Source organism: Shewanella sp. S1-58-MNA-CIBAN-0166 (assembly GCF_040310085.1).
In the GTDB taxonomy this organism is placed as follows: domain Bacteria; phylum Pseudomonadota; class Gammaproteobacteria; order Enterobacterales; family Shewanellaceae; genus Shewanella.
In genome coordinates this window covers 1-115,343 of the sequence record NZ_JBEOPN010000004.1, presented here as the reverse complement: position 1 = coordinate 115,343, position 115,343 = coordinate 1, and the positions used below count along the sequence as shown (strand labels likewise).

At 40.7% G+C, this 115,343-nt stretch carries 90 protein-coding genes, 4 tRNA genes and 1 pseudogene (1 of these 95 running past the window's edge); 63 read left to right on the top strand and 32 right to left on the bottom strand.

All coding sequences use genetic code 11. The features are described 5' to 3' along the window. Together thrC and AAEY99_RS04325 are read left to right on the top strand one after the other, a co-directional pair. On the top strand, nucleotides 1-480 hold the 3' end of the coding sequence (gene thrC, locus AAEY99_RS04330; RefSeq protein ID WP_351009334.1) for a threonine synthase. It extends 804 nt beyond the left edge of the window; only the last 480 of its 1,284 coding nucleotides appear in the window; its start codon lies off the left edge, out of view; it ends in the stop codon at nucleotides 478-480. Nucleotides 481-663: 183 nt separating this feature from the next. Continuing rightward, entirely contained in the window at nucleotides 664-1,206 is a 543-nt protein-coding gene (locus tag AAEY99_RS04325) for a hemerythrin domain-containing protein (protein ID WP_101086370.1), read from the top strand. A 132-nt stretch (nucleotides 1,207-1,338) separates the two neighbouring features. On the opposite strand, the gene AAEY99_RS04320 is transcribed toward AAEY99_RS04325, so the two are convergent. The 5 genes from AAEY99_RS04320 to AAEY99_RS04300 form a co-directional block, all read right to left on the bottom strand. Beyond that, a complete protein-coding gene (locus tag AAEY99_RS04320; RefSeq protein WP_101086371.1) occupies nucleotides 1,339-1,524 on the bottom strand; it encodes a DUF3545 family protein in 186 nt (61 codons plus the stop codon). A 179-nt stretch (nucleotides 1,525-1,703) separates the two neighbouring features. Beyond that, entirely contained in the window at nucleotides 1,704-3,341 is a 1,638-nt protein-coding gene (pgi, locus tag AAEY99_RS04315) for a glucose-6-phosphate isomerase (protein WP_351009331.1), read from the bottom strand. 15 nt (nucleotides 3,342-3,356) lie between these two features. Next, nucleotides 3,357-4,310, bottom strand: a complete 954-nt coding sequence (gene tal, locus AAEY99_RS04310) for a transaldolase (protein ID WP_351009328.1) — start codon at nucleotides 4,308-4,310, stop codon at nucleotides 3,357-3,359. Nucleotides 4,311-4,606: 296 nt separating this feature from the next. Continuing rightward, complete coding sequence (locus AAEY99_RS04305) at nucleotides 4,607-5,725, bottom strand: OmpA family protein (protein WP_351009325.1); 1,119 nt, start codon at nucleotides 5,723-5,725, stop codon at nucleotides 4,607-4,609. Between the two features lie 395 nt (nucleotides 5,726-6,120). Continuing rightward, nucleotides 6,121-8,487: a phosphoketolase family protein gene (locus AAEY99_RS04300; protein WP_101086375.1), complete on the bottom strand. Its 2,367-nt coding sequence runs from the start codon at nucleotides 8,485-8,487 to the stop codon at nucleotides 6,121-6,123. A gap of 522 nt (nucleotides 8,488-9,009) precedes the next feature. Between AAEY99_RS04300 and AAEY99_RS04295 the strand changes: the two genes are divergently transcribed. Continuing rightward, nucleotides 9,010-10,446 carry an alanine/glycine:cation symporter family protein gene (locus AAEY99_RS04295; protein ID WP_101087192.1) on the top strand — a complete coding sequence of 479 codons (1,437 nt, stop codon included), beginning with the start codon at nucleotides 9,010-9,012 and terminating at the stop codon, nucleotides 10,444-10,446. 101 nt (nucleotides 10,447-10,547) lie between these two features. Then, a complete protein-coding gene (gene yaaA, locus AAEY99_RS04290) occupies nucleotides 10,548-11,324 on the top strand; it encodes a peroxide stress protein YaaA (protein WP_162023674.1) in 777 nt (258 codons plus the stop codon). 92 nt (nucleotides 11,325-11,416) lie between these two features. Here yaaA and AAEY99_RS04285 read toward each other — a convergent pair whose 3' ends face one another. After that, nucleotides 11,417-12,862, bottom strand: coding sequence for a M20/M25/M40 family metallo-hydrolase (locus AAEY99_RS04285; protein WP_351009322.1), 1,446 nt, complete (start codon nucleotides 12,860-12,862; stop codon nucleotides 11,417-11,419). A gap of 132 nt (nucleotides 12,863-12,994) precedes the next feature. Here AAEY99_RS04285 and AAEY99_RS04280 point away from each other — a divergent pair, with 132 nt between their 5' ends. Then, nucleotides 12,995-13,291, top strand: coding sequence for an ArsR/SmtB family transcription factor (locus AAEY99_RS04280; RefSeq protein ID WP_011638342.1), 297 nt, complete (start codon nucleotides 12,995-12,997; stop codon nucleotides 13,289-13,291). Nucleotides 13,292-13,781: 490 nt separating this feature from the next. On the opposite strand, the gene rpsT is transcribed toward AAEY99_RS04280, so the two are convergent. Next, entirely contained in the window at nucleotides 13,782-14,048 is a 267-nt protein-coding gene (gene rpsT / locus AAEY99_RS04275) for a 30S ribosomal protein S20 (RefSeq protein WP_059744082.1), read from the bottom strand. Nucleotides 14,049-14,309: 261 nt separating this feature from the next. Here rpsT and murJ point away from each other — a divergent pair, with 261 nt between their 5' ends. From murJ to AAEY99_RS04215, 12 genes are all read left to right on the top strand, one after another. Beyond that, nucleotides 14,310-15,869 (top strand): murein biosynthesis integral membrane protein MurJ, encoded by a 1,560-nt coding sequence (gene murJ, locus AAEY99_RS04270; protein ID WP_162023672.1) that lies wholly within the window; start codon nucleotides 14,310-14,312, stop codon nucleotides 15,867-15,869. A 135-nt stretch (nucleotides 15,870-16,004) separates the two neighbouring features. After that, complete coding sequence (gene ribF, locus AAEY99_RS04265) at nucleotides 16,005-16,940, top strand: bifunctional riboflavin kinase/FAD synthetase (RefSeq protein ID WP_101086379.1); 936 nt, start codon at nucleotides 16,005-16,007, stop codon at nucleotides 16,938-16,940. Between the two features lie 33 nt (nucleotides 16,941-16,973). After that, on the top strand, nucleotides 16,974-19,796 hold the full coding sequence (ileS, locus tag AAEY99_RS04260; protein WP_351009318.1) for an isoleucine--tRNA ligase: 2,823 nt from the start codon (nucleotides 16,974-16,976) through the stop codon (nucleotides 19,794-19,796). A gap of 22 nt (nucleotides 19,797-19,818) precedes the next feature. Further along, a complete protein-coding gene (lspA, locus tag AAEY99_RS04255; RefSeq protein ID WP_041413659.1) occupies nucleotides 19,819-20,322 on the top strand; it encodes a signal peptidase II in 504 nt (167 codons plus the stop codon). 2 nt (nucleotides 20,323-20,324) lie between these two features. Beyond that, on the top strand, nucleotides 20,325-20,768 hold the full coding sequence (gene fkpB, locus AAEY99_RS04250) for an FKBP-type peptidyl-prolyl cis-trans isomerase (RefSeq protein WP_162023671.1): 444 nt from the start codon (nucleotides 20,325-20,327) through the stop codon (nucleotides 20,766-20,768). A gap of 42 nt (nucleotides 20,769-20,810) precedes the next feature. Beyond that, the gene (ispH, locus tag AAEY99_RS04245) at nucleotides 20,811-21,740 is read left to right on the top strand and encodes a 4-hydroxy-3-methylbut-2-enyl diphosphate reductase (protein WP_182744784.1); all 930 of its coding nucleotides are present in this window, start codon (nucleotides 20,811-20,813) and stop codon (nucleotides 21,738-21,740) included. Between the two features lie 259 nt (nucleotides 21,741-21,999). Beyond that, complete coding sequence (gene pilV, locus AAEY99_RS04240) at nucleotides 22,000-22,554, top strand: type IV pilus modification protein PilV (RefSeq protein WP_351009314.1); 555 nt, start codon at nucleotides 22,000-22,002, stop codon at nucleotides 22,552-22,554. Beyond that, nucleotides 22,551-23,525 carry a PilW family protein gene (locus AAEY99_RS04235; RefSeq protein WP_502959490.1) on the top strand — a complete coding sequence of 325 codons (975 nt, stop codon included), beginning with the start codon at nucleotides 22,551-22,553 and terminating at the stop codon, nucleotides 23,523-23,525. Before pilV ends, AAEY99_RS04235 begins: the two co-directional genes overlap by 4 nt. Nucleotides 23,526-23,591: 66 nt before the next feature. After that, nucleotides 23,592-24,011: a pilus assembly PilX family protein gene (locus AAEY99_RS04230; RefSeq protein WP_351009387.1), complete on the top strand. Its 420-nt coding sequence runs from the start codon at nucleotides 23,592-23,594 to the stop codon at nucleotides 24,009-24,011. An 11-nt stretch (nucleotides 24,012-24,022) separates the two neighbouring features. Beyond that, nucleotides 24,023-27,541: a pilus assembly protein gene (locus tag AAEY99_RS04225; RefSeq protein ID WP_192114420.1), complete on the top strand. Its 3,519-nt coding sequence runs from the start codon at nucleotides 24,023-24,025 to the stop codon at nucleotides 27,539-27,541. A gap of 17 nt (nucleotides 27,542-27,558) precedes the next feature. After that, the gene (locus AAEY99_RS04220; RefSeq protein ID WP_351009311.1) at nucleotides 27,559-27,951 is read left to right on the top strand and encodes a type IV pilin protein; all 393 of its coding nucleotides are present in this window, start codon (nucleotides 27,559-27,561) and stop codon (nucleotides 27,949-27,951) included. Then, the gene (locus AAEY99_RS04215; RefSeq protein WP_351009308.1) at nucleotides 27,948-28,253 is read left to right on the top strand and encodes a TapY2 family type IVa secretion system protein; all 306 of its coding nucleotides are present in this window, start codon (nucleotides 27,948-27,950) and stop codon (nucleotides 28,251-28,253) included. The genes AAEY99_RS04220 and AAEY99_RS04215 overlap by 4 nt, the downstream gene beginning before the upstream one ends. A 22-nt stretch (nucleotides 28,254-28,275) precedes the next feature. Here the strand turns inward: AAEY99_RS04215 and AAEY99_RS04210 are convergent. Both AAEY99_RS04210 and AAEY99_RS04205 read right to left on the bottom strand, forming a co-directional pair. Then, nucleotides 28,276-28,794 (bottom strand): annotated as a pseudogene (locus AAEY99_RS04210) (IS3 family transposase); the annotation flags it as partial. 234 nt (nucleotides 28,795-29,028) lie between these two features. Beyond that, nucleotides 29,029-31,065 (bottom strand): putative bifunctional diguanylate cyclase/phosphodiesterase, encoded by a 2,037-nt coding sequence (locus AAEY99_RS04205; protein WP_351009306.1) that lies wholly within the window; start codon nucleotides 31,063-31,065, stop codon nucleotides 29,029-29,031. Between the two features lie 398 nt (nucleotides 31,066-31,463). On the opposite strand from AAEY99_RS04205, the gene pnp reads away from it, so the two are divergent. The 11 genes from pnp (at nucleotide 31,464) to deoD (ending at nucleotide 44,644) form a co-directional block, all read left to right on the top strand. Then, nucleotides 31,464-33,560, top strand: a complete 2,097-nt coding sequence (gene pnp / locus AAEY99_RS04200) for a polyribonucleotide nucleotidyltransferase (RefSeq protein WP_101085736.1) — start codon at nucleotides 31,464-31,466, stop codon at nucleotides 33,558-33,560. A 146-nt stretch (nucleotides 33,561-33,706) separates the two neighbouring features. Then, nucleotides 33,707-34,618 carry a lipoprotein NlpI gene (nlpI, locus tag AAEY99_RS04195; RefSeq protein WP_101085734.1) on the top strand — a complete coding sequence of 304 codons (912 nt, stop codon included), beginning with the start codon at nucleotides 33,707-33,709 and terminating at the stop codon, nucleotides 34,616-34,618. A 76-nt stretch (nucleotides 34,619-34,694) separates the two neighbouring features. Then, on the top strand, nucleotides 34,695-36,275 hold the full coding sequence (gene prfC / locus AAEY99_RS04190) for a peptide chain release factor 3 (RefSeq protein ID WP_182743607.1): 1,581 nt from the start codon (nucleotides 34,695-34,697) through the stop codon (nucleotides 36,273-36,275). 81 nt (nucleotides 36,276-36,356) lie between these two features. Next, the gene (locus AAEY99_RS21810) at nucleotides 36,357-36,551 is read left to right on the top strand and encodes a DUF5363 family protein (protein WP_502959489.1); all 195 of its coding nucleotides are present in this window, start codon (nucleotides 36,357-36,359) and stop codon (nucleotides 36,549-36,551) included. Beyond that, nucleotides 36,544-37,305: a TatD family hydrolase gene (locus AAEY99_RS04185; RefSeq protein WP_101085728.1), complete on the top strand. Its 762-nt coding sequence runs from the start codon at nucleotides 36,544-36,546 to the stop codon at nucleotides 37,303-37,305. Before AAEY99_RS21810 ends, AAEY99_RS04185 begins: the two co-directional genes overlap by 8 nt. A 177-nt stretch (nucleotides 37,306-37,482) precedes the next feature. Continuing rightward, the gene (locus AAEY99_RS04180; RefSeq protein WP_101085726.1) at nucleotides 37,483-38,745 is read left to right on the top strand and encodes a NupC/NupG family nucleoside CNT transporter; all 1,263 of its coding nucleotides are present in this window, start codon (nucleotides 37,483-37,485) and stop codon (nucleotides 38,743-38,745) included. Nucleotides 38,746-39,104: 359 nt separating this feature from the next. Beyond that, nucleotides 39,105-39,989, top strand: a complete 885-nt coding sequence (locus AAEY99_RS04175; protein ID WP_162022532.1) for a nucleoside-specific channel-forming Tsx family protein — start codon at nucleotides 39,105-39,107, stop codon at nucleotides 39,987-39,989. Between the two features lie 379 nt (nucleotides 39,990-40,368). Further along, a complete protein-coding gene (deoC, locus tag AAEY99_RS04170; RefSeq protein ID WP_101085722.1) occupies nucleotides 40,369-41,142 on the top strand; it encodes a deoxyribose-phosphate aldolase in 774 nt (257 codons plus the stop codon). A gap of 127 nt (nucleotides 41,143-41,269) precedes the next feature. Further along, nucleotides 41,270-42,601: a thymidine phosphorylase gene (gene deoA, locus AAEY99_RS04165; RefSeq protein ID WP_011636477.1), complete on the top strand. Its 1,332-nt coding sequence runs from the start codon at nucleotides 41,270-41,272 to the stop codon at nucleotides 42,599-42,601. Nucleotides 42,602-42,613: 12 nt separating this feature from the next. Then, nucleotides 42,614-43,831 carry a phosphopentomutase gene (locus AAEY99_RS04160; protein ID WP_351009301.1) on the top strand — a complete coding sequence of 406 codons (1,218 nt, stop codon included), beginning with the start codon at nucleotides 42,614-42,616 and terminating at the stop codon, nucleotides 43,829-43,831. Between the two features lie 102 nt (nucleotides 43,832-43,933). Beyond that, nucleotides 43,934-44,644, top strand: coding sequence for a purine-nucleoside phosphorylase (gene deoD, locus AAEY99_RS04155; RefSeq protein ID WP_059746461.1), 711 nt, complete (start codon nucleotides 43,934-43,936; stop codon nucleotides 44,642-44,644). Between the two features lie 76 nt (nucleotides 44,645-44,720). Here deoD and AAEY99_RS04150 read toward each other — a convergent pair whose 3' ends face one another. After that, complete coding sequence (locus AAEY99_RS04150) at nucleotides 44,721-45,413, bottom strand: AhpA/YtjB family protein (RefSeq protein WP_101085717.1); 693 nt, start codon at nucleotides 45,411-45,413, stop codon at nucleotides 44,721-44,723. Between the two features lie 162 nt (nucleotides 45,414-45,575). Here AAEY99_RS04150 and serB point away from each other — a divergent pair, with 162 nt between their 5' ends. Next, nucleotides 45,576-46,562 (top strand): phosphoserine phosphatase SerB, encoded by a 987-nt coding sequence (gene serB / locus AAEY99_RS04145; RefSeq protein ID WP_351009298.1) that lies wholly within the window; start codon nucleotides 45,576-45,578, stop codon nucleotides 46,560-46,562. 118 nt (nucleotides 46,563-46,680) lie between these two features. Further along, the gene (locus tag AAEY99_RS04140; protein WP_351009296.1) at nucleotides 46,681-47,589 is read left to right on the top strand and encodes an alpha/beta fold hydrolase; all 909 of its coding nucleotides are present in this window, start codon (nucleotides 46,681-46,683) and stop codon (nucleotides 47,587-47,589) included. Nucleotides 47,590-47,739: 150 nt separating this feature from the next. Here the strand turns inward: AAEY99_RS04140 and AAEY99_RS04135 are convergent, their stop codons facing one another. Beyond that, on the bottom strand, nucleotides 47,740-50,124 hold the full coding sequence (locus AAEY99_RS04135) for a PilZ domain-containing protein (protein WP_351009294.1): 2,385 nt from the start codon (nucleotides 50,122-50,124) through the stop codon (nucleotides 47,740-47,742). A gap of 428 nt (nucleotides 50,125-50,552) precedes the next feature. On the opposite strand from AAEY99_RS04135, the gene radA reads away from it, so the two are divergent. Beyond that, entirely contained in the window at nucleotides 50,553-51,932 is a 1,380-nt protein-coding gene (radA, locus tag AAEY99_RS04130) for a DNA repair protein RadA (protein ID WP_101085709.1), read from the top strand. An 86-nt stretch (nucleotides 51,933-52,018) separates the two neighbouring features. On the opposite strand, the gene AAEY99_RS04125 is transcribed toward radA, so the two are convergent. From AAEY99_RS04125 to ubiU, 4 genes are all read right to left on the bottom strand, one after another. Further along, nucleotides 52,019-52,384, bottom strand: a complete 366-nt coding sequence (locus AAEY99_RS04125) for a PilZ domain-containing protein (protein ID WP_101085707.1) — start codon at nucleotides 52,382-52,384, stop codon at nucleotides 52,019-52,021. Nucleotides 52,385-52,550: 166 nt separating this feature from the next. Further along, a complete protein-coding gene (locus AAEY99_RS04120; protein WP_243756207.1) occupies nucleotides 52,551-53,828 on the bottom strand; it encodes a YjiH family protein in 1,278 nt (425 codons plus the stop codon). A 442-nt stretch (nucleotides 53,829-54,270) separates the two neighbouring features. Continuing rightward, on the bottom strand, nucleotides 54,271-55,212 hold the full coding sequence (locus AAEY99_RS04115) for a U32 family peptidase (protein ID WP_351009292.1): 942 nt from the start codon (nucleotides 55,210-55,212) through the stop codon (nucleotides 54,271-54,273). Between the two features lie 9 nt (nucleotides 55,213-55,221). After that, nucleotides 55,222-56,223: a ubiquinone anaerobic biosynthesis protein UbiU gene (gene ubiU / locus AAEY99_RS04110; protein ID WP_101085701.1), complete on the bottom strand. Its 1,002-nt coding sequence runs from the start codon at nucleotides 56,221-56,223 to the stop codon at nucleotides 55,222-55,224. A gap of 140 nt (nucleotides 56,224-56,363) precedes the next feature. Between ubiU and ubiT the strand changes: the two genes are divergently transcribed. Further along, entirely contained in the window at nucleotides 56,364-56,861 is a 498-nt protein-coding gene (ubiT, locus tag AAEY99_RS04105; RefSeq protein WP_101085699.1) for a ubiquinone anaerobic biosynthesis accessory factor UbiT, read from the top strand. Between the two features lie 146 nt (nucleotides 56,862-57,007). On the opposite strand, the gene AAEY99_RS04100 is transcribed toward ubiT, so the two are convergent. Both AAEY99_RS04100 and trhP read right to left on the bottom strand, forming a co-directional pair. After that, nucleotides 57,008-57,259: a YfhL family 4Fe-4S dicluster ferredoxin gene (locus AAEY99_RS04100; RefSeq protein WP_101085697.1), complete on the bottom strand. Its 252-nt coding sequence runs from the start codon at nucleotides 57,257-57,259 to the stop codon at nucleotides 57,008-57,010. A 12-nt stretch (nucleotides 57,260-57,271) separates the two neighbouring features. Next, on the bottom strand, nucleotides 57,272-58,636 hold the full coding sequence (trhP, locus tag AAEY99_RS04095) for a prephenate-dependent tRNA uridine(34) hydroxylase TrhP (RefSeq protein WP_101085695.1): 1,365 nt from the start codon (nucleotides 58,634-58,636) through the stop codon (nucleotides 57,272-57,274). A 247-nt stretch (nucleotides 58,637-58,883) separates the two neighbouring features. Between trhP and AAEY99_RS04090 the strand changes: the two genes are divergently transcribed. Together AAEY99_RS04090 and AAEY99_RS04085 are read left to right on the top strand one after the other, a co-directional pair. Then, complete coding sequence (locus tag AAEY99_RS04090; RefSeq protein WP_101085693.1) at nucleotides 58,884-59,726, top strand: HDOD domain-containing protein; 843 nt, start codon at nucleotides 58,884-58,886, stop codon at nucleotides 59,724-59,726. Between the two features lie 124 nt (nucleotides 59,727-59,850). Next, nucleotides 59,851-61,362, top strand: coding sequence for a putative bifunctional diguanylate cyclase/phosphodiesterase (locus AAEY99_RS04085; RefSeq protein WP_162022539.1), 1,512 nt, complete (start codon nucleotides 59,851-59,853; stop codon nucleotides 61,360-61,362). 39 nt (nucleotides 61,363-61,401) lie between these two features. On the opposite strand, the gene AAEY99_RS04080 is transcribed toward AAEY99_RS04085, so the two are convergent. The 8 genes from AAEY99_RS04080 to ettA all read right to left on the bottom strand — a co-directional run bounded on the left by AAEY99_RS04080 (nucleotide 61,402) and on the right by ettA (nucleotide 75,313). Beyond that, nucleotides 61,402-61,836 (bottom strand): acyl-CoA thioesterase, encoded by a 435-nt coding sequence (locus AAEY99_RS04080; RefSeq protein WP_101085689.1) that lies wholly within the window; start codon nucleotides 61,834-61,836, stop codon nucleotides 61,402-61,404. Between the two features lie 40 nt (nucleotides 61,837-61,876). Next, the gene (locus AAEY99_RS04075) at nucleotides 61,877-62,563 is read right to left on the bottom strand and encodes a substrate-binding periplasmic protein (protein ID WP_242445095.1); all 687 of its coding nucleotides are present in this window, start codon (nucleotides 62,561-62,563) and stop codon (nucleotides 61,877-61,879) included. Between the two features lie 467 nt (nucleotides 62,564-63,030). Further along, nucleotides 63,031-66,861, bottom strand: coding sequence for an EAL domain-containing protein (locus AAEY99_RS04070; protein ID WP_351009290.1), 3,831 nt, complete (start codon nucleotides 66,859-66,861; stop codon nucleotides 63,031-63,033). A 310-nt stretch (nucleotides 66,862-67,171) separates the two neighbouring features. Beyond that, on the bottom strand, nucleotides 67,172-67,645 hold the full coding sequence (locus tag AAEY99_RS04065) for a LabA-like NYN domain-containing protein (protein ID WP_123777149.1): 474 nt from the start codon (nucleotides 67,643-67,645) through the stop codon (nucleotides 67,172-67,174). A 17-nt stretch (nucleotides 67,646-67,662) separates the two neighbouring features. Continuing rightward, on the bottom strand, nucleotides 67,663-70,767 hold the full coding sequence (locus tag AAEY99_RS04060; protein WP_351009288.1) for a multidrug efflux RND transporter permease subunit: 3,105 nt from the start codon (nucleotides 70,765-70,767) through the stop codon (nucleotides 67,663-67,665). Then, a complete protein-coding gene (locus tag AAEY99_RS04055) occupies nucleotides 70,767-71,804 on the bottom strand; it encodes an efflux RND transporter periplasmic adaptor subunit (protein ID WP_351009385.1) in 1,038 nt (345 codons plus the stop codon). The genes AAEY99_RS04060 and AAEY99_RS04055 overlap by 1 nt, the downstream gene beginning before the upstream one ends. A gap of 323 nt (nucleotides 71,805-72,127) precedes the next feature. Further along, nucleotides 72,128-73,360: a hypothetical protein gene (locus tag AAEY99_RS04050; RefSeq protein ID WP_351009285.1), complete on the bottom strand. Its 1,233-nt coding sequence runs from the start codon at nucleotides 73,358-73,360 to the stop codon at nucleotides 72,128-72,130. Nucleotides 73,361-73,645: 285 nt separating this feature from the next. Continuing rightward, nucleotides 73,646-75,313 carry an energy-dependent translational throttle protein EttA gene (ettA, locus tag AAEY99_RS04045; RefSeq protein WP_011636506.1) on the bottom strand — a complete coding sequence of 556 codons (1,668 nt, stop codon included), beginning with the start codon at nucleotides 75,311-75,313 and terminating at the stop codon, nucleotides 73,646-73,648. A 261-nt stretch (nucleotides 75,314-75,574) separates the two neighbouring features. On the opposite strand from ettA, the gene glyA reads away from it, so the two are divergent. The 9 genes from glyA to AAEY99_RS04000 all read left to right on the top strand — a co-directional run bounded on the left by glyA (nucleotide 75,575) and on the right by AAEY99_RS04000 (nucleotide 83,096). Then, nucleotides 75,575-76,828: a serine hydroxymethyltransferase gene (glyA, locus tag AAEY99_RS04040; protein WP_101085673.1), complete on the top strand. Its 1,254-nt coding sequence runs from the start codon at nucleotides 75,575-75,577 to the stop codon at nucleotides 76,826-76,828. Nucleotides 76,829-76,942: 114 nt separating this feature from the next. Next, a complete protein-coding gene (gene nrdR / locus AAEY99_RS04035) occupies nucleotides 76,943-77,392 on the top strand; it encodes a transcriptional regulator NrdR (protein ID WP_011636508.1) in 450 nt (149 codons plus the stop codon). Nucleotides 77,393-77,456: 64 nt separating this feature from the next. Further along, nucleotides 77,457-78,602, top strand: coding sequence for a bifunctional diaminohydroxyphosphoribosylaminopyrimidine deaminase/5-amino-6-(5-phosphoribosylamino)uracil reductase RibD (ribD, locus tag AAEY99_RS04030; RefSeq protein ID WP_351009282.1), 1,146 nt, complete (start codon nucleotides 77,457-77,459; stop codon nucleotides 78,600-78,602). A 63-nt stretch (nucleotides 78,603-78,665) separates the two neighbouring features. Further along, nucleotides 78,666-79,325 (top strand): riboflavin synthase, encoded by a 660-nt coding sequence (locus AAEY99_RS04025; protein ID WP_351009280.1) that lies wholly within the window; start codon nucleotides 78,666-78,668, stop codon nucleotides 79,323-79,325. A 103-nt stretch (nucleotides 79,326-79,428) separates the two neighbouring features. After that, nucleotides 79,429-80,532 carry a bifunctional 3,4-dihydroxy-2-butanone-4-phosphate synthase/GTP cyclohydrolase II gene (gene ribBA / locus AAEY99_RS04020; protein WP_101085667.1) on the top strand — a complete coding sequence of 368 codons (1,104 nt, stop codon included), beginning with the start codon at nucleotides 79,429-79,431 and terminating at the stop codon, nucleotides 80,530-80,532. Nucleotides 80,533-80,655: 123 nt separating this feature from the next. Further along, nucleotides 80,656-81,132 carry a 6,7-dimethyl-8-ribityllumazine synthase gene (ribH, locus tag AAEY99_RS04015; protein WP_011636512.1) on the top strand — a complete coding sequence of 159 codons (477 nt, stop codon included), beginning with the start codon at nucleotides 80,656-80,658 and terminating at the stop codon, nucleotides 81,130-81,132. Between the two features lie 13 nt (nucleotides 81,133-81,145). Beyond that, nucleotides 81,146-81,550, top strand: coding sequence for a transcription antitermination factor NusB (nusB, locus tag AAEY99_RS04010; RefSeq protein WP_101085664.1), 405 nt, complete (start codon nucleotides 81,146-81,148; stop codon nucleotides 81,548-81,550). Between the two features lie 87 nt (nucleotides 81,551-81,637). Beyond that, complete coding sequence (gene thiL, locus AAEY99_RS04005) at nucleotides 81,638-82,594, top strand: thiamine-phosphate kinase (RefSeq protein WP_101085660.1); 957 nt, start codon at nucleotides 81,638-81,640, stop codon at nucleotides 82,592-82,594. Nucleotides 82,595-82,604: 10 nt separating this feature from the next. Beyond that, complete coding sequence (locus AAEY99_RS04000; protein WP_350977719.1) at nucleotides 82,605-83,096, top strand: phosphatidylglycerophosphatase A family protein; 492 nt, start codon at nucleotides 82,605-82,607, stop codon at nucleotides 83,094-83,096. Between the two features lie 225 nt (nucleotides 83,097-83,321). Here the strand turns inward: AAEY99_RS04000 and AAEY99_RS03995 are convergent, their stop codons facing one another. The 6 genes from AAEY99_RS03995 to barA form a co-directional block, all read right to left on the bottom strand. Further along, on the bottom strand, nucleotides 83,322-84,464 hold the full coding sequence (locus AAEY99_RS03995; RefSeq protein WP_351009276.1) for a hypothetical protein: 1,143 nt from the start codon (nucleotides 84,462-84,464) through the stop codon (nucleotides 83,322-83,324). A 71-nt stretch (nucleotides 84,465-84,535) separates the two neighbouring features. Continuing rightward, on the bottom strand, nucleotides 84,536-86,194 hold the full coding sequence (gene recN, locus AAEY99_RS03990; protein WP_182743618.1) for a DNA repair protein RecN: 1,659 nt from the start codon (nucleotides 86,192-86,194) through the stop codon (nucleotides 84,536-84,538). Nucleotides 86,195-86,322: 128 nt separating this feature from the next. Next, nucleotides 86,323-87,291 carry an AEC family transporter gene (locus tag AAEY99_RS03985; protein WP_101085650.1) on the bottom strand — a complete coding sequence of 323 codons (969 nt, stop codon included), beginning with the start codon at nucleotides 87,289-87,291 and terminating at the stop codon, nucleotides 86,323-86,325. 88 nt (nucleotides 87,292-87,379) lie between these two features. After that, nucleotides 87,380-87,580 carry a DUF3319 domain-containing protein gene (locus AAEY99_RS03980; RefSeq protein WP_101085648.1) on the bottom strand — a complete coding sequence of 67 codons (201 nt, stop codon included), beginning with the start codon at nucleotides 87,578-87,580 and terminating at the stop codon, nucleotides 87,380-87,382. Nucleotides 87,581-87,664: 84 nt separating this feature from the next. Further along, entirely contained in the window at nucleotides 87,665-88,261 is a 597-nt protein-coding gene (locus AAEY99_RS03975) for a YjaG family protein (RefSeq protein WP_101085646.1), read from the bottom strand. After that, nucleotides 88,251-91,109 carry a two-component sensor histidine kinase BarA gene (gene barA / locus AAEY99_RS03970; RefSeq protein ID WP_162022550.1) on the bottom strand — a complete coding sequence of 953 codons (2,859 nt, stop codon included), beginning with the start codon at nucleotides 91,107-91,109 and terminating at the stop codon, nucleotides 88,251-88,253. Before barA ends, AAEY99_RS03975 begins: the two co-directional genes overlap by 11 nt. 102 nt (nucleotides 91,110-91,211) lie before the next feature. On the opposite strand from barA, the gene rlmD reads away from it, so the two are divergent. The 13 genes from rlmD (at nucleotide 91,212) to rpoS (ending at nucleotide 105,496) form a co-directional block, all read left to right on the top strand. Further along, nucleotides 91,212-92,591, top strand: coding sequence for a 23S rRNA (uracil(1939)-C(5))-methyltransferase RlmD (gene rlmD / locus AAEY99_RS03965; protein ID WP_351009273.1), 1,380 nt, complete (start codon nucleotides 91,212-91,214; stop codon nucleotides 92,589-92,591). A 184-nt stretch (nucleotides 92,592-92,775) separates the two neighbouring features. After that, nucleotides 92,776-94,983, top strand: a complete 2,208-nt coding sequence (gene relA, locus AAEY99_RS03960) for a GTP diphosphokinase (RefSeq protein ID WP_101085641.1) — start codon at nucleotides 92,776-92,778, stop codon at nucleotides 94,981-94,983. Between the two features lie 91 nt (nucleotides 94,984-95,074). Beyond that, nucleotides 95,075-95,896: a nucleoside triphosphate pyrophosphohydrolase gene (mazG, locus tag AAEY99_RS03955; protein WP_101085639.1), complete on the top strand. Its 822-nt coding sequence runs from the start codon at nucleotides 95,075-95,077 to the stop codon at nucleotides 95,894-95,896. A 114-nt stretch (nucleotides 95,897-96,010) separates the two neighbouring features. After that, nucleotides 96,011-97,648: a CTP synthase gene (pyrG, locus tag AAEY99_RS03950; protein ID WP_101085637.1), complete on the top strand. Its 1,638-nt coding sequence runs from the start codon at nucleotides 96,011-96,013 to the stop codon at nucleotides 97,646-97,648. A gap of 274 nt (nucleotides 97,649-97,922) precedes the next feature. After that, entirely contained in the window at nucleotides 97,923-99,224 is a 1,302-nt protein-coding gene (gene eno, locus AAEY99_RS03945; protein WP_351009268.1) for a phosphopyruvate hydratase, read from the top strand. A gap of 100 nt (nucleotides 99,225-99,324) precedes the next feature. Then, nucleotides 99,325-99,627 carry a cell division protein FtsB gene (gene ftsB, locus AAEY99_RS03940; RefSeq protein ID WP_101085633.1) on the top strand — a complete coding sequence of 101 codons (303 nt, stop codon included), beginning with the start codon at nucleotides 99,325-99,327 and terminating at the stop codon, nucleotides 99,625-99,627. 61 nt (nucleotides 99,628-99,688) lie between these two features. Further along, nucleotides 99,689-100,387, top strand: coding sequence for a 2-C-methyl-D-erythritol 4-phosphate cytidylyltransferase (gene ispD, locus AAEY99_RS03935; RefSeq protein ID WP_350977959.1), 699 nt, complete (start codon nucleotides 99,689-99,691; stop codon nucleotides 100,385-100,387). Nucleotides 100,388-100,448: 61 nt separating this feature from the next. Continuing rightward, on the top strand, nucleotides 100,449-100,928 hold the full coding sequence (gene ispF, locus AAEY99_RS03930) for a 2-C-methyl-D-erythritol 2,4-cyclodiphosphate synthase (RefSeq protein ID WP_101085630.1): 480 nt from the start codon (nucleotides 100,449-100,451) through the stop codon (nucleotides 100,926-100,928). Nucleotides 100,929-100,955: 27 nt separating this feature from the next. Then, nucleotides 100,956-102,029, top strand: coding sequence for a tRNA pseudouridine(13) synthase TruD (gene truD / locus AAEY99_RS03925; RefSeq protein WP_182743623.1), 1,074 nt, complete (start codon nucleotides 100,956-100,958; stop codon nucleotides 102,027-102,029). A 3-nt stretch (nucleotides 102,030-102,032) separates the two neighbouring features. Next, on the top strand, nucleotides 102,033-102,782 hold the full coding sequence (gene surE, locus AAEY99_RS03920; RefSeq protein WP_162022554.1) for a 5'/3'-nucleotidase SurE: 750 nt from the start codon (nucleotides 102,033-102,035) through the stop codon (nucleotides 102,780-102,782). Continuing rightward, entirely contained in the window at nucleotides 102,779-103,414 is a 636-nt protein-coding gene (locus tag AAEY99_RS03915; RefSeq protein ID WP_101086297.1) for a protein-L-isoaspartate(D-aspartate) O-methyltransferase, read from the top strand. Before surE ends, AAEY99_RS03915 begins: the two co-directional genes overlap by 4 nt. Nucleotides 103,415-103,513: 99 nt before the next feature. Next, nucleotides 103,514-104,446: a peptidoglycan DD-metalloendopeptidase family protein gene (locus tag AAEY99_RS03910; protein WP_443024112.1), complete on the top strand. Its 933-nt coding sequence runs from the start codon at nucleotides 103,514-103,516 to the stop codon at nucleotides 104,444-104,446. 78 nt (nucleotides 104,447-104,524) lie between these two features. Beyond that, complete coding sequence (gene rpoS / locus AAEY99_RS03905) at nucleotides 104,525-105,496, top strand: RNA polymerase sigma factor RpoS (RefSeq protein ID WP_101085622.1); 972 nt, start codon at nucleotides 104,525-104,527, stop codon at nucleotides 105,494-105,496. A gap of 358 nt (nucleotides 105,497-105,854) precedes the next feature. Here rpoS and mutS read toward each other — a convergent pair whose 3' ends face one another. Continuing rightward, nucleotides 105,855-108,452, bottom strand: coding sequence for a DNA mismatch repair protein MutS (mutS, locus tag AAEY99_RS03900; RefSeq protein WP_192114445.1), 2,598 nt, complete (start codon nucleotides 108,450-108,452; stop codon nucleotides 105,855-105,857). A gap of 285 nt (nucleotides 108,453-108,737) precedes the next feature. Here mutS and recA point away from each other — a divergent pair, with 285 nt between their 5' ends. From recA to AAEY99_RS03865, 7 genes are all read left to right on the top strand, one after another. Further along, on the top strand, nucleotides 108,738-109,802 hold the full coding sequence (gene recA, locus AAEY99_RS03895) for a recombinase RecA (protein ID WP_059746422.1): 1,065 nt from the start codon (nucleotides 108,738-108,740) through the stop codon (nucleotides 109,800-109,802). A gap of 809 nt (nucleotides 109,803-110,611) precedes the next feature. Beyond that, nucleotides 110,612-113,236, top strand: a complete 2,625-nt coding sequence (gene alaS / locus AAEY99_RS03890; RefSeq protein ID WP_351009264.1) for an alanine--tRNA ligase — start codon at nucleotides 110,612-110,614, stop codon at nucleotides 113,234-113,236. 460 nt (nucleotides 113,237-113,696) lie between these two features. After that, nucleotides 113,697-113,894, top strand: coding sequence for a carbon storage regulator CsrA (csrA, locus tag AAEY99_RS03885; RefSeq protein WP_011636538.1), 198 nt, complete (start codon nucleotides 113,697-113,699; stop codon nucleotides 113,892-113,894). 1,049 nt (nucleotides 113,895-114,943) lie between these two features. Then, nucleotides 114,944-115,035: transfer RNA gene (locus tag AAEY99_RS03880), tRNA-Ser, on the top strand. A 22-nt stretch (nucleotides 115,036-115,057) separates the two neighbouring features. Continuing rightward, a tRNA-Arg gene (locus AAEY99_RS03875) sits at nucleotides 115,058-115,134 on the top strand. A gap of 27 nt (nucleotides 115,135-115,161) precedes the next feature. Then, nucleotides 115,162-115,238, top strand: a tRNA-Arg gene (locus AAEY99_RS03870). Between the two features lie 29 nt (nucleotides 115,239-115,267). Beyond that, a tRNA-Arg gene (locus AAEY99_RS03865) sits at nucleotides 115,268-115,341 on the top strand. Nucleotides 115,342-115,343: the final 2 nt, after the last annotated feature.

The following is a 115,343-nucleotide window of genomic DNA, read 5'->3' as shown; positions in this document are numbered from 1 at the left end:
GCAGCAACCAATAGCAATGACACTGTACCGCGTTATCTCACTGGTGGAGAATGGCAGCCGCATAAAACGGTAGCGACTATGTCAAATGCTATGGATGTGTCAGAGCCAAGTAATTGGCCTCGTGTTGAAGCGATTTGTGAGCAAATGGGCTGGCCGTTATCATTGGTAGCTGGCGTGGCTCTTTCTGAAGATGATACCGCTGGCGCTTTAGCAGAACTTTATCAGTTGGGTTATCAATCAGAGCCTCATGCGGCGATTGCGGCTCATGCATTAACGCTTGGCCTAACAGGTAACGAAACTGGGGTCTTTCTAGGTACAGCGCATCCTGCGAAGTTTAAAGATGTGGTTGACCGTGAGTTGGCCATTAATTTGCCGTTACCTCCTGAATTAGCTGCAGTGGCACACAAAACGATTCTGTCAGCAGAATTAGATGCTGATTTTGGTCAGCTTAAGGCTCATATGTTTGCTGTGTTAAAGTAACCCCTTAGCTTCAAATATCTAACACCTAATATCAATGAGATTGGCATTAGGTGTTTTTTTATATTTCAATATTATGATCTTGGTCATACCTCATAATGCTTATCCCAGTGTAGATTAGTAAAAGATGCATTATTGGCTATTATTTATACATTGGTGTTTTTAGATAGATGACGGGAGAAGGTTATGTTGCAACGTTTAATGCGCGATCATAAGCATATTGCCATTTTATTGAATATCCTTTCGAATAAATTGACTCGATTGGCTGAAGGTAACGGAGTTAATTTTAATCTGGTTAGGGATATCGTTGAGTATATGCAAGGCTATGCTGAGCATAGTCATCATCCGTTGGAAGATATTATTTTTGATTATTACAGTAATAAGACGGGTTTAGCGAATTGTGGCCAACTTTATAATGAACATCATCGTTTAGCTGAGGCATCGGGTGCTTTAGTTTATAGCTTGAATATGATTCTTTCGGATGTGGTTATCTCGCGCGACAAGTTGATTAACGATCTGCAAGAATATATTGACCTACAACAATTGCATATGCAGTATGAAGAACGGGAAGTATTTCCTAATTTTGTTAAGGCATTAGACAATAACGATTGGCAAAAAATCAACGTGTTATGTCAAAATCGCTTAATTGAAGATCCGTTATTTAATGATAATGATAAAACGATTTTTGAAGATTTACGGACCTATATTGAACATTCAGATAACAAATGATGTGATTATTCTGGGCTAGAGGGTTGTGATGTACATTCATAGCCAACCTATAAATTTTGGCAAACAAAAAGAGCGCTCTATGCGCTCTTTTAATCGATTTTATCGTTAAGTGTTAAATGTGGTGGGATCCAATTAAAGCACTAATGTATTAACATCAAAATCGAATGAATCATCAATATCTTGCAATTCCTTGAGTAAACGCTGTTTATCCTTAATGGTTTCAATTTCACGCCATTTGCGTTTTTTTGATGAGCTTTTTGAGCGGGTTGGTCTTTCAACAACTTCGTCTAGCGCACCACCATAGTCTAATCGATCCATGGTAACCTCCCTTGTTATTATGATGTCTCTGCACAAATAAGTACCATATTTCAGCTATAGGGTGCAATAGTTGTGTTGCATTTACGTTACTAATAAATCACAGTTTAGTGAATTTGATATCAAAAACGCATAAAAAAACCTCAGCAAGCTGAGGTTTTTATTTAAGGCTAGTATTTGTTCTATAGCTTACCTTTACGATACAGGTTCACTAATGCATTGCTCGATGCATCTAAATCGGTAGCATCTTGGTCGGCACCAATTCGTTCAAGCACATCATTGCCTAATTGCTTACCTAGCTCTACACCCCATTGATCAAATGAGTTTATCTGCCATATAGCACCCTGAACAAAGGTTCTGTGCTCATATAGCGCGATTAACGCACCTAACGTTGTTGGCGTTAGCTTATCCATCAATAAGGTATTACTTGGCTTGTTACCAACCATTACCTTATGTTTGGCTATAAGCGGTTTTTGTTGCTCATCAAGCTGGCTATTGCTTAGTTCAGCCAGTGCTTCATCGTAGGTACGACCTTGCATTAAGGCTTGGGTTTGCCCAAAGCAGTTTGATGCAAGTTGGTCATGATGTTCACCCAACGGATTGTGGCTTTGCAACGGCATAATAAAGTCGGCAGGAATAAGAGCTGTGCCTTGATGTAGCAACTGATGATAGGCATGTTGACCGTTGGTACCTTCACCGCCCCAAATGACGGGACCGGTGCTGTAATCGACGTCAGTGCCATCGAGTGTCACTGATTTACCATTACTTTCCATGTCGAGTTGTTGAAAATAAGCCGGAAGACCACGTAAGTAATGATCGTAGGTTAAAATGACATGTGATTGAGCACCATGAAAATTACCATACAATACAGACAACATAGCCATGATGACGGGCATATTTTGTTCGATAGGCGTGTTAGTAAAATGCTCATCCATTTGATGCGCGCCATCTAACAAGTCTTTAAAGTTATCCATACCAATAAGTAGCGCGATTGGTAAACCAATGGCTGACCATAATGAGTAGCGTCCGCCAACCCAATCCCACATTGGGAATATGTTGTTAGCGTCCATACCAAACTCAGTTGCCTTAGCCACATTTGATGTTACAGCAACAAAGTGTTTCGCCACATCTTGTTGACTTGCACCTTGGCCTAAAAACCAATCTTTAGCACTAAGGGTATTGGTAAGAGTCTCTTGAGTACTGAATGATTTTGACGACATCACAAACAATGTGGTCTCAGCATTGAGATTTTTTAATTTTTCACAGATTGAAGTTGCATCAACGTTGGCGACAAAATGGCAATTAAGCCCTGCTTGCCAATATGGTCTAAGCGCTTGTGAAACAATTTTAGGTCCAAGAAAAGAACCTCCAATGCCGATACTGACGATATCTGTAATCGCTTTACCGGTATAACCTTTCCACTCGCCTGATTGCACAGAGCCAACAAACTTAGCCATTTTGGCTAATGTTTGTTGCACTTCGGGAACGATATTCGCTCCTTCAGCAATAATCGTTTGAGTCGCTTTACTGCGTAATGCAGTGTGCAATACTGAGCGCTGTTCGGTGTTGTTAATTACATCACCATTGAACATTGCAGTAATTTTTTCACTCAGTTTTGCTTCTTTAGCGAGAGAGAATAGCAGCTTAAGTGTTTCATCGTTCACACGGTTTTTAGAGTAATCTAAAAACAGACCACAAGCCGCAACGCTCATTTGCTCAAAACGTTGTGGGTTTTGGGCAAATAATTCGCGCATGTGAGGTAGTTGACTTGAATGGGTTTGTAGCGCCTTCCAAGTCGTGCTTTGAGTCAGTGTAGTCACGAGTAAAGCCTCCAACTAGCTTAAGTTTGTTTTTAGCATAACTTCTAGTTTGCCTTGATCGATGGCAAAATTACGAATGCCTTCTGCCAACTTATCTACTGCCATTGGGTCTTCGTTAAATGCCCAGCGGAATTGTTCTTCAGTTAACGCAGCTGGAGCAGACTGTGTTGCTGGCGTTGCAACCAATTTCTGGATAATTTCTACATCAGTATTGGCTAATTCTTCTAACAATGCAGGTCCAATCGTTAGACGGTCGCAACCGGCTAATTCGATAATCTCACCGATATTTCTGAAACTTGCACCCATAACAACTGTGTTATAACCGTTCTGCTTGTAGTAGTTGTAAATCTCAGTAACAGAGACCACACCAGGATCGGTTTCTGCAGTGTAATCTTGGCCTGTGTCTTTTTTATACCAATCTAGGATGCGACCAACAAAAGGCGAAATAAGGTATACGCCAGCTTCTGCACAGGCTCTTGCTTGAGCAAAGCTAAATAGCAATGTTAGGTTACAGTTGATGCCTTCTTGTTCAAGTACTTTTGCTGCGCAAATACCTTCCCAAGTAGAAGCTAATTTGATCAAAATACGTGATTTATCAATTCCGGCATCTTTATATAATTTGATTAGCTTGTGCGCTTTGTCGATTGAGCGTTGCTTGTCAAATGATAAGCGAGCATCGACTTCTGTTGAGATACGACCTGGCACTAGCTTTAAAATTTCTACGCCAATATTGACTGCAAGCTTGTCACCTGCATCTTCAATCTGTTGTTCAATACTGTAGCTTTGAGTTTTAGCCCATTCAATTGCATTCTCGATAAGAAAAGCATATTCAGGGATCTGCGAGGCTTTTAAAATGAGTGATGGGTTGGTTGTTGCATCTTCAGGCTGGTAACGTTTAATAGCTTCTATGTCGCCGGTATCAGCAACGATGGTCGTGAATGATTTTAGTTGCGCGAGTGCATTGGCCATGGAAATTTCCTCTCGTTAAGCAATGAATATAGATCAATGCCTTTATTAGAAGCGATTTTAGGGATTATTCCAACTTTATTTGTAAAAAAATTACGAAATTATCCGTTATTTTCGCTTATTTAAAGCCATTATTGTTGCTAAATAGACAGAATTGGTCAGTTTATACGGTACATACTTCCAATTCTAATACCGCAACGTCAGTGTTAGTCACTGGTGTATTGGTTTTTACGTTGTTCTTAAAATAAAAAAGTCGCTGCAAGCAGCGACTTCTAAAGTATAGCGTATCTATATTACAATTAACGTAATACTACGCGCTTTTCAGTACCCGTCACGATAGCTTCGATACGACGGTTAACACGGTTAGCTTCAGCTGAGCTACCTTGCATAACTGGTTTAGTGACACCGTAACCAATAGAACTGATACGGCTGATGCTAATGCCATACTTTTTGTTTAGTGCACTTGCAACAGAAACCGCACGACGCTCAGAAAGCTTCATGTTGTATTCTGCTTTACCTACGTTAGACGCATGGCCTTGAACAGATACAGTGTGTTGTGGGTATTTAGTTAAGTGGTCAGCAAGTTTTTCTAAATCAGCAAACGAACCAGCACGGATTTCAGCTGAATCATTAGCAAATAAAATACCACCTAAATCATACTTAGTTGTAACGTTTTCATAAACACTACAACCAGTCGCATCAACTTTGTGAGTTGATGGTGTGTCTGGACATTTGTCGATGTTGTTTGTTACGCCATCTTTATCATCATCACCAAGTGGAACAACAACTGGTGCAACAACAACTGGTGCAGCAACTGGAGCTGGAGTACTAGTACCAAAACGGTAGCTTAGCTCAAGACCCCAATAGTTACTTTCCATCGAAAGTGTATTCCACTTTTCTTCGTCAAGATTTTCATAACGACGGTATTTAGCTTGTAACTTTAAATTGTCAGTAAAGTTATAACCAATACCAGCACCTAAATATGGTGCAATACCGCTATCACTGTAATATTCAGTGTTGTATTCTTTTTTGTTCGAGATTAGGTAGTTAAGCGCACCAGCTTCAGCTGATAAGCTCCACTTGTCTGCTAGTGGGTAAAAACCAACAAAACCTAATGACATTCCACGAGCACCAACATCATTGCGCTTGTTAGAATAATCAGTCCATTCTGCACGGCCAAGGTCACGATAACCTAGCTCAATACCGACGTATTCGTTAAATAAATAACCACCAAATACATCCCAAGCATATGGGTCATCTTCACCACATACTTTCATGGTTTTTTGGTCGCAGCTAGGTTCATAGTTGTTGACGCCTAAACCACCACCAACATACCAAGGTGTTAATTCTTGTGCAGCTGATGCAGCGAAAGGCAACATAGAGGTGAGTAATACTACTTTTAATGTGTTCTTCATCATATTTACATCCATTGTTATTTTACTCCACCAAATATGCATGTAACGGAGTTGTTATTGTCATGCATTACTGACGCTTAATGTGGTGTTTCTTTGTGTTTTAGTCAGCGGCGCAATTATGGTTGGTAATTAGATGTTTTTCCATAGTAAAAAGGATTAATTTTTGGTAATGCTAGATTAGATAACACTCAGGCTGAATTTTTTTTTAATTAAAATAACTAATTAAAACATAAGCTAAGCATGTATGTTTTAATTCATAAATGATTAAAGATGAATTGTGAATATCATCTCTTTTTTTAATAAGTTAGTTTGATTTTTATGAAATGGTCACTTTTGGGGATTATAAAAACAAAAATACGCCCTGAAGGCGTATTTTTTATTGTTAAAAGTGGCTTAACTTAACGTGTCCACACCCAGTTTTCGATCTCTTCAGGGTCGACACCGTTTGCTTTGATGTAGTTTTTGTGGTCTACCAAGCGTTGTAACATATCGGTCGTGATGGTCACATGTTGTGATTCATCAATTACGCCTTGCTGGAACAACTTATATGCCATATCGATAACTAAATGATAGCGAGAAGTACCATTACGCACACCCATATCAAATGGTGTCGTCGTTGAACCTTCTTCTTCATAACCTTTAATACGGAAGCGACGGTTACCTTTATAATCAAATACAAGCTTTTTGATGGTGTTTGGGTAGCCATGGTAGTTGAATACCACACCTTTATCTTCAGTGAAGACTTCATCCATCATCCAAGGCTTGCTTTGGAATTTAAGACTACCTAAACCGCTGCTGTGAAGTTCTGAGACACTTACAAAGCGGATGCGCACTCTTGGTAAAATCTCACGAATTAATACCAGTGAGGCCATACATTCTTGCGTCGCGTAGTCACCACAACCTGCAAGTACTACATCTGGTTTGTCATCAGAGGCGAAATCCCACACCATGATACCGTCTTTAGCTTGCTTACGGGCTTCATCAAGTGATAACCACTGTGGTAACGACTTTTTACCCGCAACAATAATGTTCAGTTTATCGCGATCAGCGTAAGCACGTTCAGTGTAAACCAAGGTGCTGTTAGCATCTGCAGGTAAATAAGCAGAAATAATGTTCGGATGTTTCTCTAACATAGCGCCTAGGAAAGACGGATTCTGGTGAGAATAGCCGTTGTGATCTTGGCGTTCTAATAGTGAAGACAATACGACGTTACATGCAGGGATAGGCTTACGGAAATGGATGCCTTGGCTTGCATGAACATATTTACAATATTGATCCGCCATTGATGACACTACCTGAGAGAAAGATTCGTAGGTAGGGAACATGCCGTGACGACCTGTTACTGTGTAACCGTGTAACATACCGAAAAGTAAATTTTCAGATAGGAGCTCAATCACGCGGCCATCGCGAGACATATCTTGATCCCAGCTTTCGATTGGCCACTGCCATGCGCGGTCGGTTTCTTCAAACACAGCTTGTAGTTGGTTTGAGTATGTTTCATCAGGGCTGAAGATACGTAAGTTACGTTGATCGCGGTTTAGTTTGAAAGCATCACGCATCCACTCACCCATTTTCAACATTGAGAAACCACGTTGACCACGAGCTGTTTCCGAACCGTAACCCAATTTGTTTAAATCTGGATTTGCTAAAGCACGTACAACTTCACCGCCGTAACTCAGACGTTGACGACCACAACATAACTCTTTTGGCGGCATCAAAGACATAATGTCTTTATCAAATATCAATTCACCGCTTTCAGTGGTTTGCACTAATTCGTCAAACTTATAGCTAGCCAACCACTTATCAAGTGCTTCAAGATGGCCTTTATCTTTGGCGCAGTTGCTCACTATTACTTGATGAGATTCACAGTTACCAGCAAGTTTCTTACCATCGTATTCAGAAGTACCAGTCCAACCTTTTGCGGTTCTCATTAAAATAACTGGCCAGCGTGGTTTAACGACATCTTCACCTGAACGTGCGCGACGTTGGATGTCATTGATCATGTCATATGACAAGTCCATTGCTGCGGTCATTTGTTCAAAAATATCGGTTTCCATTTCATCATCAACGATGATTGGGTGATAACCAAGACCACGGAATTCTAAATCTAGCTCTTCATGGCTCATTCGGCCCATACGAGTAGGGCCTGAAATTTTGTAACCGTTAATATGTACGATTGGTAGCACTGCACCGTTGTTATCTGGTGAGACTAAACGGTTGGCATACCAAGATGCAGCTAATGGACCTGTTTCTGCTTCACCGTCACCAATTAAACAGGCGGCAATAAGATTTGGGTTATCTAATACAGAGCCCCAAGCAACTGAAAGTGAATAACCAAGCTCACCACCTTCTAATATTTGACCTGGTGCTTCAGGATTCGCATGTGATGGATAACCGTAAGCTGCTGAGAATTTTTTACAGATATCTTCGATACCCGTTTCTGTATAAGGTATGGTCTCTGGGTAGAAATGGCTTAATGAACCTTCTACAAATAAGTTAGCTTGTACTGCTGGGAAACCGTGGCCAGGGCCAACAAGGTAAATGAATTCACGATTATGCTTAACAATAAGACGGTTAACGTTAGCGTAGACAAAGTTGATACCAGGACACGTTCCCCAGTGACCAAGTAAACGAGGCTTGATATCAGTATGTTGTAAAGGACGCTTAAAAAGTACGTTTTGCTTCAGATAAATTTGCGATGTCGCCAAGAAGTTAGTCGCTCGTACGTATTTTTTTAGTGCAGTTATTTCATTTGAGTTAGTCATTGTGACCTCGATTAAAAGTGAAAATAATTATTTAACTTTCTTTGAGAACACTGTATCTGTAATTTTATTACAATAATGTGGCCTTTATCTGATTTTTGACGAGTCACTTTTAGTTCAGATCGCATTTTTGGTTGATATGTCGATAATTACTTGAAATTTAATAACGATTTGCCAGTGCTTTAAGCATAGAGCATTAATAATAGAAGTGATAAAGTGTGATGGATGTCACTTGTTGCTTTTTGTTTTATTTGTGTTGCTTCAACGTGTTATTTACTTAGGCAATGTATCAGGTAGGTAACGTTGTTTTAGCATTCACAGCCCTTGGTGATCTATACCTATTAATCCACCATCATTAGCTTTTATAATGGCGCCTTTATTTGGCACTTTTATTTGTTTTACCGTTTGACACATAGCAGCTTGCATATGAAGTGCCAGGTCTGTCCATTATGTGCTTTAACATTCAGCGCAATAGCCTGATACAAAAAAATAACCTTATAACGGGGAAGATTAGACAATATGGCAATGTTAGAAACGATTATTAATTTTATGAATAGCCTACTTTGGGGCAAGCTATTAGTTTATGGACTGGTAGGCGCTGGGTTATTTTTCACCATTCGTCTCGGTTTTATTCAAGCCACTCATTTTGTTCATGGCATTAAAGTATTGGCTATTAGCCGTCGTCCAGGTAAGCATGGCTTATCATCATTTCAGGTTTTTTGTACCAGTATGGCAGCACGTGTAGGTGCTGGTAACATGGCCGGTGTGGCTGTTGCAATTGGTACCGCAGGACCAGGTGCCGTGTTCTGGATGTGGGCTATTGCGGTACTTGGTATGGCAACCGCAATGATTGAGTCGACCCTTGCCCAAGTTTATAAAGTGAAAGATGGTGATGGTCAGTACCGTGGCGGGCCTGCTTATTATATGGAGAAAGGTCTTGGTCAACGCTGGATGGGTGTGCTGTTCTCGATATTTTTAATTATAGCCTTTGGTTTAGTGTTTAATGCAGTCCAGGCTAACACCATAACTGGTGCTATGACTCAGGTGTTTGGTTTTGAGCCTGTCTATATTGGAATTGGTATTGTTATTTGCAGTGCCTTTGTGATTGTTGGAGGCCTTAAGAAGGTTGCTAAAGCATCTGAGTTAATTGTGCCTGTGATGGCTATTGCTTATATTGCCATTGCTTTTGTCGTTGTGGGTATGAACATTGAAAAATTACCCGACATATTCATGTTGGTTATCAATAGTGCATTTGGTTGGCAAGAAGCTGCTGCTGGTGGTGTTGCATTTAGTGTTTCGCAAGCAATGCAAGCTGGTATTGCCCGAGGATTGTTTTCAAACGAAGCGGGTATGGGGAGTGCCGCAAATGTTGCTGCAAGTGCATCTCCAAATCCTAACCATCCAGCATCGCAAGGTTTTGTGCAAATGATGGGCGTGTTTGTTGATACTATTGTTATTTGTACCGCAACCGCAGCGATTATTTTATTATCTGGAGATGCAGCTTCTAGCTCGGATGGTATTGCCAAAACCATTAGTGCATTAACCAGTCATGTGGGTGATTGGGGTGGAGCATTTATTGCTTTTGCCATTTTACTCTTCTGCTTTACGTCTATTATTGCCAACTATTCTTATGCAGAAACCAATGTAATGTTCTTGTCTGGCAATAGTAAAAAAGCCTTACCTTTATTTCGTTTAGTGGTTTTAGGTATGGTGATGTTTGGTTCTCTCGCTAAAATTAGTTTGGTTTGGGATTTAGCGGATGTGTCGATGGGGCTAATGGCCATTGTTAACTTAGTGGCATTAGTCTTGTTGTCTGGTTTGGCGGTTAGAGTGATCAATGACTACCGTGAACAGATAGACGCTGGTATTGATCCGGTATTTGATACTAGTAAGTTTCCGGAGCTAGCCGACCAATTAGAAGAAAAAATTTGGCCTAACTCAGCAGAGCCTGTAAAAAAATAGCATTTACCTATTAGGGTAATCGAAAAAACCATGCTACAGCAGCATGGTTTTTTTTTATCAGTTCAGTATGATGACATTATGATTTTACCTGGAGCGTACTTATGCTGGTTTTAGTTTCACCCGCGAAAACATTAGATTTCGAAAATCCACCTATAACTAACACCCATTCTCTGCCGTGTTTACTTAAACAAAGCCAAGCATTGATTGATGTATGCCGTGAATTAACACCAATGGATATTGCCAGTTTAATGAAAGTAAGCGATAAAATTGCCGGGCTTAATGCTGCTCGTTTTGCTGACTGGCAGCCACCGTTTAGCCTTGATAATGCTAAACAAGCTATATTCGCATTTCGAGGTGATGTCTACACCGGTTTTGATGCAGATCATTTATCTGAGTCACAAATAGCTTCTAGTCAAAAGCATCTGCGTATTTTGTCTGGTTTGTATGGTTTACTTAAACCGTTGGATTTAATTCAACCGTACCGGTTAGAAATGGGTACCAAACTAGCAAACTCACAGGGCAGCAATTTATATGCTTTTTGGGGCGAGACTATCACTGCTGAAGTGAATAAGGCCTTGAAAGAGCAGGGTGACGATATCATTGTCAATTTAGCGTCGAATGAATACTTCAAATCGGTCAACGTTAAGCAGCTTGAAGGACAGTTGATTACACCAGTATTTAAAGACTGTAAAAAAGGTCAATTTAAAGTGATTAGCTTTTATGCTAAAAAAGCGCGCGGATTGATGGCTCGTTACATTGTGGATACTAAACCTACTAGTGTTGAACAATTAACCGAGTTTGATCTTGAAGGTTATTATTATAATGAAGTGCAATCGACCCCTACAGCGCCAGTGTTTTTACGAGATGAACAAAAATAACGCTCTCTAAAATAATAAAACCAGCTTAATAAAAAGCCCTTGAATAAGGGCTTTTTAATGTCTGAGTGTTAAGCTCGATTGAGATAAACCGATTAGTGTTGTTCTTTTTGCTGAGTAACAGGCCTTAAATCGATTTCTGATTGCGCCATCATATAAGCAAATTGTGCATAAGCAGCGGCACTTTGCGCTAGTTTCTTGGGATCAATTTTATCCAAGGTGTCGTTAGGAGTGTGATGATAATCAAAATAATCTGAACCATCTTGATTTAACGACGCTACTGGAACGCCTAATGCTGGTAGAATTGAAACATCTGGGCCACCAGACGCTTCATTATTGCCTAGCTCAACGCCGTTTAAGGTCATAGCTGAATGTTCTTGTTTGACCTGTTCAAATGTCGCGGCATTAACGTTAAAATCAATTTTATATACTGGTCCTGCACCAAAATCAGATTCTGCGGCAATATAGTGTTTATCTAATTCATCAGCATGTTGTGCCGCATAGGCTTTACCGCCAACTAAACCGACTTCTTCTGCAGCGTATAATACTACTCGAATAGTGCGTGCTGGCTTTTGTGGTAAGTCTTGGATAAGTTTAGCCGCGGTGGTGACAATCGCCACACCAGCGCCATCATCAATCGCACCTGTACCTTCATCCCACGAATCAAGATGAGCACCAATAAGGACGATTTCGTCAGGCTTACTGCTACCTGTGACTTCTGCAATGACATTATAAGATGTGGCTATCCCTAGATTTTCTGAGGTCAAATTTAATGATAGTGTGATGTTTGGATCGCGCTTTAACATCGCATTAATTAAATCGGCATCTGGATTCGACATTGCTGCCGCAGGAATTTTAGGCGTTCCTTCTTCATATCGCATCATACCAGTATGGGCCATTCTGTCATGATCCGTCCCAATAGAGCGGATAACGATGGCAACCGCTCCTTTTTGTGCAGCAACTATAGCTCCACGAGAACGGCCGCCTACGGCTTCGCCATAACCTTTACCTGTAATATGGCGTTCAGTTTTGTGGTCGATGAATACAATTTTGCCTTCGATGCGTCCAGGTGATGCATTAGATAACTCTTCTAAGCTGTCAAAGCGTACAATTAATGCTTGAATACCGTTAACCGGTGTTGCCACGCTTCCACCTAAGGCGGTAACGACTAATGGCTGATCATAAGGCGCCACGATACTTGCGTGGGCGCTACCTCTTGACCATGCAGGAACTTGAACAGACTCCTTGTACACTTTATCAAATCCGAGCAGCCACAATTTTTCCATTGCCCAATCAACCGCAACTATATCTTTATCCGTGCCAGCTAATCTTGGTCCAACTTCAACGGTGAGTGATTCGACTATGTCATAACTTAAGCGAGACGATAAAGCTTGTTTAGCTAATTGTTGACTGATTTTTGCATCATCAGAATCATTAATCACTAATTGTGGTGCAGTGGCTTTAGTTGGTGACGTTGTTTGACAGCCAATAAGTGCTGCAAAAATGGCACCGACGAGAGTGGCTCTTTGATAGTTTTTCATGAGTTTCCTTTGATTATTTTAGCTAAGTCTCATTTTTTACAACAATCTACCAAAAAGTGTGCTTTATGTCCCGACTCTATTTGTAAGGGAACGCTATATTAGAGCGGGGTTAGATGAGGAGAAGAGCGCGTGATGAATATAGAAAAAATGCAGCAGCAAGCAGATCATGCGGTCGTATTGCTAAAAGCATTAGCAAATGAACGTAGATTGTTTATTTTGTGTCATCTTCTTAATGAAGGTGAAATGTGTGTTGGTGAAATGAATAAGAAGTTGGGGTTGAGTCAATCGGCATTATCTCAACATTTGGCATGGCTTCGTAAAGACAATTTAGTCTGTACTAGAAAAGAAGCACAAACCGTTTTTTATTCATTAAAAAGTAATGAGGTAAAAGAGTTAATTCAAGTATTAAATAATATGTATTGTTATTAAATTGACTCCACAAACGTCTTAACTGATGCATCTCATTGATGATGTCTTAAGTTAAGACGTTTAGTTCTGTAAATTATATACACGCAATATGCCGCTTACTGGCCGCAATTAAGACACTTCAAACCACAAACCTGCAATGTATCAATATTTTCAAAACCACCAACTTTCAACTTTCATAAAATTGATCGTTATCCCGTTGAAATGAGTGAAAGCTTCCATACTGTCTTTCTACAGGCTTAGTTAGTCGCCAATATTAATAGTATTAAATTAAACGTTAAAACAGTTCTCAAGCGCAACTTGCTTTTAATCAGACTATTTTTCAGGGTCAGATCATTAATAATTTTGACATGATTATATTGATACTAATCTGTTGAGTTGAGTTGAGTTGAGCTGAGATAGGGGAAGTTGCAGATGAAAAAGATAGATAGGTAAAATTTAGTGATAAAAAAACCGGCCTAAGCCGGTTTTTTGAATCTTAATCTACAAAAACTTAAGCTGCGATAGCTTTGATTTTTGCATTTAAGCGAGCCTTCTGACGACCGGCTTTATTCTTATGAATAAGACCTTTAGTCGCCATACGGTCAACAATTGGTTGTGCAATAGCGAACGCTTCTGTAGCCGCTTTATGGTCACCACTTTTGATAGCAGCGATGACTTTTTTAACGTATGTACGTAACATAGAGCGACGACTAGCATTATGCTGACGACGCTTTTCAGACTGAAGCGCGCGCTTCTTTGCAGACTTGCTATTAGCCAAGGTGCAACTCCTAAAAACTGGATTTGATACTTTTAAAGGCCGAGGAATATGCCTGCTTTTTGTCGTCTTGTCAACGACTACAGTTGAATAATCATCATAAAGATAAATTAATCCAACCTAACATGCCTAACTTCAACCCACTCGTGTAATATGTGGCGCAATTCTACCAGCTCTTTGGTCTGTGTGACAGGGCCATAATAGAATATTTATTAATATATCCCATTAATTTTCGTTGATGTGTGTTTGTGCCGGGGGGGCTGTTTGAGCAAAAAATTATTTAAATCAGGCTTGATTGTCAGTGTTATGACGCTGATTTCACGAGTATTAGGTTTAGTTCGAGATGTAGTGATTGCGAACCTAATGGGAGCAGGCAGTAGTGCTGACGTGTTCTTTTTTGCAAATAAGATACCTAATTTTTTAAGGCGTTTATTTGCCGAAGGGGCTTTTGCGCAGGCATTTGTGCCGGTACTGACCGAGTACCAGGAAAAAATGACCCCAGAAGATACACGCGAGTTATTAAGTAAAGTCGCTGGTACCTTAGGTGTACTAGTGACAATTGTTACTTTGGTTGGTGTTGTTGGTTCTCCAGTATTAGCTGCTCTTTTTGGTGGTGGCTGGTTTGTCGATTGGTTAAATGACGGGCCTAATGCAGAAAAATTTGAACTGGCTTCTGTCATGTTAAAAATTACCTTTCCGTACTTATGGTTTATCACCTTCACAGCCCTAGCAGGATCAATCCTTAATACTCGTGGACGCTTTGCAGTTTCAGCCTTTACGCCAGTATTTTTGAATGTGGCGATTATTGCCGTGGCTTTATGGTATGCGCACACATTAGAAAACCCTGAAATTGGTTTGGCTTGGGGGGTATTTGTTGGTGGATTGATTCAGTTTTTATTCCAAATACCTTTCTTAATTCGTGAGAAAGCACTTGTTAGGCCTACGTGGGGATGGCATCACCCTGGTGTGGTAAAAATTAGAACCTTGATGATCCCAGCTTTATTTGGTGTGTCTGTGTCGCAAATTAATTTATTGTTCGACACTTTTATAGCCAGTTTCCTGATGACGGGATCGATTAGTTGGTTGTATTACGCAGACCGCCTATTGGAGTTCCCTTTAGGATTATTTGGTATTGCCATCGCGACAGTGATTTTGCCTGCATTATCGCAAAAACATGTTAATGCCCAAGGCAGTGGCTTTAATCAAACGATGGATTGGGGAGTAAAAGCCATTTTACTCTTAGGCACACCGGCTATGTTAGGACTGATTATTCTTGCTAAACCAATGCTGATGGTGTTGTTTATGCGTGGTGCATTTAGCCTAAATGACGTTGAAATGGCTTCGTATAGCTTGGTTGCTTATGGCTGTGGTTTGTTAAGTTTCATGATGATTAAAGTGTTAGCTCCAGGATATTATTCGCGTCAAGACACTAAAACGCCGGTTAAATATGGCATTATTGCCATGGTTAGTAATATGGTGTTTAACCTTATTTTTGCCATTCCATTTGGTTATGTGGGCTTAGCCATTGCGACATCAATGTCTGCGCTATTAAATGCAGGTTTGTTATATCGAGGATTGCATAAAGCGGGCGTTTATCAAATGAGCCGACAAACGTTATTTTTCTCGTTTAAAGTGATTATTTCTACAGCCTTAATGGCCATTGGCATTGTTTATTTTATGCCGCAACAAAGTACATGGCTCGAATGGCACACCTTCGAACGGATGTTTATGTTGATTGAGTTAATTGTTGGTGGCGCGGTTATTTATTTGTTGAGTTTACTCGCATTGGGTGTACGGCCTTGGAAAATTAAACGTCAGGGATAATTTATCCTACGTGAGAGACTTAGGCATATCGGCTGATTATCCAAAATTCGCTGTAATAATCTGAGGTTGAAACTCGCATCTGACATTGGTTTGGGTATATAATCTGCCGATTTGCAATAGGCAGTATTGAGCGTAATGGAATTAATCCGCGGTATACACAATATTTTACCTTCTCATCATGGTTGCGTTTTGACCATTGGGAATTTTGATGGTGTCCATCGTGGCCATGCACAAGTGATCAGCAGCTTGGTTAATAAAGCGCATCATTTTCAACTGCCTGCAATGTTAATGACCTTTGAACCGCAACCGCAAGAACGTTTTCGTGGTACAGATGCGCCGGCGCGTCTGAGTCTTCTACGTGATAAAATTAGATTGTTAGATGAGCTTAAAATTGATCAGCTACTTTGTATCAATTTTACTGAAGCCTTTGCTAGTCAACCTGCTGAAGCGTTTATTGAAGAGTTACTGGTTAAAAAACTCGGGGTTAAATATCTCGTTGTTGGAGATGATTTTTGTTTTGGTAAAGGTCGCTTAGGCAACTTCGATATGCTCGTTGCTGCGGGTAAAGAATTTGGCTTTACTGTGGTCAGTACACAAAGCTTTGTTGTTGGTTCGTTGCGAGTAAGCTCTACTGCAGTGAGAGAACAACTAGCGTTAGGGCACTTAGAGCAAGCAAGGCGGTTATTGGGTCATCCTTTCATTTTAAGTGGTAAGGTTGCACACGGGCAAAAATTAGGCCGTACTATTGGTTTTCCAACAGCAAATATTGCCTTAAAACGACACGTAGTACCTGTAAGAGGGGTGTTTGCGGTTCGTTTGTACTGGGATGGCAGCGATATTTATGACGGTGTGGCTAATGTGGGTTTTAGACCCACTGTAAATGGTCAAACTTGCAGATTAGAAGTCCATTTGTTTGATTTTAGCGGTGATTTATACGGCAAACGAGTGGAAGTAGAATTAGTAGCAAAGATCCGTGATGAACAACCTTTTGAGTCATTGGACGCGCTAAAAAAACAGATTTTAAATGATGCAAATGAAGCTCGCGCTTTATTTAGCAACGATGCTAGCTGAAATGAATCAGCTTTAAATAATGGTATGGGATCAATGAGCGACTATAAATTTACTTTGAACTTGCCGGAAACAGAGTTTCCGATGCGCGGTAATTTGGCAAATCGCGAGCCAGAAATGTTAAATAGCTGGACGCAAGACGGACTGTATCAACAGATCCGTGATAGCCGTGCTGGCCGTAAACCTTTCATTCTTCATGATGGCCCTCCATATGCCAATGGCAGCATTCATATTGGTCACTCGGTAAACAAAATCCTTAAAGACATCATTATTAAGTCTAAAACCATGTCAGGTTTTGACGCGCCTTATATTCCAGGCTGGGATTGTCATGGATTACCGATTGAGCTTAAAGTTGAGCAAAAAGTCGGTAAGCCAGGTGTCAAAATTTCTGCGGCAGAGTTTCGTGAAGAATGTCGTAAATATGCCGCTATCCAAGTTGATGGCCAACGTGATGACTTCATTCGTCTAGGTGTATTAGGTGATTGGCAAAACCCTTACCTAACCATGGACTTTTCAACCGAAGCGAATATTGTCCGTTCATTGGCAAAAGTAATTGAAAGCGGTCATTTACACAAAGGTGTTAAACCTGTGCATTGGTGTACCGACTGTGGTTCAGCACTTGCTGAAGCTGAAGTGGAATACGAAGATAAAACATCTCCAGCCATCGATGTCGCTTTTGTGGCGGTTGATAGCCAAGCTGTTGCAGCTAAATTTGGCGTAGAAAATTATGCTAAACCAGTAGCGATGGCAATTTGGACCACGACCCCATGGACGATTCCTGCAAATCGTGCATTAGCGTTAAGCCCTGAGTTAGATTACAGCCTGGTTGAATTTGTTAAGAATGGTGAAACGACTACCTTGATATTAGCTCAAGTTCTGGTTGAGTCATGTCTTGAGCGTTATAGTGCAGAGTCACACACTATTTTAGGTGAAGTAAAAGGCGCAGAACTTGAGTTAATGCGTTTTAATCACCCATTTTATGCGTTTGACGTGCCTGCTATTTTAGCCGATCACGTTACTACTGACGCAGGTACCGGTATTGTACATACAGCACCAGGCCACGGTCAGGACGATTTTATTGTCGGCCAAAAATACGGTTTGGAAGTCGCTAACCCTGTTGGCGACAATGGTGTTTATAAGCCAGACACTGAGTTTTTTGCTGGTCAGCATGTATTTAAAGCCAACGCCAATGTGGTTGCGCTGTTAGAAGAAAAGGGCGCATTACTTCTGCATGTTGCTATACGCCATAGCTATCCACATTGCTGGCGCCACAAAACACCAATTATTTTCCGTGCCACGCCACAATGGTTTATCTCTATGGATAATCATGGTTTGCGTTCACAAGCGTTAAAAGAAATTGAACAAACGAAGTGGATCCCTGATTGGGGCCAAAGCCGTATTGAAAAAATGGTAGAAAATCGTCCAGACTGGTGTATTTCACGTCAGCGTACTTGGGGCGTACCTATTACGTTGTTTGTACATCGTGAAACGGATGAATTACATCCAGACAGTGTTTCATTAATGGAACGTGTAGCGCATCGCATTGAACAACAAGGCATTCAAGCTTGGTGGGATTTAGATGCCAATGAATTGTTAGGTGATGAGGCAGATCAATACCGCAAAGTGACTGATACATTGGATGTATGGTTTGACTCAGGTTCATCATTCTCATCTGTTGTCGCAGCGCGTCCAGAGTTTCATGGGCATGACATTGACTTGTATCTAGAAGGAAGCGATCAGCATCGTGGTTGGTTTATGTCATCATTGATGATCTCAACCGCTATGAATGGTAAAGCACCTTATAAGCAAGTGTTGACTCATGGTTTTACCGTTGATGGTAAAGGCCGTAAGATGTCAAAATCTGTTGGTAACGTGATAGCTCCATTACAAGTAATCAATAAGCTAGGTGCTGATATTTTACGCCTGTGGGTTGCTGCAACCGATTATAGTGGCGAAATGACGGTATCTGACGAGATTTTAAATCGTAGTGCTGATGCATATCGTCGTATTCGTAATACTGCTCGTTTCTTGCTTGCTAACTTGAATGGCTTTAACCCAGAAACGGACATGATCGCATCTGAAGATATGGTCGCGTTAGATCGTTGGGTTGTTCGCCGTGCAGCAGTACTGCAACAAGAAATCATCGAAGCGTATGATCAATACAACTTCCATTTAGTAACTCAAAAACTGATGCAGTTCTGTTCTGTAGAGCTAGGCAGTTTCTATCTTGATATTATTAAAGATCGCCAGTACACCGCTAAGCAAGAAGGGCATGCACGTCGTAGCTGTCAATCTGCGCTTTATCATATTGCAGAGGCAATGGTTCGGTGGATGACGCCAATTTTAAGCTTTACCGCTGATGAAGTGTGGCAATTGTTACCCGGTAAACGTGAAAAGTATGTGTTTACCCAAGAATGGTATCAAGGCTTAGAAGCCGTCACTCTTGAAAGTGATTTAAGCGATGATTATTGGGAGAAACTATTAACTGTCCGTAACGAAGTTAACAAAGTACTCGAACAAGCGCGTCGTGATAAACGTATTGGTGGTTCATTAGAAGCTGAAGTGACATTGTTCGCCGATGCTGATTTAGCTGCTGAGTTAGCTAAAGTGGGTGATGAGTTACGATTTATTCTTATTACCTCTAAAGCAGCCGTGGCGGATATGTCACAAGCGGGTAGCGATGCCATCGAAACCGAATTAAGTTCGCTTAAACTAGTGGTTGCCAAAAGTGCAGCCGAGAAGTGTGAGCGTTGCTGGCACTATCGTGAAGAGGTTGGCACTATTGAAGCTCACCCAACATTGTGTCAACGCTGTGTGACCAATATTGAAGGTGAAGGCGAGAAACGCGAATTCGCTTAAGGAAACATTGATAATGAGTACTGTGCCATTAACATGGAAAGACAGTGGCTTACGTTGGTATTGGGTAGCTGCATTGGTGTTTTTAGCCGATCAGCTGTCTAAACAATGGGTCCTGAGCAATTTTGAATTGTATGAGTCTATACAGCTTTTGCCGTTTTTTAACTTCACTTACGTGCGAAACTACGGTGCAGCGTTCAGTTTTTTAAGTGAAGCAGGAGGTTGGCAACGTTGGTTGTTTACCATTATTGCGGTTGGTTTTAGTACCTTGTTAACAATATGGTTGCGTAAACAATCTTATTCGTTATGGCGCAGTAATTTAGCCTTTACCTTAGTTATTGGCGGCGCATTAGGTAATTTGGTTGATCGTTTAATGCATGGTTTTGTAATTGACTTTGTCGATTTTTACTGGAATACCAGCCATTACCCTGCATTTAATATTGCCGATGCAGGCATCTTTATTGGTGCGGTACTGATCATTTGGGAATCATTTAGACCCGACGCAAAGCCATCGAAGGAGCAAGATTAACTGTGACAGATTTAAATAAGCAAGACAGTCATTCATTAATATGTCATATGAATATTGTACTGGAAGACGGGTCCACAGCCGACAGTACAAAATCATCTGGCAAACCTTCACGTTTAAATATTGGTGACGGTAGTCTAAGTCCGGCTTTTGAAGACGAACTAAAAGACTTGAAAGAAGGTGATAAGCACACATTTACCTTAGCGGCAAAAGACGCTTTTGGTGAGTCAAACCCTGATGCGATTCACTATATGGACCGAAGTCGATTTCCTGCAGATATGAAGCTTGAAGACGGTGTTATTGTGAGTTTTGCGGGTCCTGGTGGCAGTGAAATACCGGGTATCGTTCGCGATACTGCTGGTGATTCAATTACCGTCGATTTAAACCATCCACTCGCAGGACGCACGCTTACGTTTGAACTTGAAGTTATTAGTGTCATAACTGAGTAAAAAAGGTATCACATGCTAAAAGTTGATCCGACGTCTCCAGAACTGAGTATTTTATTGGCCAACCCTCGTGGTTTTTGTGCCGGTGTTGACCGTGCTATCAGTATTGTTGAGCGTGCTTTAGAGTTATTTGAACCACCAATTTATGTACGCCATGAAGTGGTACATAACCGATATGTGGTTGAAAACCTAAAACAGCGTGGTGCTCTTTTTATTGATGAACTTGACCAAGTACCAGACAACAGTATTGTTATTTTTAGTGCTCACGGTGTATCACAAGCTGTGCGTAAAGAAGCTAAAAATCGCGGTTTAAAAGTCTTCGATGCAACCTGTCCTTTAGTGACAAAAGTACATTTACAAGTGACTCGTGCAAGTCGTAAAGGTATTGAGTGCATTTTGATTGGTCATGAAGGCCATCCAGAAGTTGAAGGCACCATGGGACAATATGATAATCCTAAAGGTGGTGTTTATCTTATTGAGTCTCCAGAGGATGTTAATAATCTTCAGGTCAATAATCCAGACAACTTATGCTTTGTCACTCAAACAACACTTTCTGTTGATGACACCTTAGATATTATTACTGCATTGCAAAAGCGCTTTCCTTCAATTGAGGGGCCGCGTAAAGATGATATTTGCTACGCGACGCAAAATCGACAAGATGCTGTACGCAGTATGTCTTCCGAAGTCGATTTATTGATTGTTGTCGGTTCTAAAAATAGCTCTAACTCAAATCGATTACGTGAGCTGGCTGAAAAAACAGGTACGCAATCTTATCTCGTTGATACCGCTGCTGACGTTGAGGCTGTGTGGTTTGATGGTGTGAAAAAAGTGGCAGTAACTGCTGGTGCTTCAGCGCCTGAGGTTTTAGTGCAACAAGTTGTTAACGCGATAGCTAAACTTGCACCGAGTATTATTACTGAAGTTGAAGGCCGTAAAGAAGACACTGTATTTGCAGTTCCAGCTGAATTACGTTAGTAATTTCAATCATCTATAAATATTAACCCGCAACTTAATTTAAGTTGCGGGTTTTTTGTGCTTACAAAGTAAACCGAGTATAATACGGATAAAATATGTTGTTCTATTAATCATACAAAATTGATACTATCTGATTACATTTAAGTCAGTTATTATCTATGCAGAATGTTTAGACTGGTTTAATAGTTGTGCTGTATAAAAAATCGATATTCAAGAGTGAAAATATCTACTTTTGATCTTATCTGGAGGTTTTACGCTCATGTCATGCAAAAGGAATGGATTTTCCTTAATTGAAGTAATGGTCTCACTGGTTATTCTGGTGATTGGCCTTATTGGGATTTTTAATCTTCATTTAGTTGCCAAGAAAGGCAGTTTCGAATCTTTTCAACAAACTCAAGCCTCGTATTATGCTAACGACATCATTAATCGAATGCGTATAAACAGTAGTCAACTAGCCACCTATGCAGGGACTTATACTGGTTCATCTATATCATCGGCCAAATCTTGTGATGTTGCTGTGGGTGGTAATGTTCTATGTACCAACATTGAAACAAGAAACTGGGACTTATATCAGTGGGAACGCGCGTTTTTAGGTGAAAATGAAAAATCATCTGACAATAATAATGTGGGTGGATTAGATTCTCCAACAGCGTGTATCCGTGTTGTTGGGACAGATGTAACAGTGGTGATGACCTGGAAAGGAGTTCGCGCCACCTCAGATGGCACTGAAGCGAAATCTACTTTTGTAAAAAGTTGTGGAAGCAGTAGTGATAGACGGCGTGTGTTAGATGTAGATACGGCGATTATAAGATGATGATTGAAAAAACAAAGATAACAGAGCAACAAGGTATGTCACTTGTAGAGCTAATGGTAGCGATGTTGATCAGTTTGTTTTTAACGGCTGGTCTTTTTACCATGTTTAGCATGTCTTCAAGTAATGTCACAACTACAAGTCAATTTAATCAATTACAAGAAAATGGCCGAATCGCATTAGCGATTATGGAACGCGACTTAAGCCAGCTTGGTTTTATGGGTGACATTACGGGGACTGATTTTATTGTTGGCAGTAATACAACGTTATCTGCCACCGCAGTAACGGCTGATTGCGTGGGTGCAGGATTGAATAATGCCAGTTTTCCTAATACACAACTTTCTCATTTCAGGCGCTTGTGGGGATATGAGCAAGGTGTAAGTGCAGAATCATTAGCGTGTGTTTCACCTAATAACGCCACGGATGTCATCCAAATTAAACGCTTAATAGGACCACCAGCAACAGTTCTCACCGCAACACGCTATTACGCAGCATCTGAGCAAAATGAAATCATATTTTTCAATGGCAGTGCAGCTGCCCCTGGGTTAGCGAATAGCCGCATTTGGGAATACCAGCATCATGTCTACTTTGTTCGTAATGACGGCACCACTCCCGTTTTAAGACGTCGGACGTTATCAATAAATAACGGCATGAATAACGAAGAACAGCTCGTAGAAGGCATAGAAAATATGCGTATCCTGTATGGTTTTGACAGTAATGGTGATGGCACAGCAGATAGTTATATGCCAGCGCAAAATGTGACAACATTAATGTGGGATAATGAGTTATTTCAACGTTTAGTGTCTCTAAGAGTATTTTTATTGGTGCGCTCAAGTGAAGAAGACAGAACGTATAAAAATGATAATACTTATAAGTTAGGAGACAAAACGATTGGACCACTCAATGATAAATACCGTCGTAAAGTGGTATCGAGCACTATCGTTTTAGAAAACCCAATTTTAATCAACCAATAATATAACAGCTCATTTCGTAATTTGTTTTTGAGTGGATGCAGGAAAGGTAGGTAAATGATCACATCAATAAAGACGCAGCAGGGAATTGTGTTGTTTTTTTCGTTAATCGTCCTAGTGTTAATGACCTTGATTGGTGTGGCATTGGCAGTCAATTCGACACAGTCATTGAGAATGGCTGGTGCGGGTTCTGAACGAATTGAAGCGATGGCTTCAGCTCAAGGCGGACAAGATAAAGTTATTTTGGCGAATACAGGCAACACTTTCACAAGTATGACAGCTATTTCTCAAACAATTGATAATGAATTAGGTGTTACAAATACCATAACGCCATTGATTGTAGGTGATGTGCGATGTCAACGAAATGTAAAAGGCAATTCAATTCCTATATTTTGTCGCCGAATTGAAATTTCGAGCGCTGCAACATTTGGCCGCAATAATATGGGGCTAGTGACAGTGGTTGCTGGTATTGAACAAGAAGTGTACTGAAGGAGTTAGTCATGTTTTTTAAACAATTATCTTATACATTGCTATTTGCAATTTTGGCTTACTCATCCATCAGCTTTGCCGATGATACTGAGTTGTATGTACTTGAGTCTACCGCGCGTACAGGCTCAAAACCGCAGGTACTCATTATTTTTGATACATCCGGCAGTATGAGCACCAGTTTTTCGACTGACGATCCTTATAGCCGTGGTAATGAAAATGTCAATAATAATGGCGTTCGCTTAAGAGGAACAACTAAGTTATTTTTTACTCGTAGCAGTAGTAATATTCCTTTGTCTTCAAGTAACCAATATTTCGAAGCTAAGTTTAATGGTTGCGGTGTCAGTGATCGCTATCTAAAAGATTATGGTATGTTTACCGGATATCTTCGTGAGCACAAATATATTGGTGAAAATGGTGAATGGTCTGAATTCCCTCTGACTGACGGAACTGGTATTCAATATGTTGATTGTTATGAAGATATAGCTGAATTGAATTATGCTAACCGTCAGGAAACAAACGGTTTTCCTGTCGATGGCTTAGGGGTGAGTTCAAACCCTGTTCGTTATACTGCTATCGATAACTCATCGACTTCAACCGAAATTGATGCTGCCGTCGCAAAAGCTAAATTAACCAATTTTGGCATTGGTCAACCGATTACAATATATACCGAAAGGTATGTTGATTGGTATCATAGTACTAAAACTCAGAGTAGTTATTCTCGACTACAAGTTGCCCAACGGGTAATTGAAGATACAATTGTTACAACACCTGGTGTTGATTTCGGTTTGAGTGTGTTTAACCGAAATACTAGTAGCAGTACAAACGGTGGTAGAATTGTATATGGCATAACAACGAATAATGATGCTAATAAATCCAACTTACTCACCACCATCGGTAGTTTTACCGCTGGCGGTAATACCCCTTTATGCGAAAACCTTTATGAAGCCTACCGCTATTTTGCAGGTTTAGGTGTTGATTATGGTGACGATGATCCTACTCGAACTCCATTTAGAGACCTGACTGTAGAGGTTAATGGTGTCTACACATCCCCTTTTGTCGGTAAACAATGTCAAGATAAGGCCTATATTATATATGTTACAGATGGTGCTCCTGTTAGTGATAATGATGCAGATAGTAAAGTTTTAGGTCTCTCAGGTGTAACTACCAGTAATAGATACTCAAGTAGTTATTTAGCTGCGCTAGCAGGCTGGTTAAACACAAATGATGTTAATACTAGCCTTGATGGAACACAAACTGTATCGACCTATACCATTGGTTATGGTTCTGGTGCAACGAGTGTTGCAACACTTCTGCAAGAAACAGCAAATCGTGGCGGCGGTGCATATTTTCCAGCATCCGATGCTGCAAGATTGCAAGAGGCTTTACAATCTATCTTCTCTAATATTCTAGAAACTAATTCAAGTTTCACTTCACCATCAGTTGCCAGTAATAACTTTGATAGAACCCAAACATTAGACTCGGTTTATTACGCGATGTTTTTACCTAACGAAGGTCCTCGTTGGATTGGTAATTTGAAAAAATTTAAGGTGACTGGATCTGGTGATGTTGTCGATAAAAATGGTAATGATGCCATTGATGGTGATGGTAATTTGGCCTCGTCGGCATGTTCTTATTGGACATCGGATGCTGTCTGCAGTGCCACAAGCGGCGGCGGTGATGGTAATAATGTTGAAATCGGTGGAGCATTAACTAAGCTTCAATCAACGCCAAGTCGAACGTTATACGGGAACTTTGGTACAGGTGGCGCTATTGAAGCTTTCACTAAATCAAAAGCTGTAACCAGTCCAGGTATTGGCAGTGAAGCTGCCTTGGCTGCCTTTATGGGCGTAGACACATCTGAGTTAACTAAATTATTCGATTGGGCGATCGGCATTGATGTTGATGATGAAGACAAAGACGGTTCAACAACAGATAAGCGCTCAGATATTATGGGCGACCCACTGCATTCTAAACCGTTAGCCATTAACTATGGTACTGAAAGCTCACCAGATATACGTATTTTACTGGGCACCAATGCAGGCTTTTTACACATGTTTAAAGACAGTGGTTCGAGTATTGAAGAGTCCTGGTCATTTATGCCGCAAGAGTTACTGCCTAACCTTCGTGAGTTAAGGGCAAACGTACCAACAGGCGTTCATTCTGTTTACGGAATGGATAGCCCGCCTGTTGCATATGTAAAAAGAAATGCATCAGGTGCAATTGATAAAGCTTGGTTATTTGTGGGTATGCGCCGCGGTGGGAAATCTTATTATGCGCTCAACATTACCAATCCTGATTCACCACAATTTATGTGGAAAGTTGACCCGAGCTCCACAGGGATGAGTGATATGGGCCAGTCTTGGGCTGAGCCTGTGGTCACGTTTATTCCAGGAGTGCCAGCGGGTAATACCTCTGCTGGTACCGCATCTCCAGTTGTGATTATTGGCGGTGGATATAACCCTTCAACAAAAGATGGTGCAGGGGTTGGTACTGATGACACTACCGGTCGCAGTGTTTATATTTTAAACGCTGAAACTGGAGCCCTAGTGTATCGATTTGGTACAGGTTCTAGTGGAACACAATTACCTGGTATTGTTGATAGCATTCCAAATAGTATTGCAATATTAGACAGTAACGGTGATAGATTGACTGACAGATTATATGCAACTGACACAGGGGCTAATATTTGGCGTATGGATTTACCCAGTGCTTCACCGACGAGTTCTACCAGTCCGTGGACGGCGTTTAAGTTTGCGAGTCTAGGTGGTTCTACACAAGCAACCGATAGACGTTTTTTTGCCGAACCTGCAGTGGCGCAAACAGTATTTACTAATATTTCTCAAGTGTCAGTGACGGATGCTGATAGTAATACTACTACTAGTTTGACGTACCAGAATATTCCTTATGATGCAGTTACCGTAGGCAGTGGTCACAGGCCACATCCTTTAGATACAACGCGCTCAGACAAGTTTTTTGTGTTACAAGACCGTAATGTCGTGACTAAATCGTTTACTGGCGCTGCAGGTAAAGAGATACCTGCTCCGTTGGAGTTAGCAAATCTTTATAATGTATCTTCTACGCCTCCGACAACTGAACAGCAAAATATTGAGTTTGGTGCAAAACGAGGTTGGTATTATAACTTCGCCGCGAAAGGAGAAAAAAGTTTATCGGCATCTACAATCATTCAAGGAAAAGTGTACTTTACCTCTTATGTTCCAGGCGATGTGACATCATCAAATCAATGTCTTGCATCTGGTGAAGGTCGATTATACGGCTTTGATTTACACAAAGGTACTCGTTCATATACTCAAGAATATTTAGAAATGGGCGCACGAGTACCTGATACGCCTCAGTTAGTCATACCACCAAATGGTACATCAGATAGTTATATGTATTTAATTGGTATTGGCTCTGCTGGTGATGATATGGATAAAGTGGATGATGAGGGTGATGGCTGTGCTGCTGGTGATAATAAATGTATCGGTGCTGGTCCAGGCGTTAATAAAATTTATTATCATATTGATGAATAAAGGTGAGTAAAAAAGCAATGATAAATCAGAAAGGATTCACATTAATTGAAGTGATGATCACTGTTGTGATCGTGGGGATCTTAGCTTCAATTGCATATCCTAGTTATACTCAGTTTGTTGCTAAAGGCGCTCGTGGTGACGGTCTGGCAGGGGTAATGCATGTTGCCAATTTGCAAGAACAGTATTATTTAGATCATCGAAGCTTTGCAACAGACATGACCAAACTAGGGCTGAAAGCAGATCCTTGGATTGTTGAAAATACCTATTATAAGGTTGATACAACGCTGAGTGGTGATGATTACACCGTGACAGCTACTGCTGTTGGAGTACAAGCGACTCGTGATACGGCTTGTGCAACGATATCGTTAACCTCAACGGGTGCTAAGTCACCTACGGAGTGTTGGAAATGAGGATAAGCATAATATTTATAGCAATTTTATATTTTTTTAATACTTATTCTGCTTTTGCAGAAGATGAAACTGATTATATTCCGTATAAATGCCATATAGAAACACCTAACGGTCCAAATATTGCCTTGTTTGAATGGGAAAAAAAATTAGCGATACAAGAGCAAAGTGCTCTACTAGCGGAATACGTGCCAACAATATCTAATGAACGTTTATTGGTTAAACGAGTTGTTGAATGTATTACAGAAGATAAAAAATTTAAAGATGCATACGTGCGAGAATTAGATGAGCAAAGAACTTATTAACTTATAGCTAGCACTGTAGTGGTCAAGTAAAATTGGCCATTGCTTTAGAGTCACTCCAATATAAACGTTCTGACTCATTTGGCGTTAACCCACCATAATATTGATGAAGTCTAGTTTCACTGTAATATCCAGTGATGTAATTTGTGATCGCTTTGTCTGTTTCTGTAAAATTCCCATAACCACTGGCGGGTACTCATTCAGATTTCAAACTTCTAAAGAAGCGCTCCATTGGCGTGCTATCCCAACAATTCCCGCGACGACTCATACTTTGCTCAATTTGAAGACGCCATAATAATTGTCTGAATTTCAAGCTTGTGTAATGTGAACCTTGATCGCTGTGACAAATCACATTCTCAGGTTTCCCCCTTAACTCAAATGCCATTTTCAAGGCTTTGCATGTCAGCTCGCTGTCAGGCGATAATGACAACGCCCACCCAACAGGTTTACGGGAAAACAGGTCTAGAACCACCGCTAAATATGCCCAACGATAACCAACCCAAACATACGTCATATCGCCACACCACAGTTGATCCGGTTGAGTAGAATTTTTTAGAGAATAGAGAATAGAGAATGCTTACAATTTTGCCGAAAAAATTAAGCTCTTTAGATGAGGTAATATAACCTGCGGAAGGTTAATACAGCCACCTTTAGATAATACCGCTTTATTGTGACGAACTCGCCACAGACCAACCCAACTCTTACGATCAAGCTTTATTCATAATTGGCCGCTAATGAATACTTTGGCATGTCTGATTTAGGCTTGCGTTTGTTGCCGTTAAACATGCATTATTTTCGCGGTATTACAGGCAATATATTTTTCTTCAAATTCTTCTATGGGTAATGGCTGGCTGAAGTAAAAACCTTGACCGATTTCACATTGATTTTCTTTTAACCATTCAAGTTGTTGAATGTTTTCAATACCTTCAGCAACAATGGTCAAATCAAGCTGGCGCCCGAGCATTAAAATAGTTGACGCAATTGCGCTATCTTCTGGAAGATCGCTAACAAATGCACGGTCAATTTTCATTGTGGTAATCGGCAAATGACGTAGATATGATAATGAAGAATATCCTGTGCCAAAATCATCGACCGCAATACCAAAACCCGCTGATTTGAGTTGTTCTAATTTGGTAATTGCTTGTTCAACATCATTCATCAGTGACGTTTCTGTAATTTCTATTTCAAGTAATTCCGGACGTATTTGATAACGGATCGCCAGTTGCTTAATATCAGGTACTAAACTGGCATCTGCAAATTGTTGCGAGGCCACATTCACAGCAATAGGGATAGCATAATTATATTTACGTTGCCATTCCCTGATGACTTTACAGCTTTGCTCGATAACCCAACGTCCAATAGGGATGATAATACCGGTTTCTTCGGCTACAGGGATAAATGACATAGGACTTATTAATCGGCCGTCTTTTTGCCAGCGAATAAGAGCTTCACATCCGACGACTTTATTGGTGTTTAAGTCAAATTTAGGTTGAAAATATAATAAAAACTCGTTGTTTTTCAAAGCATCGTGTAACGAGGCTTCTGTACGTAATCTCACTGCAGCACGTTCGGTCATTTGTTGTTTAAAGAACGACCATTGATTAGAACCAGCGGCTTTAGCGCTGTACATGGCAATATCTGCATGACGAATTAAATCCTCTGCGGTGTTACCATCTTCGGGATATATCGATATACCGATAGACGCCGCTGGGTGAATAGCATGTTCGTTTAGCTGAATTGGAGTATTTAATTGGATCAGCAACTTATCAACAAAATCAGCTGCTTGTGATGGGGTTTGAATTTCATCGGCTAAAATTACAAATTCATCGCCGCCTAAGCGCGCTACGCTACCTCGATCACCTACCACTCTTTCTAAAATACGTGCGATTCGGGCGAGGAATTGATCTCCTAATGCATGACCTAAAGAGTCATTGACGTTTTTAAAACGATCTAAGTCTATAAAAAGTAGTGTAAAATTTCGCTTATGAACACGTGAACGTTGAATTGTCACATTGAGTGTTTCTAACAATAAGGTTCGATTCGGTAGCCCTGTTAATGGGTCACGTGTCGCCATTTTTCGCAGTTTATTTTGAGTTTGGCTGAATTGTAATAAGATTTGATTAAATTTACTGGTCACTAGGCCTAATTCATCATCTTTATGGGCTTGAGACATCGGCAACAAGTTTTCATCAGGATAGTCTGGATCAATTTTATCAATAGCTTCACTAATACGTGCGATGGGTTGTGTTAAAAAACGATGAAACACCACTGTTAATACTAAAGTGAGCAATAGTGCGCGAGCCAATGTCGCTATTAGCCCAAGTTGTAGCTGACTGAAGAGTTTAGTCGTCAGTTTTTGGGTGTCGTAAAAAATGGTCAATGTGCCAATGAGTTGCTGTTGTTTGTTGCCTTCAAAGTAGAACGGACGATACAGCGAACGGGAAATTTCTTTCAAATTACCAAAAAGACGATTACTTAACGATATGTAGTTATTGGAAAACTCATCAGATTCATTGGCCACAGATACAAATAGCGAACCATCATCAAGCTCAATGACCGCTGAACCGACGTTATCTACTTTGATGATGCCTTCGAGTGTTTGACTAGCAAGTTTGTCATCTAACGACCATACCGCATTCGTAGTGGTTTGCTCGACGGAATTGAGTAGTTCTTGCTGTGCTGCTGTAAGCTGTTGTTTAGTCGTTATAACAACTAACGCAATTTCTACGATAAAGATGGCAATTGCAAAAAACAAAGCAGTAAATACCACTAAGTTAGTTTGTTTCCATGTAAGAGACTTAAAACGGGCAGTCATGTATTATTCCATGTCATATAAGTGACTAATTCTACGTTGGTTTTAGCATTTTAAAATGCTAAAGTTACTCATGATTTATAGGTTCTATTAAATCAATCTTAACGTGGCTAATTAATTCGTTAACCCTTACAAAAATTGACACTATTAGCTACAACTTTAGTCAAATTCATCTGTCTTGTCATCAATAATCAAATCAAATAGCAAACCTCAGGTCACTTAATCGTAAAGTTTTTTGCTTAATAACGTCTAAATCATTTGTTAATACGATGATCTCATGTAGGAAAATGATTATTTTAAAGATTTTCACATTCTGTAACTCGCGTCTATTTAACTATTCGGTCTAATTGAAGTATACTTGTGCGCGTAATTAAAGGTCATTAAATTAAGGAATGGGTCACGTGAATCCAATTGTAAAGAGTTTTGAGTATGGTCAACATACAGTCACCTTAGAAACAGGTGTTATTGCACGTCAAGCTGATGCTGCAGTTTTAGCAAGCATGGGCGATACCACAGTATTAGTTACTGTAGTTGGTAAAAAAGTAGCGGATTTAAGCCGTGACTTCTTCCCGCTAACTGTTAACTATCAAGAAAAAACCTATGCTGCAGGTAAAATTCCTGGTGGTTTCTTCAAGCGTGAAGGCCGTCCATCAGAAGATGAAACTCTGATTGCGCGTCTTATTGACCGTCCTATTCGTCCTTTATTCCCTAACGGTTTTAAAAACGAAGTTCAAGTTATCATCACTGTGGTTTCTGTTGATCCACAAATCGAGCCAGATATTGTTTCGATGATTGGTACCTCAGCAGCGTTAGCTATTTCTGGTATTCCTTTCAGTGGCCCACTAGGTGCTGCGCGTGTTGGGTATATCAACGATGAATATGTACTTAACCCAACAGTTGATCAGCTTGCAACAAGTTCACTAAACCTAGTGGTTGCGGGTACTAAAGCTGCTGTACTTATGGTTGAATCTGAAGCTAAAGCGCTTGCAGAAGAAATCATGTTAGGTGCGGTAACTTACGGACATGATCAACAACAAGTTGTTGTTGATGCTATTGCCGAGTTCAAGGCTGAAGCTGGCAAACCAACATGGGATTGGACTGCACCAGTTCAAGATCAAGTGTTAGTTGCTAAAATCAAAGATCTTGCAGAAGCTGGCATGACAGAAGCTTACCAAATTGAAGTTAAACAAGACCGCTATGTACAAGTCGGTATTGTTAAATCTACTGCTAAAGCTGCACTAGTTGCAGAGAATCCAGATGTTGATACTCGTGAAGTAGACAACTTACTCGGTAGTTTAGAGAAAAGCGTTGTTCGCGGCCGTATTATCAGTGGTAAGCCTCGTATCGATGGTCGTGAACCAGATATGATCCGCGCGTTAAGTGTTTTAGCGGGTGTACTTCCACGTACTCACGGTAGTTCATTATTTACACGTGGTGAAACTCAAGCATTAGTAACCTGTACTTTAGGTACTGAACGTGATGCGCAGAAGATTGATAGCATCATGGGCGAACGTACTAATCGCTTTATGCTTCATTATAACTTCCCTCCGTATTCTGTTGGTGAAACAGGTATGGTTGGCTCACCTAAGCGCCGCGAAATCGGTCATGGTAAGTTAGCATGGCGTGGTATGAATGCCGTGATGCCTTCAGCTGAAGAATTCCCGTACAGCATTCGTGTTGTATCTGAAATTACTGAATCTAACGGTTCAAGCTCAATGGCTTCAGTATGTGGTACTTCATTAGCATTGATGGATGCAGGTGTACCAATCAAGACTTCTGTTGCGGGTATTGCAATGGGTCTAGTTAAAGAAGGCGACGATTTCGTTGTGCTTTCTGACATCTTAGGCGATGAAGATCACTTAGGCGATATGGACTTTAAAGTAGCCGGTACTCGTGATGGTATTACTGCATTGCAGATGGATATCAAAATCGAAGGTATCACTAAAGAAATCATGGATATCGCACTGCAACAGGCTTATGGTGCTCGTGTTCATATTCTAAACGTTATGGATCAAGCTATTGGTTCACATCGTGACGATATTTCTGCCCATGCTCCACGAATCACTACCATCAAGATTAACCCTGAGAAGATCCGTGACGTTATTGGTAAAGGCGGTGCGGTAATTCGTGCGCTTACCGAAGAAACGGGTACTACAATTGAGCTTGATGATAATGGTACTGTGAAGATTGCCTCTTCAAACGGTGAAGCGACTAAAGAAGCAATCCGTCGTATTGAAGAAATCACTGCAGAAGTTGAAGTGGGCCGTATCTACAACGGTAAAGTTATTCGTATCGTTGATTTTGGTGCGTTCGTTAACATTCTTCCTGGTAAAGACGGTTTAGTTCACATCTCGCAAATTAGCGATGAGCGTGTTGCTAACGTGTCAGACCATTTAGAGATGAACCAAGAAGTTGCTGTTAAAGTAATGGAAGTGGATCGTCAAGGTCGTGTAAGACTATCAATTAAAGAAGCTCAAGCGAAAGAAACTGCTGAGTAATGTAATTTAAAGGCTTAACGACACAAAAGGAGATCATTTGATCTCCTTTTTTTATCTATAAAAAAATAATCTGTAATGTGCATGGCTCTTAGATTGCCAGATTGCTATGATATTGAATATTAATAGAACCTGATAAGGTAAAGCGGATGGAATGTAAACTACGCACCACAATCGTTGCCGTTGTTGTCGGTGCAAGTATGTTGTTGTCAGGGTGTGCTGCAACGTTAGGTTCAAATGATAATATTGCAGGGCAGATGATTGTCGCGCCGGTTATGCCTGATTATAAATTAGAAGTGACACTCGCAAAGCTAAATGAAATTTTGGCTACCATGGAGTTAACTGACGAACAACGTGCACGTTTTCATTACGATCGAGGGGTCATTTATGACAGTGTCGGATTACGTCTACTTGGCAGAATCGATTTTCATCAAGCATTAAAATTACAGCCTGATCTAGCCGATGCATATAACTTTCTTGGTATTTATTACACTCAAGAAGGCGAGTTTGATAGTGCTTATGAAGCATTTGATGGTGTACTCGAACTGTCACCAAACTATGACTATGCCTTTTTAAATCGTGGTATTGCATTATATTATGGCGAACGTTACGAATTAGCCGTTGATGATATGAAAGCATTCTATGATCGTGACCCAAGTGACGGTTATCGAGCTTTATGGCTGTATTTGATGTCTTCCTCAATCGATAGTAAGCCTGCTTTGGCAGACCTTGCGATACAGCGTCAGCAGTTAAAGGATAAAGACTGGTCCAGTGTATTAGTCGATTTTTACTTAGGTAAGATAAATCAAGAACAAGTATTTGCTGCCGCAAAAGAAGGTTTGTCTCAGCCTAAAGAATATGCAGAACGTTTATGTGAAGCCTATTTTTACTTAGCGAAACATGCTGCTGAAAATGGTCAATATCAGCAAGCGGCTAATTTCTATCGTTTAACGTTAGCCACCAATATTTATGATTTTGTTGAGCATCGTTATGCGAGAATTGAATTAGCCAGAATGAAAAATATGATTCAACAATCTAACGAATTGTCATCTAAGAGCTAAAAAACACTTTGCCTAGCCAATTCTATCGATAGGCGCTATAATTTGCGCCTTTTTTAGCGGCTAGTGCAAGGTTAACATGTCAGGCAATAAAGTTGAGGTCGACAAGCGTCGTACCTTCGCCATCATTTCGCACCCCGATGCGGGTAAAACCACCATCACCGAAAAAGTGCTTTTATTCGGAAATGCCTTACAAAAGGCTGGCACGGTAAAAGGCAAAAAGTCTGGTCAACATGCTAAATCTGATTGGATGGAAATGGAAAAAGATCGTGGTATTTCGATTACCACCTCTGTGATGCAATTCCCTTACGGTGGCGCGCTCATCAATTTACTTGATACGCCTGGTCACGAAGACTTTTCGGAAGACACCTACCGTACACTAACCGCAGTAGATTCATGTTTAATGGTTATCGACTCCGCTAAAGGTGTCGAAGATCGTACTATTAAGCTTATGGAAGTGACGCGCTTGCGTGACACGCCTATTGTGACATTCATGAACAAATGTGACCGCGATATTCGTGATCCCATTGAATTGATGGATGAAGTAGAAGACATCTTAAAAATAGCTTGTGCACCGATTACTTGGCCAATTGGTTCAGGTAAGGAATTTAAAGGTGTGTATCATATTCTGCGTGATGAAGTCATTTTATACCAGAGCGGTATGGGTCATACAATTCAAGATGAGCGTATTATCAAAGGATTACATAATCCTGAATTAGATAAAGTTCTTGGATCGTATGCCTCTGAAATACGTGATGAAATGGAACTGGTCGCTGGCGCTTCAAATGAATTCAATCAAGAAGCTTTTCTAAAAGGCGAGCTTACGCCAGTATATTTTGGTACCGCCTTAGGTAACTTTGGTGTGGATCATATTTTGGATGGTATCGTGGAATGGGCTCCAAAGCCGCTTCCCCGTGAAAGTGATGTACGAAATGTCACGCCTGATGAAGAAAAGTTTTCTGGTTTTATTTTTAAGATACAAGCCAATATGGATCCAAAACATCGAGACCGTGTTGCTTTTATGCGTGTTTGCTCGGGTAGATATGAACAAGGTATGAAAATGCACCATGTTCGCATCGGTAAAGATGTCAATGTCAGTGATGCTTTGACCTTTATGGCTGGTGATCGAAGTCGTGCCGAAGTGGCGTACCCAGGCGATATTATTGGATTACATAATCATGGCACCATGCGAATTGGTGATACATTTACTCAAGGCGAAAAACTTCGCTTTACTGGGGTGCCAAACTTTGCACCTGAAATGTTCCGTCGTATTCGTTTAAAAGATCCACTAAAACAAAAGCAGCTGCTTAAAGGGTTAGTGCAATTATCTGAAGAGGGAGCCGTTCAGGTCTTCAGACCAATTGATTCTAACGATTTAATCGTAGGTGCGGTTGGTGTGCTACAGTTTGAAGTAGTTGTTGGACGCTTAAAAAGTGAATATAACGTAGAAGCTATTTACGAAGGTATCAGTGTGAGTACCGCACGTTGGGTCTATTGCAAAGATGAACGTAAATTAGAAGAGTTTCGACGTAAATGTAGTCAAAATTTAGCCCTAGATGGCGGTAATAACTTGACCTATATTGCTCCTACTATGGTGAATCTAAACTTATCGATGGAACGCTACCCTGATGTTGAGTTTGCCAAAACACGCGAACATTAAATGTTAAGAAGTTTTTTACAGATATGTTAAAAAAGGTGGCTGTGCCGCCTTTTTTATTATTATTTTTAACAGGGAATTAAGATGATTAAGGCTATTTTTAGGCTATTTATTGTAAAACCCTGGCAAAGGTACATTTTATGGTGTGATGAGATGGGGTTAACCCTAGAAAATACACGCAGCTGTGTACCACGATTGAGCGAACCTAAAAATGAAGCATCGACATCTGAGCCCGTCATAAATCAGAATGGCAATAAAAAAGAGCAACCTTATGATTGATACTCATGCTCATCTCGACATGTCAGAGTTCGATGATGATAGAACACAATTATTTGATGCCATGCATCGCCATGGTATTAGCTCTGCTATTTTACCTGGTGTGTCGGTTGATAAATGGCAAAAGCAAATTCTAATAGCACAGCAGTTTAATTGCTATTTCTCCCTTGGTATTCATCCGTGGTACGTGCCTGAGGACATTGATGCTGCCATTATTAAGCTTGAAGCAACGATACAACAATATAGCAAGAATAGGCGTTTGGTTGCTGTTGGGGAGTGTGGGCTGGATAAATTGCACCATTGGTCAGATAAACAATTGTTGTTACTTGAGAAACAGTTATCGCTTGCTCAAATTTACCAATTACCCGTCATTTTACATGCTGTTAAAGCTCACCAAGAATTATTGTCAATGTTGGCACATATTAGACTGCCTAAAGGCGGCGTAGTGCATGGGTTCTATGGCAATAGTGAAATTGCGAAACGTTATATTTCACTCGGTTTTAAATTAGGTGTTGGTGCTTTAATACTCAATCCAAGTGCGAAAAAGCTTCGAGAAACAGTGGTTAATTTACCTTTAGAACACTTTTTATTGGAAACTGATTCACCAAGTATGCCTCCTTTTGATCATCCTAAATCACGTAACACCCCTCTTATTCTTCCTCGAATTGTGTCCGAAATCGCATTTTTAAAGAAAAAGCCGACTGTTTGTATATTAGAACAGTTGAATAAAAATGCATTGCAACTGTTTGAGCTTTAATTGTTTTTTAATGAACATAGAGACATAAATTGTTTTTAATGTCGTAAGGGTTTGAAATTAAACTTTAAAAACTTGATCAAAACGACGCTTTTCGTTTCACGCTCAGTTATAATCATCAGCGGAAATTAGGTGAGTTAACAACATTCAAAAAAACTGTTAACAAAAGGGTGATGATTAATGGATATAGTAATGAGTTTAGTAGGGGTGGTCACCTTACTATTGATAGGTTTTGCACTATCAAATAATAGAAAAGCAATTAGTGTACGTACCGTTGGTGGTGCTTTAGCAATTCAAGCATTCTTCGCTGGTTTCGTATTATATGTTCCAATCGGTAAAGACATTCTGAAAGGTGTTTCTGACGCAGTATCAAGTGTGATTAGTTATGCACAAGCAGGTACTAGCTTCTTATTTGGTGATTTAGCTAACTTTAAAGTTGGTTTTATTTTCGCCATCAACGTATTACCTGTCATTATATTCTTCTCTTCTTTAATTGCAGTGCTTTACTATTTAGGCATTATGCAGTGGATCATCCGCATTATTGGTGGCGGTCTACAAAAAGCATTAGGCACAAGCCGCACTGAATCAATGTCAGCAACAGCGAACATTTTCGTTGGTCAAACTGAAGCACCGTTAGTTGTGCGTCCGTTTATTGCTACTATGACTCAATCAGAGTTATTCGCCATCATGGTGGGTGGTTTAGCATCAATCGCTGGTTCTGTATTAGCGGGTTACGCGCAAATGGGTGTTCCAATTGCATACTTAGTTGCAGCGTCATTCATGGCGGCACCAGGTGGCCTATTAATGGCTAAACTGATGCACCCAGAAACAGAAGCGGCTATCAATGAAATGGACGATTTACCAGATGATCCTGATAAGCCAGCAAACGTGTTAGATGCTGCTGCTTCAGGTGCTGCATCAGGTATGCACCTTGCATTGAACGTTGGTGCTATGTTGATCGCATTCGTTGGATTAATTGCAATGGTCAACGGTATCATCGGTGGCGTAACAGGTTGGTTCGGTTTAGAGGGTATTACGTTAGAACTTATCCTTGGTTATATCTTTATGCCTCTAGCTTTCTTAATCGGTGTACCTTGGAACGAAGCGCTTGTTGCTGGTTCTTTCATCGGTCAAAAGATTGTTGTTAACGAATTTGTTGCTTACTTAAACTTCGCTCCGTATCTACTTGATGCATCTGCTGAAGGCTTTAAAGTAGTAGCTGAAACTGGCGCAATGATGTCAGACCGTACTAAAGCGATTATCTCTTTCGCATTGTGTGGATTCGCTAACTTATCTTCTATTGCAATCTTACTTGGTGGTTTAGGTGCTATGGCTCCTTCACGTCGCCATGACCTTGCAAAACTAGGTATCCGTGCTGTTATCGCTGGTTCATTAGCTAACTTAATGAGCGCGACATTAGCCGGTTTATTCTTAGCTATCTAAGTTAAGAGTAATTCCAGGGGGAATACCTCCTACAGCTGGGTCTTTACTTTAATAATTATTAGAGACCCAGTTTTGTAATAAAGTTGTTATTGATTTTTGTGTTAATCCACCGTTTCCCAATACGAAGTTATGCTGTTTTAGTGATTGCAAAAGAGGATGCATTAAATTCTCTAGTCAAGATTGAAATGTCAAATTGTTAATGATGTGTGGACAAAAAGTCGCGACATTGTTCACAAAAAAGAATTTTGTATTCGTTTTTTATCGATTAAATATTGAGATTTATATCAGTAACGGTAAAATACGAATGATTAAAAAGAAGTGCTATCCAAGAAGATAGTTAAATAATATACATGGGGTTGATGATGAAAAAATTAAATACTTTAGTATTAGCAAGTACCGTTGCACTAGCGGGCTCTGCATTTACTGTTTCTGCTGCTGAACAAACTGGTGACATTCACGCTAATGATTATAAGTGGATGCAGTTTAACATTATGTACGCAATCGATGAGCATCCAATTGCAAACGAAGATGAAGCTACCCATAACTATTTAGAGATGGAGTTTGGTGGACGTTCTGGTTTTGTTGACCTATATGGTTATGTTGATGTTTTCAACTTAGGCAACAGTGATTCAGGCGATAAAGCTGACGGCGCGAGCAAAATGTTCATGAAGTTAGCTCCTCGTTTTTCTCTTGATGCTATTACTGGTAAAGATTTATCTTTCGGCCCAGTTCAAGAAGTATATTTATCTACTCTATTTAACTGGGGTGGCGGCGCTATCAATACCGATGGTAATGGTGCTGGCGATGTTAACATGTCTTTCTGGGGTGTTGGTGCGGATGTAATGGTTCCATGGTTAGGTAAAACTGGCATGAACATGTTCGCTAGTTATGATATTAACCGTAAAGACTGGAATGGTTACCAATTCTCAGCTAACTGGTTCAAGCCATTTGTTTTCTTCGATGACAAGAGCTTTTTATCTTTCCAAGGTTATGTTGATTACCAATTTGACATGGACGAAGAATATTCAGGCCAAAACAGTGATGGTAACTATAACAACACTGAACACGGTGGCGCTGGTTTCTTAGGTCTTTACTACCATACAGACCGTTTTGCTTTAGGTTATGGTGCTAAATACTTCTACCACTCATACGGCTTAAATGACAATGCATTTAAGAATCAGTTCTTTGATGGTTTGAATACAACAGGTTGGACTCACTTCCTAACCGCAACTTACAAAATCTAGTTTTTTTGTATATGAGTTGTTGGAGCCGCGTTTAGCGGCTCCATATTTTACAATAAATGCAAATCGAACTTTCATTTAAAATCATTGTCTAATAAGAGTGTTTTTATATAAAAGTTTGTACCCTACAAAGTTTTATTTTTACGCGCTAAAATGGATTTTTCGCGGAACAGTTGAAACAATTATCTTTGTTTTATCTTTTCCGGTCTTCAAGGATTCAAGTCGTGGTACTCGTTATCAGATTGAATACTTAGGTTAGTAAATAGTAGTAAGATTTACTGGCAATACTGAAGGCCCGGCCATAATTATAATCATATGCCAGCTACATAGTGTTGCCTGAAAAAAATTTATCAACTTTGATTTATCGTTTCGGAGAGCAATTATGACTGATTTAAAAAAAGCGGCACAACGTGGTATTGAATTAATGGATTTAACCACTTTAAATGACGATGATACTGATCAAAAGGTCATCGATTTGTGCCATAAAGCCAAGTCTCCAGCAGGTAATACTGCCGCAATTTGTATTTATCCTCGTTTTATTCCTATTGCACGTAAAACACTAAATGAACTTGATTGTGAAGACATTAAAATTGCAACAGTAACTAATTTTCCACACGGTAATGATGATATTGCCATCGCAGTACTAGAAACTCGTGCCGCAGTTGCCTATGGTGCTGATGAAGTCGATGTTGTGTTTCCATACCGTGCATTAATGGAAGGTAACGAAACCGTCGGTTTTGAATTGGTTAAAGCCTGTAAGGAAGAGTGCGGCGATGATGCGATTTTAAAAGTTATCATCGAATCTGGTGTGTTGAAAGATCCAGCTTTGATCCGTAAAGCATCAGAATTAGCTATCGATGCCGGTGCTGATTTTATTAAAACATCAACGGGTAAAGTACCGGTGAACGCCACACTTGAAGCGGCTGAAATTATGCTAACTGTAATCAGTGAGAAAAATCGCAATGTAGGCTTTAAGCCTGCCGGCGGTGTTCGTGATGCAGCACAAACAGCAGAGTTTTTAGACTTGGCTGCGCGCATTTTGGGTGCTGATTGGGTTACCCCACAAACTTTCCGTTTTGGTGCATCTAGCTTATTAAATAGCTTATTACATACATTAGAATTAGTTGATACCCCTAAGCCTACTTCAGGTTACTAATCGCATAGATAGTCAAAAATCTCAGTATGGCCTTGGATCATTGTCGTACTGAGGCGCTATCACTTGATAGCATCCTATTATTAAAGGCGACCCTAAAGGTGATGGGTTGCCTAAAGGGAGACGTAACATGTTTTTAGCTCAAGAAATTATACGCAAAAAACGTAATGGCGATGTATTAAGCACTGCAGAAATTCAATTCTTTGTTGATGGCATTACTCATAACACGGTTTCAGAAGGCCAAATTGCTGCGTTCGGCATGGCGGTATATTTTAAAGATATGAATATGGACGAACGGATTGCATTAACGATTGCGATGCGTGATTCCGGAACCGTATTAAATTGGGATTCTCTGGGCCTCAATGGCCCGATTATCGATAAGCATAGCACTGGTGGTGTTGGCGATGTAATCAGCCTAATGCTTGGCCCTATGGCTGCAGCTTGCGGCGGTTATGTACCAATGATTTCAGGTCGTGGCTTAGGTCACACCGGTGGTACGTTAGATAAATTTGATGCTATTCCTGGCTATCAAACTGAGCCTTCAAGTGAATTATTCCGCAAAGTGGTTAAAGACGCTGGTGTTGCCATTATTGGTCAAACCGGTGACTTAGTCCCTGCTGATAAGCGTTTCTATTCGATTCGTGATAATACCGCCACCGTTGAATCTATCTCACTTATCACCGCATCTATTTTATCTAAAAAGTTAGCCGCGGGGCTTGATGCTCTTGCAATGGATGTCAAAGTCGGCAGCGGTGCATTTATGCCTACTTACGAAGCATCTGAAGAATTAGCTCGCAGTATTACTGCTGTTGCTAATGGCGCAGGAACTAAAACAACGGCATTGTTAACTGACATGAACCAAGTATTGGCTTCGTGTGCAGGTAATGCGGTTGAGGTTCGTGAGGCGATAAACTTTTTGACTGGTCAATATCGTAATCCACGTTTATATGCTGTCACCATGGGATTATGTGCAGAAATGCTAATTTTGGGTGGTATTGCACAGAATGAAGCAGAAGCTCGTCATAAACTAAATACTGTATTAGATAATGGTAAAGCAGCAGAGGCATTTGCTAAAATGGTGTCTGGCTTAGGTGGCCCAACAGATTTTGTTGAGGCATATGATAAGTATTTACCTCATGCGAAAATTGTACGACCTGTATATGCCAATACATCTGGCTTTGCTTACAAAATGGATACACGAGAACTTGGTTTAGCCGTAGTGACCTTAGGTGGTGGACGTCGCAAACCAGGTGATGCACTGGATTACAGTGTTGGATTAACTCAAGTATGCGCATTGGGTCAGGAAGTTAACAAAGATGTTCCGTTAGCGATGATCCATGCTCAATCTGAAGATGCTTTCGCCGAAGCTGCCGCTGCTATTCAGCAAGCCATTATTATTGGTGATAGCGCGCCTGAGAAAACGCCTGAAATATATCGTTATATTCGCGCTTCAGATTTATAAAGGAAACAAATAATGAAACGTACTTTTATCTTAATGCTCGACTCTTTTGGTGTTGGTGCTGCTACCGACGCCGATAAGTTTGGTGACGTTGGCTCTGATACTTTTGGTCACATCGCGCAAGCCTGTGCTGACGGCAAAGCGGATATCGGCCGTCAAGGTCCATTGAAATTACCTAATCTTGCTCGCTTTGGTCTAGGCCATGCTGGTTTTGAAAGTACGGGTAAATTTGCTGCTGGATTTGCTGATAATGTCGAGCTCATCGGTGCTTATGGCCATGCTGACGAATTAAGCTCAGGCAAAGACACTCCTAGTGGTCACTGGGAAATGGCGGGTGTTCCTGTCCTCTATGAGTGGGGTTATTTTAGTGACTTAACCAACTCATTTCCTAAAGAACTTACAGATAAAATTCTTGAACGTGCTGGTTTAGATGGGTTTTTAGGCAACTGCCATGCGTCGGGTACTCAAATTCTTGAAGAGTTAGGCGAAGAGCACATGAAAACAGGCAAGCCTATTTTCTATACCTCTGCGGACTCTGTATTCCAAATAGCATGTCATGAAGAAAGTTTTGGTGTAGAAAATCTATACAACTTGTGCAAAATAGCGCGTGAAGAGTTAGAGCCTTATAACATTGGTCGCGTAATTGCTCGTCCGTTTGTTGGCACTGGCGCTGCTGATTTCGCTCGTACTGGTAACCGTCATGATTATGCGGTATTACCACCAGCGCCTACGGTATTAGATAAGCTTAAAGATGCTGGCGGTGAAGTGGTGAGTATCGGTAAAATTTCTGATATATATGCGCACAGCGGTATTACTCAACAATTTAAAGCGACTGGTCTTGAAGAGTTATTTGACGAAACCTTAGCGCAAATTAAACGTGCTGGCGATAACACGATTGTGTTTACCAATTTCGTTGATTTTGACTCTCATTATGGTCATCGTCGTGACACTGCCGGTTATGCTAAAGCACTTGAGTACTTTGATTCTCGTTTACCGGAATTATTAGCGATTTTAAAGCCTGAAGATTTAGTGGTTTTCACTGCTGATCATGGTTGTGATCCTACTTGGGTTGGCACTGAACATACTCGTGAACGTGTGCCGGTACTCGCTTATGGTGCAGGCTTATCTGCAGGCTCGCTAGGCCGTCGTAAGTCTTTTGCTGATATTGGCCAGTCTATTGCGAGTTATTTTGAGTTAGAACCGATGAATTATGGTGAATCTTTTATTAATTAGTCACATTTTCAAACGACGGTTCTATATAAAGTTTAATGGCTTTGCTAAACTGTAAACATGACTAAGCAATACAAAATAAAATAGAAACATAGGGGTTATAACATGGCTACACCACATATTAATGCTGTTGAAGGTGCTTTTGCTGAAACGGTACTTTTTCCAGGCGATCCGTTACGTGCAAAATATATTGCTGAGACATTTTTAGAAAATGTTGAGCAAGTGACTGATGTACGTAACATGCTAGGTTTTACCGGTACCTATAAAGGTAAGCGTATTTCTGTTATGGGTTCAGGTATGGGTATCCCATCTTGTTCAATCTATGCACACGAACTTATCAAAGACTACGGTGTTAAGAACTTAATCCGTGTTGGTACTTGTGGCGCAATCAGCACTGACGTAAAAGTACGTGATGTGATTATCGGTATGGGTGCATGTACTGATTCTAAAGTGAACCGTTTACGTTTTAAAGATAACGATTTTGCTGCAATCGCAGACTACAGCTTACTAAGTGCTGTTGTTGATTCAGCGAAAGCGCACGGCACTAAAATCCGTGTAGGTAACGTTTTCTCTGCCGACCTATTTTATACTCCAGATCCTCAAATGTTTGATGTTATGGAAAAAATGGGTATTCTTGGCGTCGAAATGGAAGCCGCTGGTTTATACGGTGTAGCACATGAATTAGGCGCCAAAGCGTTATGTGTTGTAACGGTATCAGACCACATTCGTACCGGTGAGAAGACGACCTCTGATGAGCGTCAAACGACATTCAGCGACATGATCATCATGACTTTAGATGCAGCGTTAACACTGTAATTTAATCGTTAGTCATAAAAATGGGCACTCATTGAGTGCCCATTTTTTATGTTTGTCATTTCTGTCAGCAATCTCTCTAGGCAGGAGGATCTTGTTTTACATCTTCTGACTCGTCTGCTTGCGTTTCGTTTGAAGCGATCAAGGTCGATTTTTTAGGCTTTTTACGTAATTTAGCTTGGGCTTTTCGGCGGTCAAAATCGGCACGCTTAAATGAAAGTGCTCGCGATAAAAGTAAACCAATAAAGCCAGCTACAATTAACATCATCTGCTGTAATTGCATGTTCTGTTCATGCAATATTTTTATTTCGTCGAAAAATATATCAAGATTCAAACGTACTTCAACGTAACCTAAATTGTTGTCGTCTTGAACAACGTTCTCAATCAGGGGGGGATATGGTTTTAATAAGCCTTTTAATATTTCAGAGTCGGCTTCTAAGTTTTCATAAGACACACTTTGGGCAAAGGCTAGCCTTACACCTTGTGAATTATAGATATTCACCGACATCACTTTAGGATCAGCAGCAAGTGCTGATGCTAACCATTGCAGTTGCTCATCATTTTGTAAAAACATTGCTGGAGCCGCACCATTAGCGGCTTGCTGTGCTAATAGCCTTGCCATCACTTTGGTTTGTGAATTTAATAACTTTTGACCATTACGTAAACTTGATTGCCACAAGTACATTAGGCCGAAGATCAGTGCTATTGCCACAATGATTTGCACAATTCTGCTAATTTTTTGCCTTTTCTTAAGACCTTTAACAAAAATCACTTTAATCCTCAGTGTTTTTTCTATTTAATTGGAGGCTGTTTTAGGGAGTTCTTTTACCGAGCAACCATTCTGTGCTAACCCAATTACAGAGAATTATCAAAAAGCTATACTAATCGAAAAATTTGTCAGTAGATAGTCGTAACATACTAAGAGGCCGTATTGATGCTTGAACAACGTGATAATGTTTTATTAAATTTTTTATTTTCAGATACTTGTGAGACATATCAACATTTAGGCTGTGTGTTATATCGTTATCAAGAGTCAGATTATTTACGTAACTTACAATCTCACTTACCGTATCGTTGTCGAGTTATTTTTAGTGCGCAATGCTCAACAGAGATAGAAGCCTGGTTATCTTCAATATCAAGTGATACTCATATCGCAAGGCTTGACAGGCAAAACGATTTATTTGGTTTTGAACTGTCGGCTCAAACTGCTAATGACGGGTGGGTCGCGTCATTTCCTCAAAATATACCCGCCGAAATTGTACTCATTCAACAGCCATTAGCACGGTTAAACCAACCCGGTTTATTAGTGATGGATATGGATTCTACTGCCATTCAAATTGAATGTATCGACGAACTCGCCGCTATGGCTGGCGTGGGTGAGGAGGTAGCAGCAGTTACGGCAAGTGCTATGCGTGGTGAATTGGATTTTGAACAGTCTTTAAGACAACGAGTCAGTAAACTTGCTGGTGCTGATGCCTCTATTATTCAGCAGTTGTGCGATACCTTGCCTTTAATGCCTGGTCTTGAAGTGATGTTAGCCGAGTTAAAAACGCATCAATGGAAACTGGTTGTCGCTTCTGGTGGATTCACACCATTTGTGGGCCATTTAAAAACATTACTTAATCTTGATGCGGCGTTTGCCAATGAGCTGGTTATTGTTGATGGTAAGCTAAGTGGCGCAGTGACAGGTGAAGTAGTAGATGCTCAATACAAAGCTAATGTGATTAGTCAATGTGCTGAACAGTGGGCCATTCCATCAGGTCAGCGAGTGGCAATTGGTGACGGCGCTAATGATATTCCGATGATCCAAGCTGCAGATTTAGGTGTGGCATTTCATGCTAAACCTAAATTAATTGCTGCTGCTGATGCATCGATACAAAATGTCGATTTACGAGCATTAGTGTTTTGCCTACAACTATAACGTTTTGATGTTTACCTTTATGAACAAGGCTAAATATAGAATTATTACTCTATTCTAGTTGTATTTCATGGCAGTAATGTTAGTTTTATATTTATAATCACTAACATAACTGCCTATTTTGACTATCGATATCCTCCAAGATTCACTTTTTATACCATACAGCGATGGTCAATTGCACCTTCGGCATATTCGTCCTTCATTGCCGACAGCCCTAGGTATTCCTATTTTGATGTTGCATGGGGCTATGTCTAATGGAAGAGTGTTTTATAGCAGTTCTGGCCGTGGTTTAGGCTGTTTTTTAGCTAACGCTGGTTTTGATGTTTATGTGATGGATACCGCAGGACGAGGCTTAAGCGAGCCTAAAATTCACCGTGACTTTACGTTGGGACAAGGAGAAGTCATCCGTGAACAATTGCCACTAGTGCAGCAGTTTATTCTACAGCGTCACCCTTTGGTTAATAAAGTACATTGGTGTGCCCATTCATGGGGTGGGGTGTTAATGGCCAGTAGTTTGGCTCGTTATAGTCATTTACAGTCTAGTGTTGCATCGTTATTAACCTTTGGTTCCAAACGTACTATCAAAGTGAAGTCATTTAAAAAATGGCTTATGGTCGATTTTTTCTGGAATCGTTTTGCGCCTTTTTATATTGGCAGACAAGGCTACTTTGATGCCTGTCGACTCCGTGTTGGTATGGATAATGAGAGCAGTGCATCATTATTACAAACGATTGATTGGGTGCGAGGTGATTGGGTTGATCATGATGATAATTTTCACTATGCAGAAGCCGCAACTAAAGCGGTATGGCCACCGGCATGGTTTATCGCTGGTAAAAATGATCACGTATTAGGCAATCCGTCAGATGTACGCGATATGATTGATGAATGTGGTTTTAGCCAGGTTAAGTACACTTTACTCGCCAAAGAAAAGGGCAATTTATTGGATTATAATCATGCTGGTATGTTGACTGAACGACAAGCCGAGCAAGATCACTTTGTACAAATTAAACAGTGGTATTTATCAATGTGAGCCAAGTTAGCTGTATGGGAATGGTAAGTGGTTATTAACCTATTTTCTGGTTACTTAATCTTTGACTAGCAAAAAATGCAGATTTGAACTAAATCCTTCTTATCGATTTATGCCATAGCTTATCACGAGTAGCGGTTTCTGAAAGATTGCTTAGGCTAGTATCATTAAGCTTGGAAAACGGATTTCAACTTCAGTAGTAATATCTAATAGCTCACCCGAACCGATAACTCTCCATAATTGTTCTTCTAATTGCTTTGCACGGTGATTAGCATGAATGTGGATATATTCTAGCTCGCGTCGAATATAACTCATATCGGGCTTGTCAGTTGCTCCTATATACACCCTTAACGCCATGAAGCGACCCACTTTTTTACTTTGGGTAATAAATTGAATTTGTTGTTCTCTATTACCCAGTTCTGATTTAAGTTTACATTGGATCTGTACTGCACCTCTAGGGTGGCGGGTGAGTTGCATAAACACTTCAAAAAAGGCCATATCATGAGTGGGTTTCATTAACTTGATAGGGTCTATGATGTGTTGTTTTAATACATTGTTGTCTAGTAGTGGCTTTAAATTGTATTGCAGTACCTTATCGCTGTCTTGAGCAAATAAATGGCTTATTTCATCAGTCGTTGTACCAATACCTATGTAAGCCATTTGTGCCGCTTTTACTGTTTTTTCGATAAAATATGGCACTCCTGGCAATTGGCGCATCACGAGATTTTTCATACCATCAGCCAGTTCTTTTTTCTGGCCTTCATTATCTGATAATTGCTCGAGTTTTTGTTTATTGTGAGCAATTAATTTACTTAAAAACTCAACGCCTTCATGCGGGGAGTGGCCAATGATGGCACTCAAATGCAAAGTTGCACCATTCATCCGGCTGCGAATTAGCTGATAAGGTAAATTCGATAAATTAGTTTTTCCAGCAGCGGCTTGCAGGCGTGGAAATGATAATGTAACCGGACCCGGTTCGTTGAAATTAGCTGATTTATCTAGAGTCAGTTGTAAACCTCGACTCGATATATCATGGGTAATACCAGTGGACTGTTTATCACCTTGTTGAATTGTGACTAAGGTTTTAAAGACGAATCGAGCCTCATGGCGCCGCTCACTAAATGGCATTGATACTTTTTTGATGCTGTGTTGTTTTATTTTTGCTTGAGAGAAAATCTTTAAGCCATTCACATCAGATTGATCAAACCAGCATTGATAGTCTTTACGAGCTTCCTCGTTGGTTAAATCAATAAGTTGTAAAGTATGACTAAATTGAGCTAATTGTTGCTCAGTGAGGGCCGCATAACGTGCATCATCCCCCGGTAAGGTGGATGTTTTATAGTTTTTGCTATGATCAATAGGCTGCATTACAATTTTAAATACGCGCCAGCTGGTTTTTGTCGACGCAAAACCTAAAAAGAGATGTATATTTTTGGTCGCTTTAAGCTCTGCTAAAGTAGCAGAATAAAAATGTAATTTACCATTGGTGTTATGGATAAAACTGAATAGATAACAATGCTCATTATTATCTGTGTTTTTAATCATTTGGGTTAAGCGACGGGTATTAATAAAACTCGGTAACTGACTTATTTCATTTTCATCTTGAAAGTAATGTTGGATTGGTTTGTTGCCTCTACCCAATAATTCGTAGTTTACGAGTGGTTTACCTTCAATAATGGAAATGAACAGAGGTAAATGTGTTAGCAGAGGTAAGTAATGTCGTTCATAGCCTAACCCGGTAGCGGTAACGATGACGTCGTTGACATCGACTTTATAACGGAACTTATAACCTCGGATAAGCTGTGATAACAAGGTGTCTAATGCTTCTCCACCACCCAATCTTTTCAATCTAAAAATAGCACTATCATCTTTGTTTTGAATATCCACTATTTGATATTCAACACCATGCTTTAGATCATCTAGATAAAATTCATCGCTGAGTTCAAGTAGTTTTACTCGCAAAGGTTTATCTTGGTCTAAATGATGTTTTAATGGCAACTTAATGCGAGCGCCGCCGACAGATAAATCTAGCGTTGCGCCATTGACTTCGGTTATGCCTTGCTGAGAAACCATAATTCGAATGCTATAATTCATTCGTTCTTCACAGCGATTAAAGTAGCTGCCAAGTACAACACCAGGCACTAAAAATGGATTTTCCTCGTCGACAACCTCAATTGAAACATTTTCTCTGAGTTTCAGACGTCGCAGTTTATGCGCTTTTATAACGTGCTCGTATACACCTAAGGTATATTTGTTGCGGTATAATGGTAGTGCTTGTAGCAGTGCATCTTTAGCGGGTTCGTCTAGAAAATATCTTTGGTTAGCGATGACAACTTCTTCGCATGGCAGTTCCGTTTTATCTCGTAAATCTATAATTCGTGTACATAAAGATGAGATACGGTTTAGCTCCATTTTCAATAGAAAACGGGTTGAATTAGATTCGTCAACGGTTAACTGTTCAAATACGTCCTGAAAATCAGGTTCCATGATCAGTGGTTTTAGTTGTTCGATTAATGCCCTGTGGTTATCTAAACTCATTATTTTATCGTTTTAAATGCTTATTGTGAGCCTGGCTGATAATTTTATCGGCAAGAAAGTGCTGATCTTTATAGTAATATACATTTCAATGTTGTTCGATAGGTATGCACAAATGATATCGTTGTTAATTACTCAGAAACGAAGACTAACATAGCGTATTAATGGTAATGCTGTATTGATGTAACGTTTGTTTGTTGATTTTTACAGTTTGTTTACATGAGTGTGGACAATATTTTAATCATTGGCAAGACTCTGACTAAAGATCGTTGTTATTATTATACTTATGAGTTGCCTAAACCGTCATATTTGATTCGTTCGATGTGAGGTTTAGGCAGTAAAGAAATTTCTAACAATGATGCTTTATTGATTCGTAGACTGAGTGACATGGGTCATAAAAGTACTAATTGATTTGCAACCTAGGAACTAACATGGCGAAAGCTCCAAAAATGGCATTTGTTTGTGACGATTGTGGCCTGGATTATCCGCGTTGGCAGGGACAGTGTCGTTGTGGTGCGTGGAATTCTTTGGTGGAAATGAAACTGTCGGCCTCAAAGAGTTCAACTTCACGTTCATCGGTATTGGGATACGCTGGTGCTGTGGGGGGGGGCTCTAAAAAACTCAGTGAAGTTGAATCACAAGATGCCGAAAAAAGACTGACTGAAATCGGTGAATTAGATAGAGTGCTCAGTGGTGGTTTAACGACGGGATCGGTGAATATTATTTCCGGTGACCCAGGAGCTGGTAAAACAACATTACTGTCTGATTTGGTTGCTCGGATGTCACAATCTATGGCTTCACTGTACTGTACTGCAGAAGAATCATTATCTCAGTTCAAAAACCGTGTTAATCGTTTAAAGCTTAATTATAACGAAGATAACTTGTTTCTGCTGTCTGAAACCAGTGTAGAAGCCATTATTGAAGAATTAGAAGCCAAGCAAATCAAGTTTGCTGTCATTGACTCTATTCAAGCGGTTGTCACCGATGCGGCCAATGGCAGTCCGGGGTCGCCTTCACAAGTTAAAACGGCGGCTCAAGCATTTACTCAATATTGTAAAAAAAATAATGTCACCATGTTCATTATTGCTCACGTAAATAAAAATAACGAAATAGCAGGCCCGCAAACCTTGGTTCATATCGTAGATTCATTGCTACATATCGACACCAACGACGGGCAAATTCGTACCTTGCGCGCCAATAAAAACCGTTTTGGTGATGTTGATACCGTGGGGATATTCCGCATGAGTGAACGCGGTATGATCAGTGTTGATAACCCAAGTGAAATATTTTTATCGGGTTCAACCACCGAATCGCCGGGCTCGACCATCACTTGTATTCGTAAAGGTAACCGTAATTTACTATTGGAAATACAATGTTTAACCACCGAGACTGAATCTGAGTTTCCACAACGAGTGTGTGTGGGCTTAAACATGAATCGGATTAAAATGTTAACCGGTATTTTACGTAAGCATACTAAAACCAAAATTTTTCATGATACATTTTTTAATATAGTGGGCGGTTTAAAAATTGATGAGTCAGAAACCTGCATCGATCTAGCGCTTGTTACGGCATTACTGAGCAGTTTAAATGACTTTGTCGTGCCAAGAACCACTTGTATTATGGGCGAGTTGAGTTTGAATGGCGATGTGCGCCCAATTGATAGTGGTGTGCCGAGAGTCAAAGAAGCTGCGCAGCATGGTTTTACTGAGATTTTTATCCCATTTCGTAATTATCACAAAACCATGGAAGGGCTTGGGGCAAAAATTATTCCAGTGAAAACTATCCATGAGCTGCTTGAGTTAATTAATTAACCCTCGGTTGCTAAAAGCAAAACTTGAGCATAAAAAAGGTAAGTCATTGACTTACCTTTTTTGCATTTTACGGTATATCTGAAAGCTTAAGGCGCTGGAGTGATTAACGACGTAAGCTCACGATCTAATAACTCAGCATCGCCTATGTTGAGTTCAATAATTCGGCGCAGGTGGGTAATGCTGTCAACGTCAATGTGAGTACACTTTAAGCCCAGGTGTTCTGGGGTTTTATGGACAATTGCCGCTTCCATTTTGAGTTCAATATCAGAGTCGGGTAACACAAACTCTAAGGTTAAAATGCTATTGAGTTGACCTGTATACCCAGATGGTAATTCTACTAATGCACCGTTAAGACTTAAATCTAAAATTTTAGTGCGCCAAGTTTGTTCTGTTTGCGCGAGATGAGCACTGGCTGCAAAAAAAATACGAGAAAATTTACGTCTGTCGTCCATAGTTTGCCCTTAGTAATCAATATCGCAAGACACATAGTCAGTGTTTATTGTTTAAGCATACTCGATTTATCTCGATTTATCTCGATTACGCTGAGAATATTTAGTTTAAAAAAGGAGCGCATTGCGCTCCCTGGTTATTTTGAGTGGTTATATATACTGACTTCAACTAAATGAGTAAATGACCCATTAATGCAATAATCGGTAGTGTTACTAAGGTTCGTAGAATAAAGATAACGAATAGCTCAAAAAAGTTAACCGGTATTTTACTACCAATTAAAAGAGCACCTACCTCGCTCATATAAATAAGCTGAGTAACCGATAAAGCAGCAATAACAAAACGGGTCAAATCTGATTCTATAGAGCTGGCCAAAATGGATGGGATAAACATATCGGCAAACCCTACCACAATCGTTTTCGAGGCTTCGGTAGCTTCGGGAATATGCAGCAGTTCTAACAGGGGAATAAATGGCATACCTAAGTAATTAAAAATAGGCGTATGCTCAGCCAACACTAATGCGACGGTACCAATAGCCATAACAACAGGGATAACCCCGAATATCATATCGACAACGTTTTTAATCCCTTCCGTTAGCACATGCTTAATGCCACCTGCAGAAGATGCGCGTTGCATTGCTTGATCAAATCCCCACGAAAACACACCATGATTGGCTGGGATCGTTTCGTCATCTTCATGACGAGGAGTGTTATCGATATACAGATCTTTCTTCCATGACAACGGCGGTAATTTAGGGACTATGATTGCAGCAACAAAACCCGCTAAGCACACTGTCAGATAGAACGGCACAAACAAGTGCTCAAGTTTGACCTGTGATATCACCACTAGGCTAAAGGTTATCGATACGGCAGAAAAGGTTGTACCAATAACAGCAGCTTCGCGTGCAGTATAGAAACGGGTTTCGTATTGTTTAGTGGTCATTAAAATGCCCACACTGCCATCGCCTAACCAAGATGCCATGCAGTCAATAGCACTGCGACCAGGTAAATTGAATATTGGGCGCATTACTTTGGTTAATAATGTGCCAAAAAACTCCAATAAACCAAAATTGAGCAATAGCGGTAATAACATGCCAGCAAAAATAAATACTGAAAATAGTACAGGTACTAAATCATTCAGAACTAAGCCACCCGTGGCCGATGAAATAATCGCTTCGGGGCCCACTTGCAAATAAACCATGACGATAAAAATTGCGCCTAGAATGCGCACCGCTAACCAAAATAAATTCACTTTCAGTAAAGTGCGTAAAAAAGTACTTTTACGCACGAATTTAGGATTAATGAGCTGTGTGAGTAACGAGGCCAATGCCATTAATACTACAATGCAGGTAACAATAAGCTGAATCGAACTGCCCATTTGGCTTTGCAACGCTTTTGAGATGATTGCAATCGGAATGGTAATCGAACCTTCGACATTGATAGGCGTCATAAACAGTAACAAGCCAATCAGTGACGGAATAATAAAGGTGAGAATTGTTTTAATGTTATGTTTTTTATGTGTCACGTTAAATACACCTTACTTATGTGTTCTAAGTTGGCCAGCTGTGCTACCCAACTGTTTATTATGGACCAAAATTGAATGTCCATTCAGTTGTTTTTTTGGGTAGGCAAGGTTACCCCCTTATTTGCTGTATGTAAAATGATAACTTAATCGAATAGATATTAGTTAAATGTGAGTAGATATTTACTTTAAGAAATTGTCGGGGTATATGGTTAAAATCTAATTTAATCAGCCTGTTGAAACTTTGTTGCGGGTGTGTGTTATCTTTGGAACTAGCACTTTTTTATGGTTTGTATGCCATTAATAAACATGGATATGATGACGGTTCATGACCACTTTTATTAATGGCTATCAAGTAGCGTTTATAAGGTTAACGCGCTGGAGTATTGGGCTCAAGGGAATAGTCCATGCCCGGTAACCCTAACCAATAGCCATTGCAATGATGATTGATAATCGATGCCTGTTTATTGTCATTAAACTGTTTATTCATTAGCGATTTACTATTAAGCGGCTCTTCTGTTATTTGTGTTAATACATCAGCAAGTTCTGAACCCATGGCTATATCGGCTAATTTATTGGGGGATATACGCCAATAATCAATCCCCATGTCTATCATTTGTGGAATTTGGTTAATCAGGTTTACCTGCGCCGCAGATTGAGTTTGAATGCCATTTAAGCGGAGTAACGGTTGTGACTCTTGAGTTTGAGCCAGTAAGCCTTTGCTATGGCGTTGGCAAATAGTTTGACACTTATCTTTTGGCAATTGGTAATGTTTGGCGGTAAAACAGCGTGCAGAATGTGCCAAGGGTAAATAGCCGTGACCGAGCACCTCTATTTCAAAAGCGGGTTTATCACCTTGATTGATGACGGTGTTTAACCACTGCTGTGATAATTCACAAGGCATGACAAAACGGTACATCCCTTTTTGGTGCAATAAATCAAGACTGGTCCGATTGTAATTATTGATTGTTGGCCCACACACAAAGGGGACTTTCGCTTGGTGCGCATAATGTACTGCAGCCATATCATTCGCTTCGATACTAAAATCACCATTATCAATAGCTCGTTTCAGTTCATTAAGCTCAGATTGCGCTTCTATCAAAGCCATGGTTGATAACACCACATGTTTGCCATGAGACTTGAGCATATTGGCGAGATCTAGGTAGTCGTTAAACTTCAGTTCACGGCGGCGGCTACATACGGTTTCACCTAAATAAACGCTATCGATGTAACTCAATGCTACTTGCTGATAAAAGTGTTCAACGTCAGATTTTGACCAGCAGTAACTAATTGGAGCGAGAGATATTTTCATTGTAAAACCTTATTGCCATTGACGCTCATAAGCGCCCAATGTAGTGATTTGTCCTTCGGATACTTTTGCTAACGCTTGCGACCATTGTGGTTGCTCGCAAAAAGACTCGGGGTTAGCTAAATAAGTGTCGATAGCGCTACGCCAAACGTGGGTGACTTGGCTGACGTAAGCAGGGCTTCGCTGACGTCCTTCTATTTTAAGTGATTTAATTCCCGCTTGGGCGAGCTCGGGTAACAAGCTTAAGGTGTTTAAACTAGTAGGTGACTCCAGTAAATACTTTGCATCATGATCGTACTCAGCAACATAACGGCCTTTACAGACCACTGGATAACCCAGTTGTTGGTTAGCATCAGCTTTATCGATTAATACATTATTGAGTCGGGTCAATTTATCGCTGCCAGAATCTTGCCAGCGCACATGATTAGCCGGGGAACATGAGCCGCCGGTATTAGGTGATTGTCCTGTTACATATGATGATAAATGGCAGCGTCCTTCAGCCATGATGCATAAACTACCAAAAGCAAATACTTCAAGCTCAACAGGGCTCACTTTAGCTAAATCTCTAACCTGTTTAATCGACAACACTCGTGGCAATACTGCTCGTTCGATATTAAAAGCTTGTTGATAAAATGACAGAGCCCCTAAGTTTGTGGCGCTGGCTTGTACCGATAAATGTAGCGGAAGGTGCGGATAATGCTGGTGGGCATAATCGAGTAATGATAAGTCAGCTACGATGAGGGCATCCATTTCTAATTGTGCGGCTAAATCAACGGCCTGATACCAGCGCTGTTCTTCGCCGGGTTTCGGAAAAGTGTTAAGGGTTAAAAATACCTTTCGCCCTTGGCTTTGGGCCAGTTTTGTCGCTTGTGCCAGTTGTACTGCAGAAAAGTTTAGACCTGCAAACGAGCGCGCATTAGTGTCATCTTTTAGTCCGAGGTAAACCGCATCAGCGCCAGCGTTCAGAGCGGCTTTGAGCGACGCTAAATTACCTGCAGGGCATAAGAGTTCCATGTTGGTGTTCTCATTTTTTTCAAAGAACAGGAGTGTAAATGTGATTGAGTTAACATGATTTGATTTAAAACAGGTTTCGTTAGATAAATTGCCAGTAAACTGACTTGATTATTGGTTCAATTTACAAGTAGGTACTCTCGATGGCTCAAGCTTTTACACAACAATTATCGGCGCACTTGTTACATTTTGCGCCTCAAGTAAGCCGTCGCTCGCTAAACTTGATGCCTGAAGCGTTAAAAATAATCGTCATTAATAAACTGCTTAATTTAGTGTTAGCGGAACAATTGAAGGCAGATGAACTCCATTTTCTCAAACAAAAGTGGGTAGGCATTTGTGTTGATGATATTGGTTTGCGTTTTGAGGTGGGTGTCGAACAACAACTACGAGTGCGTGCTTTTACTCAGCCTGATGTGACATTAAGTGCCAATGTGCCTGAGTTAATTTTGGTTGCAGCAGGCAAAGAAGATCCCGACACGCTATTTTTTCAGCGTAAATTACGTATAGAAGGGGATACAGAGTTGGGGTTAGAGGTTAAAAATTTATTGTTGTCTATAGAGTTAGATAACTTACCCAAACCCGCTCGGATCGGCATTGAGCAACTGGCAAAAGTATTACAAACATTAACAGCCAGTGAATAGTGATGGTGTTATTTGACTATAAAAATCGGCGCATTAAGCGCCGTTTTTGCAGATACTAGATACTAGATACTAGATATTAGATATTAGATATTAGATGCTAGGTACCTAGGCACTATATATTAGCTCTTAGTTGCTCAATCCTGAGGTTACACATTGCCCGTGAGAGCAGCGTATTTTAGTAATAGCGCATCATGTGACTCAACATGTTTTGGGTCGGGATCGATACAATCTATAGGACAAACAGACACGCAAGTTGGCTTGTCGTAATGACCGACACATTCGGTGCACAACGCGGGATCGATTTCATACACCTCTTCACCCATAGTAATGGCCTCATTAGGACATTCGGGTTCGCACATATCACAATTGATACAGCTATCGTCAATGATTAGTGCCATAAAAACCTTAATTTAAGCTGGTTGATGAGGGTTTCGGGTATCCATTCCCTCAGGTAAATTACGCATTAACATGGCTTTGTCGATATTAATAGCTGCTGGAAGCGCTAGAAACACAAAATGGCCTGAGCCTAAAGCAGAGTCAATCGATTCGCCTTTGCGATTTATTAACCATTCAATAGTGATAACAAAATTACCTTCAGTTGTCATTATTTCAACACTGTCACCGACTGAAAATTTATTTTTTACATCAATTTCAGCCAAACCCTCAGCATTTCGTTTACCGGTGAATTCACCAACAAATTGCTGGCTATCACTCACAGAATGGCCATATTGATAGTTTTGATATTCGTCATGAACGTGACGACGTAAAAACCCTTCGGTATAGCCACGATGCGCCAAACCTTCAAGGTTGTTCATTAATGTGCGATCAAAGTCTTTGCCTGTAGCGGCATCTTCAATTGCTTGGCGATATAATTGTGCGGTGCGCGCGACATAGTAAAAAGATTTGGTACGACCTTCAATTTTTAATGAATCAATCCCCATTCTGGTTAAACGATCCACATGTTGAATAGCCCGTAAATCTTTTGAGTTCATAATGTAGGTGCCATGTTCATCTTCAAACGCAGGCATATACTCGCCAGGACGACCAGCTTCTTGCAGTAGCACTATGTCGCTACTAGGTTGGCCCGAACCTAATGTAGGGCTCTCAAACTGTACGGTTGGAGCCACAGGGATGATATCGCCAGTCTCTGTTTGCTGTGCTGGGTGCACATCGTATTTCCAACGGCATGAGTTGGTACAGGTTCCTTGATTAGGATCGCGTTTATTCATGTAACCAGAGAGCAAGCAACGGCCAGAGTACGCCATGCAAAGTGCGCCATGCACAAACACTTCTAATTCAATATCTGGACAACGTTGGCGAATTTCTTCAATTTCATCCAATGATAATTCACGCGATAAAATGACTCGCTTGATGCCTTGTTGTTGCCAGAATTTAACCGATGCCCAGTTAATCGCATTTGCTTGAACCGATAAGTGAACCACTTGTTCAGGAAACGCTTCGCGGACCATCATGATAAGCCCAGGGTCAGACATGATCACCGCATCAGGTTTCATCGCGATCACCGGTTGCATGTCTTTAATATAGGTTTTTAGCTTGGCATTATGTGGGGCAATATTACTCACCACATACAATTTTTTACCGAGGGCGTGAGCCTCTTCAATACCGCTGGCAAGTGTCTCCATTTTGAAATCATTATTTCTAACTCGTAAGCTATAACGAGGTTGGCCTGCGTAAACAGCATCAGCACCATAAGCAAAGGCGTAACGCATATTTTTAAGCGTACCAGCAGGAGATAATAATTCAGGTTTAAACATGTTTTTTGACCTAATTGAACATTGTGTGATGAAAGGGTCGAAGCTTACTTAAGGATATTAGCGAGGACAAATATGGCCTTGGTATTTGTGAGGTTGGTTGTATTTTTATTGTATCGAAGGAATTTATAACTGTTAAATCAGCACAGAAAGATATAAATAATTGAGTTGTCGTCAGTTGAGTAATCGCAAACGTTATCGGTTTGGGTATATAATCCAACATTAGAGACTATTTATTTATGGAGAACCCATGTCTACGGAACATCAACTCTTGGTTGGACTATTAAAAAAGCTCAAAGATGATGCTTTAGTTTTACCAACATTACCTGAAGTGGCCATGCGTGTTCAAGAAGTGGTATCTCGTCAAGATTCGAGCCTTAAACAAGTAGCAGATATTATTGGACAAGATGCGGCTATTTCAGCCCGTATTATTAAAGTGGCAAACAGCGCTTTATATTCTCGTGGTAATAAAGCAGAAAGCATAAATGCCGCCGTTAATCGTATTGGTTTAGTGCAAATTAAATCCATTACCACGTCAGTTGCCATGGAACAGCTCTTTATCTCAACCAACGAAATGGTGTGGGAGGTGATGGATGAGGTATGGAAGACCTCTATTGAAGTGACAGCTTCATCTTGTGCGATGCTTGAAATGTATAACAAACGTCATCCCACTAAAAAACTAGACCGTGATACGCTTACCCTTGCGGGATTGGTACATAATATTGGTGCATTACCAGTATTAACCGAAGCAGAAGTTCACCCAGAATTGTTTAGCCGAATTGATGACTTACGAAGTCTCGTACGTAAAATGCAGGGGCCGATTGGTCGTGCGGTATTAAAAACGTGGGACTTTGCCCCAGAAGTTATGGAAGTGGTGGAGCGTTGGGCTGATCTTCATTATATGCCTGAAAAAGTGACTTATCTCGACTTTATTCGTTCTGCGGCATTTTATACTGGTGAACTTAGAGCCGGTGAAGAGTTAGAAGAAAGGTTAGGTGTCTTTGTCCTACGAGGTTTACCTGTAACACCAGAAGATCTTGCTAGTGATGAGTTTATTGATATGTACCATTCAATTAAGCAAAGTTACGAATAATGCTATGTTAAGTGAGTTTCACGGATATTAATCAATGAGTTAACATTAAATGATTAATATCTAAGTGAGATTTTTTTGATGTTTAAATAACCGATGACTAAAACTGTAACATGATGAATACTTAATGAATTATTTGCTAATAACAGTGTTATTTATGATTGTGATTATGCTGTGCACCATTGCATTTCTCCATTGGCGTCAGCATCGTTTTATTAAACAATTAACTCACTCGTTAGAATTACAATTACTCAATCAAGATTCATTTAACATAGATTCTCCTGCCAAATCGTTAAAACCGCTCATTAATGTCCTCCATCATTTACATCAATCAAGCCTATTTAGCACCGAACGAGATAAGTTAACCGGATTAGCTAATCGTGTCGGCTTTAAACGTAAAATGTTGTCAAAAATGCCTATTTCAGAAGGTATGTTAGTGCTGGTGGATATTCGACAATTTCGTTTTGTGAATGATTTATTTGGTTTTTTATTTGGTGACAAATTGCTGAAAGCTTTTGCCAAGCGGATAGATAACCTGAACTGTAAAGCACAGTTCATCGCACGTATGAACGGTAATGAATTTTTGTTGTTTTTCCAGCAACCGTTGACTGTCGAGCAGTTGCAAACGATAAAAAATGATTTACAAAGTCCATTTGAAATAGAACAACAGCCAATCAGTATCAAAATGCAGCTCGGAGTATTGTCGCTCAATGAGCATCATGCCGATGTCAGTTTGATGCTGCGCCGTTTAGATTTAGCACTGAAGAAAGCCAAAGCATTAAAACAGCCGATTGCTTTTTACGATCAAGATGATGATAAAGCACAATACCGAGAATTGTTGATTATTAATGGCTTGCCTAAAGGGTTAAAGCAAGGTCAATTATTTATGGTATTTCAACCAAAGCTAGACATAAAAAGCGGCCGATGTAAGCAGGTTGAAGCGTTAATTCGTTGGCAACATGAAGGCTTAGGATTAATTTCTCCAAATGAATTTATTCCATTAGCGGAACAGACCGGAATGATCGATATTCTGAGTAGTTGGGTGTTAGATAACGTATTGGCTCAACAAGCCAAATGGCGAAATATGGGGGTTTACGTTAATGTAGCCATTAATTTGTCATCTACTGATTTAGATAATCCAAACCTTGCTGCCGATGTCGCCACCAAACTATCCCAGTATCTGGTTCCTGCCGAAACCATTACCATTGAAATTACTGAAAGTGTGTTAATGAAATCGCTCGAGCAAACGATTGTTACCTTAAATCAATTACGTGATATTGGAGTCAAACTTGCGATTGACGATTTTGGTACTGGTCATTCTTCTTTAGCTTATTTGCGTCATTTACCCGTTGATGAAGTGAAAATTGATAAAGCCTTTTTAGATGAATTTGAAACATCTCAAGCGGCGAAACAAATTGTTAAGACCAGTATCGAGCTGGCTAAAAATTTAGGTTTTGAAGTGACGGTTGAAGGGGTTGAATCTAAGTCTGTTTTAGATGCATTACATCTTTTTGGAGTAGACACTATTCAAGGTGATTACTTTGCTAAACCATTGACTGCCAGTGAGTTTGAACATCTTTATCCGCAACTTAATTATCAAAAAATTAATAATCCACACTTTAGTGATCCTAAAAGTTAACTCTCTTCAACGTTAAATGTCGTTGTGTCTGGTGGTTAATTACTTAAATCCTGCTGATAAATGAGCGATTAATTCTACAGGCATAGGTGCAAGTTGACGCTTCTGGTTCATGCAGACCATTTCAATTGTAGCCGTTACTGCAGGTTTTTTAGCATTAGGCCGCCATATTTGTTGTTTCCATACGGTACGATATTTACTTTCAAAATAAAATTGTGTGCGCACATCAATAATATCTGCAAACTCAACCCCATCGTGACATAACATATCGCTGCGATAAACGGCAAAACCCAATTGTTGTTGCTGCCAAAGTTGGCTGAGTACATCTGCGCCGATGACATGTTCACGCGCACGCTCGAAATATTTTAAGAAGTTAGGATGATATACCACACCAGAAAAGTCGGTGTCCTCATAATAAATTTGTACAGAAAAAGAGTGAACTGGGCTGTACTTGTGCTCTACAGAGGGGTGACTCATTACACTATGACCTTATATTATTGATATTGTGGTTATGTCGTTAATCATTTGAAGGCAGAAGCAGCTGTTGGTACTTACCTTGTCTTTGTAACGTTAGCAGCCCTTTGTCGAGTAATTGGCTAATGTGCTCTGCTTGAGGGTTAAGTTTAGAAAATGCGACGAAAATTTTACTGGTATGATTATTAAACTTAGCTTTTATATTACGGCTAACACCCATCTGTTCGATGTAAACATCAGCAACAAGGTCATACATAATGGCGGTATCAATTCTGCCTACTAATAATAAATTGATTAATTGGCGCTGGCTATTTACCGTGATGACGTGTAACTGCAGCTGTTCAACAAGCGTCGTAAATTCGTCGCCGTACTCATAACCACTCACAATACCAATCGTGCTTTTTATTGGGATCTGCCATTTATTATCCGCAATGGTAGGGTGTTCTTTGGCAAAGAAAAAAGAAGCTGTTACTGTAAACAAAGGTTCATTACCGAATATAAATCGGTTAATAGTGCTTTGCTCTTTTGTCACATTAAAAACGCCATCAACCGAACCTCGCTCGGTCATAATCAAACCACGAGTATAGGGTACGACAATAGTAGAAACGTCAACATCAACTTGCTTAAAAGCCTGTCTAATAAGGTTATGGGAAATACCATTACCCACTTCATCGGCAAAAGGAGGCCAACTATCTTCTGCCGCTAAAGTGATTTTTAGTGGTTCCGCCACGGCGATGGTCGAGTTAAATGTATATAAAACTCCCACTGATATGAATATCAATTGGATGAATAAACGAGCTCGTTTGGGCATGGGAATGTAATCAAAAATTAGTTTTTTGTAACGTATTAACGACATATAATCCTTTATAGAAGTGTCCTGCTACGGCCCAGCAAGAATAACACTTTTGCAAATAAAGTGATATTCCCAATCATGTGAGCCCTCTCATTATTGATTTAAATAATAACAATGTAATGCGATATGAATAAGCATTTCACAGGTAATTATCTGCCTTGAAATGAATGTGTCTTCGCATCAATAACGAGAGTTTAAGGCACCTTATTAGGGTTAGTTTAGAATACAGATTGATAGGTAACAGCATCGTTAGTGAAGGTTATGTGTGTTTGCAGACGTCGCAGTAAGTCGTTAACAGTTTGGGTGCTGCTTATGCATGAATCGCTAATAAGTTGCCGCTCTCATTATTCGTTTTCAACTTCAACATATTCACATAAGGTTAACTTGTTATGTAGAAGACATACTTCTAATTGAGTGACATCAAGAGCATGACTGAATAAAAAACCTTGAACTATTTTACAATTATACTGTTTCAATTTAAGCAGCTGAGCATGAGTTTCGACGCCTTCTGCAATGACATCTAATTTCAGCTCATTACCTAAGGTAATGATGTTTCGTAATACTATATTGCTGGTTTCTTCAGGCAAAATACTGCTTAAAAACCCCTTATCAATTTTTAAAGTATCAATGGGGAACTGGGTCAAATAGTTTAATGACGAATAACCTTTGCCAAAATCATCTAGGGCAATACGTACGCGTAATTGTTTGAGTGCTAATAGAACGTCTTGTGCTGTTTTTAAATCTTTAATGAGTAATGACTCGGTTATTTCAAGTTCAAGATGATGAGCCGGGAAGGTGGTTCGTTCTAAAATGGCAGCAATGTCATCAACAATAGTCGGTTGTGATAATTGTACCGGTGAAATGTTAACCGAAATATTGCCTCTCAGTATCCCTTGTTGAAGCCAGCGATATCCTTGCTGACAGGCTTGTTCAAGTACCCATAATCCAATATCGATAATTAAGCCACTGTCTTCAGCTTGATCAATAAAGCGGCTAGGAGAAATCATCCCGTGTTGAGGGTGATTCCAACGAAGTAACGCCTCTAAACCGACAATCTCATGTGTATCAACGCAACATTTTGGCTGGTAATGCACTTCAAGTTGCGCATCTGACATGGCATTATTTAGCTGATCTTTAATCAATAATCTTTCTAATAGTGCCGTGGATAATGTTTCGTTAAAAAAGTAACTTCCGTTTCGCCCATTCTGTTTAGCTGCGTACATGGCGGTATCAGCATGTTTTAATAATGTTTTGGCATCTTTACCATCTTCCGGGAAGCATGCCACACCAATACTGGCAGAACTGTTTAGCCAATATTGATTAATTTGATAGCCTTTGTTGAGCGTTTGACGAACTCGTTCAATGATATTAACTAAATCTCGGTTCACGTCGGCCGCAATTTGCTCGTATGGAATGATTAAGGCAAATTCATCTCCGCCGAGTCGAGCCAATACATCTTGTTGGCTTAAACAATGCTGAAGCCGTTTACCAACTTGGATAATGAGCTCATCGCCTACGTCATGGCCCATAGAATCGTTAACTTCTTTAAAGTGATCTAAATCGATAAACACCACAGCGGCGGTGTTGTATGGATTAGACATAAGTAATGACAGTTGTTGATTAAAATGAAACCGGTTTGCCAATCCCGTTAAGCTGTCAAAGTTAGCCCGGCGACTGAGCTCTCTCATTTGTTTGATTCGAGATAACGCAAACAAAATCATAATCAATATAATCATGGTGCCCGAAGCAATTAATGCGTAATACCACCAGGCTTTTTTAATGTTAAATGCAAATTCTGCCTGTTGGTTGCTCCATATACCGTCGCTATTGGTGCTTTGTACTTTAAACACATAATCACCAGCGGCTAAATTAGTGTACATCGCCCGAGGTAGTAATGTGGTCAGCCAATCCTGATCGAACCCGGCTAACATATATCGATATTGATTCCGTTCAGGGGCGGTATAGTCTAATGATGCAAATGAAAACTGGATCATGTTGTTGTCGTAATCAAGTATCGGCTTCGGGGGAGGGTTATGGCTGTTAATATTAATATACGATTTATTGGCTATTTTTGCCGAAGTGATATGCACCGGAGGCGCAAAATCATTTTGGCTAATAGTGTCGATATCTATCTGTATCACCCCTTTATTAGTACCTAATAGTAACTGGTGTTGATAAATGGCTATTGCGGCTTCATTAAAGGTTAAGTTGTCGGTGTTAATCACGCTGGGATAAACACTTATTTTAGCGGTTTGGGGGGTATATTTGATCAACGTATGCTGGCTCGTTAGCCATAAATTACCTTGGTCATCACCAATGACGGCTTTTAAACGGTTATCTGGTAGGCCTTGCTGACGTGTAATGTATTCAATGGTAAATCCCTGAGGTACATTTGAAGTTGGAATTATTTTTGCTAACCCGAGACCTTGGGTTGCTGCCCATATAATGCCTTGTTTATCTTGGTAAATACCGCCTATTCGGATGTTCTCTCTTTCATTACCTAAGCTTAAGTGTGAGGTGATATCCGTTTTAGGATCGATAATGAAAATACCATTGGTGGTGGCTAACCATAACTCACCTTGGGTAGCGATTAAACTGTCGAAGGTGAAATTCCCACCTGAAGTATAAAGATTATCCGCATCGTTAAAATAATGTTTTATTAAACCTTTTTGCGGGTTAAATAGCATTACGCCAGCGTCTAAATAGCCAGTGATCCACACATTGCCTTCTTGGTCTGGGTCAACAGTATAGAAATCAGTATTAGGAAAGCCATAGGGATTATTCACTTTATTACTAAAGTGTTGCACAGTGTCAGAACGTTGATCATAAAAACTCAGGCCTTCAGCGTCAGAAAACCACAGATTATTATCTTTGTCTGTTGTTACGTTCCAAATATTGTTTATTAATGATGGAGTGGTTTTATCTTTTAAAGGTCCTAATTCAACCGTTTTATTATCGATGTTTATCTTATCGATACCCTTATTTGTTGCTACCCAGGCATCACCTGATTGCGTTAAGGCTATTGCGTAAACATTGCCTCCTGATAGCTCTGATTGGCTGGCAAGGGGTTTATACAGTCGACTTGATTTTTTCAATGGCGTGTAAAAGGCCGCACCTTGGTTAGTCGCAAACCAAATGACTCCTGAATGGTCGATAAATACATCATCAACATCATTGGTCGGTAATGATTGTTGATTAAACGTTTGTGAGGTTAACCAGTCAAAATGTTCGGATGCGACAGTTAAATTTGCCGCACCTTTATCGGTACTAATCCAGATATGTTGATCGTCTTCAATCGCTATGCTGGAGATGTAGTTACTGGGAATTTGTCCAACCTTTGGTTGTTTTGGACTAAAAAAATGCTGGAATGTGTTGTCGTTAGGCATAAATTTAATTAAGCCAAAATGTTGGCTACCAAACCAAAGTTGACCATGATTATCTATTTGACTCGTCAGAATGTAATCATTAAATAAATCTGCCGTAGCAACGGCTGAACCTGTAGTGGATATTGCTTGTGCTTTATCTGATTGATATAGCTGCATTGTTGTACTGTTGGGTTCTAATAATGCGAGACCATGGTCGGTCCCTACCCAAATACGGTGTTGAGTGTCTTCTACTATGCTGTAAATAGATGTTTCTACAGGAGTATCTTGTTGGTTTAAATATAATGGAACCGAGATAAAATCGGTTCCATGCTCTGTTTTATATTGTAACCCACTGCCAGTACCTATCCATAGCTGGCGTTTTGAATCCAAGTATAAACGCATTATCCAATTGGTGTTTTGAGCGAAAGGCTGTTGTGAGGTGGGGTAGATGTTAAGTTCATCATCGACGGTGAGTTGATTAAGACCGTCTTCAGTAGCAAACCAGATATTGCCTTGGGCGTCTTCGATAATATCTGTCACAAAGTTATTCGATATATGTCTTTTGGATCCCGGTGAAAACTGAAAATTTATAAACTCTTGGCCATCATAGCGGCTCACACCAGCATCGGTTGCAAACCATAAAAATCCATTTTTTTGCTGATAGATAGAGGTGATCATGGTTGACGGTAAACCGTCAGCAATATTGAGCCTATCTATTTGAAACTGTTCTGCGTTTGTGGCTGAAATAAAGGCAACTGAAAGAAGTAAGCATAACAGCGAGCATAACCATCTTTGGAAAAAGAACACCATCAGAGACCTTATTATTATTTTTATAAAAAACTGATTTTGATACCTATAATAACAGGATGATATATTGTAAATACAGTCACTATTTTACACAACAAAATAATAACATTGTTTGTGAATTTGGGATCTACTCATCTTCCTCTCATCAAATTTAAACCGTATTGATGAGAAGAAACTTGTGTAAATGAAGGCTGAATGGCTGAGGAATAAATCAAACTAATTTCTGTTGGTATCTATCTTAGCGATATTTTTGTCGTATGTGTTAGCTTTGTCGCTTGTGCTTAAAGTGGGTGATTATTGTCATTGTTTGTATTTAAATAAGAAGCGAGGCATCGATTGCGGTGAAGTGCTGGGCTTGATCGGTTAATGATTTTGCAGTGAGGCGCTCAACACTTAATACATGGGTGTAGCATGTGGTCGTTTGATTGATTTTTTTGAGTAATAAATCGAAATCACCATCACCAGACAGTAAAATAACCTCATCTACCGTGGGCGCTATCTCTAGCATGTCGATGGTAATCCCAACATCCCAATCTCCCTTGGCAGAACCATCACTGCGCTGGATATAAGGTTTGGTTTTAACCGTAAAACCAATATGTTTTAGTGCATCTTGAAATTTAACCTGACCGTCATCGGCTGGTGCTATAGCGTAAGCTATTGCGTGGCTAATAGTGCCCTGTGCCGACAAATGTTTGTATAAAGCTCGGTAATTGAATGAACGGCCAAAACCTTGCTTACAGGTGTAATAAATATTTTGCACATCTACAAATACGGCAAGCGTTGTCATTATTACACCTGTGAAGATTAAGGCTGTTGCGCTTTTTGAGCGGCAATGGCGTCATTAAGTTGTGCTTCAACAAACCCTGGAGAGTGAGTTGACGAAGAAATAAGTCGGTACATTGCGGGTATCACCAATAGGGTGACAACGGTCGCAAATGCCATGCCGAAGAATATCACAGTTCCTACCGCAATACGGCTTTCACTCCCCGCGCCGGTTGATACGATTAATGGAATGGCACCAATAAGGGTGGTAAAGGCTGTCATTAAAATCGGTCTTAAGCGACGAGCCGATGCGTCAATAATGGCATTGTCGAGCGATAAGCCTCGGTCGCGTAGCTGATTAGCAAACTCAACGATTAAAATACCATTTTTAGTTACCATACCAATTAACATGATCATGCCAATTTGGCTGTAAATATTCATCCCTTGATGAGTGAGCACTAAGCCAATAAAGCCACCAAAAATCCCCATGGGAACGGTAAACATCACCACTGCAGGGTTGATAAAACTTTCAAATTGAGCCGCCAATACCAGATAAGCAATCAGCAGTGCTAAAGCAAATACAATGAGCACCCCAGCTTGGTTCTCTTTAAAGTCTTTTGACTCACCCGTGTAGGCAATTGAAATATCGTTTGGCAGTAATGTTATTGCGCGTTGTTCTAAAAAGTCGAGGGCTTCGCCTAGGGTATAACCTTCGCCTAAATTTGCTTTAATGGTAATCGATTTCTGCTTGTTGGTATGACTGAGGCGCTGTGGTGAAGCTACTTCTTCAACTTTAGTGACGGTATCAAGGGTGATTAATTCGCCTTTGCTGCTTCTAAAGTAAATCTTACTGAGGTCTGTGACGCTGTTAAAGCTGTTTTCATCACCGCGAAGGTACACATCATATTCTTCGCCACGTTCAACAAAGGTTGTTTCACTGCGGCCGCCCAACATGATTTCCAAGGTTGTCGCTATTTCTGAAACGCTAATGCCTAACTCTGCAGCTCGTTGCTTGTCTACCGTCACAACAAGTTCTGGTGTGGTCTCTGCGTAATCTAAATCAGCCCCGTCCAGCATAGGGCTTGCATCGGCTTCTTGTTGCAGTACTTGAGCCCATTTAAATAACTCAGCATAGTCAGAACCGCCCAGTACAAATTGAACCGGTTCACTTGATTGGCCTCTAAATCCTGGCAACATTGGCCGTACCATTACATCGGGAATGTCTTTTAACGTTTGGCTGATTAACGCTAATGCTTGTTTAATATCGGTATCACGATCTTGCCAGTCTTCTAACTGGATAATCGCAAATCCGGTTTGATCTCCCGCTCGACCGCCAAATGCTGGCGCTTCAACGCTAAATGATTTCACTACTCCTTGACCCAATAGTGGCATTAATCGGTTTTCAACGATGTCCATATTGGCAACCATGCGATTATAACTGGTGCCTTCGGCGCCTTTAATAAACGCAAATAATACCCCGCGGTCTTCTTGTGGTGAGAGTTGAGAAGGGACTTGTTGCAAGAGTAAATAGCTACCACCGATGCAGGCGATAATAATGAATGGTGCTGCCATGCGCCAGTGCAATGCCCATTTGACCATACTACGATACCGTTGCTCTAAACGATTAAAGCCATTATCGATCGCAATGTTAAAACGATTTTTCTTCACATTGGCTTTTAATAGTTTACTGCTCATCACTGGGGTAAGGGTAAGGGCGATAAGGGATGAAAACAGCACCGACATTGCCAGCATCACGGAGAACTCAGTAAACAATAACCCGACCATGCCATCCATAAATGAAATAGGTAAAAATACCATCACCAGTACTAGGGTAGTTGATATCACAGCAAAACCGACTTCGCGAGTCCCTTTATAGGCCGCAAGTATCGGTTTTTCACCTTGTTCAATATGGTGGAAGATATTCTCAACCACAACGATGGCGTCATCAACCACTAGACCAATGGCTAGAATAAGCGCCATTAGGGTTAATAAGTTAATGGAGTAACCTAAGCTGTATGCCGCCATAAATGCGGCAATTAATGATACTGGTACTGTGACTGCAGGAATGAGTGTTGCCCGTACTTGACCGATAAAAATGTACAGCACAAGAATAACCAATACCCCAGTAATGAATAGGGTGTTGTAAACCTCATTAATCGAGCGCGCAATAAACACATTGGCATCATAATCGACAACCAACTGCGTTCCTTTTGGCAGAAAACTCTGCACTTTGTCGACTTCTTGTTGTACTTGCAATGATATATCTAATGGATTGGCATCAGATTGCGGCACTATGCCTAGGCTTAGGTTAACGATGCCGTTACTTTTAAAGGTCGAGTTTTCATTTTCTGCCCCAATGAACACGCTAGCGACATCTTTAAGATAAATAGGCGTGCCATCGTCAGCAGTGTGGACAACTAAATAGTTGAAGTCTTCTGGGCTGTAATATAGCCGTTTTGTTCTGACTGACATGACGGTGGTGTCGTTACGGACTTCGCCACCGGGTGTTTCAAGATTTTCGGTATTTAACGCACTAATAATGTCGTTGGTAGTTACATTTCTACCGGCCATTAATTGCGGTTTTAGTTGTACATACATGACTTTGTATAAGCCACCAGAAATATTGACTGAGCTCACCCCAGTAATTAAGCTAAATCTGTCCTCTAATACCCGCTGGGCGTAATCAGTGAGTTGAGTACGATCCATATTTTCAGAGCTTAAGTTGACGTAAATCGACGGCTCACCAGTACCATTATCTTTAGATACAATCGGATCATCAGCTTCATCGGGTAAGCGACGTTGTGCTTTGGCAACGGCATCTCGTACGTCACTGACGCCTTCGGTTAAGTCCCAACCTAGTTCAAACTCGATTGAAATACGTGACATGCCATTTCGAGTGGTTGAGGTGATTTCATCAATACCGCTGATGCCAGTTAATTCATCTTCAAGGCTCTTGGTGATTTTACTTTCCATAATAGTGGCAGATGCACCGCTATAAGTGGTCATGACGGTCACTACCGGATTTTGTACGTCGGGCATTTCTCTAACCGACAGTTTAGAGAACGACACTAAGCCAAAAACACACAGTAATAAACTTAATACAATCGCAACTACAGGGCGCTTTACCGCCGTATCACTTAGCCACATTATTTTTGCTCCTGTTTAACAGGGCTTGTTTGAGCTTGCTTAGCTAAGTCTTTTACTTTGACACCATCACGCATATTTACCAGCCCTTGAACGACGATGTGGTCGCCGATATTTATGCCAGATTCCAGTAACACTTGGTCGTCAATTCTGGCGCCTAACATCACTTCGGTGCGTGTGGCGATATTGTCCTGGTTGATTACGTAGACATAACGTTTGGTACCAGAATATTCAAGTGCTTGTACCGGAACAATAGGGGAAGACACGCTTGGAAATACCAGTGTCGCTGACATCATCATACCGGGCTTTAATTGACCCTTTTGATTATCAAACTGACTACGAATATTGAGATTGAGTGTTTGTGAATTGACGCGTGGATCAATAGCGATAATCTTGCCAGTAAAAATGGTTTTATTCCATGCTCTGCTGGAAGCGTTTACCGACATTCCTGTACTTAACAAAGAGAGATAATGCTCCGGCACTTGTAAATCGAGCTGTAACACCGATAAATCATCAAGTGATAGTAGTGACTCATTGATACTGACCATCTTGCCGCGGCTGAAGTTAACCAAACCAGTGTTTCCGGAAAATGGCGCGGCTAGAGTATGGTAATCCAGATCGGTTTTAGCTGATTCAAGGCGAGCGAAAGCAATATCAACACTGGACTTTTGCGCTTCTATTTCTGTTTGAGTGATGGCATTAACGTGAATCAACTTGTTAAACTCATTAAGCTTACGCACTTCATCTTGATAATAGGCTTGCGCTTCGGTCACGCTGGCTTTTGCTTTGCGGTTATCAAGTGTCAGTAGTGCTTGGCCTTTATTGACGTATTGATTAGATGTGACGGCTATGCTGTCTATTTTTCCTGCGACTTGTGGCGCTATCATTACCGAGTGAGTTGCCGCCAGTTTTCCTATTAAGGTAATTGATTGCGAAAGCTCATGTTGTTCAACGGTGGCGGTGACGACAGGAACCACTTTTTCAGCGCGAGGAGGTGTGGGCGCGGCAATACCATTGGAAATAAACCCAACATATCCCATCATCAATACGGTAGTCGAAAAAAGACATTGGCTAAGTTTTTTGATCATTTAAGTACACATCTCTATAAGCAATAATTGATGATGTCGTTACAAGACGACATTGGCTAACGACTAGCCCGTGATTGATGCAAGCTTATTGTAATTATATTTGCTTAATTCAGCGTAAAGTAATGTAAATCTTTTAATTTTCTTTGTAACAAGGCGCATATCAATAGTGGGTTTTGATGATGCTATAGCAACAAAAAAGCCATATCCGAAGATATGGCTTTGATTTATGTCAGCCAGGCTGAACAAATAGTTATGTTAAAACACTGGTTAAAACATTACTTCTCGATAGGCTCGTTAGTAAATTCAATGTTTTGCTTTTTATTGACAGGTGTAACACCCATAAAGTATTCATAACCTTTATCTGATGATTTCTTTTTGGCATCATCATCACTTAACTTAATACTGGTTTGGTCTGAAAACAAGGTGTATTTAGCCTTAGTTTTTTGGACTACAGGCTGCGGTTTAGCTGATGGTTTAAGAATACCTTTTGGGACTTCTGCTGTCACTGCTTTAGCTTGGTTGCTGGCTGTATTAGACGCAGCAACATTGGCAAATTTATAATTAAATACGCCATTGCCTTCAACATTTTCGACGCTTGATTTATCTTGATTTTGGTAAGACGCTAAAATGCCGTGTTTCCCTAAAGGGATCTCGTGAAAAAGTTTTTTACCCGTGCCTACTTTGGTGCCATTGATATACCAATCTGCTGGTACGTTACTGATTAAGGTAACCATCGCCGACTTAAGGCCTAATTCTTCATTTAACATTGAGTCAATTTTATCGTTATAAGAAGGCTTAAAGTTCATCGCCACTTTATAATGCAAATCGCCTCTCATATTCATATTGGCGTCGATAACTTCATATGACAATAAAACACTTTTGTCATTTAAAAACGGCGACTCATTACGAGTATTGGATAAAATGCTGCTTTTAGACTCTTTCAAACAATCTGCGATAGTTTGATATTTTGAACACTCAGTCGAACCATTAATATTGACTGGCAATGTGCTGCTTGATTTAGATAAATCTGCAATTAAACGATTAGTTATATCAGTTTTGAGTTTAAATAGTTGCTGGCTTTTAGCGGCACGTTTTTTATTTATCGTCTCATATTCAGTTAATATTTCAACTTTTTCAGTTTCAAGGCGTTTACTGTCTTCTTCTGCCTTTAGGGTTAATTCATCGACTAAATTGACAGACTCTTCAATTTGTTTATAGGTTTCTGGAAGCCCTGTTTTAGCCCGAATAACCTTAGGTAATTCTGTAATAAGCTCATCGTAGCGCTGCTGTTCTGAAACAATTGTTTTTTTCAGACCTTCAACGTCATAGGCTTTTTTATTAAGCTGTGAGAATTTGTCATTAACAGTGATTAGCAGAGAATCGATATCGTATTGATTTTCAATTTTATTGAGAGTCTGCTTTTCTGATGTGGTAATGACTTCGAGTGCCGCAAATGAGTTGCTTGCGTATAAGCACAATAAAGCAAGGCTAATTGAACCGTATCTCACTGATATCTCCATTAAATTTCTCTACAAGCTGGAACCATCGACACTCTGTATTGCGCTGAGTGTAATCAGCAAAGAGTAAAATAATCCGTTAATAATTTATAATACTGAAGTTATTTTGGCTTTACAAACAGATTGTGGTGCATTGCTCACAATAAATTGACAAATTTTTGACACTTGTCGAGATTTCGATCGTTAGTTTTGTAATAACCTTTTAAATAATGGCTAATATAATAAAGCAGAGCGCTGAGGCTCTGCTTTATTATTCAACACTTTATTGCAGACTAATTATTTATTTAAACGCTTGTATTTTAATCGATGCGGTTCTACTACATCGGTGCCTAAGGTGGCTTTTAACCAAGTTGAGTACTCAGTATAGTTACCTTCATAGAAGCTCACTTTACCTTCATCACGGTAATCCAAAATATGGGTCGCAATACGGTCAAGGAACCAACGGTCATGGGAAATAACCATTGCACAACCAGGGAACTCTAATAACGCTTCCTCTAACGCTCGTAAAGTTTCAACGTCCAAGTCGTTGGTGGGTTCATCGAGTAATAATACGTTGCCACCGGCTTGTAATAACTTAGCTAAGTGAACTCGGTTGCGCTCACCACCCGATAATGAACCAATTATTTTCTGCTGATCGCCACCACGGAAGTTAAAGCGGCCTACGTAAGCACGGCTAGAAATTTCAGTGTTGTTGATGCGCATAATATCTTGGCCGCCTGAAATTTCTTGCCACACGGTGTTTTTGTCATTCATCGAATCACGAAACTGATCAACCGACGCAATTTGAACCGAATCACCGACAGAAATAGAGCCACTGTCTGGTTGTTCCTCGCCTGAGATCATTTTGAATAAGGTTGACTTACCCGCACCGTTAGCACCAATAATGCCGACGATAGCGCCCTTAGGAACCGTGAATGTCAAATCATCAATCAGTACGCGGTCACCATATGACTTGGTTAAATTAGTCACTTCAATGACTTTGTCGCCTAAACGAGGCCCTGGTGGAATAAACAGTTCATTGGTCTCGTTACGCTTTTGGTAATCGTTGGTGTTCAATTCTTCAAAGCGAGCCATACGGGCTTTACCTTTTGATTGACGACCTTTAGCACCTTGGCGTACCCACTCTAATTCTTTAGCAATGGTTTTTTGGCGGGCGCTTTCTGTGGACGATTCTTGGGACAAGCGCGCATCTTTTTGTTCAAGCCAAGATGAATAGTTACCTTCCCATGGAATACCTTCACCGCGGTCGAGTTCTAAAATCCAGCCAGCAGCATTATCTAAGAAGTAACGATCGTGGGTAATCGCCACCACAGTGCCGTTATATTCTTGTAAAAAGTGCTCTAACCACGCCACTGACTCGGCATCCAAATGGTTGGTTGGTTCGTCGAGTAATAGCATTTCTGGTTTTTCAAGCAATAAGCGACAAATGGCCACTCGGCGTCGTTCACCACCAGAGAGTACGGCAATTTTCTCATCCCAATCGGGCAGACGTAATGCGTTAGCTGCACGTTCAAGAATATGATCAAGATTATGCGCATCTTGAGATTGGATGATGGCTTCTAATTCGCCTTGCTCTTTTGCAAGTGCGTCGAAGTCTGCATCGGGCTCAGCATAAGCAGAATAGACCTCGTCTAAGCGTATTAGTGCATTTTTAGCTTCGCTTAGGGCTTCTTCGACGGCTTCGCGCACAGTTTGTTGTTCGTTTAAGCGCGGCTCCTGCGGTAAGTAGCCAATTTTTAACCCAGGCATTGGGCGTGCTTCACCTTCAATTTCGGTATCTATTCCCGCCATGATGCGCAGCAATGTTGATTTACCTGAACCGTTTAACCCGAGCACACCAATCTTAGCGCCAGGAAAGAAGCTTAACGAAATGTCTTTTAATATTTGCTTTTTGGGTGGGACAATTTTACCCACACGAAGCATGCTGTATACAAATTGAGCCATAATTATACTGTCTAATTGTCAACAAAGATGGTGATAATTCTACTGTATTATGTGCTGAACTCAACAGGCAATTGTGTGATTTTATCTAGCGTGCTTTTTAGACTCAATTCGCTAAACAATCTGCTAGCTTGGTGTTATCAACATGAATCGTTTTGTATTCAGAACACAGTGAATTTCATGTTGTTTGTACTGTAAATCATTATCGTTGCAGAGTAGAATACCGCGCAACCCTACTATATAGATAATGATGTTGGAGCTACCATGTTGAAGAAAGCGATGAATATTGCGGATTATGATCCAGAATTATTTAAAGCCATTGAAGATGAAACTTGTCGTCAAGAAGAACACATTGAATTGATTGCATCTGAAAACTATACCAGTCCACGTGTGATGGAAGCGCAAGGTTCTCAGTTAACTAACAAGTATGCTGAAGGTTATCCAGGCAAGCGTTATTATGGTGGGTGCGAATACGTTGATGTTGTTGAAACATTGGCTATTGAACGCGCAAAAGAATTATTTGGTGCAACTTATGCCAACGTACAGCCTCATTCAGGCTCACAAGCAAACAGCGCAGTGTTTATGGCGTTGTTACAACCGGGTGATACTGTTTTAGGGATGAACCTTGCTCATGGTGGTCATTTGACCCATGGTTCACCAGTGAATTTTTCAGGCAAGCTTTACAACATCATTCCTTACGGTATCGATGAAGCTGGCAAAATTGATTATGACGAAATGGAGCGTTTAGCCATTGAGCACAAGCCTAAGATGATGATCGGCGGTTTTTCGGCATTTTCAGGCATAGTCGATTGGGCTAAAATGCGTGAGATTGCTGATAAAGTTGGTGCTTATTTGCTTGTTGATATGGCTCACGTTGCAGGCTTAGTGGCTGCAGATGTTTATCCAACCCCTGTCCCACATGCACATGTGGTTACCTCAACAACTCATAAAACATTAGCGGGTCCACGTGGCGGGATTATTATTTCTGCTGCCGATGATGAAGTGTTGTATAAAAAGTTGAACTCAGCGGTATTCCCTGGTGGCCAAGGTGGCCCTTTAATGCATGTAATCGCAGGTAAAGCGGTTGCATTTAAAGAGGCATTAGAGCCAGAGTTTAAAGTATATCAACAGCAAGTGGTTAAAAACGCTAAAGCTATGGTTGAAGTATTTTTAGCTCGCGGTTACAAAATTGTTTCTGGCGGTACAGAAAACCATTTAATGTTGGTTGATTTAATTGGTCGTGATTTAACCGGTAAAGAAGCAGATGCTGCATTGGGCAATGCCAACATTACCGTCAACAAAAACTCAGTACCTGATGATCCACGTTCACCGTTTGTCACCTCTGGTGTTCGTATTGGAACGCCAGCAATTACTCGTCGTGGTTTTAAAGAAGCAGAAGCGAAAGAATTGACCGGTTGGATTTGTGACATTCTTGATGATGCATCTAACGCCGAAGTGGCTGAACGAGTCAAAGGTCAAGTGTTGGCATTATGTGCCCGATTCCCTGTATACGGTTAATCGTCACTTGATGCCTGTTGAAAAGGTTTAGGTTAACCTTGCTCAACAAATAGGATAAACTTTAATGGCCGCTAATTGTTAGCGGCCATTTTGTTTTTTTCTGCAGGAGGTTCAATGCATTGCCCTTTTTGTAGCGCGACCGATACCAAAGTTATAGATTCTCGATTAGTGGCTGATGGTCACCAAGTACGTCGCCGCCGGGAATGTACCGAATGTCATGAACGTTTCACCACGTTTGAAGGCGCAGAATTAGTCATGCCTAGAGTCATCAAACGTGACGGCACTCGACAACCATTCGATGAAGAAAAATTGCGTGGCGGCATGCTACGTGCGGTCGAAAAACGCCCGGTCTCAATTGATGAAATTGAACAAGCATTGACTAAAATCAAATCAACACTGCGCGCGACAGGTGAGCGTGAGGTGAATTCTGAAATGATTGGTAATCTGATGATGGAACAGTTGATGAGCCTTGATAAAGTGGCATATATCCGCTTTGCATCGGTTTATCGCGCATTTGAAGATGTATCCCAATTTGGTGAAGCCATTGCTAAATTGCAAAAGTAATGCTGCTTAATAATATCTGTTTTAATGGTTTTAATGGCATTTAAGCAATAAGAGATTATCTCCCATGTCTAACTGGTCCACCTTTGACACCCAAATGATGAGCCGTGCCATCGCGCTTGCCGAGAAAGGCCGTTATACCACTCGGCCAAATCCTTGTGTTGGTTGTGTCATTGTTTATCAGAATAAGATTATTGGTGAGGGTTATCATCAACGTGCTGGCCAAGGGCATGCCGAAGTTAATGCGCTGAAAATGGTGCATGATAATGGCTTGTCTGCTGAAGGTGCCACGGCGTATGTCACTCTTGAACCTTGCAGTCATTATGGCCGCACACCACCTTGTGCTTTAGGCTTAATTAATGCCAAAGTTGCCAGAGTTGTGGTATCGGTGACCGATGCAAATCCACAAGTGTCTGGTCGCGGTATAACCCTGTTACGTGAGGCTGGTATTAACGTTGATGTTGGATTGCTCAGCGAACAAGCCTATGACCTTAATCTGGGTTTTATGAAGCGGATGAAAACAGGACTTCCTTGGATAACGGTAAAGATAGCAGCCAGTTTAGATGGTAAAACGGCTCTGTCTAATGGCGTGTCGAAGTGGATTACTGGCAGTGCAGCAAGAGCTGATGTGCAAAAATACCGCGCTAGCCATTGTGCATTAATCACTGGTGTTGAAACCATTCTTGTCGATGACCCAAGCCTTAATGTGCGCTATGAGGCGTTAGGTGAGTTAACCACTCGCCATACAAAAGATGAAATCTTCCAACCTCTAAGGGTTGTGCTCGACAGTCGCGCAAGATTAACGCCAATACAGCAATTATTTTCAATTCAAAGTCCTATTTTACTAGTTTCTGGCTGTAATTATCCCGAAAGCACTAAAGCTGCATTTCCAGATCACGTATTATTTCTTCAGTTAACGTGTGACTCGTCAGGCAGAATCCCATTGTTAGCTTTGCTAACATATTTAGGTCAGCATACTAATTCTGTTTTAGTTGAAGCCGGTGCTACCTTAGCCGGAGCATTTGTCGCCCAAGGGCTCGTTGATGATATTGTGCTTTACCAGGCGCCTAAACTATTAGGTAGCCACGGACGTAATATGTTGCAGTTACCTAATTACAGTACAATGGAGCAAACGCCGGCACTGCAATTAATTGATGAACGCAACGTTGGACAAGATAAGCGTTATATCCTCAGATATAATCAACCCTATTAATGTGCGTGTTGTTCAGTCCAAAACCTGAGCAACAGCAAAGTTTAACTGCAAAAAGTGAGTATTATGTTTACAGGAATAATCGAAGCCCTTGGCACATTACGTAAAATTGATCGCAAAGGTAACGATATCCGCTTAACAGTTGCCAGCGGTAAGCTGGATTTAACCGACGTAAAGCTAGGTGACAGTATAGCAACCAATGGCGTGTGTTTGACCGTTGTTGAGCGTTTAGGTGATGGTTACGTGGCTGATATATCAGCTGAAACCGTTGGCTTAACTGGCTTTAGTCGTTATCAGGTCGGTCAAAAGGTTAATCTTGAGAAAGCGGTTACGGCAACCACTCGATTAGGTGGACACATGGTAAGTGGACACGTTGATGGCATTGCAAAAGTTGAGCAATGCGCTTACAGAGGTAAATCACTAGAGTTTTGGTTATCAGTACCGGCCCAATTAAGTCGCTATATTGCTCACAAAGGTTCGATCACCATCGATGGTGTGAGCCTGACTGTTAATGAAGTCGATGGTGCTCGTTTTAGATTAACGATTGTACCTCACACTGCAGGTGAAACCACGCTGGTGGATTTAAAAGTAGGCAATAGTGTCAATATCGAAGTCGATTTAATCGCGCGTTATTTAGAACGTTTAATGCAACCGGAAACTAACCATGTGCAGCCTTCATCGGGCGTGACCATGGAGTTACTCGCTAAATCAGGTTTTTTACGTTAATCGCGACAGTAAAACACCATTTGTACCCTATACATAATATGCAATACCAATAGATTTAATGCCTAAGGTTTAAATCAAACACTTACTAAATAAAGGTCTGACAATGGCGCTACATAGCATAGAAGAAATCATTGAAGATATTCGTCAAGGTAAGATGGTTATCTTGATGGATGATGAAGACAGAGAGAATGAAGGTGATTTGATCATGGCCGCTGATAAAGTGACGCCAGCAGCAATCAATTTCATGGCAACCTATGGCCGTGGATTAATTTGCCAAACAATGACCAAAGAGCGTTGTCAGCAGCTTAATTTGCCTTTAATGGTTACCAATAATAATGCCCAGTTCTCGACTAATTTTACTGTATCAATTGAAGCGGCGACCGGAGTCACAACAGGTATTTCTGCTCATGACCGTGCAGTAACCGTACAAGCTGCCGTTGCCAAAGACGCCAAAGCCTCTGATTTAGTGCAACCTGGACATATTTTTCCGTTGATGGCACAAGAGGGCGGAGTATTAACCCGCGCTGGCCACACTGAAGCGGGTTGCGATTTAGCGCGCTTAGCTGGCTGTGAACCTTCAGGCGTCATTGTTGAGATTTTAAACGAAGATGGCACCATGGCGCGCTGTCCAGACTTAGAAATATTCAGTGAAAAACATGGGATTAAAATCGGTACTATTGCCGATTTAATCGAATACCGTAACACTAACGAAACTACCGTTGTACGTGAAGCTCAGTGTAAATTACCCACTCGTTTTGGTGAATTTACTATGGTGACGTTTAGAGACACTATCGATAATCAATTACACTACGCCCTGGTTAAAGATGAAGTAAAACCGAATTGTTTGGTGCGTGTGCATTTGCAAAACACCTTTAATGATTTGCTGCATTCTGAACGTGATCAAAAGCGCAGTTGGCCATTAGAAAAAGCCATGGAGCGGATTGCTTCCGAAGGTGGCGTTTTAGTACTACTGGGTAATGATGAACATACAAGTAATTTATTGGCCAAAGTAAAAGCCTTTGAAGCTGAAGATAATGGTCAATCTCCTGCGCCAGCAATGTGGCAAGGAACATCTCGTCGTGTTGGCGTAGGCTCTCAAATTCTGTCGAGTTTAGGTGTCAGCACTATGCGTTTACTCAGTTCGCCAAAACGTTATCATTCACTGTCTGGTTTTGGTTTAGAAGTGACTGATTATATAGCTGAATAATTTTGGCTTATGGTAAATTTAACAAATTCATTAATTGCATAGCGCTCAGGGCTTTTGGCTGTGATATCATAACGCCTCTTTTTGCCCCGAGCCGGGTGCTTTAGCTAATTTAGGTAAGATAGAATGAACGTAGTTCAAGGTAATATCGAAGCGAAAAATGCCAAAGTGGCGATCGTAATATCGCGATTCAATAGCTTTTTAGTTGAAAGTCTGCTTGATGGTGCAATAGACACATTAAAGCGTTTCGGCCAGGTCAGTGACGACAACATTACTGTTGTTCGCGTACCTGGTGCAGTTGAATTACCGCTTGCAGCAAAACGTGTTGCAGCAAGTGGAAAGTTTGACGGTATCATTGCATTAGGTGCTGTCATTCGTGGCGGTACACCTCATTTTGAATTTGTTGCTGGTGAATGTAACAAAGGTCTTGCACAAGTTGCATTAGAGTATGATCTTCCTGTTTCATTCGGTGTATTAACTACTGATACCATTGAGCAAGCTATTGAGCGCTCGGGTACTAAAGCAGGCAATAAAGGTGGCGAAGCAGCCCTTAGTTTGCTTGAAATGGTTAATGTACTGCAACAACTAGAACAACAGCTGTAATAGTAGGAAAAGTATGAAACCTTCAGAGCGCCGTAAGGCCCGCCGTTTAGCCGTTCAAGCCATTTATTCATGGCAGTTAAGTAAAAACAAAGTTGCTGACGTAGAACATGAGTTTTTAACTGAACAGAACACTGACGGTGTTGATGTCGCTTATTTTCGTGAGTTGTTAACTGGTGTAGCATCAAAAACATCGCAAATTGATGAGCTGTTAAAGCCGCATCTTGATCGTAATTTTGAAGAAGTGTCACCAGTAGAAAAAGCCATTGTGCGTCTGGCAACTTATGAGTTGACCTTCCGTAAAGATGTGCCGTTTAAAGTGGCGATTAACGAAGGTATCGAGTTAGCGAAAGCGTTTGGTGCTGAAGATAGTCACAAATTTGTCAACGGCTTGCTTGATAAGTTAGTGAAGCATAAGTAACACCAGAACGGTATCTTCGGATACCGTTTTCATTTGTTATTAATTGTTTCAAAATTGAGGTGGACGGTTTACCGTACCAGACTGAATGTGAAAGAATTCCAACTCATTGAACATTACTTCCGCAATAAAGGCCTAAAAAGGCGCGATGTAGAGTTAAGCATCGGCGATGACTGTGCGTTAGTGAATCCTGCCGACAATAAATCGATAGCGATTTCTTGTGATACCCTCGTTGAAAATGTCCACTTTTTAGCAAGCATTCCTGCTCATGCTTTAGGTTATAAATCGTTAGCGGTTAACCTTTCTGACCTCGCCGCCATGGGAGCAGAACCAGCCTGGTTTACCTTAGCACTGACGCTCCCCAATGTTGACCAGCCTTGGTTAGCACATTTTAGTGAAGGCCTGTTCGAGATTGCAGAATATTATGGTATTGCCTTAATTGGTGGTGATACTACCCGTGGACCTCGCAGTATCAGTATTACGATTAATGGCCAAGTTCCTAAAGGTACTGCATTAACTCGTGATGGTGCAAAAATTGGTGATTGGGTCTATGTCACCGGTACTTTAGGTGACTCAGCTTTAGGTCTTGATATCCTCAGAGGCGTTAAAACGGTTAACACTGAAGATAAAGAATATCTGATTAATCGTCATTATTATCCAACGCCTCGTGTTTTAGCTGGCCAAGCTCTGCGTACACTTGCCACCAGTGCTATCGATTTATCTGATGGCTTAATGTCTGATATTGGACATATATTAACGGCATCGAAAGTGGGCGCCATCATCGATGTGAATCTAATTCCGTTATCAAACTCAATTAAAGCCAATCTTAGTCATGAAGATGCATTAAGCTATGCACTCACGGGTGGTGAAGACTACGAGTTATTGTTTACGGTTCCAGAATCACAACGCGGCGCAATTGATACCGCGTTAATTCATGCAGGTGTCAAATTTGTAAAAATTGGTCAAATCTGTGCAGGTGATAAATTAAAATTAGTCGAAAATGGGCTGGAATTTAACCCGATTTCACGTGGCTTTGTGCATTTTTAATTGAAGTACTATGAGATTATTAACCCAAGATAAATTCGTAAAAAAGCTGTCTTTAGCCCATCCAATTCACTTTTTGGCATTAGGCTTTGGCAGCGGTAAAGCGGCAAAAGCACCGGGTACCTTTGGTACCTTAGCCGCGGTGCCCATAGTGTTGCTCATGCAACAGTTAAGCTTAACTAATTACCTGACCATTACCTGTATTTGCATGCTCGCTGGCTTTTATATTTGTGGCAAAGCAGCTAAAGATATGGGCGTACATGATCATGGTGCTATTGTGTGGGATGAAGTGGTTGGGTTGATGATCACCATGATTGCAGCGCCTTTAGGTTTTATGTGGTTAGCACTTGGTTTTGTACTATTTCGCTTTTTTGATATCGTCAAACCATGGCCTATTCGCTGGCTTGATGCCAAAGTGCATGGCGGTTTTGGGATAATGATTGATGATGTATTGGCGGGAATCTTTTCGTTAATAGGTGTGCAACTAGCGGTGTATTATCTATAACTGATTATCAATAACTGATTATCAATACCTGATTATCTATAACTGATTATCTATAACTGATTATCAATACCTGATTATCAATACCTGATTATAAGTAACTGATCATAATCAACGATTAGCAAAGAATTATAAATGCACTTATAAATCGTACCTAATACATAAAAAGAGCACATTTGTGCTCTTTTTTGTCGATAATACTCATACTAAATCAGTTGCAGCTACTTACTAGGATGATTTTGCGGTAAGTAGATTGGTCCGCAATTGCTCTAACTCTGTATTCATATTGGTTAAACGTTGTTTGTAATCTGTTCCATAAACAGTGCAATTAAATAGTTTACCAATCGGATTGTAGCGTAACATCCATAATTGCTGAAAATAATTGTCGTTAGCACAATAATTTGGTTCTTTGAGCGTGTGCATCGAGGTAGTTGAAACCGGTTCCTTTACTAAGCTGACAATATACTCAGCCATAAGATTGTCACTGTCTGTTGGCTTAAGCAACGCATAGGCTAACCATTTCTCATAAAAAGCCACGCTATCAGACTGCACTTCAATTAACATTTGTTCTGTAACGTTATGGGCAAAAAGCCATTCTCCAGAAAATATCCGTTCAAAATCACTATCAGTTAATTCGAAAGATGTTTGCCAAGCTGTGACTTTGGTTGCAACAGCTGCATCAGTGGTTTTAGCTAAGGTGCTAGCTAAATTAAGCTGATATTTGATCATGTTAACGGCAATCATATGATTGAGTGTTGAGCGAGATGAGTGATAAACCATATTCCAAAAATGTGCATCTTTGTTTAAAAATGCCACTGTAGCTTGTTGGTCAAGTTTGTTGTCAGATGTATCTACACTTATTATCGCAGCAAGCTGACGAACATCTCTTAACTTAAAAAGCAGACCCCAATGAGCTTGATTGTTTGGGGTTAAAGACTGTGGTTCTTCTTGCCAATAAGGCATATCTAATAATGTATTATATTGTTGTATATTGGTTTTATGAGCGTCAATGACATTTCTAATACTATCGCTATTATCGCTAATAAATTGACTACATATTATCAAATCCGTTTGATAACAAGCCGTTTTAAAGTTGTCAGTTAACTCAACTTCTTGCTCGCTGAAGCTGATTAATGGTTTTTTATCATTTGTTTTATCGTCTCCTATGGTGCCAACGATAGTAATTGCATACTCATAGCCATTTACGCTAGGGTCGATAGGTTGCTGTTTTAGCCAGTTTTCAACTAAAAGAGTGTTAGGTGACTTTGTTCTGTCTGTTGCATTAATGGCCACTAAACAGACTACGGTAAATACCAGTAAGCTACATATTAGCCCGACAAAAATACCCAAGCCCTTTATTACTTTCATCATTATGATTTATCCGTAAATCTATTTTAACTTTACGTTAACATATTGATTTGCTTTTTATAAGTGCATAACGATTATTGCAACAACTCACGGGCATTCGCCAAGGTATTTTCGGTAATGACATCACCACCTAATAAGCGCGCAAGTTCATTCACCCGTTGGTCTTTATCCAACGTCTGCATGGTCGTTTCGGTGTTGCCACCTTTATTAAATTTATTCACAAACATATGTTGATGACCATTACCTGCAACTTGCGGCAAATGGGTGACACACAATACTTGAGTTGATTCGCCAAGGCTGCGTAACATACGACCGACTACTGATGCTGTTGGTCCAGAAATACCCACATCAACTTCATCAAATATCAGTGTCGGAGTGGCGACTTTTTTAGCCGTGATCACTTGAATCCCTAATCCAATACGCGATAACTCACCGCCAGAGGCCACTTTAGAAATCGGTTGTAATGGTTGCCCAGGGTTTGTGGTCACCATAAATTCAATGCTATCGCAGCCATTAACTGAAATGTTGTCCGGATTATGATTAATCTGAATAGTAAATTTACCCTTAGGCATATTGAGCTCATGGATAGACTGGGTAACTAGCTTGTCCAATTCTTTAGCATAACGGCTACGACTTTGACTCAGTTTTTGTGCATTGGTTAAGTAGGCATTTCTGGTGGCTTCAAGTTGTTGTCTTATACCATCTAATTTAGTTTCGTCGTCAGCAAGTTCGGCTAATTCACTCATCAATGCTTGATGATGTAGCGCCAGCTTATCAGCACTCACATGATGTTTGCGCGCCAATTGCATTGCCGTTGAAAGACGTTTTTCTAAATAGGCAAAATGTTCTGGATCAAGCTCTAAACTGCTTAAATAACTTTCAATTTCGCTAGCGCTTTCTTGTACTTGAATTAACGCATCGCTGATCATAGTGCTGATAGGCGCAAGGGATTCATCATATCCTTGAAGCGTATCAGCAATACTGGCCACTTTATTAAGCAGAGATTCTATATTGCCTTCATCACTTTCGGTCAATAAATGCAAACCTGCTTGGCAACGTTCAATTAAATCTGTGCCATTGGCTAAGCGTTTGTGTTCTTGTTCTATTTCATCAAATTCTTCCAAGCCTAAGTTGAACTCATTAAGCTCTTCTACTTGATATTGCAGTAGCTGTTGACGCGAAATACGTTCGTGCTGTGCTTGTTCAAGATGCTTTAGCTCGTTTTCCACTTGTTTGCAGCGTTGATAGCTAGCGCTAACGCTATCGAGCAGTATTTTGTGGTTGGCATAGTGGTCGAGTAGGTTTAATTGATGCTCGCTTTTAAGCATTGCGTGATGAGCATGTTGGCCGTGAATACCAATCAATAGGTGACCGATGGCTTTTAATTGCGTCACGGGCACAGGATTACCATTAATGTAGGCTCTTGAGCGGCCATCACTGTTAATAGTTCGACGTAATATGCACTCATCTTCAGCATCAAGATCGCTATCTTCAAGCCAGCGTTTGGCTAAAGGTACATCATGAAGGGTAAACCTTGCACTCACTTCGGTTTTGGAGGCTCCAGGCCTGACAGTGTTGGCATCACTTCGATTACCAAGGCATAACCCAAGCGCATCGATAGCAATCGATTTGCCTGCACCTGTTTCGCCGGTGATGCTTGTCATACCGGCTTTAAAGTCGAGCTCTAAAAAACGCACGATAGCAAAATTGTTGATGCTGAGTTGGCAAAGCATAATAAATTCCTGTCAATGAAACTACCAAACTACTGTATTGATAAACAGTATATACTGATTTTATATACAGTAAAGTGGTTGAGGAATAATTATCGCTGACTATTTTATCATCTAGATTTGATTGATCATTAAGCAATGGATTTTAAAAGTGTTTCTATTATCGGCAAACTGATAAAAGTGATTAATGTGCCATATAAAATACCTTGGGCGCTGACATTGGCGTTAATTTGGTAGCGGTCGGCCAAAAGGTACACACTTGCTGCTGTCGGTAACGCTGCCAAAATGACTCCCATGGTCAGTAATTCCTTTTCTACGCCGAACAGTTTGAGTAAACCAAAGGCAATTAAAGGTTGAATAATTAGCTTGAGTAAATTGATTAAGTTCAGTTCCGCAATCAAACCAACACTGAACATTTTTGTGCCAGATTGATGTCGTAATGCTTTGGCAAGTACCATTCCTATAGCAAACAGTGCACATGGGCTAGAGGTATTTCCCACCTGATGTAGCATTAAGGCCAAACTATCCGGTAAGGTAATATGCAGTGCTGATAAACCGATGCCAATAACACTGCCAACCACGATTGGGTTTTTATACAGGGCATTAGCCATGATGACGATGGCATGGTCGGTTGATTGTTTATCACGGCTGGCTAGCTCAATTGATACTAAAGCAAAAGCAAACATGAACACCGACAACAAGCTGGCAATCGCTGCAGCGACTAATGCCATTTTATGACCTGGGAATAATAAACTCAGCAATGGAATGCCAATAAATGCGGTATTACCAAACGTAGCATTTAATGCGCGCATGGCGGCAACTGCTTGTTTTTTAGGTGTGCGAATTAGTGATACAACAATCACTAAAGCATAAGTGATGATCATCGCCAGACTAAACCCACCGATAAAGCCCCATTGAATAATGTCTTCAATGCGCGTTTCAGCTAGCACAATCAATAATATAGCGGGGAAAGCAATGTAATAAACAAACTGATTGAGGATCAAATCGGTGTCTGCTGGCAACAGACGCATTTTTTGAACAATACTGCCGAGCAGCATAATAATAAATACAGCGATTAGCGGGGTAAGAATACTGGACATCCCTCGCAATTCCTTAGCAAAATGATAATAAGGTCACTTTACTGCTTTTCGATAGGCGGATGCAATTAGGCTAAAGTTAAACGAGTGATTATTTGTCAGATTTTAAGGCTAAATTTGCTTTTGATATTTTCGGTGGAGGTAATATTCCCAGTTCAGAAAAAAAATGCACTTGCCGCCTTAACTCAAATAACGAACCCACTCGTACTTGATTGCCAATCACTAGCGTCCAGTTATCAGTTTTACCATTGGTGTTACTGAAAGTGAAACCTTGATAAAAAATTCTTCTCATGGCGCGACACCTAATAAAAAGCCTGAATAATTTCAGGCTAAATGACGTTTATTGGCAGTAACCGATCCGTGCTACAAGTTTTTGCTACAGGCTAATACCAATATTAGACACACCGGCTTCGATAATATCTTTACGTAAACCTTTAACCAGTTCGCTGGTTATGTCTGGATTAGCTTCGACAATGTCGAGTAACATGCCCTGTAATTCTTTTTCTTGTTCCATTACTGGGTGAGAAAAAACAAACTCATCGAGTTCTTCATCCATTAATGATTCATCGCTAATAGCTTCAATATAATTGGCGACAGTACTTGATGATAACTTACTGATGTTAGTAATATCTTCTTCAATTTTTCCATCTATCGCACCCATTAAGGTGGCAATGGCTACAGCCGCATCCATGGCGGGATAAGCACCATAGGCTTCAAACTCGCTAGGATCAGGGGTGTTTTCATCGAGGCGCTGTAAATGCACATCAATATTGAACTTAAGCTTTTTGTCATATTGGCTTTGCCATAATAACTCCAGCGCAGTACTTAATACCTGCGGTTGGCCAAATTCACATACTTCAGAAAATAATTGATAGTTTGGGAGCATTCTTTGACACAGTGCGAGTGCAAAAAGTTGCTTCTGAGGTAACGACAATGCCTTTAGGCGTTTAAAAAAACCGGTTTTACTGGTCATTGGGAACATCCACTGATAGCTGGTTTATCACTTGATTTGCAGCTGATTCTACCTTAGTTAACTCATCAAGTAACTCTAGTATTTCAGGTTCTAGGTCATCGATGTCAATTTTATGCTTTAATGCTGACTCAATATCCCGGCAGAGCTTTTGTGTTGTCGGTACACCGCAATAACATGTTGCACCATGCAGTTTATGCACTGCCTGCAACAGTGTCTCTGCATCTCTGGCTATTAATGCTTTATCGATAGTTGCGGTTGTTTCAGGTAATGAATTAACTAACATCTTTAACATGTCTAAGGCTAAATCGGTTTTCTGGTTTGCTTGGGTTAAACATAAATCCCAATTGAGAACATGGGTGTCGAAATGAGTAAATTGAGGTTTAATTATCCAGCGGCTGATAACGCTTTTTAGTGATAATTCATCAATCGGTTTAGGTAGGAAACCATCCATACCGCTAGCTAAAATATTCTCACGTTCTTCGGCTATAGCATGTGCCGTTACTGCAATAATCGGCGTATTACGGTTGAGTGATTCTGAACGTATTTGCTGGGTTGCGGTTATGCCGTCGGTTCCTGGCATTTGAATATCCATGAAGATTAGGTCAAATGCTTGTTTTTTAGCTTGTTGAATCGCATCGGCGCCATTATTAACGGTCACCACATTGTCGACTAGTTCTTTGAGCAAAGTATCAATTAACTTTAGATTGGCCATGTTGTCGTCAACGGCTAATACTGATGCATTGAGGCGTTGTGTTACATCAAGATTTATTTGCTCAGGTAAACTGACAAAAGTAGAAGGTACTGGTGGATATATTAAATGATGCGCTAGGGTAAAATCGCTCACTGGGGTGCTGAGCAACACATCTGCGTTGACTTTTAGCACATTGATTATCATGTCTTGATCTAGACAGTCATGTAATAAAATCAGGCAGTCAGTATGTTGTTTGGCTTGCTGTAATAAATGGATAAAAGACGCATTGTCGGCAAAACCATGGCAGCTCATGATGATGTAATCAAATTTGCTGTTTTTAGTTTGTAACACGGAGGTGAGATTTTCTGGATTGGCCACATTAGTGATAATTAATTGCCACGACACTAAGCGGCGATTTAATGTATCGCGGGTTAATTCCCGTGGTTCATATAATAAGACTGATTTATGTTGCAATGCATCAACCGGCAACACTTCGCCAATTTCAAATTGACTGATCCCAAGTGGCAGAATAAACCAGAAATTTGAACCTTTATTGGGGGCCGAGGTAAAGCCTATCTGGCCACCCATCTGGTTGATTAAGCGTTTAGTAATCACTAAGCCCAATCCTGTGCCTCCAAAGCGACGTGAAATGGATGAGTCGGCTTGACCAAATGCTTGGAATAAATATTCTTGCTGACTCTCATCAATACCAATACCGGTATCAATAACTTCGCAGCGCAGGGTAATGTTATCTTCGTCCTGACCCACTAAGTGTATTTTAAGTATGACACTGCCTTTGTCGGTAAATTTAATAGCATTACCAACTAAGTTAGTAATAATCTGGCTGACTCTCATCGCGTCGCCACTGACACTTTCTGGCACATTAGCATCAATGTCGATAACCAGTTCTAGTCCTTTCTCTTGTGCACTACCGGCTATAATAGTCAGGGTTTCAGTTAGCGTTTCTCGCAGTGCAAAAGGCATTTTTTCTAATATCATTTTACCGGCTTCCAGTTTAGAGAAGTCGAGAATATCGTTAATAATACCCAGTAGGTTACTGGCACTGCGTTCAATGGTTTTTATGTAGTCGAGCTGGCTAGTATGCAGTGGTGTTTTTAATAACTGTCTTGCAAATCCTATGACACCATTGAGTGGCGTACGTAACTCGTGTGACATGTTGGCTAAGAATTCTGATTTTATCCGACTCGCTTCAAGCGCGCGTTTTTTGGCAATATCGAGCTCAACGTTTTGAATTTCAATCTGCTCGAGGGTTTCGCGTAAATCAGAGGTTGCTTGATCAATATTTTGCTGCATTTCATCGTGATATTCTGACAATGAACTTGCCATTGCGTTGATCCCTCGTTTGAGTAGATCCAGTTCCCCAATCAAATTGCCTTCTAGGCGAGTGTCGAGTTTACCTTCACGAATTTTGGCTACCACTCGCACCATTTCGGTAATGGGGTAGTTCACGTGTTTGACTAAGCGGAAGGTAAAAAATAGGTTAAATTGCACGCCGATTAATACGATAATAAACGCCGCTATAGCCGCTCGATGTTGTTCGAGTAAGGCGTTCTCTTTATTTAGTAATACTGATATGTAGCCTAATATTCGCTCTTGTTGATTATTGTAAATTGGCGCAACGACACCATTGGTAGAGGCATTATTATCGATGTCGCTGTTACTTTGACGATTTATACTGGCAACATGTTTTTGTTCTAACCCAGTATGGGATATTATTGGCACACGAATGACTAAGGTATCGCCAATCGTTTCATGTTCTGTACCGATTAAGTTTGCCAGCGTTTGTTTGTAACGCATCGTTTCAAAATCTTTGTGGTAGTGCGAAGTGACAAAGAGTTGGTTTTCGGCATCGAAAACAGCAATAGATAATATTAGCGATGCATTGTTTATCTGCGAGGCGGCGAGTAAAAGTTTAGTTGATTCACGGTCTTGAGTGATAATACCAAATTCACTGGCAATGGCTAATGGCTCAACAATGTTGCTGCCTTTTTCAATTAAGGTTTGTTCCAATTCATAAAAGCGGTTTATCGTGAAATAACTTCCAAGTAGAATACCCACTACAATAGTGGGCGCTAACGCAAGTACCAGAACCCAAGAGCGTAGGCTGTATTTGGTCATATTGTTGGCACTTTTCATGGCTGTTAGGTATATCCCTGTTACTAAATCGCTGTTATTCCGTCTAGACTGCCAGATATGGCGCACTCTTGACTAGTTTTTTATTCAATACCTGAGGCCGAAATGGCACAATTTTTCCAAGCAAAACCGAACAAATCTAAGCAATTATCAGCAAAGTTAAGCCTCAGTGTCACTCAACTTGACCATTTAGGTGCAGGCATAGCGCAACATCAAGGCAAAATAGTGTTTATTCCGGGAGTCTTACCGGGAGAGACCGCTACGGTGCAATTTGTCGAACAAAAGAAAAGCTACGCTAAAGCCAAGCTCATCACTATTGAGTCTGCATCGGCTAATCGAATCAAACCTCATTGCCCACATTATCAACAATGTGGCGGTTGTGATTTGCAGCACATGGACACTAATGCGCAACGCGAGCATAAGCAAACTGCCTTGGTTGATTTAATCAGCAAGCAGTCGAGTGCTAAAGCCATTGATGCTGATATGATCGCTGACCCTATAGTGGGTGAGGCCTGGCATTATCGCCGACGCGCAAGATTGGCCACATTATTTGATAAAAATACTCAGCGGTTACAACTTGGGTTTCGCGCCGGAAATAGCAATAAAATTGTTTCCATTCAGCAGTGCCCAGTGTTATCTGAGTCATTGTCTGCTTTGATTACTCCATTAGCGGCTAATTTAAATCAACTTAAAGCTAAGGCCAGTTTAGGGCACGTTGAACTCACCCAAGCTGATAACGGTAATTTTGCGGTACTAAGAGTGACTAAAGTGTTGCCGGCTTCCGATATTCGCTGGTTAACGGGCTTTGCCGAAAAACACCAGCTTAACTTATTGTTGCAAGATGATGCTGGTCAATTAACCCAATTGTTCCCCTTGCTGCCTGTTGTTGATGCCGCGGGTGATGAAGCTGTCGCGTTACCTTATTATCATCTTGCACAGGAGGCTGTTCGTTGTTCATTCACTCCTGGTAATTTTGTCCAAGTTAATGGTGCTATTAATCAGGCCATGGTCGATCAAGCCATCGAATGGTTAGACCCTCAACCAGGTGAGCGTATTTTAGACCTATTCTGCGGTGTGGGTAATTTCAGTTTACCGTTGGCATTAAAGGCAGCAGAAGTCATTGGTGTTGAAGGTGTGCCTGAAATGGTGCAACAAGCCAAGCAAAACGCTGTCGACAACCAATTGGATAATGTGACTTTCTATCATGCGGATTTAAGTGCTGATCTATCGACACAAACATGGTTAGGCAAAATTGATAAACTGTTGCTGGACCCTGCTCGAGCAGGTGCTTTTGAAAGTTTACAATGGTTACAGAAAATGCAACCTAAAAAAGTGGTGTATGTTTCATGTAATCCGGCAAGTTTAGCGCGTGACAGTAGTGTATTATTAGCCAGTGGATATCGAATTGCCCAAGTAGGATTAGTCGATATGTTTCCGCAGACGCATCATATTGAAGCCATGGTGTTATTTGAATTAAATATTTAAACAACGATTTTTTAGCCGCTTACGATAGGTATGCTAAAAAATTGGCCAACTGAACGCTATTGAATTGACAAAATAATATTGCGCTTCAAGATAGGTTGTTCAGTTGGTGTTAACACCATATATGCACACTATGCCATGTGCATATGGTTGGATGTCAGTCGGTCATGCGGCTAAGGAAGGGTTCATGGTATCTGTTCGCGAAGCACATTTTAATACGCAAGTATTCCAATTAGATGAGTGGGTCGCTCGTTATCTCGACGATAAAGATGATGCTCAGAAGTTATTGGTATTGATCCAGCAAGTTGAGGCCTTACCGGTTAAAAACAAACTGGCCCATACTGAGCTGCTTGCGCGTGCTCGCGAAATGATCGAAATCTTAGCGCCGCTGAATATGGACATCGAAACGCTACAAGCCGCAGTATTATTTTTGCTATTCGATGCTGGCGTTCTCAATGACGAACAAATCCTAGAGCAATACGGTGAAAACCTTGCAAGGTTAGTTGCCAGCGTTGTGACCATGAATGCCATTGGCGCATTAAAAGTCAGTCAAAATTCGCGCGATGCCGAACCTCAAATAGATAACATCCGAAAAATGTTATTGGCCATGGTTGAAGATGTTCGTGCCGTAGTGATCAAATTAGCCGAACGTGTATGCTTACTGCGTGCGGTAAAAAACGCCGATGAAGAAACTCGGGTATTATTAGCACGAGAAATTGCTGATATTTATGCGCCGTTAGCAAATCGCTTAGGCATTGGTCAATTAAAGTGGGAGCTTGAAGATATTTCTTTTCGCTACTTGCATCCAACTGTTTACAAAGACATTGCCAAACAGCTTGATGGTAAACGTGTCGACCGCGAAGTGTTTATCGACAAGTTTGTGACTCAGTTGCAGCAGCGTTTAGATAGCGATGATATTCGCGCCAAAGTGTACGGCCGCCCTAAGCACATTTACAGTATTTGGCGAAAAATGAAGGGCAAAGATCTCAAGTTTGATGAGCTTTTTGACGTCCGAGCTGTACGTATTGTCACCGAAAGATTACAAGATTGCTATGGCGCGTTAGGGGTTGTGCATGACCTTTGGCACCACATTCCGCGTGAGTTTGACGATTACGTAGCAAATCCAAAACCGAACGGCTATCAATCTATTCATACCGTAGTTGTTGGTCCTGAAGGCAAAACCGTAGAAATTCAAATTCGTACCGAGGCGATGCATCAAGATTCTGAACTTGGGGTTGCCGCGCACTGGAAATACAAAGAAGGTGCCAGCAATACCAAACAAACCGGTTACGAAGAAAAAATTAACTGGTTGCGTAAAATTTTACAGTGGCAAGAAGATGTCGCTGAAAGTGGTAATTTGGTTGACGAAGTCCGTAGCCAAGTATTTGAAGACCGAGTCTATGTATTTACCCCAAGTGGTGAAGTCGTTGACTTACCTTTAGGTTCTACCGTACTCGACTTTGCTTATTATATTCACTCTCAAGTGGGTCATAAGTGTATTGGTGCAAAAGTCGACGGCCGCATTGTGCCATTCACTTACCAAGTTGAAACGGGTGAGCGCATTGAAATTATCACGTCAAAAACACCCAATCCAAAACGTGACTGGCTCAATCTTAATTTAGGTTATATCAAGTCGTCACGTTCGCGTTCAAAAATTCAACATTGGTTTAAGCAACAAGACCGCGATAAAAATATTGCCGCGGGTAAAGAAATGCTTGAGTCTGAATTAGCCCGAGTGGGTCTTAAAGTTAAAGATGCGGCAGTGGCGGTAGAGCGCTTTAATTTAAACTCTATGGATGACATGCTGGCGGCTATCGGTGGCGGCGATTTACGCTTAAATCAAGTGGTTAATTTTACCGATACCAAAATTCGCAAAGTAGAAGACACTGACGAAAACTTACTTGAAGACATTATAAAGAAAGCGTCGCATAAGCCTAAAAAGTCGAGTAAAGGCCAAGTCGAAGTTAATGGTGTTGGTAATTTAATGAGCCACATTGCGCGTTGTTGCCAACCCGTTCCCGGCGATGAAATTTTTGGTTATATTACTATGGGACGGGGTATTTCTGTGCACCGTAGTGATTGCGAGCAAGTGAAAGAATTAATGCGTGCCCACCCAGAACGCAGTGTCGATGTGATTTGGGGTGAAAACTACTCTGGTGGTTATCGTATTCGCGTTAGAGTACTTGCCCATGATCGCAGTGGCTTATTACGAGATTTAACCACAGTGCTAGCGGCAGAGAAATCCAATGTGATGGCCATGAGTTCATCTTCTGATGTTAAAAGCCAAACGGCCACCGTAGAGCTTGAACTTGAATTGTATAATTTAGATGGTTTATCACGGATTCTCGGTAAACTGTCGCTTGTTGATGGTGTGATTGAGTCGCGTCGATTATAACGTAATTAACATCATGGACTTATCTTGAAGGCATCTACTTGTTAGGTGCCTTTTTCATTAGATTTTATCTTTACAATAGAGGACCGTTTCTGTGGCAGATATTCAATCGTTACTGACCATCATGCAGCAATTGCGCAACCCCGAGTCTGGTTGTCCTTGGGATCAAGCGCAAGATTTTGCCAGTATTGTGCCCTTTACCTTAGAAGAAGCTTATGAGGTTGTTGATACTATTGAGCGACAAGCATGGGAAGAGTTACCTGATGAACTGGGCGACTTATTGTTTCAGATAGTGTTTTATTGCCAATTAGGGCAAGAGCAAGGTAAGTTCGATTTTTCGACGGTAGTGGCGCGAATTAGCGATAAGCTTATTCGCCGTCATCCACATGTATTTGCTCAGTCAGAAAACAACGTTGTTGGTGCCATCACCAATACTCACGATTTAAGCCAAGCGTGGGATTCGTTAAAAGCCAATGAACGTCAGCAAAAAAAATTGCACTCAGCGTTAGATGATATCCCTCAAGCATTACCGGCGTTATCTAGAGCACGAAAAATTCAACATCGAGTGGCTAAAGTTGGCTTTGATTGGGCCGAGCTTGAGCCTGTTGTTGCCAAAATACATGAAGAAATGAATGAAGTACTGGTAGAAGTTAATCTACGACATCAAGACCCTGAATTTTATCAACCGAGAATTGTTGATGAAATGGGCGATTTATTGTTTGCTGTAGTGAACCTTGCTCGTCATTTAAACGTTGATCCTGAACAAGCACTACGTCAAGCCAATCATAAATTTGAACGTAGATTTAGAGGGGTTGAGCAATGTGTAGACAATAGTGGAAAACCGATACAACAGCATAGCTTGGAAGAATTAGACCACTACTGGAATGTGGTAAAACGACACGAAAACATAAATTAAGCTAAAATTAGCGCGTTTAAGTTTGTCGAAACGAGGTGGCTTTGCTATAATATCGCCCCGTCCTAGTGCTTTCTTACAAGCACGTTTTTTCCAACACATTTTCTCAGGTTCAGCATGACTACAAGGTATATCTTCGTTACTGGTGGCGTTGTTTCATCACTAGGTAAAGGCATTGCAGCAGCTTCGCTCGCGGCAATTTTAGAGGCGCGTGGCCTCAATGTAACCATTATGAAACTTGACCCCTATATTAACGTCGATCCGGGTACCATGAGCCCAACTCAGCACGGTGAAGTTTTCGTGACTGAAGATGGTGCTGAAACCGATCTCGATTTAGGTCATTACGAACGTTTCATTCGTACTAAAATGAATCGTCGCAATAACTTTACTACTGGTCGTATTTACGAAGAAGTGATTAGTAAAGAACGTCGTGGTGATTATTTAGGCGCAACCATTCAGGTTATTCCACACATTACTAACGCGATTAAAGAAAAAGTGTTAGCTGGTGGTGAAGGCCATGATGTCGCGATTGTAGAAATCGGTGGCACGGTAGGTGACATTGAATCATTGCCGTTTCTTGAATCTATTCGTCAGTTAGGTTCTGAATTAGGACGCGAACGTACACTATTTATGCATTTAACCTTAGTGCCGTTCTTAGGCGCTGCAGGCGAAATTAAAACCAAGCCGACGCAACACTCTGTTAAAGAGTTGCGTTCAATTGGTATTGCACCGGATGTACTGGTTTGTCGTGGCGACCGTGCAATTCCTGCCAATGAAAAAGCTAAAATTTCGTTATTCTGCAACGTAGAAGAACGTGCGGTTATTTCATTAAAAGACGTTGATAGCATCTACAAAATCCCTGCGTTATTACGCTCGCAAGGATTAGATGATTTAGTCATCAAACGTTTTAATTTAGCGTGTAACGAAGCTGATTTGTCTGAGTGGGAAAACGTTATTTATCAAGAAGCCAATCCAAATGGTGAAGTCACTATTGGTATGGTAGGTAAGTACATTGAACTCCCTGATGCATACAAGTCGGTGAATGAAGCATTAAAGCATGCAGGCTTAAAAAACCGTGTAACAGTGAACATTAAGTACATTGATTCACAAACAGTTGAAGCTAAAGGCGAAGAAGTATTGCAAGGCCTAGACGGTATTTTAGTACCAGGCGGCTTTGGCGAACGTGGCGTAGAAGGCAAGATTTTTGCTGCCAAATTTGCTCGTGAAAACAATCTTCCGTACTTTGGTATCTGTTTAGGTATGCAAGTAGCATTAATTGAATTTGCTCGCCATGTAGCAGGTTTAGAAGGTGCGCACTCAACTGAGTTTAATCCACAGACACCTTATCCGGTAGTGGGTTTAATTACTGAGTGGATTAATGAAGAAGGGGATGTCGAAACGCGTCATGAGTCTTCAGATTTAGGTGGCACTATGCGTTTAGGCGCTCAGCTATGTCATTTAAAAGAAGGCACAAAAGCGGCATTAGCCTATGATTCTGCAACCTGTGTTGAACGTCATCGTCACCGTTACGAAGTGAATAACAACTACATCGATCGCCTAGAAAAGGCCGGCTTAGTGTTTAGTGGTTTATCATCTGATCGTAAACTGATTGAGATGATTGAATTGCCTAATCACCCATGGTTCGTTGCGAGTCAATTCCACCCGGAATTCACCTCAACACCGCGCGACGGTCATGCATTATTTGAAGGGTTCATAGCCGCTTCTTATGCGTATCAAAAACGCGATATCGATTAATGAATCAGCCGCTAATGTATCCATTAGCGGCTTTTTTATTCAAGATACTTGCGTTAGATCATATAATCGCATTGATGGCGTGTAACTGCAGTGAAAACTAAGTTGATGCAAAGTCTAATTCGATTTATCCTAAGCACTAACCGATTTAAAATTACTAAACTGAAAGTTATATACCAATAAATCTGCTTTTTTAAGTCTGTTATGTATTTTTATTGGTATTAACTTTTTATTTCTTTTAATTTTTTAATTTACTTACACAAAGTACGAGGGAATTATGGCTAACATCATTAAAGTGATTGGTCGCGAGATTATGGATTCGCGCGGTAACCCAACTGTAGAAGCAGAAGTGCATTTAGAAGGCGGTTTTATTGGTATGGCTGCGGCACCATCTGGCGCATCAACCGGTAGTCGCGAAGCATTAGAACTGCGTGACGGCGACAAAGCACGTTACTTAGGTAAAGGTGTTCTTAAAGCGGTTGCTGCTGTTAATGGCCCAATTGCTGAAGCACTTAAAGGTAAAGATGCATTGGCTCAAGCTGAACTTGACCAAATCATGATTGACTTAGACGGTACCGAAAACAAAGCAAAATTTGGCGCTAACGCCATTCTTGCTGTTTCTCTAGCAGTTGCAAAAGCTGCCGCTGCGGCTAAACACGTCCCTTTATATGCTCATATTGCTGATCTAAACGGTACACCAGGTGTTTACTCTATGCCTCTTCCAATGATGAACATCATCAATGGTGGCGAGCACGCCGATAACAGCGTTGATATTCAAGAGTTTATGATCCAACCTGTTGGCGCTAAAACTTTCCGTGAAGGCCTACGTATGGGCGCGGAAGTATTCCACAGCCTTGCTAAAGTACTTAAAGCTGACGGTCACTCAACTGCGGTTGGTGATGAAGGTGGTTTTGCTCCAAACCTAGCATCTAACGAAGCTGCACTTGCTGCAATCAAAGTTGCTGTTGCCAACGCCGGTTACGAGCTAGGTAAAGACATCACGTTAGCGATGGATTGTGCTGCTTCTGAATTTTACGACAAAGAAGCCAACATCTACGATCTTAAAGGTGAAGGCAAGAAGTTTACTTCTGAAGAATTTAACTTCTTCTTACAAGGTCTTACTGAACGCTACCCAATCGTTTCTATCGAAGATGGTCTGGACGAGTCTGACTGGGATGGTTTTGCTCACCAAACTAAAATAATGGGCGATAAAATCCAATTAGTAGGTGATGATCTATTCGTAACAAACACTAAAATCCTTAAGCGTGGTATCGACAACGGCATCGCTAATTCTATTTTGATTAAATTCAACCAAATCGGTACTTTAACCGAAACATTGGCTGCAATTAAAATGGCTAAAGATGCAGGCTTTACTGTTGTTATCTCTCATCGTAGTGGCGAGACAGAAGATTCAACGATTGCTGATTTAGCTGTTGGTACCGCGGCTGGCCAAATCAAAACGGGTTCACTAAGTCGTAGTGACCGTGTTGCCAAATATAACCAATTGCTACGTATCGAAGAAGCTCTAGGTTCAAAAGCACCATACAACGGTCTTAAAGAAGTGAAAGGCCAAGGATAATATTTTTGCTTTAGCTTAAAAAGGCCACCACTCGGTGGCCTTTTTTGTTGTACTATAACGGACATATTTTCTAAGGATTACTTCGACATAAGTTAATATTATGAAGCAACTAATATTTTTACTGATTTGTTTATTGTCACTTTTACAGTACCGGCTTTGGTTGGGCGATAACAATTTGTCAGAATATGTCTTATTGCAAACCCAAATAGCAGGCCAAGAACAAAGTAATGGCAAGCTTGTCGCTCGAAATCAAATTCTTAAAGAAGAAATTATCGATTTGAAAAGTGGCACAGAAGCCATTGAAGAACGTGCCCGTAACGAATTAGGTATGGTGAAAGACGGCGAAACGTTTTATCGGGTCGTGGGTAGCGAACTACGTGAACGGAACCCATTTAATCGTTAACGCAGGTTGCACAGCAGGTTTAACCCTCAGTCATATTACTTTAAATATTGGTACTGCATATATGTCAAACAATCCTCGTTCCATTATTGCAATTGTGCCTGCTGCAGGTGTTGGCAGTCGCATGGGGGCTGACAAACCTAAGCAATATTTAATGCTTGGCCAACAAAGCATTCTCGGCCATACATTAAATACATTGTTAGCTCACCCTGATATAGCTCAGGTTATTGTTGCATTGCATCCACAAGATAATTATTTTAGCCAATTGCCACAATCTAAACATCCTAAGTTAACCCAAGTTGTTGGTGGTGGAGAGCGTGCTGATTCTGTTTTAGCTGCGTTAGACTATGCGCATAGTCATAATCCAGATGCGTGGGCTCTTGTTCATGACGCGGCAAGACCTTGTGTAACCCACCAAGATATTACCCAATTGATTGAGTCGGTAGCTATTCATCCTCAGGGTGCCATTCTTGCTGCACCCGTTCGCGACACCATGAAGCGCAGTAACGCCAGTGGTCATATTGTTCATACTGTCGACCGCTCGTTGCTATGGCATGCATTAACGCCGCAGTATTTCCCGGTCTCGATTTTACGAACCCACTTATCGGCAGCATTAGCGGCGCAGGTACCTATTACTGATGAAGCCAGTGCCATGGAATGGGCTGGTATTATGCCGGGATTGGTTAATGGCCGAATGGATAATATCAAAGTGACTCATCCAGATGATTTACAGTTGGCAACTCTGTTTCTGGCGCAACAATAATTAACTGAAATAACCACACTCGTTAATATTAGTTCAAAGCAAGTTAAGATAAGGTTTTTAAATGAATATTCGTATCGGTCATGGTTTTGATGTACATAAATTTGGCGGTGATAGCCCATTGATTTTAGGTGGTGTTACTGTTCCTTATGACTGTGGACTGATTGCCCATTCTGACGGTGATGTTGTACTGCATGCCATTAGTGATGCGATATTAGGGGCGATGGCGTTAGGTGATATAGGTAAACATTTCCCTGATACTGATGCTAATTTTGCCGGTGCCGATAGTCGAGTGCTATTAAGACACTGTTATCAACTTGCACTGCAAAAGCAGTTTGTTTTAGGTAATCTAGATGTCACCATTATTGCTCAAGCACCTAAGATGGCACCCCATATTGAAGCCATACGTCAGTGCTTAAGTGCTGACTTACAAACAGATATCGATAATATTAATGTTAAAGCGACGACTACCGAAAATCTCGGTTTTACTGGACGTAAAGAAGGCATTGCTGTTGAAGCTGTTGTGTTGATGAAGAGCCAATAACCTACAAAATATAGAGAGTTCTGTCACATGAAAGAATTACATTACCTATTTGGTAAACCAATAAGCCAAGCTGATTTACGTACCAATAACAGCGACTTTATTGTTAAAGAAATTTTGCCTTTTACCCCAACAGGGGAAGGCGAGCATCATATGCTTCATGTACGTAAAAATGGCATGAATACCGTATATGTTGCTGAAATATTAGCTAAATTTGCCAAAGTGCATCCCAAAGAAGTGACCTATGCCGGTCAGAAAGACAAAAATGCTATTACTGAACAATGGTTCGGCATACGTATTCCTGGTAAAGAAACGCCAGAGTGGACAGAGCTAAATGACGATAAATTAACCATTCTGTCGAGCAGTCGTCACAGTAAAAAACTGCGCATCGGCGCCTTACTTGGAAATCGATTTGTACTGACATTGCGTAATATCAATGATACTGCTGATGTCGAATCTCGTTTACAGCAGATAGCCAAACTCGGTGTCCCCAATTATTTTGGTGAGCAACGCTTTGGCCATGATGGTAAAAACCTGATCTTAGGTCGACAAATGCTCAGTGGTGGTCGAAACATAAAAGATCGCCATAAGCGCAGCATGTATTTATCGGCCGTGCGTTCCAATATATTCAATCAGGTAGTGTCATTTCGTTTAGCTAATCATCAGGTCGATACCGTCGCTGGCGATTGCGTGATGTTAGCTGGCAGTAAAAGCTATTTTACCGCCGAAGTATGGGATGATGTTCTCAACAGCCGCTTAGCTGAAAAAGATATTCAACTTTCAGCTCCTCTTTGGGGACGGGGTACACCATTAGCACAAGGTGAGGCATTAGCTTTAGAGTTAACGCCATTAGCTGAATTATCGGCCGATTTACAGGGACTCGAAGAAGCGGGTTTATCGCAAGAGAGACGGCCATTATTACTTGAGCCTCAAGGAATGAAATGGCAGTTTGATGCTGATACGCTCACACTTGAATTTGTGTTACCTGCAGGGAGTTATGCCACCTCGGTGCTACGCGAGCTCGCTGATTATCAGGATGTCCAAGAGTCGCAACGAAAAGTCATGGTTGCTGAGCAACAAGCACAAACAAATGAAGAGTGTTAATTAATGATTAATATTTTAGTCAGTAATGATGATGGCGTAAGAGCCCCCGGTATCATTGCATTAACCCACGCATTGAGTGAGTTTGCGCAAGTATTAACTGTCGCACCGGATCGTAATTGCTCTGGTGCGAGCAATTCATTAACCTTGACTAATCCATTAAGAATTAATAACTTAGAAAATGGCTATGTTTCGGTTAATGGTACACCGACAGATTGTGTGCATCTCGCGATTAGGCAATTGTGTCAAACCGAACCTGATATTGTCGTTTCTGGTATTAATGCTGGGGCGAATATGGGGGATGACACTTTATATTCAGGCACTGTTGCAGCGGCAATGGAGGGACGTTTCTTAGGTTTACCTGCCATTGCTGTGTCACTGGTTGGAAAATCATTAATCCATTACGATACAGCAGCTGTTTACGCAGCCAAAATTGTAAAAGGGTTGCTGCAACATCCTATTAGTCGTGATCAAATTTTGAATGTTAATGTTCCAGATTTACCTTTAGCACAAATTAAAGGGATTAAAGTTACCCGTTTAGGAGCGCGACATAAAGCCGAAGGTATGATAAAAACCCAAGATCCAGCGGGTAAAGATATATACTGGCTTGGTCCTGTTGGCAGTGAACAAGATTCCGGTGAAGGGACTGACTTTGGTGCTGTAGCTGCGGGATATGTATCTATAACGCCACTCACGGTAGACTTAACGGCATACAATCAACTTGATGGATTAGCCGATTGGATAATAAAAATATGACTCGTGTAGCTTCTACATCAGCAATGAATTTGGCCAAAAAGCTGGCCGAGGCAGGGATTCGACATCCTGCGGTATTGCATGCTGTAGCAACAACACCACGTGAATTGTTCCTTGATGGTGCATTAGCTCATAAGGCGTATGAGAATACGGCATTACCTATCGGGCAGGGACAGACAATTTCGCAGCCTTATATTGTGGCTCGAATGACTGAACTGTTGCTGCAACATAATCCTCAAAAAGTGTTAGAAATTGGCACTGGTTCAGGTTACCAAGCCGCTGTTTTAGCATCGTTAATTCCAGAGTTATTTACAATTGAGCGTATAAAAGCATTACAAATACAAGCTCGTCAAAGACTAAAACGTCTAGATTTACATAATGTCGCATTCAAATATGGTGATGGTTGGCAAGGGTGGTCAAACCGTGGACCATTTGATGGCATAATGGTGACCGCTGCTGCTGCGACAGTACCTCAAGCATTGCTTGAACAATTATCCGAACATGGAGTATTGATTATTCCGGTAGGAGAAGACACCCAGCAATTACTCAAAATTACCCGCATCGGACAGACATTCAAATCTGAGATAATAGAGGCCGTTAAATTTGTTCCTCTCATTAATGGAGATTTGGCTTAGTTAACACGATACAAATGATTTTTATCCATTATTGATATTTTCGTTTGGAGTAAGCTTATTTAGCTTAACAAGCACCTATTTCCCCGTTAAGGACTTTGTTTGATGAATACCGGTTGGCCCAACTTTGTGGTCTTAGCAATCATGCTCACTGGATGCAGCTTTCAAGCTGATCGTCCCGCACCGGTAGACAGCTTATCGTCAAAAAATCATGGTCCTCGGTATCATAAAGGCTCATTAAAAACCGATAAATATAAAGTACAGAAAGGTGACACACTTTATTCAATAGCTTGGGGGGCTGGACGTAATTTTGTCGAAGTTGCCCGTTTGAATCGTTTATCGGCTCCTTATACTATTTATCCTGGGCAAACGCTTAATTTAGCCACTACAAATAATAGTCAATCGGCACCTGCTCGAGCATCCCAACCTTCTGTTAATTCAGTACAAACCCAAGCCGTTACTAAACCCTATATTTCGAGTTCGAATAGTTCTATATTAAAAACAATCAAACCTACGGTTGCGCCAAACCCAGTCCCAGCAGTCGTTTCAGTCAGAACGAAAAAAGATCTTGATCACAAAGTGAAGCCTGCGTATTCTGTAACAACTACCCAACAAACAATTAACCAAAGTGCGAGTGGTTCTGTCGCTAATTTGCCACAGCAAGTTCAGCAATGGCACTGGCCAGTTAGAGGCCGAATAGTTGGATATTTTTCGGCATCAGAACAAGGCAATCAAGGTATAAAGATTGCTGGTAATCGCGGCGATATTATTAAAGCCGCAGCAGATGGGAGAGTCGTGTATGCCGGTAATGCACTGCGCGGGTATGGCAACTTAGTTATTATCAAACACAATGATGATTTTTTAAGTGCTTATGCGCATGCCGACACGATATTGGTTAAAGAAAAGCAATATGTGAGTGCAGGACAAACAGTTGCAAAAATGGGCAGTACCGGGACACACCAAGTTATGCTTCACTTTGAAGTACGATTTCATGGTAAGTCTGTCAACCCATTACGATATCTACCTAAACAGTAATTGTTTAGCAACATAAATAACGGAGGATAAGCAAGTGAAGTAGATTAAATACCACAAATTAGGTTTGGGAGAGCAATTATGAGCCGCAAAAATAATACTGCTTCAGCAGAATATCTTGTCGATCTAGCTAAACAACCACCAGAAGTTGCAACCGGTAAACGCGATTTGGTGCAACAACTTGATATTGAAGAAAAAGTCCAAGATGACTTACAAAAAAATTTAGACGCTACTCAATTATATTTAGGTGAAATAGGTTTTTCTCCGCTACTGACAGCAGAGGAAGAAGTGTTTTTTTCACGTAAATCCCTCAAAGGCTGCGAAAAGTCTCGCAACCGCATGATAGAAAGTAACCTCCGTCTTGTTGTTAAAATTTCCAGAAGATATAACAATCGTGGTTTAGCGCTGCTCGATCTGATCGAAGAAGGCAATTTAGGCTTAATTCGAGCGGTTGAAAAGTTTGATCCTGAGCGTGGTTTCCGTTTTTCCACTTATGCAACGTGGTGGATCAGACAAACCATTGAACGGGCGATCATGAACCAGACTCGCACTATCCGTCTACCAATTCATATTGTAAAAGAATTAAATGTGTACTTGCGTACAGCAAGACAGCTTGCCCAAAAACTTGATCACGAACCGACCGCAGAAGAGATCGCCGAAAAGTTAGATGTGTCGACCGGTGATGTTAGCCGTATGCTGAAGTTAAACGAAAGAATTACTTCGGTAGACTCGCCTCTGAGTGGCGATAATGAGAAGGCATTATTAGATGTTATTGCTGATGATGATTCTGTTGGCCCTGATTATCGGGTACAAAATGAAGATTTATCTAATTCGATAGTGGGCTGGTTAAACGAATTAAACACTAAACAACGCGAAGTGTTAGCAAGACGTTTTGGTTTACTCGGATATGAACCTTCAACATTAGAGAATGTCGGTGCCGAAATTGGTTTAACACGTGAGCGTGTACGTCAAATTCAAGTCGAAGCGCTTAAACGCTTAAAAGACTTACTTGGGGCGCAAGGACTGTCGGTTGAAGCATTATTCAGAGATTAATGGACAGTGAACGTTTATTGTGAATATTAGGCGGTTGACTATCATCAACACACAAATGATATGTCATCATTAATGTGTCAATAAGGTCAATTAAGGTATTGCGATATTAGGGTTAAAACCTATATGAGCATTTTAATTTTGCTCATGCGCTTAGGTTTATCCTACTAATCGCCAACTTAATTTAAGCGTTGTGTAGTGGCAACTTGACGATATAACCTAGGTATTATTGATGGTATTTTAATACTGTTAGTTCATTTCATCGTATTTCAGGGGCGTTACTCGTTTGATGTAACACCTAATACGTCATTGAAATGGAAGCCTTTGCAGGCTTCCACAGTTCAACAATTCACTTGGCCAGTTATTTTCGTAGCTCGGTGTTCGTGTGACTTAATCGCTTCAACTCATATAAATAATCTAAAGCCTGTTTAGGTGTCAACTCGTCTGGATTAATTTGGGCTAACTTTTCCAACACGGGTGACGTCTCTGGTATTGGAGGTAATAAGTTCATACTTACTTGAGTTGGGTTCTGTTGAGATAATGTCATATCTCGGTTTTCAAGTTGATGAAGCTTATGTTTTGCCGCTTTAATGACTGATGCAGGCACACCCGCTAGGGCCGCAACTTGTAGGCCATAACTTTTACTTGCCGCACCTTCTTGTACCGAATGCATAAAGGCAATTGTGTCGTCGTGTTCTATTGCATCTAAGTGAACATTAATGACTGACGGTAACAGCTCGGGCAATTGGGTTAACTCAAAATAATGAGTAGCAAATAATGTCAGTGCACTGACGTTTTTGGCTAGATATTCAGCAGCAGACCAAGCGAGCGCTAAACCATCATAAGTCGAGGTGCCGCGACCTATTTCGTCCATCAACACTAAACTGTTTGCAGTAGCATTATGTAAAATATTAGCCGTTTCGGTCATTTCAACCATGAAGGTTGATCGGCCCGATGCCAAATCATCTGATGCACCAATACGGGTGAAAATCCGGTCGATTTCACCAATTTGAGCATGGTCTGCTGGAACGAAACAGCCGATATGTGCCATCAATGTAATGAGTGCTACCTGACGCATATAGGTAGATTTACCGCCCATATTCGGACCTGTGACAATAAGCATTTGGCGCTGCGGTGTTAACGCTACCGGATTAGCAATAAATGCTGCTTGGCTAACTCGTTCAACGACGGGATGGCGGCCCGCTTCAATATTAATACCAATATCGTGGGTCATTTGTGGGCATTGATAATTAAATAATTGTGCTCGTTCGGCAAAGTTACTTAATATATCTAACTCGGCAGCAGCCGTTGCAAACTGCTGTAATTCTTGTAATTTAGGTAACAATAAGTCAAAAAGTTGTTCCCACAGTTGTTTTTCAAGCGCGAGTGCTTTGCCTTGGCTTGAAAGTACTTTTTCTTCGTATTCTTTCAATTCTGGGGTGATATATCGTTCGGTGCCTTTGAGTGTTTGACGACGCTGATAGCTCAGTGGCACTCTATCTGACTGTAAACGGCTAACTTCAATATAGTAACCATGAACTCGGTTATAGCCGACTTTTAAGGTGTTAATCCCCGTTTGTTGTTTCTCACGAGCTTCAAGTTCGACTAAATAATCACTGGCGCCTTCACTCAACTTACGCCATTCATCTAACTCATTATTATAGCCAGTACGGATAACGCCACCATCACGAATTAACATGGGAGGGTTGTCTACAATAGCGCGTTCTAATAAATCATGTTGTTCAGGGAATTCACCCAGTAATTGCACTAACGTATTTAATCGAGGTTGTTGGCATGTTGCTAATGTTTGCTGGATTTCAGGCAGAAGCGTTAGTGCTTGCTTTAAACGTGAAAAGTCACGTGGTCTGGCACTGCGTAGTGCTAAACGAGCCATAATACGTTCGATATCACCTAAGCTTTTTAGTTGCTCATGTAAGGTTTGATATAAGTCTTGTTCAATGAGTTCACTGACTGCGCTATGGCGATATTGAATAGTTTGACGATTGCGTAATGGTTCATGTATCCAGCGTTGTAACATACGGCTACCCATAGGGGTTGCGGTATTATCTAATACCCATGAGAGGGTATTTTCTCGCCCGCCAGATAAATTTTGAGTTAACTCTAAATTACGTCTAGTTGCGGCATCTAAAATAATAGATTCAGATTGATTAAAGCGCACAATCGAGTTGATATGTGGTAACGCCATCTTTTGGGTATCTTTTACATACTGCATTAAACAACCTGCAGCTTGTAACGCCAATCGTGCATCAGTAATACCAAAACCGTGCAAATCTTTGGTGCCAAATTGATTGAGCAGTAAATTAATACACGTGTCGTAATCAAACTCCCACTCTGGGCGACGACGGATGCCTTTCATGTTATTGATTAATAACATGTCAGCAAAATCTTCACTGTAAAGTAACTCTGCTGGATTTGTCCGCTGTAATTCGGCTTCTAAAGCTTCACGAGTGGGTAATTCTGCAACAACAAAACGACCAGACGAAATGTCTAAAGTCGCGTAACCAAAACCGCTTTTACCCTGATACAGTGCTGCCAATAAATTGTCTTGTTTTTCTTGCAGTAGAGCTTCGTCAGTTAAGGTGCCAGGGGTAACAATGCGCACCACTTGGCGCTCAACAGGGCCTTTTGATGTGGCTGGATCACCAATTTGCTCACAAATGGCTACAGACTGACCAATGTTAACTAATTTTGCTAAATAGCCTTCGACAGCGTGATATGGAATGCCTGCCATGGGAATCGGGTCACCGCCGCTTTTTCCACGAGCCGTCAGTGAAATACCCAGCATTTCAGAAGCGCGTTTAGCATCATCGTAAAACAGCTCATAAAAATCACCCATTCGATAAAACAATAACATATCAGGATGGGCCGCTTTTAAGCCCAAATACTGGCGCATCATCGGGGTGTGTTTTTCTAAATCGCTGGTATCAATCACTGTCATTATGAACACTTCACTATTAATCAATCGTAGGACGTAAATCTTATGGGGCTAATCTTAACAATATTTGCCCCCAGCGTATAAATAGATTCAAACAAAAAATTTTATGAGGATAAAATATTGATGTAAATGATCAATTCTCAAAGGTTTAAAAAAAAATCAGCTCAGCACTTGATACTGTATGACTATACAGTATACTGATGAACATATTGAAATGATTCACGTCACTTCACCTAAGTCGAAATAGCATTTTACTAAACGTATTGAATGCCTTAAGAGGGTTTTATAATGAAGGTTGATCCAAATAAAGAGAAAGCACTAGCCGCCGTTTTAAGCCAAATTGAAAAGCAATTTGGTAAAGGCTCAATTATGAAGTTGGGCGAAGATCGCACAATGGATGTTGAAACTATCTCTACCGGTTCGCTTTCATTGGATATCGCACTCGGTGCGGGCGGTTTACCAATGGGACGTATCGTTGAAATTTACGGTCCAGAATCATCAGGTAAAACGACGTTAACTCTTGAAGTGATTGCCGCAGCGCAACGCGAAGGTAAAACTTGTGCGTTTATTGATGCTGAACATGCTCTTGACCCAATTTATGCGAAAAAGTTAGGCGTAGATATTGATAACTTACTTTGTTCACAGCCAGATACAGGCGAACAAGCGTTAGAAATTTGTGATGCGTTAACTCGTTCTGGTGCTGTAGACGTTATTGTGGTCGATTCTGTTGCAGCGTTAACGCCAAAAGCTGAAATTGAAGGTGAAATTGGTGATTCACATATGGGCCTTGCCGCTCGTATGATGAGCCAAGCTATGCGTAAGCTGGCTGGTAATCTTAAGCAATCAAATACTTTGCTTATTTTTATTAACCAAATTCGTATGAAAATTGGTGTGATGTTTGGTAGCCCAGAAACAACTACCGGTGGTAATGCACTAAAGTTCTACGCTTCAGTACGTTTAGATATTCGTCGTACCGGTGCCATTAAAGACGGCGACGAAGTTGTCGGTAATGAAACCCGCGTTAAAGTGGTTAAAAACAAAATTGCGGCTCCATTTAAGCAAGCTGAATTCCAAATCCTTTATGGACAAGGTATTAACCGTACTGGTGAGTTAGTCGATCTAGGTGTTGCGCACAAGTTAGTTGATAAAGCGGGTGCTTGGTATAGCTACAAAGGCGAGAAAATTGGTCAAGGCCGTGCTAATGCAGGTAAATTCTTGACTGAAAACCCCGTCATTGCCAGTGAAATTAATACCACTTTACGTGCGATGTTATTGAATGGTGGTGCTAATGCATCAGATTCTAAAACAGAAAGTGATGAGAATATTGACCTTGAAACGGGTGAAGTATTCTAAGCTAGTCAGTCAGTTACATCTATCGCGGTAGCGCATCTTGCGCGCCGCGAATATTCCTCGCTAAAAGCCCCTGTTGTTTACACCCTAAAAACGATAACCCTAAAAATTATAACGCTAAAAACTGCAACGTTAAAAACTGCAACGTTAAAAACGTTGATATGTGAAAAATCTCTAGTACTCGATTATTGTCAATCTCAGGGTTATTGAGTCATATCCGGTACTCTGCGTTACTTTGAATAATCCCACATAGCTTTAATGCCCATACTTTTAATGATTTAGTTCTGAATTATTTAGCATTTTAAATCACACTATTTGCCAAAAAATCTATTAGTTCTGCAGTTACCTTTTTCAATTGGTTTAAAAGCTAATGTGTTACTCCTAACCACGCTCTTTTTATCGTGATAGCGGAGGTTTATCTGGTTAAATTAGAGGGCATTGAGCTCACTTCAAATGTGGATAACAGACCTAACACTCGACAACAAAGGTTTGTTATTAATCTGCAATCTCAAGCTGACCATTTGCTTACTCACAAGGCAGTCTTACCGCCAGCAACGAGCCAATTGCCTTTTAATTTAACGTCGTTAGTTGGGTAACGGGCTGTTCGGGAGGTGTTTATTACCTCGAGTTGAGCTTAGTTAACCTTAGTCGGTGAGATCGCTTATCAATAACTATTATTATCGGTTTATGCTCAGAGGATAATCGAGCCACTCATCTCGCATGTTGACGTAAATTCAGTATATAATGCTTACATTTACAGGCTTGCATGCCAAGCTCGTTACTTTCGTATTTTCTATATTCAGGGCCATTTCATGTTTCAGACTACAGCAGAGTTAAGAAGCGCTTTTTTAAAGTACTTTGAAGATAACGGACATCAGGTTGTTGATAGCAGCTCGCTTGTTCCCACAAATGACCCAACACTGTTATTCACCAATGCGGGTATGAACCAGTTTAAAGATGTGTTCCTCGGCATGGATAAACGCAATTACACCCGAGCGACAACTTCACAACGTTGTGTGCGCGCAGGTGGCAAACATAACGATTTAGATAACGTGGGTTATACCGCTCGTCACCATACTTTTTTTGAAATGTTAGGCAACTTTAGTTTCGGCGATTATTTCAAAGAAGATGCAATTCGTTTTGCATGGACCTTCCTAACCGAAACACTCAAACTGCCAAAAGAACGCTTATGTGTCACTATTTATGAAACCGATGATGAAGCATATGATCTTTGGACTCAAAAAATAGGCGTGCCAGCTGAAAATATGATCCGTATTGGTGATAACAAAGGTGGGCCTTTTGCGTCAGATAACTTCTGGCAGATGGGTGACACTGGTCCTTGTGGTCCTTGTAGTGAAATTTTCTACGATCATGGTGATCATATTTGGGGTGGCCGTCCTGGCACACCTGAAGAAGACGGTGACCGCTTTATTGAAATTTGGAACATTGTATTTATGCAATACAACCGTCAGGCTGACGGTGAAATGTTGCCATTGCCAAAACCTTCTGTTGATACTGGTATGGGTATTGAGCGTATTGCTGCGATTATGCAAGGCGTGCATTCAAACTACGAAATCGATATTTTTAAACAACTTATTGCCAAAACAGCTGAAATTATCGGTGTAACCGATTTAGAAAATAAATCTCTGCGTGTTATTGCTGACCATATTCGTTCATGTGCATTTTTAATTGCTGATGGTGTTATGCCATCAAATGAAGGTCGTGGTTATGTGTTGCGTCGTATTATTCGTCGTGCAGTTCGTCATGGTAACAAGCTGGGTGCTAATGACGCATTCTTCTACAAACTTGTGCCAACGCTTATAAGCGTAATGGGCGATGCCGCCATTGGTTTAAAACAAACTCAAGCTATTGTTGAAAAAGCCTTAAAAGCGGAAGAAGAGCAGTTTGCTCGCACTCTTGAGCGCGGTTTAGTTATTTTAGACGGCGCGTTAAATAGCTTGCAAGGTGATACTTTAGATGGTGACACCTTATTTAAACTGTATGACACCTATGGTTTTCCTGTCGATTTAACTGCAGATGTTTGTCGTGAACGTGATATTAACGTTGATGAAGCTGGCTTTGAGTCAGCAATGGCTGAACAAAGAAGCCGTGCACAAGCTGCAGGCAACTTTGGCGCTGATTATAATAGCCAATTAATTATCGATGCAGAAACCTCATTTAGCGGTTATACCGAGTTAACTGGTCAGCCAAACGTGATTGCTTTATATGTTGACGGTAAAGCGGTTGATACCGTGATAGCGGGTCAGGATGCTGTCGTAGTATTAGACAACACACCATTTTATGCTGAATCTGGTGGGCAGGTTGGTGATAAAGGCCAGTTGACAGCACAAGGCGTAGTATTTGCCGTTGCCGATACTCAAAAGTTTGGTCCAGCTACCGGTCACCAAGGTCAATTAGCTCAAGGTCAGTTAGTCATAGGCCAGCAATTAACCGCACAAGTGGATAAAAACTTACGTCATCGTACACAATTAAATCATTCTGTTACTCACTTATTGCATGCTGCATTACGTCAAGTGTTAGGCTCACATGTGTCTCAAAAAGGTTCACTTGTTAATCCTGAACGTTTACGTTTTGACTTTGCTCATTTTGAAGCGGTTAAGCCATCAGAATTGAAGGCTGTCGAAGATTTAGTTAATACCCAAATTCGTCGTAACCATGAACTTTGTACCACTGAAATGGGCATTGATGAAGCCAAAGAAAAAGGTGCAATGGCACTATTTGGTGAGAAATACGATGACCAAGTACGTGTTGTCACTATGGGTGATTTCTCTATCGAACTGTGTGGTGGTACTCACGTTGGCCGCACTGGAGATATCGGTTTATTTAAAATCACTTCTGAGAATGGTATTGCTGCCGGTGTGCGTCGTATTGAAGCTGTAACAGGTATTGCTGCAATGGCTTATATTGCTGATCAACAAGCCATGTTAGATGAGGCTGCACAACTACTAAAATCAGATAGTGCTTCGGTAGTCGCTAAGTTAAAAGCTCAGCTAGATAAAGTGAAGCAATTAGAAAAAGATTTATCTCAATTAAAAGATAAGTTAGCTGCTGCGGCCAGTGCTGATATGGCCGGTGATGCAGTAGAAATCAATGGCGTTAAACTTTTAGTTAAACAACTTGATGGTATTGACCCAGGTTCACTACGTGGTTTACAGGATGAGCTGAAGCAAAAGCTAAAGTCTGCGATTATTGTGCTAGGTACTGCTAAAGACGGTAAAGTTAATTTAATTGCTGGAGTCAGCAACGATTTAACCAAGAAGGTCAAAGCGGGTGAGTTAGTCGCAATGGTTGCACAGCATGTTGGCGGTAAGGGCGGTGGTCGTCCTGATATGGCACAAGCTGGCGGTACTCAACCTGAGAATCTAGCCGCAGCATTAGCCCTTGTAGAGCCCTGGGTAAACGAACGTTTAAGTTAATAAAATCTGTAGATTAGCGTTTTTTTGGCAATTGAGTCATAAAGTCTAAGATATGCGACTTTATGACTTGAGTGCTATGAATAGATTTGGCATAGTGAACTAACTTGCTAACAGTAAAAGCGTTTAAAAGGGTTGCTAGCGTTGGGCAATGCTTATTATTGTACTTATATGTAGTACTCTAATGTTGTATTGGTTTTCAATTCCTATCGTTTTTGTTATTGGTTTGCCGTATTGGATTGTTTAGTAACGGAGTCTTATATCGTGAATATGAATAATTTACGGTTGATCCCGTTTTTAAAAGACGACTAATCGTCAAGTTTTATGATTTCCTAAGAGAATTTGCTTTATAAACTGATGTATTCACCAATTGATACTATGATTTTATGTAAAGCAGACCTTATAATGAGCGCATATTACGGACAAAGCGTGTTATGCAGATTGAACTTAAAGGAGCAATCGAATGCTAATTTTGACTCGTCGAGTAGGCGAAACATTAATGATTGGTGATGAAGTCACCGTTACTGTGTTAGGTGTTAAAGGTAATCAGGTACGTATTGGTGTTAACGCACCTAAAGAAGTATCTGTTCACCGTGAAGAGATCTACCAACGTATTCAGTCTGAGAAGTCAGGTACCCCTTCTGAAGGTGGTAATTACTAATTTCGACAGATGATGTCGATATCATTAAAGCCAGCATTTGCTGGCTTTTTTGTTTTTGTTTTTGTATTGCAGTGGCATTACCGCTTTAGTTTAATCAGCCCTTATTCGTTAACCTCTGCTCGGAATTTTCACTGTCATCAAACTGTCCTTTGTTTATGCGATTGCTTCAATTAAAAGACCCGCTAGTTACGTGTCATTTCGCTGGGTTAACCCAAATGCAGAGCTAAATTTAGAACCAAATTCAAATAATAACGAGTCAATTTAAATATGAGTGACCAGTAAACATTCTACGTTTATCAATTTACCCATCTGTTATTCTGCGTTGAGGTTACATTAGCTCTAGCGTAGAGTACCTCACAGCTCCAATTTAAGGTTGTTGGTGTAAGCAGGACAATTTCCCCTTAAGTTGATACAAGACTGAAGTGGAATGAATGAGGCTCTCACAAAGCACTTTTTAACACACTGATTCAGTTTGTTAAACGCATCTATAAATGAGTCGTCATTTATTTACCATCCGACTAACGTATTTATTTTACTCGTGTTGAATTATCACTGGATGCTATTTGTAGCTAACAATTGGTATCAAACCATTTTTTTTAACGAGTCATTATTTAAATGTGCTTAATTCATCTTGATTATAGCGTTGTAATGGGAATCGTTGATCAATACAAATCCCATCGTAATCTCGTGCAAGCTATAGCAAATTAACCTTCCTAAATGGCATTATGCGGCTATTGTCGATATTGGTTAATATGATGTTGAATTGTAATAGTGAGTATAAATCACCCAATGACTAGGCTAGGTTGTTTAAATCAACGATGTGTTTAATTATATCTTTGGTTAAAAACCTTAAAACGCTTGTCGGACGAACAGAGGTTTAATGAGATTATGTCTGTAAATTAAAAAGAATATTCATCAAAAAACGACTGTTTTCATCAAGATTTGAGTCTATTATCTCCAATGTGCTTAAAAACACTCCAAATGAAGTTAGGTTTCCTAAAAAGGGTTTGACTTATTTTCATCAAACAGTAATATGTGCGCCAAGAAACGGAGAGGTGGCCGAGTGGCCGAAGGCGCTCCCCTGCTAAGGGAGTATGGGCTTTAAATCCCATCGAGGGTTCGAATCCCTCCTTCTCCGCCATTTCTTACAATAGATATACGATGCGGATGTAGCTCAGCTGGATAGAGTACCTGGCTACGAACCAGGCGGTCGGAGGTTCGACTCCTCCCATCCGCACCATTATCTATTAAAGTGTTAAACATGAATGCGCGTGTAGCTCAGCTGGATAGAGTACCTGGCTACGAACCAGGCGGTCGGAGGTTCGACTCCTCCCACGCGCACCATTTCATGTTTCACTAAAAACCCAATTTATGCGCGTGTAGCTCAGCTGGATAGAGTACCTGGCTACGAACCAGGCGGTCGGAGGTTCGACTCCTCCCACGCGCACC

Coding starts and splice junctions, on each gene's coding strand:
- AAEY99_RS04325 (WP_101086370.1), top strand. CDS start 664: ATGTTGCAACGTTTAATGCGCGATCATAAGCATATTGCCATTTTATTG.
- AAEY99_RS04320 (WP_101086371.1), bottom strand. CDS start 1,524: ATGGATCGATTAGACTATGGTGGTGCGCTAGACGAAGTTGTTGAAAGA.
- tal (WP_351009328.1), bottom strand. CDS start 4,310: ATGGCCAATGCACTCGCGCAACTAAAATCATTCACGACCATCGTTGCT.
- AAEY99_RS04305 (WP_351009325.1), bottom strand. CDS start 5,725: ATGATGAAGAACACATTAAAAGTAGTATTACTCACCTCTATGTTGCCT.
- AAEY99_RS04300 (WP_101086375.1), bottom strand. CDS start 8,487: ATGACTAACTCAAATGAAATAACTGCACTAAAAAAATACGTACGAGCG.
- AAEY99_RS04295 (WP_101087192.1), top strand. CDS start 9,010: ATGTTAGAAACGATTATTAATTTTATGAATAGCCTACTTTGGGGCAAG.
- yaaA (WP_162023674.1), top strand. CDS start 10,548: ATGCTGGTTTTAGTTTCACCCGCGAAAACATTAGATTTCGAAAATCCA.
- AAEY99_RS04285 (WP_351009322.1), bottom strand. CDS start 12,862: ATGAAAAACTATCAAAGAGCCACTCTCGTCGGTGCCATTTTTGCAGCA.
- AAEY99_RS04280 (WP_011638342.1), top strand. CDS start 12,995: ATGAATATAGAAAAAATGCAGCAGCAAGCAGATCATGCGGTCGTATTG.
- ribF (WP_101086379.1), top strand. CDS start 16,005: ATGGAATTAATCCGCGGTATACACAATATTTTACCTTCTCATCATGGT.
- ileS (WP_351009318.1), top strand. CDS start 16,974: ATGAGCGACTATAAATTTACTTTGAACTTGCCGGAAACAGAGTTTCCG.
- pilV (WP_351009314.1), top strand. CDS start 22,000: ATGTCATGCAAAAGGAATGGATTTTCCTTAATTGAAGTAATGGTCTCA.
- AAEY99_RS04235 (WP_502959490.1), top strand. CDS start 22,551: ATGATGATTGAAAAAACAAAGATAACAGAGCAACAAGGTATGTCACTT.
- AAEY99_RS04225 (WP_192114420.1), top strand. CDS start 24,023: ATGTTTTTTAAACAATTATCTTATACATTGCTATTTGCAATTTTGGCT.
- AAEY99_RS04220 (WP_351009311.1), top strand. CDS start 27,559: ATGATAAATCAGAAAGGATTCACATTAATTGAAGTGATGATCACTGTT.
- AAEY99_RS04215 (WP_351009308.1), top strand. CDS start 27,948: ATGAGGATAAGCATAATATTTATAGCAATTTTATATTTTTTTAATACT.
- AAEY99_RS04205 (WP_351009306.1), bottom strand. CDS start 31,065: ATGACTGCCCGTTTTAAGTCTCTTACATGGAAACAAACTAACTTAGTG.
- nlpI (WP_101085734.1), top strand. CDS start 33,707: ATGGAATGTAAACTACGCACCACAATCGTTGCCGTTGTTGTCGGTGCA.
- prfC (WP_182743607.1), top strand. CDS start 34,695: ATGTCAGGCAATAAAGTTGAGGTCGACAAGCGTCGTACCTTCGCCATC.
- AAEY99_RS21810 (WP_502959489.1), top strand. CDS start 36,357: ATGATTAAGGCTATTTTTAGGCTATTTATTGTAAAACCCTGGCAAAGG.
- AAEY99_RS04185 (WP_101085728.1), top strand. CDS start 36,544: ATGATTGATACTCATGCTCATCTCGACATGTCAGAGTTCGATGATGAT.
- AAEY99_RS04180 (WP_101085726.1), top strand. CDS start 37,483: ATGGATATAGTAATGAGTTTAGTAGGGGTGGTCACCTTACTATTGATA.
- AAEY99_RS04175 (WP_162022532.1), top strand. CDS start 39,105: ATGATGAAAAAATTAAATACTTTAGTATTAGCAAGTACCGTTGCACTA.
- deoC (WP_101085722.1), top strand. CDS start 40,369: ATGACTGATTTAAAAAAAGCGGCACAACGTGGTATTGAATTAATGGAT.
- deoA (WP_011636477.1), top strand. CDS start 41,270: ATGTTTTTAGCTCAAGAAATTATACGCAAAAAACGTAATGGCGATGTA.
- AAEY99_RS04160 (WP_351009301.1), top strand. CDS start 42,614: ATGAAACGTACTTTTATCTTAATGCTCGACTCTTTTGGTGTTGGTGCT.
- deoD (WP_059746461.1), top strand. CDS start 43,934: ATGGCTACACCACATATTAATGCTGTTGAAGGTGCTTTTGCTGAAACG.
- serB (WP_351009298.1), top strand. CDS start 45,576: ATGCTTGAACAACGTGATAATGTTTTATTAAATTTTTTATTTTCAGAT.
- AAEY99_RS04135 (WP_351009294.1), bottom strand. CDS start 50,124: ATGAGTTTAGATAACCACAGGGCATTAATCGAACAACTAAAACCACTG.
- radA (WP_101085709.1), top strand. CDS start 50,553: ATGGCGAAAGCTCCAAAAATGGCATTTGTTTGTGACGATTGTGGCCTG.
- AAEY99_RS04125 (WP_101085707.1), bottom strand. CDS start 52,384: ATGGACGACAGACGTAAATTTTCTCGTATTTTTTTTGCAGCCAGTGCT.
- AAEY99_RS04120 (WP_243756207.1), bottom strand. CDS start 53,828: ATGACGCCTATCAATGTCGAAGGTTCGATTACCATTCCGATTGCAATC.
- AAEY99_RS04115 (WP_351009292.1), bottom strand. CDS start 55,212: ATGAAAATATCTCTCGCTCCAATTAGTTACTGCTGGTCAAAATCTGAC.
- ubiU (WP_101085701.1), bottom strand. CDS start 56,223: ATGGAACTCTTATGCCCTGCAGGTAATTTAGCGTCGCTCAAAGCCGCT.
- ubiT (WP_101085699.1), top strand. CDS start 56,364: ATGGCTCAAGCTTTTACACAACAATTATCGGCGCACTTGTTACATTTT.
- AAEY99_RS04100 (WP_101085697.1), bottom strand. CDS start 57,259: ATGGCACTAATCATTGACGATAGCTGTATCAATTGTGATATGTGCGAA.
- trhP (WP_101085695.1), bottom strand. CDS start 58,636: ATGTTTAAACCTGAATTATTATCTCCTGCTGGTACGCTTAAAAATATG.
- AAEY99_RS04090 (WP_101085693.1), top strand. CDS start 58,884: ATGTCTACGGAACATCAACTCTTGGTTGGACTATTAAAAAAGCTCAAA.
- AAEY99_RS04085 (WP_162022539.1), top strand. CDS start 59,851: ATGAATTATTTGCTAATAACAGTGTTATTTATGATTGTGATTATGCTG.
- AAEY99_RS04080 (WP_101085689.1), bottom strand. CDS start 61,836: ATGAGTCACCCCTCTGTAGAGCACAAGTACAGCCCAGTTCACTCTTTT.
- AAEY99_RS04070 (WP_351009290.1), bottom strand. CDS start 66,861: ATGGTGTTCTTTTTCCAAAGATGGTTATGCTCGCTGTTATGCTTACTT.
- AAEY99_RS04065 (WP_123777149.1), bottom strand. CDS start 67,645: ATGACAACGCTTGCCGTATTTGTAGATGTGCAAAATATTTATTACACC.
- AAEY99_RS04060 (WP_351009288.1), bottom strand. CDS start 70,767: ATGTGGCTAAGTGATACGGCGGTAAAGCGCCCTGTAGTTGCGATTGTA.
- AAEY99_RS04055 (WP_351009385.1), bottom strand. CDS start 71,804: ATGGGATATGTTGGGTTTATTTCCAATGGTATTGCCGCGCCCACACCT.
- ettA (WP_011636506.1), bottom strand. CDS start 75,313: ATGGCTCAATTTGTATACAGCATGCTTCGTGTGGGTAAAATTGTCCCA.
- glyA (WP_101085673.1), top strand. CDS start 75,575: ATGTTGAAGAAAGCGATGAATATTGCGGATTATGATCCAGAATTATTT.
- nrdR (WP_011636508.1), top strand. CDS start 76,943: ATGCATTGCCCTTTTTGTAGCGCGACCGATACCAAAGTTATAGATTCT.
- ribD (WP_351009282.1), top strand. CDS start 77,457: ATGTCTAACTGGTCCACCTTTGACACCCAAATGATGAGCCGTGCCATC.
- AAEY99_RS04025 (WP_351009280.1), top strand. CDS start 78,666: ATGTTTACAGGAATAATCGAAGCCCTTGGCACATTACGTAAAATTGAT.
- ribBA (WP_101085667.1), top strand. CDS start 79,429: ATGGCGCTACATAGCATAGAAGAAATCATTGAAGATATTCGTCAAGGT.
- ribH (WP_011636512.1), top strand. CDS start 80,656: ATGAACGTAGTTCAAGGTAATATCGAAGCGAAAAATGCCAAAGTGGCG.
- nusB (WP_101085664.1), top strand. CDS start 81,146: ATGAAACCTTCAGAGCGCCGTAAGGCCCGCCGTTTAGCCGTTCAAGCC.
- AAEY99_RS04000 (WP_350977719.1), top strand. CDS start 82,605: ATGAGATTATTAACCCAAGATAAATTCGTAAAAAAGCTGTCTTTAGCC.
- AAEY99_RS03995 (WP_351009276.1), bottom strand. CDS start 84,464: ATGATGAAAGTAATAAAGGGCTTGGGTATTTTTGTCGGGCTAATATGT.
- recN (WP_182743618.1), bottom strand. CDS start 86,194: ATGCTTTGCCAACTCAGCATCAACAATTTTGCTATCGTGCGTTTTTTA.
- AAEY99_RS03985 (WP_101085650.1), bottom strand. CDS start 87,291: ATGTCCAGTATTCTTACCCCGCTAATCGCTGTATTTATTATTATGCTG.
- AAEY99_RS03980 (WP_101085648.1), bottom strand. CDS start 87,580: ATGAGAAGAATTTTTTATCAAGGTTTCACTTTCAGTAACACCAATGGT.
- AAEY99_RS03975 (WP_101085646.1), bottom strand. CDS start 88,261: ATGACCAGTAAAACCGGTTTTTTTAAACGCCTAAAGGCATTGTCGTTA.
- barA (WP_162022550.1), bottom strand. CDS start 91,109: ATGAAAAGTGCCAACAATATGACCAAATACAGCCTACGCTCTTGGGTT.
- rlmD (WP_351009273.1), top strand. CDS start 91,212: ATGGCACAATTTTTCCAAGCAAAACCGAACAAATCTAAGCAATTATCA.
- relA (WP_101085641.1), top strand. CDS start 92,776: ATGGTATCTGTTCGCGAAGCACATTTTAATACGCAAGTATTCCAATTA.
- pyrG (WP_101085637.1), top strand. CDS start 96,011: ATGACTACAAGGTATATCTTCGTTACTGGTGGCGTTGTTTCATCACTA.
- eno (WP_351009268.1), top strand. CDS start 97,923: ATGGCTAACATCATTAAAGTGATTGGTCGCGAGATTATGGATTCGCGC.
- ftsB (WP_101085633.1), top strand. CDS start 99,325: ATGAAGCAACTAATATTTTTACTGATTTGTTTATTGTCACTTTTACAG.
- ispD (WP_350977959.1), top strand. CDS start 99,689: ATGTCAAACAATCCTCGTTCCATTATTGCAATTGTGCCTGCTGCAGGT.
- ispF (WP_101085630.1), top strand. CDS start 100,449: ATGAATATTCGTATCGGTCATGGTTTTGATGTACATAAATTTGGCGGT.
- truD (WP_182743623.1), top strand. CDS start 100,956: ATGAAAGAATTACATTACCTATTTGGTAAACCAATAAGCCAAGCTGAT.
- surE (WP_162022554.1), top strand. CDS start 102,033: ATGATTAATATTTTAGTCAGTAATGATGATGGCGTAAGAGCCCCCGGT.
- AAEY99_RS03915 (WP_101086297.1), top strand. CDS start 102,779: ATGACTCGTGTAGCTTCTACATCAGCAATGAATTTGGCCAAAAAGCTG.
- rpoS (WP_101085622.1), top strand. CDS start 104,525: ATGAGCCGCAAAAATAATACTGCTTCAGCAGAATATCTTGTCGATCTA.
- mutS (WP_192114445.1), bottom strand. CDS start 108,452: ATGACAGTGATTGATACCAGCGATTTAGAAAAACACACCCCGATGATG.
- recA (WP_059746422.1), top strand. CDS start 108,738: ATGAAGGTTGATCCAAATAAAGAGAAAGCACTAGCCGCCGTTTTAAGC.
- alaS (WP_351009264.1), top strand. CDS start 110,612: ATGTTTCAGACTACAGCAGAGTTAAGAAGCGCTTTTTTAAAGTACTTT.
- csrA (WP_011636538.1), top strand. CDS start 113,697: ATGCTAATTTTGACTCGTCGAGTAGGCGAAACATTAATGATTGGTGAT.